This is a genomic window from Humibacillus xanthopallidus, from assembly GCF_006716675.1.
Classification (GTDB): domain Bacteria; phylum Actinomycetota; class Actinomycetes; order Actinomycetales; family Dermatophilaceae; genus Humibacillus; species Humibacillus xanthopallidus_B.
Genome location: NZ_VFPM01000005.1, coordinates 115221 through 207210, shown reverse-complemented (window position 1 = coordinate 207210; position 91990 = coordinate 115221). Strand labels below are relative to the sequence as shown.

At 71.2% G+C, this 91990-nt stretch carries 86 protein-coding genes; 27 read left to right on the top strand and 59 right to left on the bottom strand.

The window, feature by feature from the left end:
- Positions 1 to 119: 119 nt before the first annotated feature.
- A complete protein-coding gene (locus tag FBY41_RS22610; protein WP_141847452.1) occupies positions 120 to 1382 on the bottom strand; it encodes an RNA polymerase sigma factor in 1263 nt (420 codons plus the stop codon).
- Between the two features lie 30 nt (positions 1383 to 1412).
- Here FBY41_RS22610 and FBY41_RS22605 point away from each other — a divergent pair, with 30 nt between their 5' ends.
- The 3 genes from FBY41_RS22605 to FBY41_RS22595 all read left to right on the top strand — a co-directional run bounded on the left by FBY41_RS22605 (position 1413) and on the right by FBY41_RS22595 (position 4537).
- Entirely contained in the window at positions 1413 to 2573 is a 1161-nt protein-coding gene (locus tag FBY41_RS22605; RefSeq protein ID WP_260439980.1) for a glycoside hydrolase family 76 protein, read from the top strand.
- 41 nt (positions 2574 to 2614) lie between these two features.
- Positions 2615 to 3301 carry a hypothetical protein gene (locus tag FBY41_RS22600; protein ID WP_141847450.1) on the top strand — a complete coding sequence of 229 codons (687 nt, stop codon included), beginning with the start codon at positions 2615 to 2617 and terminating at the stop codon, positions 3299 to 3301.
- 93 nt (positions 3302 to 3394) lie between these two features.
- A complete protein-coding gene (locus FBY41_RS22595) occupies positions 3395 to 4537 on the top strand; it encodes an alpha/beta hydrolase family protein (protein WP_141847448.1) in 1143 nt (380 codons plus the stop codon).
- Between the two features lie 169 nt (positions 4538 to 4706).
- Here FBY41_RS22595 and FBY41_RS22590 read toward each other — a convergent pair whose 3' ends face one another.
- Together FBY41_RS22590 and FBY41_RS22585 are read right to left on the bottom strand one after the other, a co-directional pair.
- Positions 4707 to 5093: a YciI family protein gene (locus tag FBY41_RS22590; RefSeq protein ID WP_141847446.1), complete on the bottom strand. Its 387-nt coding sequence runs from the start codon at positions 5091 to 5093 to the stop codon at positions 4707 to 4709.
- Positions 5094 to 5268: 175 nt separating this feature from the next.
- Positions 5269 to 6186, bottom strand: coding sequence for an NAD(P)/FAD-dependent oxidoreductase (locus FBY41_RS22585; protein WP_141847444.1), 918 nt, complete (start codon positions 6184 to 6186; stop codon positions 5269 to 5271).
- A gap of 59 nt (positions 6187 to 6245) precedes the next feature.
- Between FBY41_RS22585 and FBY41_RS22580 the strand changes: the two genes are divergently transcribed.
- From FBY41_RS22580 to FBY41_RS22570, 3 genes are all read left to right on the top strand, one after another.
- Positions 6246 to 6686, top strand: coding sequence for a MerR family transcriptional regulator (locus FBY41_RS22580; protein WP_141847442.1), 441 nt, complete (start codon positions 6246 to 6248; stop codon positions 6684 to 6686).
- A gap of 76 nt (positions 6687 to 6762) precedes the next feature.
- Positions 6763 to 7776: an NAD-dependent epimerase/dehydratase family protein gene (locus FBY41_RS22575; protein ID WP_141847441.1), complete on the top strand. Its 1014-nt coding sequence runs from the start codon at positions 6763 to 6765 to the stop codon at positions 7774 to 7776.
- A 78-nt stretch (positions 7777 to 7854) separates the two neighbouring features.
- Positions 7855 to 8055, top strand: coding sequence for a hypothetical protein (locus tag FBY41_RS22570; RefSeq protein ID WP_141847439.1), 201 nt, complete (start codon positions 7855 to 7857; stop codon positions 8053 to 8055).
- A gap of 120 nt (positions 8056 to 8175) precedes the next feature.
- Here the strand turns inward: FBY41_RS22570 and tatA are convergent, their stop codons facing one another.
- From tatA to FBY41_RS22525, 9 genes are all read right to left on the bottom strand, one after another.
- Complete coding sequence (tatA, locus tag FBY41_RS22565; protein ID WP_141847437.1) at positions 8176 to 8505, bottom strand: Sec-independent protein translocase subunit TatA; 330 nt, start codon at positions 8503 to 8505, stop codon at positions 8176 to 8178.
- A gap of 122 nt (positions 8506 to 8627) precedes the next feature.
- Complete coding sequence (locus FBY41_RS22560) at positions 8628 to 9857, bottom strand: nitrate/nitrite transporter (RefSeq protein ID WP_141847435.1); 1230 nt, start codon at positions 9855 to 9857, stop codon at positions 8628 to 8630.
- A gap of 60 nt (positions 9858 to 9917) precedes the next feature.
- Positions 9918 to 10667 carry a respiratory nitrate reductase subunit gamma gene (gene narI, locus FBY41_RS22555; RefSeq protein ID WP_141847433.1) on the bottom strand — a complete coding sequence of 250 codons (750 nt, stop codon included), beginning with the start codon at positions 10665 to 10667 and terminating at the stop codon, positions 9918 to 9920.
- Positions 10664 to 11362: a nitrate reductase molybdenum cofactor assembly chaperone gene (narJ, locus tag FBY41_RS22550; RefSeq protein ID WP_141847431.1), complete on the bottom strand. Its 699-nt coding sequence runs from the start codon at positions 11360 to 11362 to the stop codon at positions 10664 to 10666. The genes narI and narJ overlap by 4 nt, the downstream gene beginning before the upstream one ends.
- On the bottom strand, positions 11359 to 13077 hold the full coding sequence (narH, locus tag FBY41_RS22545; RefSeq protein WP_141847429.1) for a nitrate reductase subunit beta: 1719 nt from the start codon (positions 13075 to 13077) through the stop codon (positions 11359 to 11361). The genes narJ and narH overlap by 4 nt, the downstream gene beginning before the upstream one ends.
- The gene (locus FBY41_RS22540; protein WP_141847427.1) at positions 13077 to 16859 is read right to left on the bottom strand and encodes a nitrate reductase subunit alpha; all 3783 of its coding nucleotides are present in this window, start codon (positions 16857 to 16859) and stop codon (positions 13077 to 13079) included. Before FBY41_RS22540 ends, narH begins: the two co-directional genes overlap by 1 nt.
- A gap of 153 nt (positions 16860 to 17012) precedes the next feature.
- On the bottom strand, positions 17013 to 17408 hold the full coding sequence (locus tag FBY41_RS22535; RefSeq protein ID WP_260439979.1) for a hemerythrin domain-containing protein: 396 nt from the start codon (positions 17406 to 17408) through the stop codon (positions 17013 to 17015).
- Between the two features lie 97 nt (positions 17409 to 17505).
- Positions 17506 to 20181 carry a multicopper oxidase domain-containing protein gene (locus FBY41_RS22530; RefSeq protein WP_141847423.1) on the bottom strand — a complete coding sequence of 892 codons (2676 nt, stop codon included), beginning with the start codon at positions 20179 to 20181 and terminating at the stop codon, positions 17506 to 17508.
- 48 nt (positions 20182 to 20229) lie between these two features.
- Positions 20230 to 20529 carry a DUF2249 domain-containing protein gene (locus FBY41_RS22525; RefSeq protein ID WP_221629404.1) on the bottom strand — a complete coding sequence of 100 codons (300 nt, stop codon included), beginning with the start codon at positions 20527 to 20529 and terminating at the stop codon, positions 20230 to 20232.
- 115 nt (positions 20530 to 20644) lie between these two features.
- On the opposite strand from FBY41_RS22525, the gene FBY41_RS22520 reads away from it, so the two are divergent.
- Both FBY41_RS22520 and FBY41_RS22515 read left to right on the top strand, forming a co-directional pair.
- Positions 20645 to 21385, top strand: a complete 741-nt coding sequence (locus FBY41_RS22520; RefSeq protein WP_141847419.1) for a helix-turn-helix transcriptional regulator — start codon at positions 20645 to 20647, stop codon at positions 21383 to 21385.
- 126 nt (positions 21386 to 21511) lie between these two features.
- Positions 21512 to 22195, top strand: coding sequence for a class I SAM-dependent methyltransferase (locus FBY41_RS22515; protein ID WP_141847417.1), 684 nt, complete (start codon positions 21512 to 21514; stop codon positions 22193 to 22195).
- A 188-nt stretch (positions 22196 to 22383) separates the two neighbouring features.
- Here FBY41_RS22515 and FBY41_RS22510 read toward each other — a convergent pair whose 3' ends face one another.
- A complete protein-coding gene (locus tag FBY41_RS22510) occupies positions 22384 to 22698 on the bottom strand; it encodes a hypothetical protein (protein WP_141847415.1) in 315 nt (104 codons plus the stop codon).
- A gap of 20 nt (positions 22699 to 22718) precedes the next feature.
- Complete coding sequence (locus FBY41_RS22505; RefSeq protein ID WP_185749222.1) at positions 22719 to 23150, bottom strand: Hsp20/alpha crystallin family protein; 432 nt, start codon at positions 23148 to 23150, stop codon at positions 22719 to 22721.
- A gap of 147 nt (positions 23151 to 23297) precedes the next feature.
- Between FBY41_RS22505 and FBY41_RS22500 the strand changes: the two genes are divergently transcribed.
- On the top strand, positions 23298 to 23594 hold the full coding sequence (locus tag FBY41_RS22500; protein WP_260439978.1) for a MerR family transcriptional regulator: 297 nt from the start codon (positions 23298 to 23300) through the stop codon (positions 23592 to 23594).
- Between the two features lie 148 nt (positions 23595 to 23742).
- Here the strand turns inward: FBY41_RS22500 and FBY41_RS22495 are convergent, their stop codons facing one another.
- The 12 genes from FBY41_RS22495 to FBY41_RS22440 all read right to left on the bottom strand — a co-directional run bounded on the left by FBY41_RS22495 (position 23743) and on the right by FBY41_RS22440 (position 39335).
- Positions 23743 to 25470, bottom strand: a complete 1728-nt coding sequence (locus tag FBY41_RS22495; RefSeq protein WP_141847413.1) for a glycerol-3-phosphate dehydrogenase/oxidase — start codon at positions 25468 to 25470, stop codon at positions 23743 to 23745.
- Complete coding sequence (glpK, locus tag FBY41_RS22490; RefSeq protein WP_141847411.1) at positions 25467 to 27053, bottom strand: glycerol kinase GlpK; 1587 nt, start codon at positions 27051 to 27053, stop codon at positions 25467 to 25469. The genes FBY41_RS22495 and glpK overlap by 4 nt, the downstream gene beginning before the upstream one ends.
- Positions 27047 to 27772, bottom strand: coding sequence for a sulfite exporter TauE/SafE family protein (locus tag FBY41_RS22485; RefSeq protein WP_141847408.1), 726 nt, complete (start codon positions 27770 to 27772; stop codon positions 27047 to 27049). Before FBY41_RS22485 ends, glpK begins: the two co-directional genes overlap by 7 nt.
- Positions 27773 to 27803: 31 nt before the next feature.
- Entirely contained in the window at positions 27804 to 29222 is a 1419-nt protein-coding gene (locus FBY41_RS22480) for an NAD-dependent succinate-semialdehyde dehydrogenase (RefSeq protein ID WP_141847486.1), read from the bottom strand.
- Between the two features lie 73 nt (positions 29223 to 29295).
- On the bottom strand, positions 29296 to 30456 hold the full coding sequence (locus FBY41_RS22475) for a M24 family metallopeptidase (protein ID WP_185749221.1): 1161 nt from the start codon (positions 30454 to 30456) through the stop codon (positions 29296 to 29298).
- Complete coding sequence (locus FBY41_RS22470) at positions 30446 to 32659, bottom strand: glycoside hydrolase family 31 protein (protein ID WP_185749220.1); 2214 nt, start codon at positions 32657 to 32659, stop codon at positions 30446 to 30448. Before FBY41_RS22470 ends, FBY41_RS22475 begins: the two co-directional genes overlap by 11 nt.
- A 110-nt stretch (positions 32660 to 32769) precedes the next feature.
- On the bottom strand, positions 32770 to 33585 hold the full coding sequence (locus tag FBY41_RS22465) for a carbohydrate ABC transporter permease (protein WP_141847401.1): 816 nt from the start codon (positions 33583 to 33585) through the stop codon (positions 32770 to 32772).
- A 10-nt stretch (positions 33586 to 33595) separates the two neighbouring features.
- Positions 33596 to 34549 (bottom strand): carbohydrate ABC transporter permease, encoded by a 954-nt coding sequence (locus FBY41_RS22460; protein ID WP_141847399.1) that lies wholly within the window; start codon positions 34547 to 34549, stop codon positions 33596 to 33598.
- A 4-nt stretch (positions 34550 to 34553) separates the two neighbouring features.
- Positions 34554 to 35882, bottom strand: coding sequence for an ABC transporter substrate-binding protein (locus FBY41_RS22455; RefSeq protein WP_141847398.1), 1329 nt, complete (start codon positions 35880 to 35882; stop codon positions 34554 to 34556).
- 29 nt (positions 35883 to 35911) lie between these two features.
- Positions 35912 to 37396 (bottom strand): hypothetical protein, encoded by a 1485-nt coding sequence (locus tag FBY41_RS22450; RefSeq protein ID WP_141847396.1) that lies wholly within the window; start codon positions 37394 to 37396, stop codon positions 35912 to 35914.
- Positions 37393 to 38292, bottom strand: coding sequence for an aldolase (locus tag FBY41_RS22445; RefSeq protein WP_141847394.1), 900 nt, complete (start codon positions 38290 to 38292; stop codon positions 37393 to 37395). Before FBY41_RS22445 ends, FBY41_RS22450 begins: the two co-directional genes overlap by 4 nt.
- A 53-nt stretch (positions 38293 to 38345) precedes the next feature.
- Positions 38346 to 39335 carry a PfkB family carbohydrate kinase gene (locus tag FBY41_RS22440; RefSeq protein WP_141847392.1) on the bottom strand — a complete coding sequence of 330 codons (990 nt, stop codon included), beginning with the start codon at positions 39333 to 39335 and terminating at the stop codon, positions 38346 to 38348.
- Between the two features lie 113 nt (positions 39336 to 39448).
- Between FBY41_RS22440 and FBY41_RS22435 the strand changes: the two genes are divergently transcribed.
- Complete coding sequence (locus FBY41_RS22435; RefSeq protein WP_185749219.1) at positions 39449 to 40261, top strand: DeoR/GlpR family DNA-binding transcription regulator; 813 nt, start codon at positions 39449 to 39451, stop codon at positions 40259 to 40261.
- Positions 40262 to 40358: 97 nt separating this feature from the next.
- On the top strand, positions 40359 to 40568 hold the full coding sequence (locus FBY41_RS22430; protein WP_141847388.1) for a dodecin: 210 nt from the start codon (positions 40359 to 40361) through the stop codon (positions 40566 to 40568).
- A 23-nt stretch (positions 40569 to 40591) separates the two neighbouring features.
- Here FBY41_RS22430 and FBY41_RS22425 read toward each other — a convergent pair whose 3' ends face one another.
- Positions 40592 to 41401, bottom strand: coding sequence for a hypothetical protein (locus FBY41_RS22425; protein ID WP_185749218.1), 810 nt, complete (start codon positions 41399 to 41401; stop codon positions 40592 to 40594).
- Between the two features lie 29 nt (positions 41402 to 41430).
- On the bottom strand, positions 41431 to 42108 hold the full coding sequence (locus tag FBY41_RS22420) for a DUF4386 domain-containing protein (protein WP_141847384.1): 678 nt from the start codon (positions 42106 to 42108) through the stop codon (positions 41431 to 41433).
- A gap of 92 nt (positions 42109 to 42200) precedes the next feature.
- Between FBY41_RS22420 and FBY41_RS22415 the strand changes: the two genes are divergently transcribed.
- Entirely contained in the window at positions 42201 to 42905 is a 705-nt protein-coding gene (locus FBY41_RS22415) for a TetR/AcrR family transcriptional regulator (protein WP_141847382.1), read from the top strand.
- An 80-nt stretch (positions 42906 to 42985) separates the two neighbouring features.
- Here the strand turns inward: FBY41_RS22415 and FBY41_RS22410 are convergent, their stop codons facing one another.
- The 7 genes from FBY41_RS22410 to FBY41_RS22380 form a co-directional block, all read right to left on the bottom strand.
- Positions 42986 to 43360, bottom strand: coding sequence for a hypothetical protein (locus tag FBY41_RS22410; RefSeq protein WP_141847380.1), 375 nt, complete (start codon positions 43358 to 43360; stop codon positions 42986 to 42988).
- A 114-nt stretch (positions 43361 to 43474) separates the two neighbouring features.
- A complete protein-coding gene (locus FBY41_RS22405; protein WP_141847378.1) occupies positions 43475 to 44722 on the bottom strand; it encodes a threonine/serine ThrE exporter family protein in 1248 nt (415 codons plus the stop codon).
- A 60-nt stretch (positions 44723 to 44782) separates the two neighbouring features.
- Positions 44783 to 45100 (bottom strand): hypothetical protein, encoded by a 318-nt coding sequence (locus FBY41_RS22400; protein WP_141847376.1) that lies wholly within the window; start codon positions 45098 to 45100, stop codon positions 44783 to 44785.
- Between the two features lie 27 nt (positions 45101 to 45127).
- A complete protein-coding gene (locus FBY41_RS22395; protein ID WP_141847374.1) occupies positions 45128 to 45613 on the bottom strand; it encodes a GNAT family N-acetyltransferase in 486 nt (161 codons plus the stop codon).
- A gap of 26 nt (positions 45614 to 45639) precedes the next feature.
- The gene (locus FBY41_RS22390; protein ID WP_141847372.1) at positions 45640 to 46893 is read right to left on the bottom strand and encodes a M48 family metallopeptidase; all 1254 of its coding nucleotides are present in this window, start codon (positions 46891 to 46893) and stop codon (positions 45640 to 45642) included.
- Between the two features lie 135 nt (positions 46894 to 47028).
- On the bottom strand, positions 47029 to 47643 hold the full coding sequence (locus FBY41_RS22385) for a YdeI/OmpD-associated family protein (RefSeq protein ID WP_141847370.1): 615 nt from the start codon (positions 47641 to 47643) through the stop codon (positions 47029 to 47031).
- 102 nt (positions 47644 to 47745) lie between these two features.
- On the bottom strand, positions 47746 to 48777 hold the full coding sequence (locus FBY41_RS22380) for an NAD(P)-dependent alcohol dehydrogenase (protein WP_185749217.1): 1032 nt from the start codon (positions 48775 to 48777) through the stop codon (positions 47746 to 47748).
- 90 nt (positions 48778 to 48867) lie between these two features.
- Between FBY41_RS22380 and FBY41_RS22375 the strand changes: the two genes are divergently transcribed.
- Complete coding sequence (locus tag FBY41_RS22375; protein ID WP_141847366.1) at positions 48868 to 49533, top strand: TetR/AcrR family transcriptional regulator; 666 nt, start codon at positions 48868 to 48870, stop codon at positions 49531 to 49533.
- A 50-nt stretch (positions 49534 to 49583) separates the two neighbouring features.
- Here FBY41_RS22375 and FBY41_RS22370 read toward each other — a convergent pair whose 3' ends face one another.
- From FBY41_RS22370 to FBY41_RS22320, 11 genes are all read right to left on the bottom strand, one after another.
- Entirely contained in the window at positions 49584 to 50255 is a 672-nt protein-coding gene (locus tag FBY41_RS22370) for a Type 1 glutamine amidotransferase-like domain-containing protein (protein ID WP_141847364.1), read from the bottom strand.
- A 222-nt stretch (positions 50256 to 50477) separates the two neighbouring features.
- Positions 50478 to 51269, bottom strand: a complete 792-nt coding sequence (locus FBY41_RS22365; protein WP_141847362.1) for an SRPBCC family protein — start codon at positions 51267 to 51269, stop codon at positions 50478 to 50480.
- A complete protein-coding gene (locus tag FBY41_RS22360; protein WP_141847360.1) occupies positions 51266 to 51844 on the bottom strand; it encodes an ArsR/SmtB family transcription factor in 579 nt (192 codons plus the stop codon). Before FBY41_RS22360 ends, FBY41_RS22365 begins: the two co-directional genes overlap by 4 nt.
- Before the next feature lie 168 nt (positions 51845 to 52012).
- A complete protein-coding gene (dnaB, locus tag FBY41_RS22355; protein WP_221629403.1) occupies positions 52013 to 55672 on the bottom strand; it encodes a replicative DNA helicase in 3660 nt (1219 codons plus the stop codon).
- A 419-nt stretch (positions 55673 to 56091) separates the two neighbouring features.
- Positions 56092 to 56880, bottom strand: a complete 789-nt coding sequence (locus FBY41_RS22350; protein WP_141847356.1) for a glucosamine-6-phosphate deaminase — start codon at positions 56878 to 56880, stop codon at positions 56092 to 56094.
- The gene (locus tag FBY41_RS22345) at positions 56880 to 57890 is read right to left on the bottom strand and encodes an ROK family protein (protein ID WP_141847353.1); all 1011 of its coding nucleotides are present in this window, start codon (positions 57888 to 57890) and stop codon (positions 56880 to 56882) included. Before FBY41_RS22345 ends, FBY41_RS22350 begins: the two co-directional genes overlap by 1 nt.
- Positions 57887 to 59308, bottom strand: a complete 1422-nt coding sequence (locus FBY41_RS22340) for a glycoside hydrolase family 3 N-terminal domain-containing protein (RefSeq protein WP_141847351.1) — start codon at positions 59306 to 59308, stop codon at positions 57887 to 57889. Before FBY41_RS22340 ends, FBY41_RS22345 begins: the two co-directional genes overlap by 4 nt.
- Before the next feature lies 1 nt (position 59309).
- On the bottom strand, positions 59310 to 60149 hold the full coding sequence (locus FBY41_RS22335) for a carbohydrate ABC transporter permease (protein ID WP_141847349.1): 840 nt from the start codon (positions 60147 to 60149) through the stop codon (positions 59310 to 59312).
- On the bottom strand, positions 60149 to 61042 hold the full coding sequence (locus FBY41_RS22330; RefSeq protein WP_141847347.1) for a carbohydrate ABC transporter permease: 894 nt from the start codon (positions 61040 to 61042) through the stop codon (positions 60149 to 60151). The genes FBY41_RS22335 and FBY41_RS22330 overlap by 1 nt, the downstream gene beginning before the upstream one ends.
- 108 nt (positions 61043 to 61150) lie before the next feature.
- Entirely contained in the window at positions 61151 to 62515 is a 1365-nt protein-coding gene (locus FBY41_RS22325; RefSeq protein WP_141847345.1) for an extracellular solute-binding protein, read from the bottom strand.
- Between the two features lie 115 nt (positions 62516 to 62630).
- Positions 62631 to 63758, bottom strand: a complete 1128-nt coding sequence (locus FBY41_RS22320) for an ROK family transcriptional regulator (protein ID WP_260439977.1) — start codon at positions 63756 to 63758, stop codon at positions 62631 to 62633.
- Positions 63759 to 63919: 161 nt separating this feature from the next.
- Between FBY41_RS22320 and FBY41_RS22315 the strand changes: the two genes are divergently transcribed.
- The 5 genes from FBY41_RS22315 to FBY41_RS22295 are packed head-to-tail and all read left to right on the top strand — an operon-like array spanning position 63920 to position 68148.
- Positions 63920 to 64195 (top strand): DUF2277 domain-containing protein, encoded by a 276-nt coding sequence (locus FBY41_RS22315; protein ID WP_141847343.1) that lies wholly within the window; start codon positions 63920 to 63922, stop codon positions 64193 to 64195.
- Positions 64196 to 64219: 24 nt separating this feature from the next.
- On the top strand, positions 64220 to 65347 hold the full coding sequence (locus FBY41_RS22310) for a metallophosphoesterase (protein WP_141847341.1): 1128 nt from the start codon (positions 64220 to 64222) through the stop codon (positions 65345 to 65347).
- A 20-nt stretch (positions 65348 to 65367) separates the two neighbouring features.
- On the top strand, positions 65368 to 65994 hold the full coding sequence (locus FBY41_RS22305) for a class I SAM-dependent methyltransferase (RefSeq protein ID WP_141847339.1): 627 nt from the start codon (positions 65368 to 65370) through the stop codon (positions 65992 to 65994).
- A gap of 46 nt (positions 65995 to 66040) precedes the next feature.
- Positions 66041 to 66754: a DNA alkylation repair protein gene (locus FBY41_RS22300; RefSeq protein ID WP_141847337.1), complete on the top strand. Its 714-nt coding sequence runs from the start codon at positions 66041 to 66043 to the stop codon at positions 66752 to 66754.
- Positions 66751 to 68148, top strand: a complete 1398-nt coding sequence (locus tag FBY41_RS22295; protein ID WP_141847335.1) for an MATE family efflux transporter — start codon at positions 66751 to 66753, stop codon at positions 68146 to 68148. Before FBY41_RS22300 ends, FBY41_RS22295 begins: the two co-directional genes overlap by 4 nt.
- Before the next feature lie 462 nt (positions 68149 to 68610).
- Here FBY41_RS22295 and iolC read toward each other — a convergent pair whose 3' ends face one another.
- Positions 68611 to 69600 carry a 5-dehydro-2-deoxygluconokinase gene (iolC, locus tag FBY41_RS22290; RefSeq protein ID WP_141847482.1) on the bottom strand — a complete coding sequence of 330 codons (990 nt, stop codon included), beginning with the start codon at positions 69598 to 69600 and terminating at the stop codon, positions 68611 to 68613.
- A gap of 234 nt (positions 69601 to 69834) precedes the next feature.
- Between iolC and FBY41_RS22285 the strand changes: the two genes are divergently transcribed.
- The 6 genes from FBY41_RS22285 to FBY41_RS22260 all read left to right on the top strand — a co-directional run bounded on the left by FBY41_RS22285 (position 69835) and on the right by FBY41_RS22260 (position 77531).
- Positions 69835 to 71166, top strand: coding sequence for an ABC transporter substrate-binding protein (locus FBY41_RS22285; protein WP_141847332.1), 1332 nt, complete (start codon positions 69835 to 69837; stop codon positions 71164 to 71166).
- A gap of 157 nt (positions 71167 to 71323) precedes the next feature.
- On the top strand, positions 71324 to 72313 hold the full coding sequence (locus tag FBY41_RS22280) for a carbohydrate ABC transporter permease (protein ID WP_375869899.1): 990 nt from the start codon (positions 71324 to 71326) through the stop codon (positions 72311 to 72313).
- Complete coding sequence (locus FBY41_RS22275) at positions 72310 to 73146, top strand: carbohydrate ABC transporter permease (protein ID WP_141847330.1); 837 nt, start codon at positions 72310 to 72312, stop codon at positions 73144 to 73146. Before FBY41_RS22280 ends, FBY41_RS22275 begins: the two co-directional genes overlap by 4 nt.
- Complete coding sequence (locus tag FBY41_RS22270) at positions 73143 to 74693, top strand: GH1 family beta-glucosidase (RefSeq protein ID WP_141847328.1); 1551 nt, start codon at positions 73143 to 73145, stop codon at positions 74691 to 74693. The genes FBY41_RS22275 and FBY41_RS22270 overlap by 4 nt, the downstream gene beginning before the upstream one ends.
- Positions 74690 to 75715, top strand: a complete 1026-nt coding sequence (locus tag FBY41_RS22265) for a LacI family DNA-binding transcriptional regulator (protein WP_141847326.1) — start codon at positions 74690 to 74692, stop codon at positions 75713 to 75715. Before FBY41_RS22270 ends, FBY41_RS22265 begins: the two co-directional genes overlap by 4 nt.
- A gap of 193 nt (positions 75716 to 75908) precedes the next feature.
- Positions 75909 to 77531: a S53 family peptidase gene (locus FBY41_RS22260; protein WP_221629402.1), complete on the top strand. Its 1623-nt coding sequence runs from the start codon at positions 75909 to 75911 to the stop codon at positions 77529 to 77531.
- Between the two features lie 113 nt (positions 77532 to 77644).
- Here the strand turns inward: FBY41_RS22260 and rplI are convergent, their stop codons facing one another.
- From rplI to FBY41_RS22230, 6 genes are all read right to left on the bottom strand, one after another.
- Complete coding sequence (gene rplI, locus FBY41_RS22255; protein ID WP_141847322.1) at positions 77645 to 78091, bottom strand: 50S ribosomal protein L9; 447 nt, start codon at positions 78089 to 78091, stop codon at positions 77645 to 77647.
- Positions 78092 to 78117: 26 nt separating this feature from the next.
- Positions 78118 to 78354: a 30S ribosomal protein S18 gene (gene rpsR / locus FBY41_RS22250; RefSeq protein WP_013494395.1), complete on the bottom strand. Its 237-nt coding sequence runs from the start codon at positions 78352 to 78354 to the stop codon at positions 78118 to 78120.
- A gap of 117 nt (positions 78355 to 78471) precedes the next feature.
- Complete coding sequence (locus FBY41_RS22245) at positions 78472 to 79089, bottom strand: single-stranded DNA-binding protein (RefSeq protein ID WP_141847319.1); 618 nt, start codon at positions 79087 to 79089, stop codon at positions 78472 to 78474.
- Positions 79090 to 79194: 105 nt separating this feature from the next.
- Positions 79195 to 79482, bottom strand: coding sequence for a 30S ribosomal protein S6 (gene rpsF / locus FBY41_RS22240; protein WP_141847317.1), 288 nt, complete (start codon positions 79480 to 79482; stop codon positions 79195 to 79197).
- Positions 79483 to 79704: 222 nt separating this feature from the next.
- Positions 79705 to 81099: a glycosyltransferase 87 family protein gene (locus FBY41_RS22235; protein WP_141847315.1), complete on the bottom strand. Its 1395-nt coding sequence runs from the start codon at positions 81097 to 81099 to the stop codon at positions 79705 to 79707.
- Positions 81096 to 83348, bottom strand: a complete 2253-nt coding sequence (locus tag FBY41_RS22230) for a transglycosylase domain-containing protein (protein ID WP_141847313.1) — start codon at positions 83346 to 83348, stop codon at positions 81096 to 81098. The genes FBY41_RS22235 and FBY41_RS22230 overlap by 4 nt, the downstream gene beginning before the upstream one ends.
- A 280-nt stretch (positions 83349 to 83628) precedes the next feature.
- Here FBY41_RS22230 and FBY41_RS22225 point away from each other — a divergent pair, with 280 nt between their 5' ends.
- Both FBY41_RS22225 and FBY41_RS22220 read left to right on the top strand, forming a co-directional pair.
- Positions 83629 to 84282 carry a PadR family transcriptional regulator gene (locus tag FBY41_RS22225; RefSeq protein ID WP_260439976.1) on the top strand — a complete coding sequence of 218 codons (654 nt, stop codon included), beginning with the start codon at positions 83629 to 83631 and terminating at the stop codon, positions 84280 to 84282.
- Between the two features lie 3 nt (positions 84283 to 84285).
- Positions 84286 to 85377, top strand: coding sequence for an inositol-3-phosphate synthase (locus FBY41_RS22220; RefSeq protein ID WP_141847311.1), 1092 nt, complete (start codon positions 84286 to 84288; stop codon positions 85375 to 85377).
- A gap of 74 nt (positions 85378 to 85451) precedes the next feature.
- Here the strand turns inward: FBY41_RS22220 and FBY41_RS22215 are convergent, their stop codons facing one another.
- Positions 85452 to 86336: a DUF4190 domain-containing protein gene (locus tag FBY41_RS22215; protein WP_141847309.1), complete on the bottom strand. Its 885-nt coding sequence runs from the start codon at positions 86334 to 86336 to the stop codon at positions 85452 to 85454.
- Positions 86337 to 86430: 94 nt separating this feature from the next.
- A complete protein-coding gene (locus FBY41_RS22210) occupies positions 86431 to 87102 on the bottom strand; it encodes a DedA family protein (protein ID WP_221629401.1) in 672 nt (223 codons plus the stop codon).
- Positions 87103 to 87334: 232 nt separating this feature from the next.
- Here FBY41_RS22210 and FBY41_RS22205 point away from each other — a divergent pair, with 232 nt between their 5' ends.
- Positions 87335 to 87973 (top strand): peroxiredoxin, encoded by a 639-nt coding sequence (locus FBY41_RS22205; protein WP_141847306.1) that lies wholly within the window; start codon positions 87335 to 87337, stop codon positions 87971 to 87973.
- Positions 87974 to 87982: 9 nt separating this feature from the next.
- On the opposite strand, the gene FBY41_RS22200 is transcribed toward FBY41_RS22205, so the two are convergent.
- The 4 genes from FBY41_RS22200 to FBY41_RS22185 all read right to left on the bottom strand — a co-directional run bounded on the left by FBY41_RS22200 (position 87983) and on the right by FBY41_RS22185 (position 91981).
- Entirely contained in the window at positions 87983 to 88639 is a 657-nt protein-coding gene (locus FBY41_RS22200; RefSeq protein WP_260439975.1) for a class I SAM-dependent methyltransferase, read from the bottom strand.
- Between the two features lie 35 nt (positions 88640 to 88674).
- The gene (locus FBY41_RS22195) at positions 88675 to 89742 is read right to left on the bottom strand and encodes a threonine aldolase family protein (RefSeq protein WP_141847304.1); all 1068 of its coding nucleotides are present in this window, start codon (positions 89740 to 89742) and stop codon (positions 88675 to 88677) included.
- A gap of 137 nt (positions 89743 to 89879) precedes the next feature.
- Positions 89880 to 90605, bottom strand: coding sequence for an SDR family NAD(P)-dependent oxidoreductase (locus FBY41_RS24095; RefSeq protein WP_141847296.1), 726 nt, complete (start codon positions 90603 to 90605; stop codon positions 89880 to 89882).
- 14 nt (positions 90606 to 90619) lie between these two features.
- Complete coding sequence (locus tag FBY41_RS22185) at positions 90620 to 91981, bottom strand: DUF6421 family protein (protein ID WP_375869901.1); 1362 nt, start codon at positions 91979 to 91981, stop codon at positions 90620 to 90622.
- Positions 91982 to 91990 lie beyond the last annotated feature (9 nt).

Here is a 91990-nt window from a genome sequence, read left to right as displayed (position 1 = left end):
CTGGCCCGCTCGATGCCTGACCCGCCCGAGCGCTTCAGCGACGGCATCCCTGCCGCCATCTGGGCCTGACCCGCGCCCAGACCCGCTGAGCACCTTCATGACGCTCGAGCTCTGACCCGTTAGCTGCCTGTGACGCGAGCCGCCTTGCGCCGCAAGTAGTCTCGCTCCGGCTGGCTCGTCGTGAGGTCGGCGGCGGCGAGGTAGCTCTCGCGTGCCGCCTCCCGCTCACCGGCCTGCTCGAGCAGGTGCGCGCGCACGGAGTGGAGCCGATGGTTTCGCGCGAGAGACCCCGACTGCTCGAGGTCGTCGACGAGAGCCAGCCCGGCCTCCGGCCCTCGCACCATGGCGAGCGCGACCGCCCGGCCCAGGGTGACCATCGGCCCCGGAGCCGCCTCCTCGAGCATCCCGTAGAGCGCCAGCACCTGCTCCCAGTCCGTCGCCTCCACGGTCGGAGCCTCGTCGTGCACGGCCGCGATGGCGGCCTGCAGCTGGTACGGCCCGACCGGCGTCGACGCCAGGCTCCACGTGAGGAGCCCGACGCCCTCCTCGATCTGGTCGCCCAGCCACAGCGACCGGTCCTGCTCCGCCAGCGGCACGAGCGACCCGTCGGCCGCCGTGCGGGCGGGCCGTCGCGCCTCGGTCAGCAGCATGAGCGCCAGCAGGCCGGCGATCTCGCCGTCGTCGGGCAGGAGCTCGCGCGCCGCCCGAGTCAGCCGAATCGCCTCTTGTGTCAGGTCGACTCGCTGCAGCTGCGGCCCGTGGCTCGTCGTGTAGCCCTCGTTGAAGACGAGGTAGAGCACGTGCAGGACTGCGGCCATCCGCTGACGGAGCTCGTCGCCCTCTGGCATGCGGAACGTCGCTCCCGCAGCACGAATCCCCTGCTTGGCACGGCTGATCCGCTGCGCCATGGTCGCCTCCGGCACGAGGAACGCACTGGCGATCTCGGCCGTCGTCAGGCCAGCGACCGCGCGGAGCGTCAGCGCGACCTGGCTCGGCGGCGTGAGGCCCGGGTGGCAACACAGCAGGAGCAGCGTCAAGGTGTCGTCGCCGCTGGCGTCGACGGCTCCGGCGTCCCCGACCTCCACCCACGCGTCCGCCGCCGCCTCGACGAGCGCGTCGGTGGGCATCGCTCCGGCATCGGCTCGCTCGCGCCGGGCCCGCGCATCGTCGGCACGCCAGTGGTCGATGAGCCGGCGCGACGCGACCCGCACGAGCCACGCCCGGGGGTCGTGCGGCATACCGTCGCGGGGCCACTGCGTCGACGCGGCGAGCAGTGCCTCCTGCACGGCGTCCTCGGCGCGGTCGAAGTCGCCGTAGCGTCGCACGAGCGCCCCGAGCACCTGGGGTGCCAGGCCGCGCCACAGCTGCTCGCCACTCTCCACGCGGCCATCATCGCGGGGTAGCGTCGGCGCGTGCCAGCCGCATCCACGCCAGCCCCGCCCGACCCGTCGTGGGACGCCCGCGCAGCCGAGGCCGAGCGGTCGGTGACGACACTCTTCGGCGCGCGCCTCGCAGGTATGCCGTTCACGCACCTCGCGCGCGTCGCCCACCCCGCGCGCGGCCGGGTCGACAACCCCTGGCACTACTGGTGGCAGGCCCACTACCTCGATGCCATCATCGACGCCGGCCTGCGCAGCCTGCGCGGCGGTGACATCGACGAGGCGCGGGCACGGGCCCGCAGGGGCGACCGGCTGCTGCGGACGATCCGACTGCGCAACCGGGCCCGATGGGTCAACGACTACTACGACGACATGGCGTGGCTCGCCCTGGCCGCCGGCCGGCTCGCGGTCCTGCACGCCGCCCTCGGCCGTGCTCGACCGCAGCGACGACTGCGCACCGCCGAGCGCGACCTCACCCGCCAGCTCAGCTCGGCCCTGACGACGGAGCTGGGCGGCGGCCTCTTCTGGAGCGTCGAGCGCGACTTCAAGAACGTGCCCGCGAGCGCCCCGGCCGCCCTGCACCTCGCCCGGCTCGGGCGGCTCGACGAGGCGCGCGGGATCGTCGACTGGCTCTACACGAGGCTCTGGTCGGCGGAGAGCCGCCTCTTCCTCGACGGCGTGCGGCTCACCTCGCCCCCCTCGGAGGGGTCGGCCCGCCGCGGGGGCCGTGCCGAAGTCGTCGTCCCCGACATCTGGTCCTACAACCAGGGCACCGTCCTCGGCGCGCTCGTCACGATCGGTGACGAGCAGAGCCTGCGGCGCGCGGCCGATCTCGTTGCGGCAGTGGGTGATCGGCTGACGACTGAGGCGGACGGCATACGCCTGCTGCGGACCCACGGCGACGGGGACGGAGGTCTCTTCACGGGTATCCTCGGTCGCTACCTCGCACTGGCCGCCACGACCGAGCGGCTCGCGCCCGACGCTCGTGACATGGCAAGCCAGCTCGTGAGCGCAACCGCAGAGGGACTGTGGCGGGGCCGCGACCTGCGCGGGCGTGACCGGTCCACCGCCGTGTCGGTGTGGTCACCCGACCCGCGCAGCCCGGCGCGCACGAGCCAGCCCCCGGGGTCACGCATCGAGCTGTCGACCCAGGTCCAGGCGTGGATGCTCCTCGAGGCAGCGGCTGTCGTCTGACGTCCCGCGCGCGACGTTGGAGCATGGCTAGGGTGACCGCCATGTCCCCTCGCCGGCCGGTCGACGACCCGCCCCGCTGGGTGTCGGCCCTGCTCGTGCTGCTTGCGCTCGTCCTCGGCTACGCCTACGGCTGGGTCGCCTCCGCGATCCCCTCGCCGAGCGACCCCGACGTCTTCTGGGTCGCGAACCTCGCGGCGCCCTTCGTCGTGCTGCCTTTCGTCGTGGCCGCGTGGGTGGGCTGTCGGCGCGCGTCAGGACTGCCGGGCGCGGTCTCGCTGGGGGCGCTGACCGGGGCCGGCATGGTGGCGGGCTTCTACGGTCTGCACCGCGTCGGGCGGGATCCCTCCGCCGACCCCGGTCAGGTCGAGACCCTTGCGGGCGCGTACGCGAGATGGCTCTCGACGTTCGTGCTCGGCCGGCCGGGCGGCATACCGTGGCTCACCATCGGGGTCGTGTGCGGCTGCGCGGCGGGCGTGCTCGCCTGGCTCTGGACCCGGCGCGGTGCTCGATGGGCGGGACTCCTCGCAGTCTCGCCCCTCCTCCTCGAGCCGCTGGCACGAATGGCTCTGGGGGCACGCGGGATACCACTCGCTGGTGGCTATCCTCGCCTGCCCGGCAACCTCACGATATGGGCTCTCGAAGCGGTCGTGGGCACGCTGGCGGTCTGGCTCGTCGTCCGCGTACCCACCGCCGACCGTCAAGTGGGACGGCAGCGCATACGCGGGTGACCCCGTCGGCCGCTCGCTGTCCGCAGGTCACGATCGGGTCGCGTCTTCGGGACCGCCGGCGGCATTCGCCGATCCGCGGGTGACACTCGGGTGATGAGCGACCGTCGCCGAGCCGTTCACGTGTCCACGACCCCTGAGGTATGCCGTCGGGTGGCCATCACGGGCCTCGTGGGCGCTCTCGCCTCGGCGTGCTCTGCCACGGGCAGCCGGACCGGGACGGCGACGGGTCCGTCGGGGTCCGGTGCCCCGAGGGCATCCGGTGGGGCGCCCGTCGGCACCTCGGCAGCAGTGAGCCCGACGGGGCCGCCCACCTCAGCCATCCCGTCGGCCACGTCCTCACCCCGCCCGAGCGCGACCCGGCCGGCAGACCCTGCCTCGATCCAGGCGCTCATCGACCACCGCTACGACGGCCGCAACCTCAGGCTCAGCCGCGAGCGCGGCAGCACGAGCGCCTACCGGCAGTACTTCGCGACCTACCAGGGCGACGGGCTCACCATCTCGGGACGCATCAACATCCCCCGAGGCCGGGGCCCCTTCCCGGCCGTGGTCCTCGCGCACGGCTACGTCGACCCTGCCGAGTACACCAACGGCGAGACGATGCTCCGCGAGCGCGACTACCTCGCACGGCAGGGCTACGTCACCCTGCACATCGACTACCGCAACCACGCGCAGTCGAGCACGGATCCCGACAACGACGCCAACCTGCGGGTCGGCTACACGATCGACGCGGTCAACGCGGCGCTGGCGCTCAAGGCTCACCCCGCCGTCGACCCGAAGCGTGTGGCGCTCATCGGCCGGTCGATGGGCGGCGGGGTCGTCTACAACGCGATCGTCGCTCAGCCCCGCGTCTTCCGGGCCGCCGTCGCCTACGCCCCCGTGAGCTCCGACAGCGTCGACAACTTCAACAAGTGGGTGCGGCGCGACCCGTCGAGGTCAGGCGCCGCGGCGAAGGTCATCGCTCGCCTCGGCACACCGGAGGCGCAGCCGGCGCGATGGGCGGCGACGAGCGCCCGCACCTTCTTCGGCCGCATCACCGAGCCGCTGCTCATCCACCACGGCACGGCCGACGAGGACTGTCCGCTCGCGTGGTCGCGTGAGTCGGTGGCTGCGCTCGAGGCGAAGGGCAAGCGGGTCGAGCTGCGCGTCTATCCCGGAGGGCGACACACCCTCACCTCGCCGCAGTGGGACACCTCGATCCGGCGCACCGAGGCCTTCCTCGCGCGGCACCTGTCCTGACCGAGCTGACCGAGAGCGCCCCGGCCGCGACGGCCTGCCGTCGCGCCGAGCAGACGATCCAGCTCAAGGGCAAGAGAGGCTGCCGCACCCCCGACACCCAGGATTCGAGGTGATCGCCACACCCACGGGGGTGCAGCGATCACCTCGGATCGGAGGAGGGAGGGGGTGGTCAGGCGGTGGGTCCGGTCCAGCCGGGCCGGAGCTCCACCGTCTCGCCGGGCCCGGAGAAGCTCTGCACGATCTCCTCGGCCCGCTCCTGGCTCGCGACGTCGATGAGGAAGAAGCCGGCCAGGTGCTCCTTGGTCTCGGAGTAGGGCCCGTCCGTGGCGACGCGCCGACCGGCGTCCCACCGGTAGAGCCGAGCGGTCGACGGCGCGGCGAGCGCCTCCCCGCCGACGAGCTCCCCGGACTGCGACAGCTGCGTCAGCATCGTCTCGAAGTCGGCGTTGCTGCGCTTGCGCTCCTCCGCGGGCAGCTCCTGGTGCTCGGCGAGGAAGTCGCTGGTCGGGTGGCCCCACGGCTGGGGGTTGGAGTGGATGAGGATGACGTACTTCACGACTTCTCCTTCGTCAGTGGCGGCCGCCTCGTGCGGCCTCAGGAGTGACGTCGGAGCCGATCCGACATCCTCGACATGACCGCGGTGACCTTCTCGGGCCGCGTGCCGCCACCTGCGGCGCCCGAGGGCTCCGAGCAGCGTATGCCGCGTGGCCCGGGAGCGCCTCGCGAGTCCCTCACAGTCCCTGTGCCATGAGGGTCGAGTGCGCCGTCATGCCGGCGAGCTGGCCCATGGCCTGGGCCATGACGACGGACGCCATCGGCCCCGGGAAGGTGGGCTGGTGCGCGAGGTCGCCCGCGGCATACACCCCTGGGCGGCTCGTGCGCCCGAACTCGTCGATGCGCACGCACCCCGACGGGTTGAGCTCGAGGCCGAGCTGAGCGGCGAAGGGCGCCGACTGGTGCAGCGTCGGCCTGACGAAGAGCACGGAGACCTGCTCGTGCTCGGGACCACGGGAGGCCCCTCCCCCCTCCGCGGCACCGAGCGTGACCCGCACTCCGCCCCGGCGCCGCTCGACGGTGACGATCGGCTCGGTGCGCACCGCGGATCCGCCCTGCCACGTCTCCGGAAGCGGCTCGCCGTTCGTGAGCACGACGAGCTCCGAGGCGATCGGGCCGAGCATCGCCACGTAGTGCGCAGCCGACTCGCCGCCGATGATGCCGATGCGGGTGCCGCTGAACTCGTGCGCGTGGCAGAAGGGACACTGCGCGGCGAGGTCGCCCCACAGCCCCCCGAGCCCGTCGATGGTCGGCAGCTCGTCGCGCACACCGGTGGCGAGCACGAGCTGCCGTGCGGTGAGCCCCGAACCGTCGGCGAGCTGCAGCCGGAAGGTGTCACCGGTCTGCTGGATGTCGTCCGCTCGCACCTGCAGGACCGTGATGGAGTCGTATGCCGCAAGCTCCCGGCGTGCGGCAGCGCGGTAGTCACCCGGCGGGCGCCCGTCGTTGGTCAGCACGTTGTGCATGTGGGTGACCGCGGCGTTGCGGTAGGTGCCGTCGTCGAGCACGACGGCCTTGCGGTGGATCCGGCCAAGAGTCAGGGCGGCCTGGAGGCCGGCGGGTCCACCGCCGACGATCGCGACGTCAGTCTGCACGAGGGTCTCCTTCTGTGGTGCTGTCGGTGCCTGACTGGAGCGTGTACCTTCATGTCGACATGAAGGCAAGTGAGAAGAACGAGACGTGGACGGTCGGTGAGCTGGCCGCGCGTTTCGACCTGCCCACCAACGTGTTGCGGCACTGGGAGTCGACCGGTCTGCTTCACCCTGCGCGCGACGCGTCGGGCTACCGGCGCTATGACCACGACGACCTCGTGCGCGTCGCCGTCATCGTGCGCAACAAGTCGGCCGGGATGTCGCTCGACCAGATCCGGGCGCTCATCGACGGTGAGGCGAAGGGGCGTCACGAGGTCCTCGAGGCCCACCTGCGCGACCTCGACGAGCGCTCCCGCGCCATCGAGCGCTCCCGCGAGATGACCGAGCACGCCCTGCGCTGCCAGGCCCACGACATCGTCGCCTGCCCACGCTTCGCCGGGTTCGTCGCCGACCTGACCGCGGGGCGCACACCGTCCGTGCGCCCGGAGGAGTGGCACTTCTGAGCCCCGCCCTTCGGCCCGTCTTCCACCAAGAGCGAAAACACTTGGCAGGCGGGGCGACCCGCGTGAGGATCGGTCCATGAGACTCCTCGTGCTCGGCGGAACCCACCACGTCGGCCGCGCCTTCGTCGAGGCGGGCCTCGCCCGCGGCGACGAGGTGACCACCGTCAACCGTGGTGTCAGCGGGCCCGACACCCCGGGGGCCCTGACCTGTCACGCCGACCGGCTCGAGGCAGGCTCACTCGCGGCGGCCCTCGGCGCCGACGAGTGGGACGTCGTCGTCGACACGTGGTCGCTCGCCCCCGCGGCGGTGCAGGAGTCGGCGCGGCTGCTCGACGGGCGAGCAGGCTCCTACTGCTACATCTCGTCGCGCTCCGTCTACGCCTGGCCGCTCGAGGTGGGGTCTGACGAGAGCGCGCCCGTCGTCGAGGGCGACCCCGCCTCCACCGAGTCCGACGACTACGCTGCCGCCAAGCGGGGCGGCGAGCTGGCGGTCCTCGCCGAGTTCAGTGGCGACGTGACCCTTGCACGGGCCGGGCTCATCCTCGGGCCGTACGAGATCGTCGGACGGATGCCGTTCTGGCTGAACCGAATTGCCGCCGCATCACCAGGCGGGCGCGTGCCCGCCCCCGGTCCGCGCGACCGGCCGCTGCAGTACGTGGACTGTCGCGACATCGCCGAGTGGGTACTCGACTCACGACCGATCGGCACTTTCAACACCGTGAGCCGTCCCGGTCACGCGACGATCGGCCAGGTGCTCGATGCCTGCAACGAGGTCACCGGGGCCGGCGCGGAGCTCGTCTGGCTCAGCCCCGAGACGATCGAGGCGGCCGGCGTCGCGCCGTGGACCGAGCTGCCCATCTGGCTGCCACCGACCGGGGAGTACGCGGGCCTGCACGACTGCGACGTGTCCGCCGCCATCGCTGCCGGGCTGAGCTGCCGTCCGGTCGAGGAGACCGTGGCCGACACGTGGGCCTGGCTCCAGCGCGAGGGACTGCCCGAGCGCCCGACCAACCGCGGCGCCGGCCCCATGGACGCTTCCGCCGAGGCCCGGCTGTGGGCCGCCCACCGGCTCGACTCCGCGCGTCCCTGATGTCAGAGACACGGGCTCAACGGGCATGGGGTGAGGGCGTCGTCAACCGACTCGCCGCCCCCGTCGAAAGGACCGCCCATGTGGGCTTTCTTCTCCCGCCGTGCTCGCCTCTGGCTCATCACGGTGCTCGTCGCGCCCCTCGCCAGCCTCGTCCTCGGCCGGCTCGGCACCGCGCTCGAGCGGCGCAAGGGCCCGAGCACGCTCAGCCGCGGCCTCCAGTCGGGCAGCCGGCTCCTCAACCGGCGCCGGTCCAAGGCCAAGGCCAAGCACCGCGCCTGAGGGCAGCGACGACGAGGCGACGGGGGCCCTCCACCGACCGAACACACCGAGCAGTCGTCACACCCACGCGGCACACCTCGCGGATCTGACGACTGCTCGGTGTGTTGCGCGGGAAGAAGGTCAGCCGGTCGTCCGATCGAGGGCCTCACGCTCGGCGCGAAGGCGCGCGACCTCGGCGTCGGCGCGGCGGCGGGCCAGCTCGGCCTCTGCCGCAGCCGCACGGGCCTCGGCGTCCGCGAGCGAAGCCGGCCCGGCGGCATACGGGCGCGGGGTCGTGGCCTCCGTGCGAGCGCCGGGTGAGGCGTCGGTGTGCATCTGGTCGACCTCGGACTTGAAGATCCGTGCCGAGCGGCCGAGGCTGCGGGCCATGTCGGGCATCTTCTTCCAGCCGAAGAGCAGCACGAAGGCGATGACGATGATGCTGAGCTCCGGCCAGCCGAGATCGGCCATGGCGTCCTCCTTCACGATCGGGACGCACGGCGCCCCTCGGCGGGAGGGTAGGACCGCGGGGTGGGAGATCCCGGAGAGCTGGCTGCGTCCTCGCTGGAGACCCCCAGCCCGCGCCGGCCGACTCAGGCCACGGCCTCCGTGCGACGCGCCTCCTTGACGCCGACGAGGGCGAAGATGAGCGCGGCCACGGCGACGAGGCAGAGGAGCATGAGACCGAAGCCGTAGTGGTCGAAGACCTTGCCGTAGGTCGCGCCGAGCACGAGCGGCGGGAAGTAGCCGCCGAGCCCGCCGGCCGCACCGACGAGACCGGTGACGCTGCCGACCCGCTCCGGCGGCGCGAGGCGCGCGACCCAGGCGAAGACGCCGCCGGTGCCGAGGCCGAGGAAGAAGGCGATCGAGACGAACGCCGCGCCCGCCGGCAGCTCGAGCGGAGGCTCGAAGGCGAGCACTGCCGCGAGGACTGCCGTGCCGGCCATCGAGATGGCGACGACCGCGCGCGGTCCGATCCGGTCTGACAGCGTGCCGCCGATCGGGCGCGCGAGCACCGCCGCGATGGCGAAGCCTGCCGTGCGCGTGCCGGCCGCCGTGAGGTCGAAGGAGTAGACGTCCTTGAGCAGCGTCGGCAGGTAGGTCGAGAACGCGACGAAGCCGCCGAAGGCGACGGCGTAGAGCAGCGACATCTGCCACGTCACCGGCAGCTTGAGCGCAGCCTTCAGCTTCGGCACGACGGGGTCGGTGTTGGGCTTCCACGCCGGCGAGTTGCGCATCGCGGTCCAGCACAGGGCTGCCGTCGCGACGAGCATGAGGGCGATGATGATGTGCGTCATGGTGTAGCCGAACCACGTGACCATCCGCGGGGTCAGCGCTGACGACAGCGCGGTGCCGCCCATGCCGGCGCCGAAGACACCGGTGGCGAAGCCGCGCCGGTCGGCCTGGTACCACGCGTTGACGAAGGGGACGCCGACGGCGAAGGTCGTGCCGGCGATGCCGAGGAAGAAGCCGAAGAGCAGCATCAGCGGGAACGACTCGAGGTTGCCGGCGAGCGCCACGAGCAGCACGAAGGGGACGGTCACGAGGGTGAGGATCGGGAACATCGTGCGCCCGCCGTAGCGGTCGGTGAGCGCTCCGACCGGGATGCGCCCCACGGCACCGACGAGCACCGGCGTCGCGACGAGCAGCGCCTTCTGGCTGCTGCTGAGGCCCATCTGCTCGGTGTACCTCACCGCGAGCGGGCCGATGATGTTCCACGCCCAGAAGGTGATCGCGAAGGCCCAGGTCGCGAGGGCGAGGTTCTTCCCCTGCCCACTCAGGCCCACGCTCGGCGGCGGCGCGGTGGGTGCGGTCCTGCTCATGAGTTCCTCGATCTGTGCGTTGTCGTGAGGGTGAGGGGTGGTGCTCTGCCGGCGCGCGCGTCAGCGCTGGCGGTCGCGGTCGGTCGTGCCGATGCCGCTCCAGCCGGGCCGAGCCTGCCGCGAGCCCGACACCTGACGGTCGCGCGAGCGGTAGACGATGTAGGGGCGGAAGAGGTAGTGCAGCGGCGCAGTGAAGGCGTGGACGAGCCGGGTGAAGGGCCACAGCGCGAAGAGCAGCATGCCGACGATCGCGTGGATGTGGAACTGGATCGGGGCGGCCGCCATCGCGGCGACGTCGGGCCTGAAGAGGAAGACCGACCGGAACCACGGCGACACCGTCTCGCGGTAGTTGTGCGCCTCGCTGCCCGCGCCGACGCTGACGAGCGTCGTCCAGAGCCCGAGGACGATGGCCGCGACGAGGAAGACGTACATCAGCTTGTCGTTCTTCGTCGTCGCCATGAAGACCGGGCCGGTCGTGCGGCGGCGGTAGACGAGGATGAGGATCCCGACGAGGGTGCAGACGCCCGCAAGGCCGCCGAAGAGCAGCGCGTTGAAGTGGTAGAGCCCCTCGCTGACGCCCACGGCCTCGGTCCAGGACTCGGGGATGACGAGGCCGCCGACGTGCCCGAAGAAGACGAGCAGGATGCCGAAGTGGAAGAGCGGCGACCCGATGCGCAGCAGGCGCGACTCGTAGAGCTGCGACGAGCGCGTCGTCCAGCCGAACTTGTCGTAGCGGTAGCGCCAGATCGTGCCGCCGACGAGGCTCGCGACGCAGAGGTAGGGCAGCACACCCCAGAGGAAGGTGCTCATGACGACACCTCCACGGCGGCTCGCGGGATCGATTGCAGCGGAAGGAGTCTCGGGTCGTAGGGGTCGAGCCCCACGCTCTCGGTGGGCTGCGGCCCGCTCATCCCGACCATCTCCATGACGGCCGCGCGGTCGACGGGCGACGGCCCGGGGAGGGTGGCGCACACGGCCACGGCGGCCGCGGCATACGGACTCTCCTTCTCCTGCAGTGCGATCCGGAGCAGCTCGAGGCTTGCCCGGTAGTCCTGCAGCAGCGCGGCGCCTGCGTCGGCGTCGGCGCAGGCCGCGAACTCGAGCACCATCGGCAGGTAGTCGGGCAGCTCGCCGTGCGTGTCGACGAGGAAACCGCTGCGGCGGTATGCCGCCTTGAACCGTCCCAGCACCTCGCCGCGTCGGCGGGTGTCCCCGTCGGTCCAGTAGGAGAGGTAGAGCGCGTGCTTGCGGCTGAGGTCGAACGTGTCGACGTAGGCGCGCTGCAGGTCCTCGAGAGGCCGTGAGCCGAGGTGATCGACGAGTGGTCGCAGCTCACGAGCCCCGGGCGAGTCCGCCTGCTCGGCAAGGGCTTCCGTGAGCATCGGCAACGACTCGACGAGATCGTCGAGCGGGTAGTCGAGGCAGCGAGCGGCGACGAGGTGCACGACGCGGTCGTCCCGCGCGCGGTCGCGTCGTCGCTCGGCGCGGCGCTTCAGCCCGATCATCGCTGCCCCTCCGTCGTCGTCGCGCCGGTCCCTGGCTCCGGCGGCCCGCCGGGAAAGAGCCCGTCAGGGGCGCCATTGCCGTCCCAGTTGAGCAGGTTGACGCGGCCACGCAGCTCGCCGCCGGCCGTCGTCGTCATCGCAGTGTCGGACGTCTGGCGCTGCTTGAGCGCGTTGAACGTCTCGACCGCCACGGGCGCCGGCCGACCGCTCGCCTCGCCGAACGGCCCGGACTCGTACATCCCCGGCCCCTCGTCGAAGTCGAGCGAGCAGCCGATCTCCTCGAGCTCGTGCGCGCGCTCGACGTGCGCTGTCGGGATGACGTAGCGGTCGGCATACTTCGCGATCGCCATGAGGCGGTACATCTCGTAGAGCGTCTCCTCGCTCATGCCGACGGCTGCCGGGATCGCGGGGTCGCCGTCACGCCCGAGCGAGACGTCGCGCATGTAGGCGCGCATCGCGGCGAGCTTCTGGAGCACGCCCGTGATGATGTCGGTGCGTCCGGCGGTGAAGAGCTCGGCGAGGTAGTCGACGGGGATGCGCAGCGCCTCGATGGCCCCGAAGAGCACGCCTCGGTCCTCGGCGTCGTGGCCCTGCGACGACAGCACGTCGACGATCGGCGAGAGCGGCGGCACGTACCAGACCATCGGCATCGTGCGGTACTCCGGGTGCAGCGGCAGCGCCACGCGGTAGGTCTTGGCGAGCGCGTAGACGGGCGAGCGCCGCGCCGCGTCCATCCAGTCATCCGGTATGCCGTCGCGCCGGGCCGCCGCGATGACCTCGGGATCGCTCGGGTCGAGCAGCAGGTCGAGCTGCGCCTCGTAGAGATCGCCCTCGTCGGGGGTCGCCGCAGCGGCGGTGACCCGGTCGGCGTCGTAGAGGAAGAGGCCGAGGTAGCGCAGCCGGCCGACGCACGTCTCGGAGCAGACCGTCGGCAGGCCCACCTCGATGCGGGGGTAGCAGAAGGTGCACTTCTCGGCCTTGCCGCTCTTGTGGTTGAAGTAGATCTTCTTGTACGGGCAGCCGGTGATGCACTGGCGCCAGCCGCGGCACCGGTCCTGGTCGACGAGGACGATGCCGTCCTCCTCGCGCTTGTAGATCGCGCCGGAGGGGCACGAGGCCATGCACGACGGGTTGAGGCAGTGCTCGCAGATGCGCGGGAGGTAGAACATGAAGGTCTTCTCGAGCTCGAAGCGGACCTTCTCCTCCGACTCGCGCCGCACCGAGGCGTTGAGCTTGGCGACGATGGGGTCGAGGTGGCCCATCTCGCTCGAGCCACCGAGGTTGTCGTCCCAGTTGGCCGACCACGTGATCTTCGTGTTCTCACCGGTGATGAGCGACTTGGGACGGGCCACCGGGAAGTCGTCGCCGAGCGGTGCGTCGATGAGGGTCTGGTAGTCGTAGGTCCACGGCTCGTAGTAGTCGGCGAGCTTGGGCTGCACCGGGCTCGCGAAGATGCCGAGGAGCTTCTGCACCCGGCCGCCGGCCTTGAGCTTGAGGTTGCCGCGGTTGGTCAGCGTCCAGCCGCCCTTCCACGTCTCCTGGTCCTCGTAGCGGCGCGGGTACCCCTGGCCGGGCCGCGTCTCCACGTTGTTGAACCAGACGTACTCGGTGCCGGCGCGGTTGGTCCACGCCTGCTTGCACGTGACCGAGCACGTGTGGCACCCGATGCACTTGTCGAGGTTCATCACCATGCCCATCTGGGCCATGACCTTCATCAGTACGTCACCTCCTGCGAGCGCTTGCGGACCGTCGAGACCATGTCTCGTTGGTTCCCGGTCGGGCCGAGGTAGTTGAAGGTGTAGGACAGCTGGGCGTAACCACCGATGAGGTGCGTCGGCTTGACGAGCAGCCGGGTCACAGAGTTGTGGATGCCGCCGCGACGGCCCGTCGCCTCGGACTTCGGCACGTCGATCGTGCGCTCCTGCGCGTGGTGCACGAAGACCACGCCCTCCGGCATACGGCTGCTGACGATGGCGCGCCCGACGAGCACGCCGTTGTCGTTGAGGCACTCGACCCAGTCGTTGTCGGCGACGTCGATCGAGCCCGCATCCTGCGGGCTCATCCACACCGTCGGCCCGCCGCGCGAGAGCGAGAGCATGAGCAGGTTGTCCTGGTACTCCGAGTGGATCGACCACTTCGAGTGCGGCGTGAGGTAGCGGACCGTCACCTGCTTGGAGCCGTCGGGGCCCAGCTTCGGCTCGCCGAAGAGCCGATGCATGTCGAGTGGTGGTCGATAGATCGGCAGGGCCTCGCCGAGGTCCTGCATCCAGTCGTGGTCGAGGTAGAAGTGCATCCGGCCCGTGAGGGTGTGGAAGGGCTTCAGCCGCTCGATGTTGACGGTGAAGGGGGCGTAGCGGCGGCCCCCCGTCTCGGAGCCCGACCACTCGGGCGAGGTGATGACCGCGACCGGCGCGCTCTGCGTGTCGGCGAAGGTGACGTGCTTCTCCTCCGACCCCTCGGCGAGGTCGGCGAGCTTCTTGCCGACCCGCTCCTCGAGGGTGCGGAAGCCCTGCACCGCGAGGTGGCCGTTCGTCGTGCCGGAGAAGGTGAGGATCGCCTCCGCCATCTTCTCGTCGGTGTCGATCGCTGGTCGGCCGTCACCGGCGCCACCGAGCATGACGCCGTTCTTGGCGGCGAGCCGGGCCACCTCCTCCTCGACCCGGTAGGTGACGTTCTTGACGGTGAAGCCGAGGCTGTCGGCGAGCGGGCCCACGGTGGCGAGCTTCTCGCTGATCGCGGTGTAGTCGCGCTCGACGAGCTGGAAGACCGGCATCGTCCTGCCCGGCGTGCCGGGCTGTCCCGTGGTGCGCCAGTCGATGGCACGGCCGCCTGGCTGCGCCGTCTCGCCGGGTGTGTCGTGCATGAGCGGCACGCTGACGAGGTCCTTGCGCACCCCGAGGTGCGTGCGCGCGAGGTCCGAGAGCTTCTCGGCGAGGAGGTGGAAGAGCTCGAAGTCGCTCTTCGCCTCCCACGGCGGGTCGATGGCGGGGGTGAAGGCGTGCACGAACGGGTGCATGTCGGTCGAGCTGAGGTCGTGCTTCTCGTACCACGTCGCCGCGGGCAGCACGATGTCCGACAGGAGGGTCGTCGACGTCATGCGGAAGTCGGCCGAGAGCAGCAGGTCGAGCTTGCCTTCGGGCGCCGTGTCGTGCCACTTCACCTCGGACGGCCTTGGTGCGACAGGGTTCTCACTGCCCATGACGTTGTGGTGGGTGCCGAGCAGGTTGCGCAGGAAGTACTCGTTGCCCTTGGCCGAGGAGCCCATGAGGTTGCTGCGCCAGAGCACGAGGGTGCGCGGCCAGTTCTCCGGGGCGTCGACGTCCTCGATCGCCGAGGTCAGCGAGCCGTCGTGCAGCGCCCCCGCCACGTATGCCGCCGGGCTGGCAGCGGTGCCCGCGTCGACGGCGGCCTGCGCGTCCTCGGCCACCTGGAGCGGGTTCGTGCCGAACTGCGGGTAGAACGGCATCCACCCCATCCGGGCGGACTGCGCGATGGTGTCGGCCGTGTGCTTGCCGGCGAGATGCCCTCTGGCGAGAGGCGAGTTGAGCGAGTCGGCCGAGTAGCCGTCGTTGCGCCACTGGTCGGTGTGCATGTACCAGTACGACGTGCCGGTCATCGTGCGCGGCGGGCGCCCCCAGTCGAGCGCGTTGGCGAGGGAGATCCAGCCGGTGATGGGCCGGCACTTCTCCTGCCCGACGTAGTGGGCCCAGCCGCCACCGTTGCGGCCCATGCACCCGGTGAGGACGAGGAGCGAGAGGATCGCGCGGTAGGTCGCGTCGCCGTGGAACCACTGGCAGATGCCGGCGCCCATGATGATCATCGAGCGGCCTTGCGACTGCTCGGAGTTCGTCGCGAACTCGCGGGCGATGCGGATGCACTGCTCGGCAGGCACACCGGTGATCTCAGCCTGCCACGCGGGGGTGTAGGGGGCCGTCACGTCGTCGTAGCCGGTGGGCCAGCTGCCGGGCAGGCCCGGGCGCGCGACGCCGTACTGCGCGAGCATGAGGTCGTAGACGGTGGTCACGAGGTGGCCGCCGACCCGGCGGGCGGGCACGCCGCGGCGCAGCACCGACCCGGTGCCGTCGGGCTCGATGAAGGCCGGCAGCAGCACCTCGACGTTCTCGACCGCGACGCCCTCGGCGCCGGCGTCGCCGGCGGCCATCGTCAGCGCCGGGCTGACCCCCTCGAGGTCGAGGTTCCACCGGCCCTTGCCGGAGTCGGCGTAGCGGAAGCCCATCGAGCCGTTCGGCACGACCGGCTCACCCGTTGCGCCGTCGAGCAGCACTGTCTTCCAAGCGTCCTCGTCGGGGACGACGGCGCCCGCGTCGGCGAGGTCGGCGGCGGTGAGGAACTTGCCGGGCACGAGAGGTGCGGCGCCGTCGTCACCCGGCGCGGCGGCATACCCCTCCTCGGGGGGGTCGAGGCGGATGAGGAAGGGGAGGTCGCTGTAGGTGCGGACGTAGTCGGTGAAGAAGTCGACCTCGCGGTCGACGAAGAACTCCTTGAGGAGCACGTGGCCCATCGCCATGGCGAGCGCCGCGTCGGTGCCGGCCTGCGCGGGCATCCACTCGTCGGCGAACTTCGTGTTGTCGGCGTAGTCGGGGCTCACCGTGACGACCTTCGTGCCGCGATAGCGGACCTCGGCCATCCAGTGCGCGTCGGGCGTGCGGGTGACGGGGACGTTGGAGCCCCACATCATGAGGTAGGTCGCGTCCCACCAGTCCCCCGACTCCGGCACGTCGGTCTGGTCGCCGAAGACCTGCGGGCTGGCGACGGGTAGGTCGGCGTACCAGTCGTAGAAGCTCGTCATGACGCCGCCGATGAGCTGGATGAAGCGGGTGCCGACGCAGTGCGACACCATCGACATCGCGGGGATCGGCGAGAAGCCGGCGACGCGGTCGGGGCCGTACTCCTTGATCGTGTGGACGTGGGCTGCGGCAGCGATCTCGACGGCCTCGCCCCACGAGGCGCGCACGAGCCCGCCCTTGCCGCGGGCGCTCTGGTAGCGCCGGCGCTTCTCGGGGTCGGTCGTGATCTCGTGCCAGGCGTCGACGGGGTCACCGAGGCGGGCCTTGGCCTCGCGGTACATCTCGAGGAGGACACCGCGCACGTAGGGGTAGCGCACGCGCGTCGGCGAGTAGGTGTACCAGGAGAAGGCGGCGCCGCGGGGGCAGCCGCGGGGCTCGTACTCCGGGCGATCGGGGCCGACGGAGGGGTAGTCGGTCTGCTGCGTCTCCCACGTGATGATCCCGTCCTTGACGTAGACCTTCCACGAGCAGGAGCCGGTGCAGTTGACGCCGTGGGTCGAGCGCACGACCTTGTCGTGGCTCCAGCGGTCGCGGTAGAAGACGTCGCCGGCGCGTCCTCCCTTGCGGTAGACGGCTCTGCCGTCAGCGGATTCGTCCCACCGGGTGAAGAATCGTCCGGCCTTGAGCAGCGCCGCCGACGCCGAGCCGTCGAGGCCGGCAGGCCCTGCGGTCGTTGACCGTTCAGCCATGACGCACCACCTTCCGGGCTTCGTTGCACGGCCAGGTCACCTCGAGGGTTGCCATGTCCTGCACCCTGTCACGGGTGTGACCCGTGTGACCAGATCTACGACCGCGTGTAGTCGGCGAGTTTGTATCTGGTGTCGTCGTGGTCGGGTTCGTCGTCATCGGTGCGCTCCTGCGGCTGTCGGGGTGAGGGCCGCGACCTCGTCCCACTCGGGGCCGCCGAGGTGGATGGCCGCGGCGGGGAAGAGGCCGTTGTCCTCGCGGTCGATGTGGTCGCGCAGGGCGTCCTCGAAGCGGGGGAAGAGGGCGACGTCACCACCCGCCACCGCCGCGAGCAGCTCGTCGAGCTCGTGGTGCTCGCCGCAGAGCCGCGCGATGTGGTCGGTGAAGACCTCGTCGCGAGCCATGACGGTGAAGAGCCCCGCCTCCTCGGCCACGACGTGCGGCGTCAGGTGGGCCGCGAGCTCGTGCGCCGCTGCGCGCCGCCGGGGCTCGTCGTCGAGCGAGCTCCTTAGGGCGCTGAGGTGGTTGATGATGTGCTCGTGCTCGGCCATGAACCGTCCGACCACCTCGAAGTCGGCACATCCGCAGTAGCTGCACATCATCGGTTCCCATCGGTGGTGGTGGTCAAGGGCGTGGTCGTCGCAGCGGTCATGGCTGCACCAGCACGATGCCGTGCGCTCCGCGCTCCGCGTCGGCCATGACGTGGCTGACGAAGGGGTAGTGGCCGGCCTCCGGGAAGGACGTCTCGACGAAGCCGCCCTGGGCCGCACCGAGCGAGAGGGTCTGGCTGCCGCCGCTCGACCCGTCCCTCCGCAGCAGCCACGCCCCCTCGGCCCAGACCGCGTCGAACTGCGCCCCGACGACGTGGAAGCTGCTCGGCCGGTTGGGCCCGGCGTCGAGCACCCAGAAGCGCACGCGCTCACCGACGCGCGCCCGCAGCTGCGTCGTGTCGTACTGGAAGGCGGTGCCGTTGAAGACGACGCCATCCGGGGTGTCCGCCTGCGCCTTCGTCGCGTCGACCTCGCCGGCGGAGCCGTGGGTCGTGCTCGCGCCGAGGTAGAGCTCCGACTGCACGAGCAGGAAGCTGCGGTCGACGGCGGGCAGGTCAGGCGGCTCGATGACGACGGCCCCGAAGAGTCCCGCCGCGATGTGCGCCGACATCGGCATCGTCGAGCAGTGGTACATCCAGATGCCGGCCCGGCTCGCGGTGAAGCGGTAGGTGAGGCGGGCGCCCGGCGGCACCGTCCGCATCACCGCGTCGGGCGCCCGTGAGCCGGCGTGGAAGTCGATGGAGTGGCCCATCGTGCCGTGGTTGACGAGGGTCACCTCGAAGACGTCGCCGACGCGCCCGTGCAGGGTCGGCCCGGGCGAGGTGCCGTTGTAGGTCCACCGCCGCTGCCACACCCCCGGCGCGACCTGCTGCTCGAGCTCCTCGACGGTGAGCGTCACCCGGTGGACCCGCTCGGCCCCGAGCGGCGGCAACACGGGGTCGTATGCCGTGAAGCCGGCTCCCAGCACGCCCTGGCCGGCGTGCACGGTGGCGTCGGGCACCGTCATGGCCGACCCGTCGTGGCCCGCCGAAGGCACGCTGCCCGCCACGGAGCCCGCCCGGCTGAGTGGAGCGGCGGTGCCCGCGGCGCCGCCGCCGGCGACCAGCACGTGCAGGACCATGCCCATCTGGCGGTGGCCGACGACCGAGCACCAGCCCTCGACCGGGCCGGCCACGACGCCGGCATCGAGCTCGCCGGTCGCTCCCGGCGCCAGGCGAGCGGTGCGGCCACCCGTGTCGAGGACGAGGTCGTGGGTCGTCGTCTCGTCGCGGTTCGTCAGGCGGATGACGAGACGGTCACCGAGCGGCACGGTGATCGAGGCCGGCGTGAAGCGCATGTCCCGCGCGGTGACCTCGACGGTCGTCGTGTGACCTGTCGGGGTGACCTCGGTGCGTCCTCCCCCGGCCGCTGCAGACGGCAGGGCAAGGCTCGCAGCGACGACGAGGGCGATGACCGACACGGCGGCGGCAAGCTGTCCGGAGGTCCAGAAGGCCCGCTCGTTCACCGGGACCGTCGCCCCGGCTACCGTCTGTGCGGCCCGGCGCGCCCGGACCGACTCGCGCACCGCAAGCCCGGTGAGGGGCAGGAAGCTCGCCACGGCCAGGGCCACCAGCCCACCCAGGGCCATCCGGGTGGGGCTGGGGAGCGGGAGCAGCCACAGCGCCAGGCCGAGGTTGAGCACGACGACCCGGAACGGCGCGCCGCGCTCGAACCAGTCGAGTCCGGCGCGCAGGACGGCCGGGCCCCCACCGAGGACGCTCGGCACGAGATGGCTGAGCGCTGCGAGCACGAGCTGCAGGGCGAACCCGACGGCGAGCGCGGCCGCGACGAGGTCGTAGTGGGCGCCCACCTCGGTCCAGTCCGGAGTCACGAGCACGAGCACGGCGACGGCCACGACGGCGGCCACGAACCACGTGAGTGCGCACGCGGCGGACACGGTGGCGAAGCGTCGCGGCACGCTGCGACGGGCGGGGGAGATGAGCGCGCGTGCCCACCAGAGGAGGCCGGCGGCATACGTCATCAGGCCGAGCGAGGTGAGCGGGTGCCAGCCTGCGAGCGCACCACCGACGGCGATCGTGACGCCGATGACCAGCACTGGAAGGGCTTGTCGCGCAAGGGCTTCGGCACGGTCGTCCATGCGGGCGCGCAGGAGCGTCGGCCAGAAGGTCACGAGGGTGCCGGTCACGGTGAGGCCGAGCCAGCCGAGCGCCATCGTCATCGAGTGGGCCACGACGAGGCGGGCGTGCCACGGGTCGGCCGGCTGCCGCGCGAGGAGCACCCCGAAGAACGCGCCCACCGGCATGGCCGTGGCCGCGGCGAGGTAGTAGCGGATGGTGATCCGGAAGCGCCCCGGGAGCGCTGCGCGGAGGCGGCGCCACAGCTGGACCCCGTGCCACGTGACGGCTGCGGCCGCGCACGTGGCACCGGCCACGGTCACCGGCCACCAGCCGGCCGGCACGCCGACGAAGACGAGAGTCGAGCCGACGAGCAGGAGTGCGAGGCGGCGGCCTTGCTGCCGTCGCCCATCGAGGGTCGGCGGCGTCTTGAGGAGGGCCTGCGCGAAGTGGGTGCTCCACACCATCACCGCATGGGTGACCGCGCCGAGGAGCACGAGGTGCACGACGAGCCAGTCGGCGGCCGGGATGCCGCGACCGAGCGCCGCCACGACGAGGGCCGCAGTCAACCACAGCGTCGTCGGGTGGTCACGTAGCGGCCACACCCCGCGGCCCGGCAGGGCGGCGGCAGAGGGGCGCTCGAGCTGGCGAGTGCTCATCGCAGCGGCTGTCGGGGGCGTCTGTCAGGGGGCGTCGGTGGCTGGTGGTCAGGCCTGACGGGTGAGGCGGAGGGTCCAGGCCTCGGGGCCGCGCACAAGGTAGTCGACCCCGATGGCGCCGCCCTCACGATCCTCGATCTGGGCGAGCAGCGGCTTCGGGTCGTGGGGCGCGACGAGGCGCAGCGACCCCCCGGCCGGCACGGCTCCCAGCGCGCCGAAGACGGTGGCGTGGCGGAGCGCGTGCGGGATGGCACGCACGTCGAGCTCCGGCTCACCCTCGTCGGCGCACCCGCAGGCGCAGCCGGTCGAGCTGATGTCGGAGACGGGAAGGGACTCGTGGATGCTCACGCTGGCTCCTTGGGGTGCGGTGGGGCCGAGTATTTATTACACTGCCCTTGTGAAAAATAGCCCACGCGGTGGCGCCGCGCCAACCCGACCCCCGGAGCACCCCGCGGAGCAGGCCTTGGAGCAGGCACCGGAGCAGGCCCCGGAGCACGCCGCGGAGCAGGCCACTGAGCGCGAGCGACAGCGCGGTCCCGAGGCCCTGCCCGAGGTGCCACCGGCGCGCGAGCGGGTGCTCGAGGCCCTGGCCGGCCACGGCCCGGAGCGGCCCGCGACGATCGGCGCCCTCGTCGAGGTCCTCGGCGGCCACCCCAACACGACGCGCGCCCACCTGGCCCGGCTCGTCGACGACGGCCTCGTCGCGCGGACGCCCACCGGGGCCGGTACGCGGGGTCGGCCCGCGCTCGGCCACCAGCTGACCGAGCGCGGGCGGCTCGTCGTCGAGGCCCTGCGTGTGTCACGGCCCGTCTCGACCGACGAGCTCGTCACGGCCATGGCCGAGCACCTCGCCCACACCAGCGATCCCGAGGTGCACGCCCGGGCCATCGGGCGCCGTTGGGCCAGCCAGCTCAGCGAGCCGTCAGCGGGCTCGCGCCCGGCGCCTCCTGTCGACACTGTCGTCGGTCTGCTGACCACCGCCGGCTTCTCGCCGCAGGTGGAGCCGGACGGTGACATCGCGCTGCGCACGTGTCCGGTGCTCGCATCGGCCCGCGCCCACCCCGGGGTCGTCTGCACGATGCACGAGGAGATGCTGCGCGCCACCCTGGACCGGTCCGGCGCTGCCGACACGGAGGTGCACCTCGTGCCCTTCGCCCGCGAGGGCGCGTGCCTCGTCCGGCTCTCGTCAGCCCGCAGGGGCTGAGCCCGCCCATCGGCGCGGTCACGGCGCCTCGGTCGGGGGGGTGGACGGCATACGGGCCTGGCGGGGCGGGGGTGCCGGGCACGGGCGGCTTGCCTTCGCCTCGGGGCGAACCTTCAGGATGGAGCGGTGAGCACCTCAGACAGCAGTCACGCCCCCGAGCAGCAGCGTCCCGTCGGCAACGAGCGCCCCGGCCACGGCCTCCACGACTGGGAGGAGCGGTATGCCGGTGAGCAGCTGTGGAGCGGCAAGCCCAACGTGGCGCTCGTGGCCGAGGTCTCAGACCTGACTCCCGGCCGCGCGCTCGACATCGGGTGCGGTGAGGGCGGCGACGCCGTCTGGCTCGCGCGCCGTGGGTGGCGGGTGACGGCCATCGACGTGGCGACCAACGCCCTCGCCCGGGCGCGGGCCGCCGGCGACGCGGCGGGGGTGGACGTCGACTGGGTCGCGTCCGGCCTCGTGGAGCTGGCCGACCGGGACGCCTGCTTCGACCTCGTGACGCTCTTCTACCCCGCGCTCATGCGCACCGCGGGCGGCGAGGTCGAGAAGGCCCTGCTCGACGCCGTCGCGCCGGGCGGCACGCTGCTCGTCGTCCACCACGCGAACGTCGACCGCGAGGTCGCCCTGTCGCACGGCTTCGACCCCGACGACTACGTCGGGCACGACGAGGTCGTCGCGGCCCTCGGCGGGGGCTGGGTCATCGAGCGCGACGAGCAGCGCGAGCGTGACGTCACCGAGGGCGCCGGCGCCCACCACCACGCCGACCTCGTCGTGCGGGCCCGTCGCCTCCCCCACACCTCCGGATCGAGGTGACCGCGAGCCCCACGTCAGGGCCAGGATCACCTCGCTTCACCCGGAGATGACATGGGTGGTGCCCCGCCCGGGAGGGCGGGGCACCGTCATCGTGACTCTTGTGGGTTATGTCGTGTGGGTGGATGCGTCGTCGAGGGTGATCACGCTCCTCTCGATCGGTTCGTCCGGCCAGGGATCTGTCCCGCTGCTCACTGTCGCGGGGGCGAGCGTTCCCGACCCCGCTGCCCGTCCCCGGGTCCACTCGGCTCGGGCTCCATGAGCGGGAGGTTCGCCGTCGGAGGCAGCTCCACCATCGCCGGCCGCGGCCCGGGCGGGCGCGGGCTCGGCACGGGTGTCGGCCGGTCCGGCGGACCCACCCAGCTCGCGGCCACGATCGCCTCGAACTCGGCACGGAGCAGGTCGTCATCGGCACAGACGAGCTCGAAGAAGGCCTCGTCCGTGTCGATCCCGTCGACCTCCTCCGCGAGGCCGGGCACGACGCTGTCGATGATCTCGCCGGTCATGGGTCCGACTCCCCGTCGCCTCAGGCGCCGATGGCCTGTCTCTGGTCGTCCTTGGTCGCGATGGCGATCTTGCGCGGCTTCGCCTTCTCGGCCACCGGGATCGCGAGGCTGAGGACACCCGTGTCGTAGTGCGCCTCGATGTGCTCGGTGTCGAGGTTGTCGCCGAGGACGAGCTGCCGGCTGAAGACGCCACGCGGGCGTTCGGCTGCGATGAGCTCGGCGTCGCTGGCCCGATTCGGTCGCTCGGCCCGGACCGTCACGACGTTGCGCTCGACATCGAGGTCGATCGACCCGGGGTCGACCCCCGGAAGGTCGAACTCGACGTGGAAGGTGTCTCCGTCGCGCCACGCATCCATCGGCATGACCGAGGGTCGGGCGAGGGTGCCGTTCGTGCCCAGCATCTGCTGCGCGAAGCGGTCGAGATCACGGAAGGGGTCAGTGCGCATCAGCATCGTCTTCACCTCCATCGTGTCCTGTGATGCTCCGTAGTGGCCACGACCGCACTTCACGATCTGTGGCATGCGCTATAGATTTTTTGTAGCACTGCGAGGATGCTGGTGCAAGACCCCGCAACAGATTTCTCGAGGAGGTGAGCCGGTGTGACCGAAGGATCGCGCACGCCCGACGGCGACCGTGGCGTCTACGGCATCTCGGTGGCTGCCGAGCTCGTCGGCATGCCGCCGGCCACGCTGCGCCTCTTCGAGTCGCGAGGCCTGCTCGAGCCGGCGCGCACCGCGGGTGGCACCCGTCGCTACAGCGCTAACGACCTCGAGCGGCTGCGTCGCATCTCCGAGCTCGTCGACGCCGGGGTCAACCTCGCCGGCGTCGGCATGCTGCTCGACCTCCAGGACGAGAACCAGCAGCTGCGCGACCGCATCGACGCCGGCTCGGCCTGACCACCCCGATCGACTGACGGCCCGCGCATCTGGGGGGGTCGTGCGGCGTCGGAAAGTGGGCACTCGACGGGAAGGGTCGACAGAGCACGTCATCGGCCTCGCCACGATCAGCAGGTCGCTGGACCTCGCCGTGGTGCTCTCCGGCGACCTACGACGCCGGCGTCCCGTCGGCGGCCAGCAGGGCCCCGCGGATGTCGGCGGCAGCTCGCCGGGCCGCGTCCGCGGCGGCGTCCTGCGACTCCGTCTGCGACGCCCGCTCCGCCCTGACCCGCTCCCGGAACGCCTCGAGCTCCAGGGCCGCTGCCGTCTCGTCCCAGCCGAGCAGCGGCGCGACGAGCCGGGTCACGGGTCCGGCGGCGACGACCCCGCGGTCGGCGACCTCGATGGAGATGCGGGTGCGCCGGGTGAGGATGTCGTCGAGGTGCAGCGCTCCCTCGTGCGTCACGGCATACCGGATCTCTGCCCGGAGGTACTGGTCGGCACCGCCCAGCGGCTCCAGCAGGGTGGGGTCGGTCCGCGTCGGCTCGAGCACCTCCGTCACGAGGCTGCCGTAGCGGCCGAGCAGGCGACGCATCCGCCACGAGCTCAGCGACCACTCCGCCGCGAGCGCCTCGACGGAGTTGCTCAGCGCGCTGAAGCCCTCGGCACCGAGGATCGGCGTGCGGTCGGTCACCGACGGCGCCACCGGGCGGTCGAGGTCTGCCACCGCGGCATCGACGGCGTCGCGCGCCATGACGCGGTAGGTCGTGTACTTGCCCCCCGCCACGCTGATGAGCCCGGGCAGCGGACGGGCCACGGCGTGCTCGCGGGAGAGCTGGCTCGTCTCCTCGGACTCGCCCGACAGCAGGGGTCGCAGCCCGGCGTACACCCCGAGGATGTCGTCGTGGGTGAGCGGCGTGGTGAGCACCGAGTTCACCTGCGCGAGAAGGTAGTCGATGTCCGAGCGGCTGGCCGCCGGGTGGGCCTTGTCGAGCACCCAGTCGGTGTCCGTCGTGCCGACCAGCCACTGGTTGTCCCAGGGGATGACGAAGAGCACCGACTGCTCCGTGCGCAGGATGAGCCCCGTCTCGGAGTTGATCCGGTCGCGGGGCACGACGAGGTGCACGCCTTTGGACGCCCGCACCCGGAAGCGCCCACGTGTGTCGGCGAGCTCCTGGACGTCGTCGGTCCACACCCCCGTGCAGTTGATGACGACGGAGGCCGAGACGGTCACGGTGCGACCGCTCTCGACGTCGAGCAGGTCGGCCCCGACGACCCGTCCGCCGTCGCGTCGCAGGCCGACCACCTTCGTCGACGACCGCACGACGGCGCCGTAGTGCGCGGCCGTGCGTGCCACCGTCATCGTGTGCCGGGCGTCGTCGGCCTGGGCGTCGTAGTACTGGAGCGCACCGACGAGCGCGTCGGCGCGCAGGGCCGGGCACAGCGCGCGGGCCTGGGTGCGCGTGAGGTGTCGGTGGCGCGGCACGCTGCTGCGCCCGGCGAGGGTGTCGTAGAGCAACAGCCCGGCGCCGACGTAGGGCCGCTCCCACACCCGGCCCCGGAGCGGGTAGAGGAAGGGCACGGGGCGCACGAGGTGGGGCGCCAGTCGCGTCAGCATGAGCTCGCGCTCGTGCAGCGCCTCGCGGACGAGTCGGAAGTTCAGCTGCTCGAGGTAGCGCAGGCCACCGTGGAAGAGCTTGCTCGACCGGGAGGACGTGCCGCTCGCGAAGTCGCGCATCTCGACGAGGGCGGTGCGCAGCCCTCGCGTGGCCGCGTCGAGGGCGACTCCCGCTCCCGTCACTCCCCCGCCGATGACGAGCACGTCGAAGGGACCGTCCTGCAACGTCTCCCACGACTGCTCGTGGTGCGTGGGGTCGATGGAGTCTCGGGCGTTCATGCGCTCTCCTTGGCGGTGGTGTCGGTAGGGGCCCAGCCGAGCGACCGGTCGACGGCGCGGTTCCAGTCGCGCCAGCCGGTCGTGGGCAACGTCGATCGCGTGTCGGGCAGCCAGCGCCGTCCGTGCCGGCAGCACCTCGCGACCGACTCGAGGCTCTCCCAGACGCCCGTCGCGAGGCCTGCCGCGAAGGCGGCCCCGAGCGCGGTCGTCTCGGTGGTCTCCGAGGCACAGAGCGGCACCTGCAGCGTGTCGGACTGCAGCTGCATGAGCAGCGCGTTGGCGACCATGCCGCCGTCGACCGTCAGCTGGGCGATCGGGTGACCCGTGTCGGCACGCATCGCCTCGACGACCTCGCGGGTCTGGAAGCAGGTGGCCTCGAGCGCTGCGCGCACGAGGTGCGCCCTGCTCGTGTATGCCGTGAGGCCGGCGATGACTCCCCGCGCGTCGGGTCGCCAGCGCGGAGCGAGCAGGCCGGAGAAGGCGGGCACGACGTAGGTGCCACCGCTGTCCGGCACGCTCGCCGCCAGGGGCTCGACCTCCGCCACGTCGCGGATGAGCTCGAGCCGGTCGCGCAGCCACTGGATGAGCGAGCCTGCGACGGCGACCGACCCCTCGAGGGCATAGCAGGGCGGGCCGTCGTCGAGCTGGTAGGCGACGGTCGAGAGCAGGCCGTGCTCGCTGCGGACGATCTCGTCGCCGGTGTTGCACAGGAGGAACCCGCCGGTGCCGTAGGTGCTCTTCGATGCTCCCGCCTCGAAGCAGCCCTGGCCGACGAGGGCCGCGTGCTGGTCGCCGAGGGCCGCGGCCACCGGCACACCGGGCAGCGGGCCGTTCGCATGGCCCGGGCCGTAGACCTCCGACGAGCGGTGGATGCGCGGCAGCGTGGCGAGCGGCACCCTGAGGTGGTCGGCGAGCTCGGAGCTCCACGTGAGGGAGCGCAGGTCCATGATCAGGGTGCGCGAGGCGTTGGTGACGTCGGTGACGTGCCGACCGCCGTCGGGCCCGCCCGTGAGCTTCCAGACCAGCCACGAGTCGACCGTGCCGGCGAGCAGCTCGCCCCTCTCGGCACGCTCTCGCGCCCCGTCGACGTGGTCGAGCACCCAGGCGATCTTGGGGCCGCTGAAGTAGGACGAGAGGGGGAGACCCGTCACGTCACGGAAGCGGTGGGCGCGGCCCGGCTCGGACGCCAGCAGGGCGCACGCCTCCTCGGTGCGGGTGTCCTGCCACACGATCGCCGGGTGCACCGGCTCGCCCGTGGTGGCGTCCCAGACGACGACGGTCTCGCGCTGGTTGGCGATGCCGACGGCCGCCAGGTCCTCGGCCTGCAGGCCGGCCTCCCCGAGCGCGGTCTCGACGACCGCGACCGTGTTGCGCCAGATCTCGATGGGGTCGTGCTCGACCCACCCTGGCCGGGGGTAGCTCTGAGCGTGCTCCAGCTGCGCGCTGGCGACCACCCGGGCCTCGTCGTCGACGATGAGGCACCGGGTGCTCGTCGTGCCCTGGTCGATGGCGGCAACGAGGGAGCGTGCCTGTGCCGGCGTGGTTCTCGGGGTCCCGGTCTTGGTCTTGGTCTCGATCACCATGCGAGGAGTCCTTTGACGACAGTGAAGACGGCGCCCGCGAGGGCGAGGCCGATGGCGAGCCGTCGGGCGATCTCGTGGTCGACGCGCCGCGACAGCAGCTCGCCGCCGGCGAGGCCGACCGCCAGGGCGACGAAGGAGACGATGAGGGCGGCGGGCGCGACGTGCGGCAGGCCACCCTTGGCGGCGAGCGAGGCGAGGTTGACGAAGATCGAGTAGAACTGGAAGGTCGCGACGAACTTGCGGTGCTCCCAGGCGGTGCTCACGGCATAGAGCACGATCGCGGGGCCGCCGACGCCCGCGGTCACGTTCATGAAGCCGCTCGCCCCACCCGCGGCGACAGCGCCGCCCGTGCCCCGCAGCACCCGGGCGCGGTCGCTCAGCACGACCGCCGACAGCGCGACGATGACCGTGAGCCCGATGATGACCATGAGCTGCGCGGGCGGCACGTTGTGAGCGACCCACGCACCCAGGGGAATCGTCGCGAGAGCCGGCACGACGAGCAGGAGAGCCTTGCGCCACTCGGTGTCGCGCCACAGGGTCACGAAGACGACGATGCTCACCGTGAGTCCGAGCAGGTTCGACAGGACGACTCCCTCGAACGGGCCGGCGACGAGCACGAGCAGCGGCGCGCACACGAGGGCGAAGCCGACTCCCGTGACGCGCTGGGTCAGCGCCCCGGCCACGACGCCGAGGGGCAGCAGCACGAGCTCGGTCGTCACCGTCGGCCTCCTTCCGTCTCGCCCGCCGCGGTCAGAGACCGACCGACAGGTAGCGAACGTCCTCGAACTCCTCGAGACCCAGGGAGGCGCCCTCACGGCCGAGCCCGGACTGCTTGACCCCGCCCATGGGGGCGAAGGCGACCGACGGCAGGGCGTTGTTGACGCCGACGATGCCGGCCTCGAGCCGCTCCGCCGTGCGCCAGCACCGTGACAGGTCGCGGGACCACACGTAGGCAGCGAGACCCATCTCCGTGCGGTTGGCCCGCGCGACCGCCTCGTCGAGGTCGCGGAAGCGGAAGACGGCCGCTGCGGGTCCGAAGACCTCCTGGGTGGCGATGGCGGCCGAGTCGGGCACGTCGGTGAGCAGCGTGGGCGCGACGAAGGTGCCGCTCTGAGGCAGCTCCCGCTCTCGGGTGAGCCTCCGTGCGCCCTGTGAGATCGCCTCGTCGACAAGGGAGTTCACGGCCTCGACCCGTGACGTGTCGATGACCGGGCCGAGGTCGGGGCAGTCGGCGGCCAGGCCGTCGCCGATGCTCATGGCGTCGATCCGGGTGACGAGGCGCTCGACGAACTCGTCGTGCACGTCCTCGTGCACGACGAAGCGGTTGGCGGCGATGCAGGACTGGCCGGTGTTGCGGAACTTGGCGAGCATCGCCCCCTCGACGGCTGCGTCGAGGTCGGCGTCGTCGAGGACGACGAAGGCCGCGTCCCCGCCGAGCTCGAGCAGCGGCCGCACGACGCGACGGGCCGCGCTCGCCATGATCTCGCGGCCGACGGGCGTCGACCCCGTGAAGGTGACGGCCCGGACGGCTTCGTGGTCGAGCAGCGTCTGCGTGATCTCGCGCGCCGGCCCGTGGACGAGGTTGACGACCCCTGCCGGCACTCCGGCGTCGTCGAGCGCCCGGATCATCTCGGTCGCCGCGAGCGGCGCCTTCTCGGAGACGCGGGCCACGACGGCGCACCCGGCTGCCAGTGCGGGCGCGAGCTTGCGGGCCTGGATGGAGCAGGGGAAGTTCCACGGGGTGAGGGACGCGACGACGCCGACGGGGCGTCGCACGGTGACATGCCGCCGGTCGCCCGCCTCATGGGGGATGACCTCGCCGTTGGGGCGGCGGGCCTGCTCGGCGAACCACCGGAAGTACTCGGCGCTGAACGCCAGCTCGCCGACTGCCTCCGGCAGCCGCTTGCCGGCCTCACGGGCGAGCAGCACCCCGAGCGAGTCTGCGCGCTCGCTGATGAGCCGGGCGGCGTCGAGCAGGATGTCGGACCGTCGCCGAGCCGGCAGCTCGGACCACTCGCCGAAGGCGCGGGCTGCGGCGTCGGCAGCCCGCGTAGCGGACTCCGGGCCAGACCACGCGACGTGCCCCACCGTCGAGCCGTCGGCAGGGTTGGTGATCTCGAGGGCGGAGTCCCCGTCCTCCCAGGCGCCGTCGATGAGCTGGCTGGGCATGGTGGTCACGTTCTCTCCTTGATGGGTCGGCCTGTGGGGCAAGCGAAGTAGCGGGTCTGTCGGAGTGCCGCGCTCAGCGCACCAGCACGTCGGGGCGTCGGCGTCCGCCGATGTCGATGCTGGGCCACTGCTCGTCGGTGACGAGGGTCCGGGCGCCTTCGGGCAGCACGAGGGTCGTGTCCTCGACCTTCCACCCGGCGGCGCTGGGGTTCCAGGCGACGACGGCCCCGTCACCGAGCACGTGATCGCTGCCCGCGTGAGCCGGGAACTCCCGCGGCTGGAAGCCGCTGAGGCCTCCCTGGTGGTGGCGGTGCCACTCCTCCGGGTCGAAGCCGTGCCTGCCGTATGCCGCACAGCCCTCCGACACGACGTCGCCGAGCCGGGCGCCCACGCGCGTGGCGTCGAGGAAGGCGCGCTCGACCCGCAGCAGGCGGGCGTAGCCGTCACGCTGCTGCTCGTCGAGCGGCGTGAACGAGACGATGCGGGTGACGCTCGCGACGAGCCCGTGCCGCCGGCCGCAGGCGACGAGCATCGCTCTCTCACCGACCGTCTCGGGCAGCGGCAGCGGGTGGCGGTGGGTGGCGAGGTGGTCGGCGCCGCCGACGAGCAGGACGATCGGGTCGAGCCCGCGCTCGAGCAGCTCACGCGCGAGGGCACCTGCGGCGGCATACCCCGTGGTGCTCGGAGAGAGCGTGAGGGCGGCTGCGGTCGCGGCAGCCGCCGTGTCGCTGCACACCTCTTCGAGCAGACCCTGCTGGTGCGGCGTGAGCCGGCGACGCAGCGCGGCGAGGTCGGGTCCCACCGGGACACTGCCGCGGAGCGCCCGGTCGCACCCGACCCGCGTCCCCGAGGGCAGCCGGCCGTCGCGAGACTCCCACCAGGGCACGACCTCCCAGCGGGCGTCGCAGGCGGCGTCGAGCCCGGCGAGCTCGGTGTCAAGGAGGCGAGGCGCCTCGATGGCGTTCGTGACGACGGTGAGTTCGGTGCCGGAGGCACCGACGTGGACGATGACGTCGAGGCAGGCGGCGTCGAGCGTCTGCGGCACGTTGACCCGTGCGCCGAGCAGCCAGGTGAGGGCGGCCGGCTCGCGCAGCACGAGGGTGTCGAGGTCGTGCGCGCGGGCGAGGTCGGTGAGACGGGCAAGCTTGTCTCCCAAGTCCGCCCAGCGCGCCGGGTCCGACTCGTGCGCGTGCGGCGACTCGTGGCGAGCCTCCACCCCGGCCTCAGGCGCCATGGCGCACGACCTCGCCTTCGACGACCGCCGGCTGGGAGTCGAAGCCGACGAGGGTCGGCTGCGCCCCGTCGGTGGCTCCGTAGGCGTGGAGCGTCCACGGTCGCCCGAGCAGGTCCTCGACGGAACGGACCGTCTCGTCGACCGCGACGCGGGGGATGACGGCGCCGCCCCGCACGAGGACCGGCATGCGATCGAGCGGCACGTCGACGGTGTGGAAGCCGGGGCCGGCATACCGGGTGTCGTCGTGCAGGTCGAACCACTCGCCCTCGGGCACGTAGAAGGTGCGCCGCACGGGCGCGGCGCCGTCGTCGAAGACCGGCACGACGAGCAGGTCGCTGCCGAGCAGGAAGCTGTCGTCGACGCTGCGGGCCACCCGGTCGTCGGGGTGGTGCAGCCCGAGCGGTCGCAGCACCGGCCAACCGTTCGCGGCCGACTCGAGCGCCACTTGCCAGAGGTAGGGCAGCAGCGAGTAGCGCAGGCGCACCCACTCGCGACAGATGTCGAGTGCGTCGTCGCCGAAGGCCCACGGCTCACGAGGGCGCAGGCCGTGCGCCCGCATGAGGGGCGACAGCGCACCGAGCTGGGTCCAGCGCACGTAGAGAGCGGGGGTGAGCTCCGGGCCGAAGAAGCCGCCGATGTCGTGGCTCCAGAAGCCGGGGGCGCTCATCGCGTAGGAGAGGCCGCCGCGCACCGTGGCCTGCATGCCGGCGACCGTCGACTCCGCGTCACCACCCCACTGGCCGGGGTAGCGGTGCGACCCGGCCCAGCCGCTGCGGCCCCACACGAGCGGGGGCCGGTCGGTGAACTCCCGGATGGCCTCGGAGACCGCCCCGTTGTAGCGCAGCGGGTAGAGGTTGTGGGCCTGGTTGGCCGGGGTGCCGTCGAAGAGGGCCACGTCGTCGGGCAGCGCCTCGCCGAAGTCGGTCTTGAAGACGGCGACGCCGTCGTCGAGGAAGTCTCGGTGCATCTCCTGCCACCAGCGCTTGGCCGCGGGGTTGGTGAAGTCGATGAGGGCCCGCATCCGGCCGTCGGGCGTCGGCGTCTTCTGGATGCTTGCCAGGCTGCCGTCCGTGCGGCGCACGAGGTAGCCCTGACGCTCGGCCTCCTCGAAGATCGGCGAGGCCGGGTCGAGGTAGGGCAGCTCCCACACCGACAGGCGCAGCCCCAGCTCGGCAAGGTCCTCGACGAACTGCTTGCGCTGCCCGAATCTGCTGGTGTTCCAGATGAAGTCGGTATTGAGCCGGTCGACGACGAGCCAGTCGGGGTCGAGGTGGAGCACGTCCATCGGCACGCCGTGCTCGCGGGCCGAGCGCCCGACCTCGAGCATCTCCTCACTCGAGTGGTAGCGGCAGCGCCCCATCCAGTAGCCGAACGCCCATGGCTGGGGCGCCGTGGCACGCCCCGTCAGGGCGGTGTATGCCGTGAGGCGGGCTCTCGGGTCCGCGCCGGCGAAGACGTAGAGGTCGATCGCCGAGTCGTCGAGACCGAGCGACAGCACGGACGGCATCGAGTGACCGACGTCGGCCGTCAGCACCGCGCCGGTGTTGACGAAGCCGGTGTAGCCCTGCGACGAGTGCCACACGGGGACCGGCTTGTAGGCCAGGCCCGTCCCGGTGCCACAGGCGTCCTCGCTGCGCAGGCGCAGTCGCTGACCGTTCTTGACGAGCCGACCGAACTGCTCGCCGAAGCCGAGCACGTCCTCGTCCGGCCCGAGCTCGAGGTTGAGCGTCGTCGCCTCGCCGTCGACGACGACGGAGGGGGCGGTCAGCAGACCGGCCACCTGACGGAGACGGTCGGCGGTCCGCAGGAGCGTCGCGCCGGTGGCGCGGTCGACGAGACGGAGCGTGAACGGGGCCCGGCCCACCTCGAGGCGCAGAGTCCCCGTCGTGAGGACGACGTGGGTGACGGTCTCCTCCACCTCGACCGTCTCGGGAGCCGGCGTCGGCTCGACGACGATGCCGAGACCGGTCCCGTCGTCGCCGAGCACGGCGGCACCCGCCGGTGCGAGGGTCAGTCGCAGGCACGAGGGCTGCGGCGCGCTGACCCGCAGCTCGAAGGGCGTGACATCGGTCGGGGGGAGGTCGATGTCGGGCAGGTTGGGCATCTGCGTCTCGACGCCCTGCGCCTCGAGCGGCTCCCCCGTGAGCCAGCCCGGCATGACACCGAGCTGGACCCCGGGCAGGGCATCGACCGAGAGCGTCACGGCTCTGCCGTCTGCACCAGCGTGGGCTGCGCGCACGCGACGGAGCAGGAGCGTTTCGGCGGGGCCGGACGCGGCCGGCGTGGACGTCGTGGACGGTGACGGGTGCACGGTCATCCCTTCACGGCGCCGGCGGTGATGCCGGCGACGAAGTAGCGCTGGAGGAAGACGTAGGCGATGACGATGGGCGCGGAGGCCACGACGACGCCGGTGAACAGCAGCGGGTAGTCGGTGAGGAACTCGCCCTGGAAGGACAGGAGCGCAACGGGGATGGTCCGCTTCTCCGCTTCGTTGATGAAGAGCAGCGGGTAGAGCAGGTCGTTCCAGTGGATGACGAAGAGGAAGATCGCGGTGGCCGACAGCGATGGCACCGACACCGGGAGGACGACCGAGTGGTAGGTGCGCCACGGCCCGGACCCGTCGACCGCCGCCGCCTCGAAGAGCTCCTTGGGCAGCGTCTTGAGGAAGCCCGTCATGATGAAGACGGCGATCGGCAGCGTCGTGACGATGTTGATGAGCACGAGGCCGAAGAGCGAGTTCGTCAGGCCGAACGTCTCGAACTGGACGTACTGCGGGATCATGTTGGCCTGCGCCGGTACGGCCATGCCGAGGACGATGAAGCCGAAGAGCAGGGCGCTCTTCCAGCCCGTCGTGCGGGCGATGCCATAGGACGCAAGGCTCGCGATGAAGAGGGTCAGCGGCACCGAGAGGCCGGTGACGATGACGCTGTTGCGGAAGGCGATGCCGAGGCCGGACTCCCCGATGACCTTCTGGTAGTTGCCGCTCTGCCAGTCGGTGGGCGGCGCGAAGGGCGAGGCGAAGAGCTCCTGGCTCGTCTTGAAGCTGCCGAAGATCACGACGACGAGCGGCACGATCACGAGCACGGCATACACCGCGAGGACGGCGCGGCGGGTCAGTTGGTATCGCATGGTGCTCTCCTCACACGTCCGGGTTGGTGGCCTTGACGGCCCGACGCTGGATCCAGGTGATGCTGGCGATCAAGGCCATGAAGACGAGCGACTCCGCTGCGGCATAACCGAATTGGGAGTTGGCGAAGCCCGAGTAGATGCGTGTCGACAGGATGTCGAGGGAGCTCTTGGGCGGGTTGCCGCCGAGGCCGAGGATGAGGTCGAAGGCCTTGAACGACTGCACCGTCGTGTAGGCCATGACGATGGCCGTGGCGGGCGCCACCATCGGCAGGGTGATGTGGCGGAACTGCTGCCACCGGCTCGCCCCGTCTGTCTGTGCCGACTCGTAGAGCTCCTGCGGGATCTGCTGCAGGCCGGCGATGTAGATGATCATCATCTGGCCGACGTGGAACCACACCTGGGTGATCGCGACCCAGTAGATCGCCTGCGCGTCGTTGCCGAGGAAGGCGCTCTGGAACTGGTCGAGGCCGACGGCGTCGAGCACCGTGTTGATGAGCCCGAAGTTCGGGTCGTAGATGAACTTCCAGATGAAGGCGACCGAGACGCTCGAGAGGATCGTCGGGAAGAAGAAGATCGAGCGCAGGGCGACCGACGACTTCGAGTTCCTCGTGAGGAAGACGGCGAGGACGAGCGAGAAGATCGTCTGGAACACGACGACGACGAGCATGAACTTGATGTTGTTGCTGAAGGCGTTCCGGAAGAGGTCGTCGTTGGTGAAGATCGTGATGAAGTTGTCGAGACCGACGAACTGTGCGGTCGGGCTGAAGCCGTCCCAGTCGGTGACGGAGTAGACCACGCCCTGGATCGTCGGGATGACGAAGAAGGTCACGTAGAGCACGAGCGCCGGCACCGGGAAGAGCCAGAGCGCGGGGTGCGCCGCCATGGGGCTGCGACCGGATGGCTTCTCCGACGTCGGGAGGGTCGGGGTCTCGGGTGGGCTCGCCGGGGTCAGGGTCGTCGACATGGCGTCACTTCCGCTTCTGGTCGATGACGGCCTGTGCCTTCTCGGCCGCCTGGTCCGGCGAGGTGCCGCCCACGACCGCGACGCAGGCCGCCTCCACGGCGGCGCGGATGTCGAGGTTGGTGAACTGGAAGCGGGGTGCGAGCAGTGTCTTCTTCGCGAGCCACGACGCGTTGTGCTTGAGGTCGGGGTTCGTGTAGTCGACGTTCTTGACGGTCACGTGCTGCGACGTGCCGTTGGCGTAGACCGCTGCGTTGACGGGGTCGGAGAGGAACTCCACCCACTTGAGGGCTGCATCCTGGCCGGTGCCCGCGGCGTTGACGCCGAGGATGAACGTCGCGTTGTAGATGCCTTCGTACTTGGCCTTGTCGGCGGCGACGGTGATCGGGGCGATGAGCCCGATGGGGAACTTCGCGCCGAGCTTGCGCACCGCCCCGATGTGGAAGGAGCCGGTGGCGAGCATGCCGGCCTTGCCGCTGGCGAAGAGCTGCTGGAGCGGCTCCGAGCTCGTGCCAGTCGAGTTGGCCTCGAAGTAGGGGGTGAGCTGCTGGTACTGCTTCAGCATCGCGAGGAACCAGTCGTCGGTGACCTTGCGCGTGCCGGCCTCGATGTCGGCGAAGGCCGTGTCGGTCGGCATGTTGTTCATGGCCATCGAGTTGATGAGCTGGCCGGAGTTGGCGGGCTCGCCGCCGGGCCAGGCGATCGGCGTGAGCCCCTTGGACTTGAGCGTCTCGCAGAGCGCGAGGAACCCGTCCCAGTCGGTGGGGACCGAGCCCACTCCAGCGGCCTCGAAGGCGTCCTCGTTGAAGATCGGCATGTTGAAGACGAGCTGGTACGGCAGGCCCATCTGCGCCCGGCTCGTCGCCTGACCCGCCTTGATGAGCTCGGCGAAGTACCCGTCGACGAAGGGCTGCGCCCCCAGACCGGCATACAGCCCGGCCTTGTTCATGTTGACGAACTGCGCGCCGCGGAAGGCGACGAAGGCGGTGCCGATGGTGCCGCCCTTAATCTTCTGCAGGGCCGTGCTCTGGTAGTCGTTGGACGGCGAGATGTCCTGCGTGACAGTGGCCTTGGGGTTGGCCTTGACGAACGAGGCGATGAGCGTGTCGAAGACGGCCTTGTCCTCGGCGCGCCAGTGGGCGAAGGACACGCTGCCGGTCGCGGGTGTGTCGCTGACCGGCGGGAGCACCTGCGCTGCAGCGCCGCCCGTGGCGGAGCCGCTGCCGCGCGAGGTGATCGTCGGGCCGACGCAGGCGCTGAGGGCGCCTCCGAGGCCCACGGCACCGAGTCCGTGCAGGAGTCGGCGTCGGCTGAGGGTGCTGTTCTGGTCGGACATCGTTGTCTCTCCTTCAGATCCTGCTGGAACTACCAGTCGACGACCGTGATCCCCAGGAGGTCGGCGGCGGCACGCAGCTGCGGACGCACGTCGGACCACGCGAGGACGGTGTGGTGGGGGAAGCCGCCGGTCACGAGACCGGTGACGAACTGCGTTGCATCGCCGTCGAGCCGGACGGCGGCGGTGTTGCCCTGGAAGCGATTCGGCTCGGGCACGGACTCGCCGGAGGCGAGCAGCAGGCGGAGGTTTCCCGGTCGGGCGGGGTCCTCCGTGAGGCGGGCCATGACCACCGGTCCCGTGCGCAGCGGGAAGTTGCCCGCCACGCCCAGCTTGCGGTTGCAGTGGGTGAACTGCGTTGCGTCCGAGGGGTTCTCGGCGAGGGACGTGGCGGCGGCGCCGCAGTGCCAGAGGCGCACGACGTTGCGGTCGCCGTCGAGGTCGACGGTGTCGACGAGATACGTCGTGCCGGAGCCGAGCGCCTCCATCAGGAGCATCGTGACGGCGCCGTAGACATCGCGCTCGCAGGCGGTGGGTGTGCCCTCGTCGGCGACCCGCGAGAGCGAGGAGCACGGGCAGGCGCCGAGCTGGGTCGGGAACTCCGGCCAGCAGCGGATCGCCATGCCCGACAAGGACTCCCGGTCGCGCCAGCCGCGCATCGCGGTCGTGATGCGAGCCGATGTCAGCGCCTGGCCGCCGTCTACGGCGGCCAGCGACGGCTGCGCGTCGAGCGCTGCGGCGTGCTCCGCCTCCGCCTCGTCGTCGGTCACCTCGTCGACGCAGGCAAACATCGACTCGACGGGGATCTCGTCGATCTCGATGCCGAAGAGACGCTCGAGGAGCTCGCCGTCGTACTGGCTGGGGGTGAAGCCGGGGGGCGCGTCGCCGACGAGACCCAGGCGCCGCCCGCGCAGCGAGCCGAGGGCGGCCTGCACCCCGGCGGCATCGGCGCGGGGCCCCTGCGCCGTCGGTGCCGGCACGACGGCGGGCAGCTGCCCGGCGAGCGCCGCCTCGAGGGTATGCCGCGTGGCCGCCTCGTCGGGGTTGCCGTAGAGCAGGCGCGGGGTGCGCTGGGCGTGGACGACGAGGGCGTGGCCGAAGAGGTTGGCACCGCACATCGAGTTCAGCCAGAGCCGGTCGCCGACCGGGCCGGGCTCACGGAACGACCAGAGCAGGACCGGCTGGTCGAGCTCGCCGTAGAGCTCGAGGGCGGGAGTCGCGTCGGAGAAGGACGCGCAGACGTTGACGACGAGGTCGGCCTCGCCGGTGAGGAAGGTCTTGGCGGCCTCGACGTCGTCGGGCGTCATGACGAGGTCGGTCGGCCCCGTGACCTCGGCGCCGAGCTCCACGAGCAGGGCGCGGGCCTCGTCGGCGAGGCGGCGAGCCACGTCGACGGCGAAGGTGGGCCGCGCGGTGGGAACGAGGACGACCCGGGGGGCGGTGCCGTCGACCGCGGCGGTCCGGGCCGTCGGGGCGGTCGTCGCGGCCGCGTCGGTCGCGTCGGTGGTGGCGCTCATGACTGCACGACCTCGTCGACGATCTGCCCCAGCCGCTGGAGGCGGGGGATCGAGACCTCGTGGAGGTCGCGCACGACGTCATCGCTGCCGATGACCGAGGCCCACACGGCTCGTCCGGCGAGGAAGCCGGAGGCGCCCTCACGACAGGCGAGCTCGACGGACCGCGGGAAGAGGTCGGCCGGCACGCCGGAGGACAGGACGACCCACGGCGACGAGACCGCGGCCGTGATCTCGGCACAGGCCCGGCGGATCTCGTCCTCGCTGCCCTGCCCCTTGAACGGCACCTCGGCCTTGTAGAGGTCGGCGCCGAGGGAGCCGAGCTCACGGGCCGCCTCGATGATGCAGGCCTCCGAGTCCCAGTCCCCACCGGCGCGGGGCGCCTTGGCGACCGGCTCGATGATGCTGACGAGCCCAGCGGCCCGACAGCGGTCGACGAACTCCTCGACCATCTCGATGCGCCCGGAGGCCGCCTCGTCGGGGCGGTGGATGACGAGCAGCTTCATGGCGACGGCACCCTGCTCGCGCACCGCAGCCGGGTCGACGTCGTGGTCGATCTCGACAGCGGTCACGAACTCGCCGTTGCCGGCGATGAAGTGGTCGGCCGCGGCGATGAGGCCGCAGGTCGATGCCACGGCTCCCGCGTCGACGACGGCGTCGAAGGCGAACTGCTTGTCGACGAGCACCGCCGACGCATACGGCGTGAGCACCCGTGTGGCCGCGACCTTGAAGTCTCGGAGCTGGGCGTCGGTGACGGGCTCGCTCTGGTGCTCGGCGAACATCGCGCGCATCGCCTCGCGCTGGTCGACGGCGAGCATGGCGAACCCGCCACTCGGTCGCGCCACGTCCGCCAGGCCGTAGCGCCTGCTCGTCGGGGTCTCATCGGTGATGTCGGTCATGCCTGCTCCCTGGGTGGGTGGTCGACCTCGCGAGGTCGAGGGTGATCGGAGGGTCAGTGGGCGGCGGGCGAGGCCGCTGCCCTGTCGCCGCTGTCGCCGCTGTCGCCGCTGTCGCCGCTGTCGCTGCCGGTGGCGGCGGGGCCCGCAGGGTCGTGACCGATGGCCGCGAGCACCTCGGGAAGGTGGGGAATGCGCGAGCGCCCGTCGAGTCCGCGGCACGACAGCGCCGCCGTCACGTTGGCGAACGCGAGCTGATCGGCGAGCGGCAGGCCGCGCACGACGGCTGCGACGAGGGCGCCGTGGAAGACGTCGCCGGCGCCGAGGGTGCTGAGCACCTCGACCGCATGCCCCGGGGCGTGCGCACTCCGGCCGTCGGCCGACAGGGCGTAGGACCCGTGCGCACCGTCCGTCGCCACGACGATCCGGCAGCCCTGGGCGATGCTCGCCACGAGCAGCTCGTCGACCGAGAGCGACTCCCCGTGGATCCGGCGCAGGGCCTCGACGGTCGGCACGTAGAGGCCGACGCCCCGGGGGTCGAAGCCGACGACGGGGTTGCCGGCGTCGACACTGAGGCGCCCCGCGTCAGTGACGAGCCCGGCGCGGTGCACCGGCTCCCACCCCGCGTGGTCGACGTGGACGATCGGCGCGGCGGCGATGAGGTCGGCGCCGGCCGAGATGTCGATGCGCGGGGCAGGGCGGTTGCAGATCGCCCGGGTGCCCCGGCTGCGGTCGACGATGACGACGCTCGCCGCGGTGGACTCCCCTGCAGACACGGACACGCCGCTGACGTCGACCCCCTCTGCCTCCAGCCCCGCGAGGACGGCGCGGCCGTTGGCGTCGTCACCGACGGTGCCGACGAAGGCACTGCGCACGCCGAGGCGGGAGGCCGCGACGGCAGACGTCGCGGCGGGGCCCCCACCGGCATACGCGATCTCGTCGGCCACGATGCGCTCGTCGGCGCCGGGGAAGCCGGGGACGAGAGCGATGGCGTCCAGCGTGGCCACTCCGACGAAGACCGCCTCGATGCCGTGTCGTGAGGTCATGCGCTCCAGCACTCCTTCGGGCTGCGTGATGGGTATGTTGATACGCTAACAGTGAATGTTGGAAAGTCAACACTCTCGTGATGAGAACTTCGCGCCCCCCGTATGCTGGTTCCGTGAAGCAGCCGGTCGGGGACGCCATGGGCGAGGTCTCTGCGCTGCGCTACGACACCGCTCCCGAACGCCGCCAGAGCATCCTCGACACGGTCGAGGGCGCCGGCTTCGTGTCGGTCACCGAGCTGACCCGGCGGCTCGGGGTCTCCGACATGACCGTGCGTCGCGACCTGCGCAAGCTCGCCCGTGACGGCCGGGTTCGCATCGTCCACGGCGGGGTGAGCGCGCTACGGCCCGCCCTGCACTCTCCGGAGTTCACCGGGCGCGCCGAGGAGCACGCCGAGGGCAAGCAGGCGATCGGCGAGGCCGCGGCCCGAGCCCTCGACAGCCGGGCCACGGTGGCCATCGACGCGGGCACCACGACGTATGCCGCGATGCAGGCGCTTCCCCCGGACTTCGTCGGCACCGTCGTCACCCACTCCGTGCCGGTGATGCAGCTGGCCCTGACGCGAGGCCTCGCGCGCGTCGTCGGTCTCGGGGGCGAGCTGCTGCCGAGCAGCCAGGCCTTCGTCGGGCCGCGCACGGTCGAGGCCACGAACGGCCTGCGCGTCGACACGCTCCTGCTCGGCGCCGCGGCCGTCGACAAGCACGGCATCTACGTCTCGACCGACAACGAGCGCCCGACGAAGCTCGCCCTCATGGGCATCGCCGAGCGCATCGTCCTGCTCGTCGACGCGAGCAAGTTCACGACCTCGGCGCCCGTGCTGCTCTGCGGGTGGGACGCCATCACCGGCGTCGTCAGCGACGCTCCCCCGCCCCCGGCCATGGCCCGGCGCCTCGCCGAGCTGCCCGAGGGCGTCCGCGTCGTCGGCTGACTCCGACCCGACAGATCCTGTCCTCGACGGCAGCCACCCGACTAGCGTGAAAGCCGCGACTCGGAGAGTCCGGGTGCGTCGATCGGATCGAGGAACCATGGCCAACCACGTCTACGCAATCTCCGAGGTCGTCGGAACGTCGCCCGACGGCGTCGAGGCCGCCGTCGGCAACGCCGTCACCAAAGCCAGCTCGACGCTGCGCAACCTCGACTGGTTCGAGGTCAAGGACATTCGCGGTCAGCTCGTCGACGGGGCGGTCGCGCACTGGCAGGTGACCGTCAAGCTCGGCTTCCGCATGGAGGACTGAGCCCGGCACGCCCGCCGGTCAGCTCACGCGCCACCGTGGAAGAAGCCGAGCAGCGCCGGAGCCGGGCGGGCGGCCGTGCTGATGTTGGCGGCGGTGATGACACCGAAGAACCCCGCGAGCACGAGCACCCCGCCGGCCAGGGCGAGAACCAGCCGTCGCAGGCGTCGATCGGTGCGCGCCACGCGAGCACGTCGCCGCCACAGCAGGACTGCGGTCACGACCAGCCCGACCGTCACGAGGCCCCCGAGCCACGCCATGACCACGTGGTAGGTCGTGAAGTCGGCGAGCAGCCTGCCCAGAGCGGGCGGGTGCTCCCCCGCGGCAAGGGCGTGGCGCACCTCCGCGGTGCTCGCGGCGAGCTCGGGGTCGGGTCCGGTGACCGTCATGAGCCCCACCACGGAGGAGAGCGGCGCAACGGCTCCCTGGATGTTCGCCACCACGACGAGCAGGGCGAGCACGGCGACCGACACGTGCAGAAGGACGACGAGAGCCGCGAGCAGACGCTGCGGCACGCTCCGTGCGCGGACTGACGAGGCCAGCACCCGCGGCCCGAGCGAGACGAGGGTCACGAGCAGTGCCGCCGCAAGGATCGCCTTGACGACGTGGAAGCGGGCCCAGAAGTCGACGGCTTTCGCGAGGTCGGTAGGAAGGTCGGTAGCGCCCGCGGACCAGAAGTCGACGAAGCCGGAGGTCACGGCGTCGCCCAGTGCGGTCACATCCGCGAAGCCGCCTCCGGGCCCGACCGCTGCGAGCCGGAAGGGCAGGACGACAACGGCCACGGCGAGCACGGCGGCAGTAGTGGGCAGCCAGAACCGCCGACCAGGCTGCCGCATCCACGGAATCGCCTGTGGCGCAGTCGCACTCACGATGCCAGCACCTCAGCTCGCTGGGCGGCGACGGGCGCGGCTGGCCGAATGCCCCGCCGAACGAGAACGACTGCGAGCGAGATCTCCCACGCGAAGAGCGGAAGCGCGACCAGGGGTTGAGTGCCCGTCAGGCCGAAGAGCACGCCGACATTCATGAACGCGACGAGGAGCGCGCCTCCGAGACCGAGGATGGGGATGAAGCGGGGCACGAGCCGGCGGCGCAGCAGCAGGGCGGCGAGGACTGCGGCATTGACGGGGTTGATGAGCCCCGGCCCCACGAGGAAGGTCCAGTCGTGGAGGAGGTGGAACCCTGCCGTCACGGCCGGATCGACGCCGGGGCCCGCGGTGGTCGCCGGACGGGCGACAGCCGCGATGATCGCGACGACGCCGAGGAGGATCACCCCTGCCTCGAGGCCCCGCAGGGCGACGTAGCCGATGGCGGAGCCGTGCCCGTGGGACCGCAGCAGCGGGTAGAGCGCGACCGACGTGCCGACCACCGCCACCGCGAGGCCGACTTCGAGGAGTGCGCCGACGAGCACCGAGGTGCGCCCGGCGAGGGGCGCGGCTGCGTCGAAGGCCGAGCCGCCATAGAGCGGGACAGCCGCGAGCGACGTGACCCAGGTGATGAGGAAGAGCAGCGCGGCCACTCGGGCCTGGACGCGTGGGTGGGACATCGGAACTCCTGTGGGATCGAGGTGTACGGCGTACACCCTTGCAATCCGACGGTAGGCGTACGATGTACACCACGTCAAGCTCAGGAGGTCGTATGCCGCGTGGCCCGGGTGTCACTCGAGAGCCGCTCAGCCGTGAGCGGGTGCTCAGGGCTGCCGTCGCCCTCGCCGACACGGAGGGGCTCGACGCCGTGAGCATGCGCCGGCTGGCGGATTCGCTGGGGGTCGTCCCGATGGCGCTCTACAAGCACGTCTCCGACAAGGACGACCTGCTCGACGGCATGGTCGCCATCGTGATCGGCGACATCCCCGTCGCCGGGGCAGGCGCGTCGCGCCGCTGGCGCGCGGCGGTACGGGAGACGATCCTGGGGGCGCGGACCGTGGTCCTCGCCCATCCGTGGGCCCGGCGCGCGATCGAGACGCGGACGCTGCGGACCCCGGCGGTGCTGGGCCACATGGAGCGCCTCACCCAGCTCTTCCTCGGCGCGGGCTTCTCGGCCGACCTGACCCACCACGTCATGCACCTGCTCGGCAACCGAATCTGGGGTTTCAGTCCCGAGCTCTTCAACGAGACTCCGGGGAAGCCGGAGCCGGTCAAGCGCCGCACGTCGGGCGAGCCCGACCCGCAGGACTATCCCGGCATCATGCTCATCGCGGCCGACGCGCGGGCCCGGCGACCCGATGCCACCGGCTGCGACGAGGACTTCGAGTTCGACTTCGCCCTCGACGTCATCCTCGACGGCATCGCACGCCTCCATCGCTCGAAGTGGGACTCCACGACGCGCACAGTTCGCGACTGAGGGCGGTCGAGAAGCGACGCGTGGTTGCCTGCGCTCTGGTACCAGCACCTCGAGTGAGTGGGGTGACCAGTGCGCCACTCCTACCGAGCAGCCCAGAACTCGATCTCGGACAGCGACGTGTCGGCCAGGCGCTCGACCGTTGTGCCCGAGTAGACACTGTCGATGCGGAGCACGACTCGGTGGGCGGCGGGGAGATCGACCACCACGGGCTGGAACACCGCGACATGGTCTGGTGTGGCGGCATCCGAGAGAGTCGCGTACTTCGTGGCCTCGGCGCTCGCCGTCACCGAGGCTGCGGTCGGGTGCGCCGACGGGGTTGGGGAGGTGCCGGTCGTCGCCTGCGGCTCGTGCTCTGCCACGGCCAGGATCGCAACGGCATGGACTCGTGGGTTCTTCGTGTAGAGAGGCCACGACTGCGCGTAACCGTTGACGATGCACAGCATGGTGATCGACACCGGCCACTCAAAATCGAAGGTCAGCTCCTCACCCTATCCCAGATCGGCCGCCCCCTCCGGCCACGCGGCATACCGCTGCTGTGCGAACGGTGGTGTGCGGTGGCCCCTCGCCGGTCAGCGGGCGGTGGGCGCGGCCAGCCACCCGCGGAGGGAGCGGCCGAGGGAGGAGCCGACGAGCAGGCCGAGGGAGATGGCGATGGCGACACCGATGAGCTCCAGGGCGACGTCGGTGGCCGTGCCCCGACCGGCGGCGAGCTCGGTGACGCCGACGAGGCCGAGGCTGCCGGGAACGAGCAGCCAGAACGCCGGGAGGAAGAGGACGAGGCGGGCCAGCTGCGGCCGGCGCATCTCGACGACGCTCGCTCCGAGGCTCGCGGCGATCGCGCCGAGGAAGCCGCCGAGGGCGATGGAGCCGAGCTCCTGCCCGCCGACCTGGGCGGCGAACGCAAGGCTCAGCACGAGCAGCACCCACCCCTGCATGCGCAGCGCCACACCTTCCATGAGGCAGATGCTCATACCGATGAGGACGAGGCCCACTGCGGCACCGGCCCAGCCGATCTCGTCGACGCGGAGGTTGGTCAGCGTCGAGGTCGGCACCCGGAGGAGGGCGGTGGCCATCAGCAGGCCCAGCGCGAAGAGGCCGAGCTGCGCCAGGCCGTAGGTGAGGCGGGCCGACCCGGCCTGCATGTGCCCGGCGGCGAGCTCCGACATGCCGTTGACGACGAGCGCTCCGGGGAGCAGGACGGCCAGAGGCGGCAGGACCGTGCGCAGCGGGCCTTCGAGCAGCCCGGCGTTGGCGGCGCCGAAGACGACGAGGGAGACGAGGAAGGCGGCGAGCGTCGGCAGCAGCGCCGCGACCACCTGGTAGCGCTCGGCCAGCTGGACGAGACCGAAGACGATGACCGCCCCGACGGCGGCCGCGGCGACGTTGGCCCAGCCCGGCTGCAGGATGAGCGCGATGCCGACGGCGAGCACGGGCCAGGCGAGCGCGACCAACCAGAGCGGGTGGCGCACCGGGCGGCGCGCGACCTCCGCGAGCTGCTCGCGCGCGGCCGCGAGCGTCAGCTCGCCCTGCAGCAGCTGGTAGCGGATGCGCCGCACGCTCGCCGACTGGTGCAGGCGCAGCCCGGGTGGCGCCGAGCGCTGCGTCGCGGGGCCACCCTCGGTGAGGGTGACGACGAGGCCCGTGGGACCGACGGCGGTCTGGACGTCGGGGTAGCCGAGCTCGACGGCGATCTCGGCGAGCTCCTCCTCGATCTCCTGCACCGGCTGCCCGGTCGCGATCATCGCGGTGCCGAGGTGTGCGAGGAGGGCGCGGGCCTCGGTGGCGCGGTCGTCGTCGGCGGTGGGGGTCGTGGGCATCACGACTCTGCGCTCGTCATGGTCGGCATCATCCCAAGGACGCCGCACCCTGTCCGCGACCTAGGGACTTCCGGACGTCCGGCACTGCATCTCCCACGCGAGGTCGATGGCCGTGCGAACAGCCTGGGGCTCGGCCTGCTCGAGGTAGGCCTCGACCTTGTGGTGCGCCTCCATGCGCGGCGGCACCCCGAAGGTGTCCGGGTACTCCTCGAGCAACGACTCTCGCCTGCTCAGCGGGACCCGGATCACGAGCGTCTGGGAGTCCTGCTGGCGTACGACGAGCCGGTCATGGACGTACCAGGCCGGCTGGGCCTCGGTCCCTTTGCGCTTGACGTGCGGGAGCGACTCCACGTAGCGGACGACCTCTTCCAGGGTCATCTGCGCAGCGTAGACCCGGCGCAGACGTCAGCGGACCATGCGGTCCTCGGTGCCGTACTCGTCAGATCGGACGGCGCCGTCCTCGACGAACCCGTGCCTGCGATAGAAGTCGATGGCTCGCTCGTTACCGCGCAGAACCCAGAGGTAGGCAGGCCTGTCCCCGAGCGCCTCCGTGAGCAGGGCGTGACCGACGCCTGTCCCCCACCCGGAGGCACGCACGTACAAAGCCCAGAGCTCGTCGTCGACCCCCACGTCGTCCCGGGGAGGGCCCACACTGGCGAATCCGACCAGCCCGTGGGGATCTTCGGCGACGATGGTCCGCGCCGCAGGGGTCGTGAGGTTCTGCCGCCAGGCCTCGATCCGACGGGGAACGGTCGCCCGTCGCGACTCGAAGATGCTGGCCGGCATGAGCGAGCTGTAGGCCTCCTCCCACACGAGGACATGCAGGTGCGCCAGCGCCTCGGCGTCATCGGGAACCGCCTGACGGATCGTCACACCCTGCGGACCCTTCATGGCCGTGGAGGATAACCGGCTGATTCTCAGGCCGTGCCCGCGGCCTCGCGCGCCGCGGCCAGGCGTTCGACGGTGTCGGGGTGGCTGGCGAAGAGCAGGTACTCGATGCGGGGCGGGTGGACGTCGGCGATGTTGACGGTGGCGAGGCGCAGCTGCATCGCGGCGAAGTCGACGGGGTCACCTGTCAGCCGGAGCGCATGCTGGTCGGCGCGGGCCTCGACCCGGCGCGAGACGAGGCTCTGCAGCGGTCCGGTGACGAGGCCCGCCAGCGCCCCCAGGGCGAGGACGAGCCCGATCGCCCTCGGCGAGGCGATGGAGTCGACCCCGGCTCGCTGGAGCAGGGCATCCCAGCCGCCCAGCAGGTAGAGCGCCACGACCGCCGCCGCGGTGCCGACAGCCCCCAGGAGTGTGCCTGTCTCGGGGTCGCGGTCCTTGGCGTGGCCGAGCTCGTGCGCGACGACGCTGCGGACCTCGCCGGCGGGCGCCTCGCGCAGCAGCGTGTCGTAGACGACGATGCGCCGCGTGGCCCCGAAGCCGGACACGTAGGCGTTGAGCCCGGTCGTGCGACGCGACGCGTCCGCGACGAGGACGTCGCGTACCGGCATACCGTCGTGGGCCGCCAAGGCGGCCAGCTCATCGCGCAGCGGGCCGTCCGGCATCGGGGTGAACCGGTTGAACACCGGCTCGACGATGACCGGCACGACGAAGGACAGCAGGACGACGAGAGCAGCGGCACCCGCTGCCGCCCATGCCCACCACCAGAGCGGCGTGGCCTGAGTCAGCGTGTAGAACCCCGCGAGCACGACCGCGCCCGCCACCGCCCCGATGACGACGCTCTTCAGCCGGTCCCCCGCCCAGCCGCGCCAGCTCTGGGTGGACAGTCCGTAGTCGCGCAGCACGGTGTGGCGCCACGCGGCGAACGGCAGCGACGCGACCCACGTGAGCATGAGGATGGCCAGGCCGCCCAGCACCGCCTCCGCGAGCCAGCTCCCGCCGAACGGCTGCCCCGCCCAGGCGACGATGCGGGCACCTGCCGGCGTGAGCCCGAGCAGCAGTGCCGTCAGGAGTCCCACCAGCAGCGAGCCGTAGGAGCTCGGGCGGAGCGCGGCGTGCAGGGCTCGACCCCTGGAGACCACGTCATCGGGGACGTCGCGCAGCGCCGCAGCTCTGGCGGCGTTGCTCGGGCGTGGTACCCGCCAGGGCACCAGGGCGGACGTCGCGACAGCCAGCCCGACGGCAAGCGCGACCAGCGCCACCCAGGCCCACCCGGTCGGCGTCACGCCCGACCCCCTTTCCGTGCTCTGCACCTCCCATGCTGACGTATGCCGTGCAGCAGGGTGCCGCTCGGCAGTGTCGGCAGTGTCGGCAGTGTCGGCAGGGTCGGCAGTGCCCGGCTGGGAGAGGCCGCGCACCTGTCATGCACCGTCGTGGTCAGCCTGCCCGCTCGCAGTGTTGGGGTGGAGGGTCTCTCCGCGGGCGAGCATGGCGACGAGCTGCTCGATGCGTCGGCGCCGGGTCTCCGGACGCTTCGCTGTCTCGACCCGGTAGAGGACGGAGTAGCGATTGCGACCGTTGAGCTTCTCGAACATCGTCAGTGCTGCAGGGTTCGCGTCGAGAGCGCCCGCGAGATCAGTCGGCACCTCGATGCTCGCCGGTCCGGCATACGCGGCGTCCCAGCGGCCGTCAGCCTGGGCCCGCTCCACCGCGGCGAGTCCCGCCGCGTGCATGCGCCCTTCCGCCGTCAGCCTCCCGACGATGCCGACGTTGCGCTTCGACCACCCGCTGCGCGGAGTACGGGGAGTGAAGCGCTGCCGGTAGCTGCGCTCGTCACCGCCGCGGACCTGCCCGTCGATCCAGCCGTGGCAGAGCGCCTCCTCGAGCGCGGCGTCATAGGTGAGGTTCGTCGGCGCGTCGGCGCCCTTCTTGGCCAGGGTCAGCCACACGCCCCGCGAGTCACCGTGGTGCTCGTGAAGCCAGGCGCGCCACGCGGCACCATCCGCGACCGTCAGGGCGGGCAGCTCGTCACTCACGCTCCAACCATGACACGCAGCCGGCAGCAGGTTGTCGGCCCGACCGGGTCGAGGGTCGCCCTTCGGCGGGCTGCGCTGCGACTGCGGCCGGTGAGGTCCGGGTCACGGACAGACGATCACGTGACCGCGCAGCTCGCCGCGTTGCATCGCCTCGATGCCGCCCCTGACCCCCTCCAGGCCCACCCGACGGTCCACCGGTGGCTGGATCGAGCCGGCCGTCAGCAGCTCGGCCAGCCGGGTGCACCGCTCCGTGGTCGGCATCGAGACGAACCACTGAAGGCGTTGGCGGGTGAAGGGATTCGTCACTGCTGCAAAGAGATTGCGTTGGATACCGCCCAGGAACGGGCCGCCACCTTCTCCGCCGACGATGACGAGCGCACCGTCCGGAGTGAGCGCCGAACGCAGCTCGCCCAGCCGCCGGTTCCCCGCGATGTCGATGATCACGTCGAAGGCCGATCCCAGGTCGGCGAGCGAGCTGGCCCGGTAGTCGAACGCGCGCTCGGCGCCGAGGCCTCGGACGAGCTCGAGCTTCGTCGCACTGCACACCCCGGTGACGTGGGCGCCGAGATGGGTGGCGAGCTGCACCGCATACGTCCCCACGGCGCCCGACGCGCCGAGCACGAGAACGTGCTGCCCGAGCCGCACCTTGCCCTGGCCCACGACTGCCTCGTGGGCCGTGATTCCGGAGACCCCGAGGGTCGATGCGTCCTCGTCGGTGAGCTCCTCGGGAGTCCGCGCGAGGGTGGACGGCTTGGCGACCGCATACTCCGCGTAGGACCCGGCTGCCGTGCCGAAGACGCGGTCGCCCACCGACACACCGGTGACGTCGGCGCCCAGGGCGACGACCTCGCCGGCCACCTGCTGGCCGAGGATGGTCCGCCGCGGGCGCCGCAGTCCGAGCGCGGCGCGGGCGACGTAGGGCTTCCCGTCGAGCAGGTGCAGGGTGGCACGGTCCAGGCCGGCTGCCGTGACCTTTACGAGGACCTCGTCGGCTCCGGGCTCGGGGCGCGGCACCGTGTCGACCACGACGTCGGCCGCCGATCCGTAGGCACGCCGTGAGGCGGCACGCATGGTCGCCGGCAGACCGTGCTCGATCGCACCGAGCTCCGGGGTGGTGTGGGTCGGGTCGTCCATGGCCGGTTCCTCCATTCCATACACTGTAAGTTTTGCGACAACGTAGCATTACGCCGTAAGGAAAGCAACGCCTCGAGGACAAGGAGCCGTATGCCGCCTCGCAAGCTCAGCCCGGAGTCCGTGGTCACCGCGGCTCTCGAGGTCGCCGACACCCACGGCATCGAGAAGCTGACGATGCGCAGCCTCGCCCGGGAGCTCGGGGTGGAGGCGATGTCCCTCTACCACCACTTCGCCGGCAAGGAAGTCCTGCTCGACGCCATGGTCGACCGCGTCTACGGCGAGGTCGCCCTGCCCGCTGCCGACGGTGACTGGCGCGCGGAGCTGCGAAGGCGATCCCTGTCGGTCCGTGCCGTGCTGCGCCGACACCCCTGGGCCCTGACCCTCATGGAGTCCCGCCGAGCGCCCGGCCCCGCAACACTCGGCTACCACGACGCCAACATCGCCTGCCTGCGGGCCGCCGGGTTCTCGGCCGCACAGGTTGCCCACGCGTATGCCGTGCTCGACGCCTACGTCTACGGTTTCGTCCTCCAGGAGTCCACGCTGCCGTTCGACAGCGGCCCCGAGGCCGCCGCGATGATCAGCGAGGAGCCGTTCGGTGCGGCCCTCGAGACCTACGCCAACATGGCGTGGTTCGCCGAGAACGTCGTGCTCGCACCGGGCTACACCTTCGACCGAGAGTTCGAACCGGGTCTCGACCTGGTCCTGTCCGGGATCGACGCCCTGCGTCGGGCAGCGGGAACGACCTGTCCACGCTGACCACGCTGCCCGCGGTGCCGCGAAGTTGGGTGCGAGGCGGTGCGGTCGAGTCAGGAGGGGAAGAGCCTCCAGTGTCCTTCTGACACGACCTCGACAGTCCCATCGACCACCGTGATCGCCGTCTGGTCGTCCATCGCATAGGCCGGACCCGTGATGCCGGCCGCCCAATGCTCCGCCTCGGCCATGGAGTTGCCCGGCAGGCCGTCGGGTGCCAGGTGGGGGCAGATCGAGAAGTCGACGAGGCCCAGCGTGCTCTCATCGCCGGTCGGCGGTCTCCACTGGATGAAGTCCTGTCCGACGTCGGGGGTCATGACCATGCTCCCGGCGCTCAACCCGACCCAGACCGTCTCGCTCAGCGACGGAAGCAGGTCCGCCAGCCCGGACTGCCGCATCCAGTGGCACAGGTAGAGAACGTCGCCGCCCGCCACGAGAAGGACGTCCGCCTCGCGGACCAGGGGCATCCAGCGCTCCTCGTCGATGCTCGGCAGCGCGGTGAGCTCGAGCACGCCGACGGACTTCCAGCCCAGGTCGACCATCGGGTTCTCGGAGGTCCCACTGATGAACTGCCACGCCCTCACGCCGGGGCCGACCGAGGGGTGTCCGTACATCGCGGTCGGGATGCACAGCGCGCTCGACTCCCCGATCGGCTTGCCCAGGAGCTCGACCAATGCATCGCGGATGCTCGGGTTCGTGACGCCGCCCGAGGTGAGCAGAAGCCTCATCGCTTGCCTCCGTAGGTCGTGGGCGGTCCGAGACTGGCGGCCGGTCCACCGGCAGCGAGAACACCCGACGTGTGTTGACACCGTACACACTCGGACGCCCCGGCAGGACCGAGCAGTCCGGAGGTTCGTCGTGGCCAGCGGCGGTCTGCGGGGAGGCGTCCTCGCGTTCGGTGCGGCGTGGCGCACGGAGGTCGACAGGCCACCTTCAGCAGCGCGAGAAGATCAGGCCTCGACGGCGATTCCCTGCAGCCAGGCCTGCCAGGCCGGCTCTTCGCGCCGCACGTAGTCTGCGGCGTTGGCGGAGAACAGGTAGGCACGGACGCCTGCTGTCGCCCTGCTCTCGCCCTCGTCCCAGGCATAGACGCTGAGCATGCCGGGCACGGGTGCGGTGAGCCGGACCAGCGTCTGGCGCTCACCGACGCGCTCGACGGTGCCGGTGGAGCCGCGCACCTCGACCGCGGTGCCCTCGTCGCCCAGCCCGAGCCCCTGGCGCAGGCTCGACCAGAGCGCGTCGGCGTCGCCGGGGTGCGAGGTGGAGGCCTCGAAGTGCGTGGCCTCCTGCCCGGGGAAGTGCGACAGGTAGAGGCGCAGGTTGTCGAAGAAGGGCATCCAGCCGGGGGCCATGGTGTCCCAGAACTCCGACTCCCAGTCGGCGCCTCTGCCGAAGCCGCTGCTCGTGACGCGGACGATGCACGTGCCGCCGGACTGCGCCTCGACGATGAACTCCGAGGTCAGGGGGCTGAGCGCGTCGGGGTCCTTGCCCATGAGGGCCGCCCAGTCCTCCTCGTAGACGATGCGACGCGGCGGCTCCCAGGCGGTGACGTGGCCGTCCGAGCCCATCTCGGGGCCCATGGTGAAGTGCAAGGAGCCGCCTTCGCGCTCCTCCATCTCGGTCGGCGTGAACCAGGCGCTCATGCCCTTGGCGGTCGCGATGGCCTGCCACACCTGCTCCGGGGTGCCGGGCACCTCGACACTGAACTCGAGCCGGTAGGGGACGTTGGGGGTGGTGCTCATGGCTGCTCCTCTGGGACTGGGTGAGCGGCGACAAGGAGCCGGTGCGGGCGCCCGTCGTCGTGGTGGTAGCGCGCGGCCAGGTCGAGCACCGCAGCGGTGAGGTCGTCCGCGAAGGCCGCCCGGTCGGCGGCCGACCGGAAGCCGATCTGCGTGTCGATGGTGAGTGTGGGCAGGCGCTTGCCGGACGCGCCGGCCCGGCGCGCCAAGGCGCCGACCTCGCGGACCAGCCGGCCGGCCAGTGCGACGAGATAGCTCGCTGACAGGTGGTCGGCGTTGGCTTCGGGGTCTGCGGCGGACGCGCTGAGGGCCGCAGGCGACACGACGTAGGACGCCGCAGACGCCTGCAGCACCCGCTCGACGATGCCCCCGTGCCGACGCTCTTCGGACAGCTCGACCAAGCCGTGCGCCTCGAGCGCCTTGAGGTGGTAGTTGACCTTCTGCCGTGCGATGCCCACTCGGGCGGCGAGCCCGGCGGCGGAGGCCGGGACGGTCAGCTCGCCGAGCAACCGGGCCCGGACCGGATCCAGCGCGGCCGCGGCTGCCTGCGCGCTCTCGATGACCTCGACGTCCTGCATGCCGCCAGACTGCCCCTGACAATAAATGTTGTCAAGGGCTCTGGCGACGAATGGTGGGGTCGGGCCGCGGCCGGTCGGCAGGCCTCGAGGGTCACCACGCCGTGTGCCGACGAGCGCACTCGGGCGCGCGGTCGAGGAGGATCCCCAACCGCTTCCCCTGGTGCTCGATCAGAAGTTGGTCGCCATGTTGGTGAAGCGGCTGAAGTGGCCCTGGAAGGCGACGACGATCGTGTCGGTGGGGCCGTTTCGGTGCTTGGCCACGATGAGGTCCGCCTCGCCTTCGCGGGGCGAGTCCTTCTCGTACGCCGCCTCGCGGTGGAGCAGGATGACGATGTCGGCGTCCTGCTCGATCGAGTTGTGCACCGCGATGCCGTTGGCGATGAAGTTGTGGGTGCCGAGAACGGTCGCGTCGAAGACCTCCTCGACGCCGTCGGGCTCGATGTCGACAACGGTGTCCCACAGGACGTCGTTGGCGGCCTCGAGGTCGAGGTCGAGGCTGTCGAAGAGCTCATCCAGACGCTCGAGGCTCAGCCCGTCAACGCCGACGACCCCCTCTGGGAAGTCCTCGGGGCGGATGGTGACGCGACGCGACGAACGGCTCAGCACCGGCTCTGCCTCGGGCACCACGGTGTCCGACCGCTCGCGCACGATCTGCAACAACGCCTGCGCTGCCGTTGACCGCTCGGTGTGGACGGCGACCTCCTGGAGGAACCGTCGCTGGTCGTCGACGCCCCTGACGTCCAGCTCCCACCGGTCCCCCCGCGCTGCGACGGCGGTCGAGATGCCAAACCGGAGCAGCAGGTGCGCGACGTCGTCGAGCAGCCGCCGCGACGGGTGACGCAGCACGATGCGACCCTCGCGGGCCACCTCGTCCACCGTCACCTCTCCGTCCAGTGCAAAGAGGCTGTCGATGAGCAGCCCGATCTGGCGCTTGGGGAAGGAAGCGATGTCCGGCATCAGCTGACGCCGGCTCATCTCGACCAGGTCGAAACCGATCGAGCAGCCCCGCGCCGCAAGGCGGCCCGACGGACCGTCGGGCGTGCGGGTCGACATGATGAGCGCACCGAGCCGGAGGTCGGCGTCGTCGAGCTCCTCCACGAAGGACTCGGGTGCCGGCACGTGCCGTGGCACCGCGATCCGGCTGCCGGTGCGCAGATCGCCCAGCTGGGTCCACCCCGCTGTCGTCAGGAACGGGTGGTTCTCGGTGGCTCGGACCGTCTTGCCCGACGCGAGGGTCAGGCGGAACACCGGGCGCGTTCCCGTCGAGTACACAGCAGTCATGGGCCGCTTCACGTAGCGCAGCGACTCGTCGAGGCTCCACACCGGCAGCTCGACGCCAGGGTTGCGGCGGTACTCCTCCACGAGCTCGGCGATCGACATCTGCGCGCCGGTGTCGGCGAGCGTGACCCGCGTGTCGGCCGTGAGGCAACCGGACTCTCGCAGGTCGCTCATCGCGGGCTTCTTGTCGGTGCGCTGCTCCGCGCCTCGGTTGAGCTGCGAGATGGCGATGACCGGCACCTCGAGCTCCTTGGCGAGCAGCTTGAGGGCACGGGAGAACTCGGAGACCTCCTGCTGGCGCGACTCGACGCGCTTGCCCGAGCTCATGAGCTGGAGGTAGTCGATGACGACGAGCTTGAGGTTCTCGCGCTGCTTGAGCCGCCGGCACTTGGCCCGGATCTCCATGAGCGACATGTTCGGAGAGTCGTCGATGAAGAGCGGCGCCTCGGAGACACGACCCATGGTGGAGGCGAGACGGGTCCAGTCTTCCTCGCGCATCGTGCCCTTGCGCATGTGCTGCAGCTGGATGCCGGCCTCGGCCGACAGCAGTCGCATCGTGATCTCGGTGCGGCTCATCTCGAGCGAGAAGACGACGGCCGCCATCTTGTGCTTGATCGCAGCCGACCGCACGATGTCCAGGCCGATTGTCGAGTTGTGCGTCGGGATCATCGACTCACCCGCGAGGTACAGGTGATCCTCAGCAGCGACCTCGATGCAGCGAACAGGCACGGAGGCAACTCGGCGCACGGCGGAGATGAAGCGCGATCCCCTGCGGGTCACACCCTTGTCTCGGAGCTGCTTGTGCAGCAGCGCCTTTCGCGGCAACCAGAAGACGTCCTCGTCGCACGTGAAGTTGACGTTGTAGGCGACGGAGGACTCCTCGGACCGACCGACGACCACGCGGGTCGCAATGCTGCACCTGTAGCCCAGGCTGACAGCGAGTTCCCGAACCCCTTCGGCAAGGGCACGGTTGGTCACGGTGAACTGGACACTCCCGGCATTCGTGACCGTTCCGTCAGTGTCCAGTAGCCCCGCAAGCAGGTCTCGCCGTTGCGCCTCGCTGGCCCGGAGATACAGCTGCGGTATGTGCTTGTCTCCGAGTACGCCGAGCCCGCGCAGGAGCGCCGTGACGGTGCCATGATCCTCGCGGCAGGCTTGGCATCGACGCAGCCCAGCGGACACACGACCACAGTCGGGACAGACGGGGCGCTCGTTGTATCCGCCCAGACCCTTGGCGCGCCCACCGCAGGAGCGACCGCAGGTCTTGACCTGGGACGTCGTCGGTGTAAACCCTGCACCGCACACGACACAGTTGCGGAGCGCCGCTGCCTCGTCGGCGAGGTGCAGAGAAAAGCGCATCTTCGCGGTCAGGGGCCTCACAACGAGACCTTCAGACTCGAGACGCATCACCAACTCGGGGTCAGCGGTCGTGATCGACGCGCCAGCGCTCGTCCCATCCCCCAACCAAGCCCCCAACGCATAAGGAGCTAGTGGAAGGGGCACGGCGTCCAGCTGAAGGGCGGCTGTGTTCGTCACCGAGTGATTGAGCCGAGATTCAGCCGTGGCGGTGCGAACGGTGCCTGCGATCTCGCCGGTCGTACGCACGGATCCATCGTCACCCCGTCGCCGCTCAGCCCTCGACCGGGTCAACCACTGGTGCTGCTCGTCGGCGACGAGGATCGACCCGTCGCTGAACTCGACCTCGTAGCAGGGGCGGTCACGCATGACGTCCGTGGCGGCCACCACGAGCGTCGGCCGGCCATCGGCTCCGATGACGAAGTCGCCGACGTTGACCTCACCCATCGTCGTCCAGCCGTCAGGCGTGGGCAGCGGGGTGTCGAGCGCGAGCGCCTTCCCCATTGCCGGCCTCGCAGCGATGACGATCATCTGGCCAGCGTGCAGGCCGTTGGTGAGGGCGTCGAGATCGGTGAATGACGTTGGCACACCGGTCATTTCGCCCGAGCGACCCGACGCGAACTCGATCTCGTCGACGGTGGCCTCGATGACCTCGCCGAGCCGGTGGTAGTCCTCACCGCCGCGCTTGTCGGCCACGGAGTAGACCTCGGCCTGAGCCGCGTTGACGATGTCCTCGACGTCACCGCCGCCCTGCGCATAGCCGAGCTGGACGATGCGGGTGCCGGCCTCGACGAGGCGCCGCAGGACGGCCCGCTCGGCGACGATCTGGGCGTAGTAGCCGGCGTTGGCGGCGGTCGGGACCGAGGCGATGAGCTGGTGGAGGTAGGCCTGGCCACCGATGCGGGAGAGGTCGCCGCGCTTGGTCAGCTCGTCGCTGACGGTGATCGCGTCGGCCGGCTCGCCGCGGCCGTAGAGGTCGAGGATCGCGTCGTAGATGAGCTCGTGCGCCGGGCGGTAGAAATCGGTGCCCTTGAGCTGCTCGACGCAGTCGGCGATCGCGTCCTTGGACAGGAGCATGCCGCCGAGGACGGACTGCTCCGCCCCGACGTCTTGGGGCGGCAGGCGGTCGTCGGGCGGACCGCCCTCGCGGTTGGACGCCGCGAACGCGCTGGTGCTCAGCTCATCGAGCGACACGCGCTCCCCTTCCCCTGTGGTGACGAATGACATCGGTGCAACTCAAGTAGACCTCGAGCCACTGACAGTCCCGCGTCCCGGCTCCCGAACCCACCAGCACGGGAGCACCACGCCAACCTAGGCCCCTGCGTCCGGGGGACAAAGCCGATCCCGACAAGTCGCACCGACCCCTGTGGACAACCGGTGGACAAAGGGGGTGGACACGCCGTCAACAGGTGTGGACAACCTGTGTGAACAACTGTGGGGCCGACATCGGGCCGGCACGGCTTCGAGCGCGGCGACCTGCGCGAATGCTCGTCCACGGGGTGTGGAGAAGAAGTTCTCGACCCCTGTGCGCCGATCCACAGGCGGTCCAGTCCCACCCGTCACACCCGTCTCCCTCACACGCCGGACGCGGGCGCCTGGCGCCGAGGCGACGCTCAGAGACCGGCCGCCGAGGCGTCGTAGTAGTCGCGGTTCGCGAGCCCCACGGCGGCCGCCTCGTCGAGGACGACGACCGCATCGGCGTGCCACTGCAGCACCGACGCCGGACACGACGCCGACAGCGGCCCCTCGACGGCCGCCGCGACCGCAGCAGCCTTGCCCGCCCCCGACGCGACGAGCACGAGCCGCCGCGCGTCGAGCACCGTCCCCAGCCCCTGCGTCACGCAGTGCGTCGGCACCGCGTCGAGCGAGTCGAAGAACCGGGCGTTGTCGCCCCGCGTGCGCTCCGAGAGCCGCTTGACGCGGGTGCGCGATGTCAGGGCCGAGCCCGGCTCGTTGAAGCCGAGGTGGCCGTTGGCCCCGATCCCGAGGATCTGCACGTCGACCCCACCGGCCTCCGCGATCCGCCGCTCGTAGTCCGCCGCCCCAGCCGCCAGGGCCTCCTCGGAGTCGCCCGACCCGTCGGGCACGTGCAGCCGCTCCGGGGGCAGGCCCAAGGGACCGCACACCTCGCGCAGCAGCACCTCCCGATACGACTCCGGGTGCCGCGGTGGCAGCCCGACGTACTCGTCGAGCGCGAACCCGCGAGCCCTGCCGAAGTCGACCTCGCCGGCCTCGACGGCACCCGCGAGGACGGTATACAGCCCCACGGGCGAGGAGCCCGTCGCGAGGCCGATGACGGGCTCCGTCCGACCGGACGCGAGCGCCGCGCGCACACCCTCGATGACGACGCGGGCGGCCCGCTCGGCCACCTCCTGCGCCGTCGGCAGCACGAAGACCTCCATCAGCCGGCCAGCTCGTCGGTGAGCAGGAAGGGCCCCGGCGCGCGCCCGGGCAGCAGCGCCGCCCCGATGGCGGCCACCGGCACCGATGCCGGCACGAGCTCGAAGCGCGACTCGAGGTCGAGGGCCGCGATCATCCGTGACGAGCGCCCGCGGCGTCGCAGGTCGGCGCGCACGCCCTCGACGAAGGGCTCGCCGAGACCGGTGAGCCCACCGCCGATGACGACGTGCTCCGCCCCCGCCGCGAGCACGAGCAGCTGGATCGCGAGGCCCACTCCGTCGCAGAGCACGTCGACCGCCGCTGCCGCCGCGGCGTCGCCGGCAGCCGCTGCGGCAAAGGGATCCCGGCCGCCGCCGCGCGACGGCGGCCACAGCCGGGCCAGCGCCGAGCCCGACGCGATCGTCTCGAGGCACCCGACCTGACCACACGAGCACACGACGTCGCCGCCGACCGGCAGGTGCCCGATCTCCCCTGCGGCGCCGTCGATCCCGCGAACGAGCACTCCGCCGCGGACGACCGCGGACGCGAGTCCCGTGCCGAGGTTGAGGTAGGCGAGCGTTCCGACGTCCCCGCTGCCGTATGCCGTCTCGCCCGTCCCGCTCGCCGCCGAGGTGACGTCGGGGTGCAGGCCCCAGCCGCGCGGTCCCAGGTGGTGCGCACCGAGGGCGGCCGCCTTGACGTCGTTCTCGACCTCGACCCGAAGGCCCAGGGCCCGGGAGAGCTCCGACGACAGCTCGAGCGACTCGACGTCGAGGTTGACGGCGTGTCGCACCAATCCCGTTCTCGGGTCGACGAGTCCGGGCATGCACGCGCCGGCCGCACTGATCCGCCCGAGACCACTGACCGCGTCGGCGACCTCACGTGCGAGGCGGACGGCGACGTCGACGACCTGCGCTCCACCGCGGCCCGAGGGCGCGCTGCGCAGCGCGACGACCGTGCCGTCGTGCCTGACGGCGGCGACGGCGGTCTTCGTGCCACCGATGTCGATGCCGAGGAGCAGCTGCTCGCTCATCGCGCCCTCACCCCGAGCAGCCGACCGAGGGCCCTCGCGGCGACGACGGAGCCGCCATAGGTCACCACGTCCCCCTCGCCTCGCGGCCAGCCGCACTCGACGACGATGACCGAGTGTCCTTCTGCACGAAGCCGATCCGCCACGACCCACGCCGGATGGCCCGGCTCGAGGGAGCGCCCCGCGACAGCGACCTTCGCACCCGCACGCACGTCGTCGGCGTCGGTCGTGAGACCCGCAGCCTCGGGCCCCCACGCGACGCGGCCGACAGCGAGATTCGGCTCGCTCGCGACCTGCACGATGACAGGCGGTGCATCGACAGCCTGCCAGGCGCGAGCAGCATCACTGACCGAGAAGGCCTGCGCGACAGTGTCTTCCGACCAGAGGACCTCCTTCGAAGCAGCGGCGGCCACGACCGCACCCGGTGCGAACGTCCGCCGGAGCCGCTCCACCCGCGCCGCAGCGTCGGCCAGCCGCGTGCGGTCCAGTCGGCCGGACTCCACGGCAGCGACGACGGCGTCGACGATGGCGAGGTAGTCGTCCTCGGTCGTCTCCGACCCGGTGCACAGCAGGTCACACCCCGCCTGGAGAGCGCGCACCGCAGCCTCCGGGATGCCGGTCTCGGCACTCGCACCCGCCATGTCGAGCGCGTCGGACACGATGACGCCGTCGAAGCCGAGCCGGCCCCGCAGCACGTCGCCGAGCATCGTCGGCGAGAACGTCGACGGCCGCTCAGGGTCGATGGCGGTGACGACGACGTGCGACGTCATGACGCACGCGACACCCGCGGCGACCGCGGCCCGGAAGGGCTCGAGCTCGCGCACCTCGAGCACCTCGGCAGGCGCGTCGACCCGCGGGAGCGCGAGGTGCGAGTCGGTCACGGTGTCGCCGTGCCCCGGGAAGTGCTTCGCGCAGGCGGCCACGCCCTGCGCCTGCAGGCCCTCGACCGCCGCGACGCCGTGCCGAGACACGAGCGCCGCATCCTCGCCGAAGCTGCGCACCCCGATGACGGGGTTGTCGGGCGCCGAGTTGACGTCGACGACCGGCGCGAGGTCGAGGTTGATGCCGTATGCCGTGAGCTCGCGTCCGATGGCCGCAGCCGACTCCCGCGTCAGGGCGGTGTCGTCGAGCCGCCCGAGGACGGCGTTGCCCGGCTGGTTCGACCCGGTCGGGTAGTGCAGCCGGGTGACGTCGCCACCCTCCTCGTCGACGGAGACGAGCAGGTCGGGAGCGACCGACCGCAGCTCGGCGCAGAGGCTCGACAGCTGCTCGGGGCCGGCCACGTTGGCGCCGTAGAGGCAGACGGCGGCGAGCCCGGCGGCATACTCGCGGGTGACCCACGGGGCGACGGTCGTGCCGACGAAGCCGGGCATGAGCGTGCCGACGACGAGGCGCCGCAGCGCCTCTCTCGTGCTGTCCATCTCAGCCCTTCACCGCCCCGCCGACGAGGCCACTGCTCATCCGGCTCTGCACGAGGAGGAAGAAGACGATGACGGGGATCGCGACGAGGGTCGAGGCGGCCATGACCTGGCCCCAGTCGGTCTCGCGCGTCGCACTCGCCTGGATGAAGCCACGCAGCCACAGCGGCAGCGTGCGGGCCTGCTCCTCGGTCATGACGACGAGGGCGACGGTGAACTCGTTCCACGCCTGGAGGAAGGCGTAGACGCCCGATGCGACGAGCCCGGGAGCCAGCAGCGGGAAGGTGATCCGCAGGAAGGCCTGGGTGCGCGAGAGCCCGTCGACCATGGCGGCCTCCTCGAGGTCGATCGGCACGCCGGCGACGAAGCCGCGCAGCATCCAGATCGTGAAGGGCACGACGGCGGCGGTGTAGAGCACCGCGAGGCCGAGGACGTTGTTGAGCAGACCCACGGAGCTCATCATCTTGTACTGCGCGATGAAGAGTCCCTCGGCCGGCAGCATCTGGATGAGCAGCAGCGCCAGCACGAACGACGCGCGGCCGCGGAAGCGGAAGCGGCTGATCGCGAGAGCGCCGAGGAAGGCGATCGCGAGCGCTGCAGCGACGGTGACGAGGGTGACCGACAGCGAGATCGCGAGCGCCCGCCCGAAGGCCGGGTCACCGAGCACGGTGGTGAAGTTGTCGAACGACCCGCCGAAGGGCAGGAAGGTCGGCCTCGTCGACGAGAGCGTCGCCTTGTCGAGGAAGGCCGAGTTGACCATCCAGTAGACGGGGAACGCCCACGCGAGGGCGAGGACGACGGCGAGGAGCGTGAGCAGCCCGCGGCGGAGCTTCGTGGCGCGCATCAGGACTCCTCCTTCATGAGGGAGCGGACGTAGTACCAGCTCATCGCCACGGTGAGGGCGAGCATGATGACCGAGACCGCGGCGGCGGCGCCGAAGTCACCGGCGCCCGTGCCGAGCTGGTAGATGTAGGTGCCGAGCAGGTTGGTCTCGTTGGCGAAGCCGCCGGCGTCCTGGAGCAGCTTGATCTGCGTGAAGACCCGCAGGTCCCAGATGAGCTGGAGCAGCAGGACGATCGAGACGACCGGCGCGATGAGCGGCAGGATGATGTGGCGCAGCCGCTGCCACCCGCTCGCGCCGTCGATCTGGGCCGCCTCGAGCACCTCGGGCGAGACCTGGGTCAGCCCGGCATAGATCGACAGGGCGACGAAGGGGACGCTCATCCAGACGACGATGACGGCCGCGACGGCGAAGAAGGAGAGCGGCTCGACGAGCCAGTTGTGGCCCTGGAAGTCGCCGCCGAGGCGGGTGAGCAGCCAGTTGAGCACCCCGCGGCGCCAGTCGACGATCCAGATCCACACCGTCATCGACGTGACGACGGGCATGGCCCACGCGACGAGGAGGGCGATCTGGAGGATCAGGCGAGCGGGGGTGCTGACGGCCCGCATGAGCAGGGCCATGCCGCCGCCGATGAGGACCGTGCTCGCGGCGCAGACGAGGCAGAAGACGATCGACCGGGCGATGACGACCCACAGGTAGCCGTCGGTGAACAGGGCCGTGTAGTTGTCGAGACCCACCCACTCGGGCGGCTGGCCGAACTGCTGGAGCATCCCGTAGTGCTGGAAGCTCGTGATGACCTGCCAGCCGATCGGGTAGCCGAGGGCGACGAGGAGGATGAGCAGCGTCGGGATGATGAGGGCGAGCGGGACCCGCCTGCTGGAGGACGCCGAGGACATGGTGAACCTTTCGAAGGGGTGCCCGGTGGTCGGTGGAGGTGCCCGACCACCGGGCCCTGCCTGCGATTCCGTCTAGCCGTCAGTGTGTGCCGCCCCGAGGGGCGCCCCTCACTTGAGATTGAGGATCGGCGTGATCTTGGCGTCGTACTCCGCGGCGAGCGCCTTGAGGTCGGCGGCGTCGCGGATCTTGCCGAAGAACTCCTCGAGGATCATCTTGGACTCGACGGCCGCCCAGCCGGGAGCGGCCGGGGTCAGCTTGGAGTTGGACGCCGACTCGATGAGTGCCTTGGCGAACTGGTCGGTGCCGAGCGAGCTGACGTAGTCGGAGTTGGCCGGCCCGAGGCCGGCCTTGCCGAGCATCTGCTGGTACTCCGGCGAGAAGATGATCCTCAGCAGGTCGCGCGAGAGCGCCTGGTTCTGACTCGCCTTGGAGATGCCGATGTTGGAGCCGCCGGCGAAGACCGGGGCCGGCTTGCCGTCGTTGCCGGGCAGCACGAACGTCGCGAACTTCGCGTCGTTCCACTCGCGGACCTTCTTGCCGTCCTTCTCGACGAGGTCACCGATCGACCAGTGCGCCCAGCCCGGCGCCATGATCGTGGCGGCCGCGAGCGAGGTCTTGCCCGTGACCTTCTGGTTCTCGTCGAGGATCTCGTCCGAGTCGTTGATGTAGAGCCACGGCGTGGCGTCCTTGGCGTCGGCCGGCGCCTTGGAGGCGTTCTTGTAGAGGTCCTGCAGCTGCTCGAGGCCCTTGATCGTGTTGGGGTCGCTCAGCGTCGAGACCCACTGGCCGTTCTCCTTCTTGGCGAGGTCGCCGCCGTTGGCGAAGATCCAGGAGATGCCGTTGCGCCAGTCCTGGCCGCCGAGGAAGAAACCCGAGAAGTCCTTGATGTCGCGCGGGTTCTTGGCGGTGATCGTCTTGACCGCCGTGTTGAACTCGTCGAGGGTGGTCGGCGTCTTGACGCCGGCCTCCTTCCACAGGTCGGAGCGGGCGAACATGTAGCGCGAGCCGAAGTAGTAGGGCAGCGCGTACTTCTTGCCGTCGACCGAGCCGACGTCGACGAAGGACTGGAGCAGCTTGGCGCCGCCGAGCTCCTCGTACATGTCGGAGACGTCGCTGAAGGCGCCGACGTTGGTGAAGGTCGGGGCCTGCGTGTTGCCGAGCTCGGTGACGTCAGGGGTGTTCTTCGGGTCGGGCAGCGAGGTCGTCAGCTTGGTGACGATGTCGCCCCAGCCCTGCTCCTCGATCTTGAGGGTCGCGCCCGTCTTGGCCTTGAAGGTGTCCTGCAGGTAGGTCCGCAGCTCCTTCGGGGTGTCACCGCCGACCACCCAGAAGGTGATCGTCTTGCCGGTGTTGTCGGCCTTGCTCGCAGTGGTCGCCGACGACGAGGAGCCGGTCGATCCCCCGCCACAGGCGGAGAGCAGCAGAGCCGCCGCCGCGGTCGTGGCCACGGCCAGACCCAGGGTCTTCTTCATTGCGTGTGCTTCCTTTCAGGGTGGCCGCGGTGCGGACCGGTGTGAGGTGGTGCAGCTGGAGGGGATGCTTTGGTTGGGGTCCCGCGGGCGTATGCCGCATGGCGGGGGTGGGTGGTCACACGACGCCGAGCTGGTCCCAGAGGACGAGCACGGCGGCGCCGCGCAGCACGATGTCGTCGGAGTCGTGCGCGATCCGCACGGTGAGCTCGGCCTCGGGCCGGGCAAGGAGCCGGTCGCGCAGCGTCTGCTCGACCGAGTCACGCAGAGGGCCGGCGAGCAGGTGCCCGGGGCCGGAGAGCACGACCTCGGCGAGGTCGAGCACGGCGACGACGGGAGCGAGCGCGATGCCGAGCCGCTCCCCCGCCTCACGCAGCGGAGAGTCGTCGCCCGCGGTGGCGAGCGCCTGCTCGAGACGGGGCGCCGAGACCCACGTCTCGAGGCAGCCGGTCTTGCCGCACCGGCATACGGCACCCCCGTCGGTGCCGACGGTGACGTGCCCGATCTCGCCGGCGGCGAAGTGCGCGCCGCGCACCCGCTGGCCGCCGACGATGAGCCCGCAGCCGACACCGCGGCCGATCTTGACGAGGACGAGGTCGTCGCCGCCGTTGCCGAGGGTGTAGTCGGCGTGCACCGCGGCATCGGCGTCGTTGACGACGAAGACGGGCAGCCCGGTCGCGTCGGCGATGAGGTCGCGCAGCGGCACGTCGCGCCACCCGAGGTTGGGGGCCGTGTCGACGACGCCTCCGGCGACGACGATGCCGGGAGTGCCGACGCCGATGCCGAGGATGGGCGCCGTTGCGGCAGAGACGATCTCATCGACGAGCTCGAGAACCCGCGCGGTGATCGCGTCGCCCGTGTCGTCGCCGATGGGGCGCTCGGCGCGGGCGAGGATGTTGCCGTCGAGGTCGAGCACGGCGGCGCGCAGCACCTCGTGGGCGGCGAGGTCGACGCCGATGGCCTGCAGGCCGGTGCGGTTGACGTCGACGAGGGTGGCCGGCTTGCCGGGGCGCACCTGGTCGGACGGACCGAGCTCGACGGCGTGGCCGCTCTCGATGAGCTCGGCGACGAGGTCGGAGACGGTCACCTTGCTCATGCCGAGCCGGCGGGCGAGGTCGGCTCGGCTCATCGCGCCGACGGAGTAGAGCATCTGGAGCACGAGCGAGAGATTGTGGCGCCGGCCGTGCGCAGGCAGCATCGCGGTGCGCGGCGAGACGCGGCGAGCGCGGGGAAGGGCGGTGGTCACGAGAGTTAGTAAAGTTTACTAACTCCTAAATGGCAACCCCTCAGGGCGGAGAATCTTCCCGCGCCTCCCGACCAACCCCGGTTCGAGGTGATCCCGGCGCCGACGTGGGTGCCGCCATCACCTCGACCCCATCGGGCGCTCCCGCCGCCTAGAGTCGGTCCATGTGCCGCAACATCCGCCAGCTCCACAACTTCGACCCACCTGCCACCTCTGACGAGGTGCGTGCCGCCGCGCTGCAGTACGTTCGCAAGGTCAGCGGCAGCACGAAGCCCAGCCAGGCCAACCAGGCCGCCTTCGACGAGGCCGTCGAGGCCGTCGCGCACGCGACCGCCCACCTGCTCGAGCACCTGACGACGACGGCGCCGCCCAAGGACCGTGAGGTCGAGCGGCAGAAGGCCCGCGAGCGCAACGCCGTCCGCTTCGGCACCCCCGCCTGACCGGCATCGGGCCGGCCACCCCCTGTGTCGATCTTCGTCATCGTCGTCGCGGCAGTCCTCGCGCTGCTGACCTTCCTGCTCTACCGCCGGCTCGCCGTCGCCCCCGACCTGCCGACCCGTGGCCGCTGGGCCGTGGCGCTCGTCCTCGGGCTGCTCTGGGCGGCCGCGCTCCTCGCCTTCGCGATGCAGGCCGGCGTCATCGACCCGCACCGGGCGCGGTGGCTCGCCTGGCTCGGCATGACGTGGCTCGTCGCCGCCTGGTACCTCCTGCTCGGCACCCTCGTGCTCGGCTTCGCCGCGCTGCTCGCGAGCCTCTCGAGCAGCCCCCGGCCCCGGCGGCGGTTGCTCCGCGTGGGCACCCCCGTCGTCGTGGTCGCGGCACTCGGCGCGACGGCATACGGCCTGCACGAGGCGGCGATGCCGACGGTCACACCGGTCACCGTGACGAGCCAGCAGTTGCCCGAAGGTTTCGACGGGCTCCGGGTCGCCCTCGTCACCGACCTGCACGTGGGCCCGGTACGTGACGCGTCGTTCACGCAGCGGGTCGTCGACGAGGTCAACGCGCAGCGCCCCGACGTCGTCGTGCTCGGCGGCGACCTCGTCGACGGCAAGGTCAGCCAGGTCTCCGACGCACTGGCGCCGCTCGCGGGCCTCGAGGCGCCCCTGGGCGTCTTCGCCGTGAGCGGCAACCACGAGTTCATCTCGCAGGAGGCGGACGCGTGGCTCACCTACTGGGAGACGCTCGGAATCACCGTGCTGCGCAACGAGAACGTCGCCCTGCGGCGGCAGTCCGACACCATCCGCATCGCCGGCGTGCACGACGAGACCGGCACGGGCGCCGACGCGGCCGACGTCGACGGCGCCCTCGGCAGCGCGCCCGCCGGCGGCTTCACGATCCTCGTCGCGCACCAGCCCCGACAGGCCCTCGATGCGCAGGGGCGCGGGATCGACCTCCAGCTCTCCGGCCACACCCATGGCGGGCAGGTGTGGCCCTTCCGGTATGCCGTCCGCCTCCAGCAGCCCGTCATCGACGGTGTACGGATGGTCGGGGACGTGCCGGTGCTCACCTCGCGCGGCGCCGGCGCCTGGGGCCCGCCGGCGCGGGTGATGGCGCCGCCCGAGATCCCGCTCATCACCCTGCGTCGTGGCTGACGGACGATAGGTTCGAGACCGTGGGCTGGTGGACGACGCACGTGACGCCCCGGCTCGTCGAGGTCGGGTCGACGAGCGAGGGGATGCTCGCCTTCCGCCGGCGGGTCTGTGCGGGGCTGACCGGCCGCGTCGTCGAGCTGGGCTTCGGCGGGGGCGCGAACCTCGAGGTGATGCCCCCCGAGGTCACGTGCATCGTGGCCATCGAGCCCTCCGACGTGGCGTGGCAGCTGTCGGGCAAGCGGCGGGCCGCCTCCACGGTGCCGGTCGAGCGCGGGGGTCTCGACGGCCAGCGGCTCGACCTGCCCGACGAGAGCGCCGACGCCGTGCTCTCGACGCTGACGTTGTGCACGATCCCCGACGTCGAGGCGGCGCTGCGCGAGGTCGTCCGGGTGCTGCGCCCGGGCGGCGCCCTGCACTTCTTCGAGCACGGGCTCGCACCCGACGCCGACGTCGAGCGCTGGCAGCACCGGCTCGAGCCGATGCAGATGCGACTCTTCGACGGGTGCCACCTGACGCGGCGCATCGACCGGCTCGTCGAAGAGTCCGGCCTCGTCATCGAGACCATCGAGCGCGCCTACGCCCCGGCGCCCGGAGTCATGCGGCCGTGGCTCTACGGCTACCTCGGCCGGGCGGTGCGGCCGGCCTGACGAGACGGGCGGCTCGGGTGTCGGGAGTCCCGGCTACCTTGGCTGCATGGTCGGTCAGGGGGTCCACGACGAGCTCGTCGCCGCCGTGCGCGCCGCCCTCGCCGAGGGGGGTGATCCCGCACGGGCCCCGGGCCAGCAGCGCTACATGAAGTCGGCCCTGCCCTACCGCGGCTTCACCTCGCCACAGCTCAAGGCCGCGCTGGCTCCGCTGCTGCGCGACCCGGGGCTCGCGATGGAGTCGCGCGAGCAGTGGGCGGCGACGATCGAGTCGCTGTGGCACGGCGCCACGCACCGCGAGGAGTGGTATGCCGCGATCGCCCTCGCGCGTCACCGCCCCTACCGCAGGTGGGTCGACAGCGACGTGATGCCCTTGTGGCAGAGCCTCATCCGCCTCGGGGCCTGGTGGGACGTCGTCGACGACATCGCCACCCACCTCGTGCGCGATACCGTGGTGTCGGCGCCGTCGGTCGAGGCCCTGCGCATGCGCGAGTGGGCGTCCGACGAGTCGCTGTGGGTGCGCCGCGCGGCGATCCTCAGCCAGATCGGCAGGCGCGACGGCTTCGACGCCCAGCTGCTCGTCGACGTCATCGAGCCCAACATCGACGACGGTGACTTCTTCAGTCGCAAGGCGATCGGCTGGGCCCTGCGCGACCGGGCCCGGCTCGACCCGGCCTGGGTGCGGGGTTTCGTGGCCTCGCATCCGGACCTCTCCGGCCTGTCGCGCCGCGAGGCGCTCAAGCACCTCGGGCCGCTCCCATGAGCGCCGACCCCGGGTCGCGGGAGCAGCGGGAGCATCAGGAGCAGGAGGAGACCGAGCTCGACGAGTGGGGACGCGCGGTCGCGCGACGGCGGGAGATCCTCCGGCTGGCGGTTCCGGCCTTCCTCGCGCTCATCGCCGAGCCCCTCTTCCTCCTCGCGGACTCGGCGATCATCGGCCATCTCGGCACGGCCGAGCTCGCCGGGCTCGGGGTGGCGAGCGCTGCCCTCGTGACCGGCGCCGGCATCTTCGTCTTCCTCGCCTACGGCACGACGAGTGTCGTCGCCCGACATCTCGGCGCCGGCGACGAACGGTCGGCGATCAGCGCCGGCATCGACGGCTTCTGGCTCGCCCTCGGTCTCGGCGCGGTGGTGGCTGCCGTCGTCGCGATCTGGGCCGAGCCCATCTGCGCGGCGTTCGGAGCCTCGCCGTCGGTGCTCGAGCAGGCGACGACCTACCTGCGCGTGTCGGCCTTCGGCCTGCCCGGCATGCTCGTCATCCTCGCCGTCACCGGAGTGCTACGAGGCCTCCAGGACACCATCACGCCCCTCGTCGCGTCCGTCGCCGGCTTCGGCGTCAACATCGCGCTCAACCTCTACTTCGTCTACGGACTGCACTGGGGCATCGCCGGATCCGCGTGGGGGACCGTCATCGCCCAGACCGGCATGGCGGTCGCCCTCGTCACGGTGCTCGTTGTCAAGGCCCGTGCCCGCCAGGCGTCCCTGCACCCGCACCCGGGGCGCGTGCTCACGGCCGCGCGCACCGGCATACCCCTGCTCGTGCGTACGCTCGCGCTGCGCGCGGTGCTGCTGCTGACGACGTGGGTCGCGGCCTCGCTCGGCGACGTCACCCTGGCGGCGCACCAGGTGGCGATGACGATCTGGTCGTTCCTCGCCTTCGCGCTCGACGCGCTCGCCATCGCGGCTCAGGCCATCGTCGGGCGCGCCCTCGGCGCCGGCGACAGGCCAGGGGTGCGCGAGGCGATGGGCACGATGACGCGCTGGGGCACGTGGGGCGGGCTCGGGATCGGGCTCGTCGTCGTCGCGCTGCACGGGGTGATCCCGCCCCTCTTCTCGCCCGACCCGGCGGTGCAGGAGGCGCTGTCGGCCGCGCTTGTCGTCGTCGGTCTCGGCCAGGCGGTCTCGGGCTACGTCTTCGTCCTCGACGGCGTGCTGATCGGAGCCGGCGACGGCACGTGGCTCGCGTGGGGCATGCTCGTCACCTTGGTCGCCTACCTGCCGATCCTGCTCGCCGTGCGTGCGGCCGGCCCCTCGGGCTCACCGGCGCACGACGTGGCGATCCTCTGGGTGGCCTTCACCGGGTTCATGGCGATCCGGGCCGTCGTGCTCGGGTGGCGGGCGCGGCACGACGACTGGATGGTCGTCGGCGCCCGCTGAGTCCGGCCCGCCGAGTCCAGCAGGCGGGGGGCCGCGTCGGGAACTGGGCACTCGACCAGACCCCACCATCGAGTGCCCAGTTTCCGACGGGGGAACTGGGCACTCGACCAGACCCCACCATCGAGTGCCCAGTTCACGACGGGGGAACTGAGCACTCGACCAGACCCCACCATCGAGTACCCAGTTCACGACGGAGGAACCGGTCTCGCCGGCCCCGCCGACCGTGTCCGGGATGCAGGCCTGAGGTAACTGGTAGGGGCCTCCCAGCGTTCTTTAAGGTTGCGGGGTCATAGTCGTACTCGTGAGTTGCTCCTGTGCGACTCGGTGATCTCCTCCCCTGTCGGATCACCGGGTCAAGGGCACCCGCCCCTGCTGGTCGAGTTCGGCGACGTGACCAGCGGGGGCGGGTTTTCTCTTTGCCCCCAGTCACTTTCGCGCGACCGTCAGCGCCGCCCGAGCGACTCACCAGGCCCCGTCGGCCACCTCGACGTCGGACAGCAGCTGCTGCACCTCGGCCGTCGTCGGCATCGCCGTCGAGCACTCGACCCGCGACGCGACGATCGCCCCGGCGACGTTGGCGAAGTGCAGGGCGCGCTCGAGGTCCCAGCCCTCGAGCAGGCCGTGCACGAGGGCGCCCCCGAGGGCGTCGCCCGCGCCCAGTGCGTTGACGACCGTGACGGGATAGGCGTTGACCTGCACCCGCTCGCTCGCGGTGACCCCGAGCACCCCCCGCGGGCCCTGCTTGACCACGGCGAGGTCGACGCCGGAGGCCAGCAGCGAGCGTGCCGCAGCATCGGGGTCGCTCTCGCCGGTCGCCAGCTCGCACTCCTCGACCGTGCCGATGGCGATCGTCACCTCGCGCAGCCCGCGCGCCACCTGCTCGCGCGCCTCGACCGGGTCGTCCCAGAAGCCCGGCCGGTAGTCGAGGTCGAGCACCGTCGGCACCCGGCGTCCACGCTCCTCCCAAGCCGCGAGGTGGGCGGACCGGCTCGGCTCCTGCGACAGGCCCGTGAGCGTCGACCAGAAGACACGTGCGTCTCGAATCGCTTGCAGCGGAAGAGAGTCGGCGCTGATCATGAGATCCGGCGCGGTCGGGTAGCGATAGAACCAGATCGGGAAGTGGTCGGGCGGCATGATCTCGCAGAAGGTCACCGGTGTCGGCGCGCCGCCGACGAGGGTCGCGACGAACGCGTCGTCGACGCCGAGCTGCAGCAGCTGGCGGTGGACGAAGCGCCCGAAGGCGTCGTCGGACGTCGCGCTGATGAGCGCGGACCGGCGGCCGTGTCGCGCCGCGGCCACCGTGACGTTGGCCGCGCTGCCCCCGAGGAACTTCTCGAAGGTGCGCACCTCGTCGAGCGTCACGCCGTGCTGGAGCGGGTAGAGGTCGACCCCCACCCTTCCCATCGCAAGCAGGTCATAGGGGCGTTCGGTCCGGAGGTCGTGCGCCGGCATGGCCGTCCTCTCGCTCGGGTGGAGCGTCGCTGCTCCCATCCCACCCCACCCTCCGATGCACGGTCAACCAGCTCGGCACGTCGATCACGCCACAGGTCACGGGTTGGTAACGGCACTTGACCCGGATGACGGGCTGCCTCCATCCTCATCCGTGAGAGCGCTCTCACGCATCCGTTTCACGCACGGAGAGCGCTCCCACGACCCATCCTGGGAAGAGACCGAAGGAGCTCTCCAATGTCCCGTACCACCCGCTCCGGCGACCGTTCCGGCCGCCGCGCATCGGCGCGATCCGTCGCGCTCGCCACCATCGCCGTCGGGGCCCTCGCCCTGACGGCCTGCAGCTCCAGCTCGGGCGACACGGCCGGCTCCACCCAGGCCGGGGCCACGTCCGCCAGCGGACCGGTCACCCTGACGCTCGCCACCTTCAACCAGTTCGGCTACGAGGATCTCATCCCGGAGTTCGAGAAGGCCTACCCGAACATCAAGGTCACGCACAAGAAGGCCGCGACCTCCAACGAGGCCCGCGACAACTTCTTCACCCGCCTCTCGGCCGGCAGCGGCATGGCCGACGTCGAGGCCGTCGAGGTCGACTGGCTGCCGGAGATGCTCCAGTACTCCGACAAGTTCAACGACCTCAAGTCCCCCGACGTCGAGGGCCGCTGGCTCGACTGGAAGGCCAAGGCCGCGACCGACGCCAACGGCGCCCTCATCGGCTACGGCACCGACTCCGGCCCCGAGGCCATCTGCTACCGCAGCGACCTCTTCAAGGCCGCCGGCCTGCCGAGCGACCGTGAGTCCGTCGCCAAGCTCTTCGGCACGACGTGGGACAGCTACTTCGCCGCCGGCAAGCAGTTCGCCGCCAAGTCGAAGGTCCCCTTCTTCGACAGCATCGGCGCCACGTACCAGGGCATGGTCAACCAGCTCGAGGCCGCCTACGAGAACCCGACCGACGACTCGATCACCGCGACCGAGAACCCCGAGGTCAAGAAGGTCTACGACGCCGTCGTCAAGGCCGGCATCACCGACGGCCTCTCCGCCAAGCTCCAGCAGTGGGGTGACGACTGGACCGCGAGCTTCCAGAAGGACGGCTTCGCAACGATGCTCTGCCCCGGCTGGATGGTCGGTGTCATCGAGGGCAACGCCAAGGGTGTCAAGGGCTGGGACGTCGCGAACACCTTCCCCGGTGGCGGCGGCAACTGGGGCGGGTCCTACCTGACCGTCCCGAAGCAGAGCGCCCACCCGAAGGAGGCCCAGCAGCTCGCCGCGTGGCTGACCGCGCCCGAGCAGCAGATCAAGGCCTTCAAGAAGGTTGGGGCCTTCCCGAGCCAGGTCCAGGCGCTCAGCAGCCCTGACCTGCTCTCGTTCAAGGTCGCCTCGTTCAACGACGCACCGACCGGCCAGATCTTCGCCGACCGGGCCAAGGCCGTCACCATCGCCCCCTACAAGGGCACCCACTACTTCGCGATCAACGACGCGATGCAGCAGGCGCTCACCCGCGTCGAGCAGGGCAGCTCGCCGCAGGAGTCGTGGGACAAGTGGGTCAATGACGTCAAGGCCCTCGGCTGAGCCGAGCATCCACGGTCTGACGGGGCCCGACACGTCCCGGGCCCCGTCAGACCGGCCCCAGCACAAGCCAGCGGTATGCCGCTGAGCGCCGACCAGCGGCTGGCGCGGTGATCCCCCTCCAGGCACCGCGCCACCCGCCCGACGAGCGGATCCGACCGTGACCGTCCAGTCCCCCTCGCGCCTGAGGCCGCAGGACCCTCCTCCCACCGCCGTGGAGCGCACGCCGATGGCGCCGCGGCCCGCCTGGCGCCGCCGCCTCACCCGCGCCGACGAGAAGGCCTCGCCCTACGCGTACATCTCGCCCTTCTTCATCCTCTTCGGCGTCGTCGGGCTCTTTCCGCTGCTCTACACAGCCTGGGTCTCCCTGCACAAGTGGAGCCTCATCGGCGGTCAGGGCGCCTTCGTCGGGCTCAAGAACTACACCGACGTGCTCGGCCAGCCCTACTTCTGGAACGCCCTGAAGAACACCGTGAGCATCTTCCTGCTCTCGAGCGTGCCGCAGATCATCATCGCGCTGCTCATCGCGGCGGCCCTCGACAGCAACCTGCGCGGCCGCACCTTCTGGCGGATGGGCGTGCTATTGCCCTACGTGCTCGCGCCCGTCGCCGTCGCCCTCATCTTCAGCGACCTCTTCGGTGACAAGTTCGGCCTCGTCAACCACCTGCTGGGCCTCGTCGGCATCGACCCGATCCAGTGGCACAAGGAGGTCCTGCCGAGCCACGTCGCCATCGCCACGATGGTCAACTTCCGTTGGATCGGCTACAACGCCCTCATCTTCCTCGCGGCGATGCAGGCCGTGCCCCGCGACTACTACGAGGCGGCCCTCATCGACGGCGCCGGCCGGGTGCGCACCTTCTTCTCCATCACCATCCCGCAGCTGCGCGCGACGATCATCTTCGTCATCGTCACCTCGACGATCGGTGGCCTGCAGATCTTCGACGAGCCGCGGATGTATGACCAGTACGGCCTCGGCGGCGCCGACCGCCAGTGGCAGACGCTGACGCTCTACCTCTACCAGCTCGGCTGGACGCAGAAGAACTTCGGCCGGGCCGCCGCGGTCGCCTGGATGCTCTTCCTCATCATCGTCGTCTTCGCCATCATCAACTTCCTGCTCACCCGCAGGATCGCCTCGAAGGGATCCCGATGAGAGCCAAGGTCATCCGCCGCACCCAGGCCAGCCCGGCGGCATACGTCTTCCTCATCGTCGTGCTGCTGGCGTCGGCCTTCCCGCTCTGGTGGTCGTTCGTCATCGGCAGCAAGGACGCGGCCGCCATCGTGCAGGACCCGTACTCCTTCGTCCCCGGCGGGCACTTCATCCAGAACGCCGCGACCGTCGTGACGACCGTGCCGTTCTGGAAGGCGCTCGGCAACAGCATCATCGTCAGCACGACGGTCTCGCTCCTCGTCGTGCTCTTCTCCGCCATGGCCGGCTTCGCCTTCGCCAAGCTCCGCTTCCGGGGCCGGGGCGGCCTGCTCGTCTTCGTCATCGCGACGATGGCCGTGCCGACGCAGCTCGGGATCGTGCCGCTCTTCATCGTCATGAGCAAGCTCGGCTGGATCGGCAGCCTCTGGGCCGTCATCGTCCCGAGCGCCGTGAGCGCCTTCGGCGTCTTCTGGATGACGCAGTACCTCCAGGAGGCCCTGCCCGACGAGCTCATCGAGGCCTCACGGGTCGACGGCGCGTCGACGCTGCGTACCTTCTGGTCGATCGCGCTGCCGGCCGTGCGGCCGGGCGCCGCGATGCTCGGCCTCTTCACCTTCATCGCGACGTGGACGAACTTCTTCTGGCCGTTCATCATCCTCGACCCGGGCAACCCGACGCTGCCCGTCGCGCTCCAGCAGCTGCAGGCGGCCTACTTCGTCGACTACTCGCTCGTGCTCAACGGCGTCGTCCTCATGGCGCTGCCGCTCATCGTCCTCTTCGTCTTCGCCGGCAAGCAGCTCGTCTCCGGCATCATGCAAGGAGCAGTCAAGGGATGACCGCCCACCTGACCCACCCCGCCGACGTGAGAGGAGCGACCCCGGTGACACCCGAGCTCATCCTCCCGGGGACGCGCCCGGTGCCGACGAGCTTCGTGCTGGGAGCCGCCACCGCGGCCTACCAGATCGAGGGCGCCCGGCACGAGGACGGGCGCCGGGACTCCATCTGGGACACCTTCTCGCACACCCCGGGTGCCGTCGTCGACGGCGACACCGGCGACGTCGCCTGCGACCACTACCACCGGTATGCCGCCGACGTCGCCCTCATGCGCTCGCTCGGCCTGCAGTCCTACCGCTTCTCGACGTCGTGGACGCGGGTGTGCCCCGACGGCGGGCCGGTCAACGCCGCGGGTCTCGACTTCTACGAGCGGCTCGTCGACGCGCTCCTCGAGGCCGGCATCGCGCCCTGGCTGACGCTCTACCACTGGGACCTGCCGCAGGCGCTCGAGCACCGGGGCGGGTGGACCGAGCGGTCGACGACCGACCGCTTCGTCGACTACGCCCTGGCCGTGCACGACCGCCTCGGTGACCGGGTGCGCACGTGGACGACGCTCAACGAGCCGTTCTGCTCGGCCTTCCTCGGCTACACCGGCGGCATGCACGCGCCGGGTCGCACCTCCCCCGCCGACGGGCTCGCTGCCGCGCACCACCTCATGCTCGCCCACGGCAAGGCGGTGCAGGCACTGCGCGACCGCGACCCGTCGCTCGAGCTCGGGCTGACGCTCAACTTCACCGTGGCCGACCCCCTCGATCCCTCCGACCCGCGCGACGTCGACGGTGCGCGACGGGTCGACGCCCAGATGAACCGGATCTTCCTCGACCCGATCTTCCGCGGCGAGTACCCCGCCGACCTCCTCGAGGACGTCCGCCACCTGGGACTCGAGGACCACATCATGGACGGCGACCTCGCGGTGATCTCCACCCCGATCGACGTCCTCGGCGTCAACTACTACAACGGTGAGGCGATCGGGCACGAGGCGCCGGCCGCCCCGCTCGACGACAGCGTCAACGGCGGCCGTGAGACGCGCTCGCCCCTCCCGGCGGCGGAGCACGCCCACCGGCACCCCCGCGGTCTGCCCGTGACCGACATGGACTGGGAGATCCAGCCCGAGGGCCTGACCCGCCTGCTCGTCCGGCTCCACCGGGAGTACGCCGGGCCCGCCGGGGTCGCCCTCCACGTCACCGAGAACGGCGCCGCCTTCGACGACGTGGCCGACGACCGCGGGTTCGTGCAGGACCGCGACCGGACGGCATACGTGCGGGCGCACCTCGGGGCGGTCCTCGACGCGGTCGAGCAGGGCGTGCCGGTGCGTGGCTACTTCTACTGGTCGCTGCTCGACAACTTCGAGTGGGCGTGGGGCTACGCGAAGCGGTTCGGTATCGTCCGTGTGGACTACGACACCCAGGTGCGCACCCCCAAGGCGAGCGCCCTCGACTACGCCCGCATCATCGCGACCCGACAGCTGCCGCCGCCCGACGCGCCGCCGACCGGCATCGAGACGCACGACGACACCCACGACCACCCGTCAGGAGACACGCGGACATGAGCGACGGGACGCCGGCCCCCGTCCGACCGACTCTCGAGGAGGTCGCCCGGGTGGCCGGCGTGTCGCGCGCCACGGTGTCACGCGTCATCAACGGCTCGCCCCGAGTGAGCCCCGACGTGCTCGTCGTCGTCGAGAAGGCGATCGCCGAGCTCAACTACGTGCCCAACCGCGCCGCGCGGTCGCTCGCGGCCCGGGCCACGATGTCGATCGCGCTCGTCGTGCCGGAGAACGCGCACCGCTTCTTCGGTGACCCCTACTTCGCCGACGTCGTGCAGGGCATCAGCGAGCGGCTCGACGACAGCGACTACGTGCTCAACCTCCAGCTCACGCACCCGAGCTCCCCGTCGGAGAAGACCCGGCGCTACCTGCTCGGGGGCAACGTCGACGGTGCGATCGTCGTCTCGCACCACTCCGGCGACCACTTCCTCGCCTCGCTCGGCCGGTCGCTGCCCGTCGTCTTCGGTGGTCGGCCGCTCGGCCAGATCGCCAACCCCGGCGACTACTACATCGACGTCGACAACCGGCTCGGTGCCCGGCGCGGCGTCGAGCACCTCATCGCCCGAGGGCGCACGCGGATCGCGACGATCACCGGGCCGGCCGACATGCCGGCCGCCGTCGACCGCGAGATGGGCTGGCGCGACGCCTTGGCGGGCGCCGGGCTGAGCGACCACCGCATCGCTCATGGCGACTTCACCGAGGCCGGCGGCATCCGCGCGGCGCTGGTCCTCGTCGACGAGCACCCCGACCTCGATGCGATCTTCGTCGCGAGCGACCTCATGGCGAGCGGCGTGCTGCTCGCCCTCGAGGAGCGCGGGCTGCGGGTGCCCACCGACGTCGCCATCGTCGGCTTCGACAACAGCCCCTACGCCACGCGCGGTCGGATCGGCCTGACGACCGTCGCCCAGCCGTCGCTGGAGATGGGCGTCGTCATGGCCGACACGCTGCTGCGGCTGCTCGCGGGTGAGCAGGTCGAGCACGTGACGATGATGGAGACGAGCCTCGTCGTCCGCGACTCCAGCTGACCCGGCCCGAGCTCGCCACCCCTGTCGAGGCCTCACGATTCGGACCGTTTCGCGGGCCGGCACTCCCGATCGGTGCGACAGTGAAGAGGTCGCCGGATCGAAGCAGGTCCAACCAACAGGTCGCATTCCATAGATCGAGGCCCGGCGGCATCTCTTCGGCCGCCGGGGCCCGCCATGGCCAGAATCCAAGGCGGTGAGGGCATTGGCTGCCCGCAAGATCTTCAACGACAGTGTCGTTCCCCTACCCGAGTCGGACGGGCCCGCGCCCAACGGGGCGGTCGTCCAGTCGGCTACCCAGCGCGAGCTCGACGACACGCTCGACGTGCTGTTCACGCTCTCGCTCGACCCCGAGGCGACGGCGAGGCTCGAGGCCAGGGTGGCCGCCGGCGAGGTGGCCACTCCGGAGGAGATCGCGGCGGCGACCGCACCGGACGCCGCGCGCACGAAGCTCACGGAATGGCTTGAGTCGCATGGCTTCTCGGTGGCCAAGTCCTCCGCGGACGGCAGCTCCGTCTATGCCTCCTCGACGGTCTCCAACATCGCCGAGCAGCTGCAGGTCGACATGGCCAAGGTGACCAAGGACGGGGTGACCTACTCGGCGGCCCGCACCGCACCCAGCCTTCCGGCCGATGTCGGTGAGGGGGTCCGGGCGATCCTCGGCCTGCAGCCCTACCGCCAGCTCAACAAGCACTTCCGCAGGTACGTCGGGCCCACGGACGTCACCGGGTCACGGGCTCTGGCACCGGCAGCCGCAGCGACCGGGACGCCGCCCTATCTCGTCGACGACCTGCGGGCGGCATACGGCGCGCAGGGGCTGTCGGTCACGGGGAGCGGCCAGGTCATCGCGATCCTCATCGACACCGTGCCGGCGGCGAAGGACCTCAAGGCGTTCTGGGCGCGCAACGGCTTCACCGGCGCTTCCGCCAGCACGAAGCGGGTGACGAAGATCAACGTCGGCGGCACCACCCTGCCGCCCGCCGAGGGAGAGGAGACGCTCGACGTCGAGTGGTCGAGCGGCATCGCGCCCGGGGCGAAGATCCGGGTGTATGCCGCGGGGTCGCTACGCTTCGTCGACCTCGACCAGGCGCTCGACCGGATCATCTCCGACCTGCCGCGCCATCCCGGGATGCGCCAGCTCTCGATCAGCCTCGGGCTCGGCGAGACCTTCCTCGGGGGGCCCGGCGGCGAGGTCGCGGCCCAGCACCAGAAGTTCCTCAAGCTGGCCGCGGCCGGGGTCAACGTCTTCGTCTCGAGCGGCGACGCCGGGTCGAACCCCGACGGCTCCGGGCACGGGTCGAGTGGCCCCCTCCAGGTCGAGTACGAGGCGTCCGACCCCGTCGTCATCGGCGTCGGCGGCACGACGCTCGACCTCAGCCCCGGGGACGCCGTGACGAGCGAGACGGCCTGGACCGGCAGCGGGGGCGGGGTGAGCGTGCTCTTCGCGCGACCGGCGTGGCAGACCGGGCCGGGCGTGCCCGCGGGCGATAAGCGGCTCGTCCCCGACGTCAGCGCGGCAGCGGACCCGAACACCGGCGCCCTCGTCATCCTGCACGGCCGCGACGCCCAGATCGGCGGGACGAGCTGGAGCGCCCCGGTGTGGGCCGGCATCTGCGCCCTGCTCAACGAGGCGCGGGTGAGCGCCGGCAAGCCGGCGCACGGCTACCTCGCTCCGCTGCTCTACCCGCTCGCCGGGACCACCTGCTTCCGCGACATCACGTCGGGCAGCAACGGCGCCTACCAGTCGTCGGCCGGCTACGACCGGGTCACCGGTCTCGGGTCGCCGCACGTGGGCAACCTCATGGCGCGGCTCACCTGAGGGGGCACGACGACGGGCCGGGATCCGCTGGTGCGGATCCCGGCCCGTGTCGCTGTGCTCAGGCATGCCCGGAGCGGTGCCCAGGCAGACCTCCGGCAGAACTCAGGCAGAACTCAGGCGGAGACGACCTCGAACGTGAGGACGGCCGAGACCTCGGGGTGCAGGCGGACGGTCGCCTCGTAGGAGCCGAGCGTCTTGATGGCCTGCTTCACCTCGATCTTGCGCTTGTCGAGCTCCGGGCCACCGGCGGCCTTGACGGCAGCGGCGATGTCGCCGTTGCTCACGGCGCCGAAGAGGCGACCGGACTGGCCGGCCTTGGCCGGGACCTTGACCGACGTGGCCTCGAGCTGGCCCTTGACACCCTTGGCGGTGTCGAGGTCCTTGATCTCGCGGACCTCACGGCCCTTGGTCAGGGCGTCGACCTGCTTCTGGCCGCCCTTGGTCCACGGGGTCGCGAGACCGCGCGGCATGAGGAAGTTGCGGCCGTAGCCGTCCTTGACCTCGACGATGTCACCAGCAGCACCGAGGCCGGAGACCTCGTGCGTGAGAATGAGCTTCATGGTTCGTTTCCTCTCTCGAAAACGGCTCAGCGAGCCGAGCTCGAGTAGGGCAGCAGGGCCATCTCACGGGCGTTCTTGACGGCCGTGGCGATGAGACGCTGCTCCTGGACGGACACACCGGTCACCCGACGAGCGCGGATCTTGCCGCGGTCGGAGATGAACTTGCGCAGGAGCGCGGTGTCCTTGTAGTCGATGTTCTCGACCTTCGCCGCCTTCAGCGGGTTGGCCTTCTTCTTGGGCTTGCGCACAACGGGCTTTGCCATCGTGGTGCTCTCCTTCGTGATGAGAGCCCGGGGTCAGACGCCCCGGGATGGGTCATTGATGTCTTGTCGTATGCCGTCCGGCGGACCGGGCAGCGGAGGCCGACCCTCGCGGGTCGGTCAGAAGGGAGGCTCGTCGTAGCTAGGAGCCGCGCCCCAGCCACCACCCTGGCCACCCTGCGGAGCGTTGGGTGCAGCGGCGGGCTGTCCCCAGCCGCCGCCCTGACCGCCGGCGCCCTGGCCGGCAGGCGCGGAGCCGCCGGTTGCCCAGGGGTCCTCGGCCTGACCACCCTGGCCGCCACCGGCCGGGGCACCCCAGCCGCCCGCGTTGCCCTGGCCACCCTGGCCGCCGAAGCCACCACCACCGCCACCGCGCTGGGTCTTGTTGACCTTGGCGGTCGCGCTGCGCAGGGACGGGCCGATCTCGTCGACGTCCATCTCCACGACGGTGCGCTTCTCACCCTCCTTGGTCTCGTAGGACCGGGACTTGAGGCGACCGGAGACGATGACACGCGTGCCCCGCTGGAGCGACTCGGCGACGTTCTCTGCCGCGTCACGCCACACCGAGCAGCGCATGAACAGCGTCTCGCCGTCCTTCCACTCGTTGCTCTGACGGTCGAACTGCCGCGGCGTGGAGGCCACGGTGAAGTTCGCGACCGCAGCACCCGACGGCGTGAAACGCAGCTCGGGGTCGGCGGTCAGGTTGCCGATGATCGTGATGACGGTGTCGCCTGCCATGGACCAGTCCTTCGTTGGGTGATCGGAGCGGATCGTTGGGCGGATCCTCAGCGGATCGTGGGGGTGACCTGGCGCCCGTCAGGACGCCGGGCGGAGAGGCTCAGCTCAGGCGCCGGGACGGAGCAGCTTGGTCCGCATGATCGACTCGCTGAGGTTCAGCTGTCGGTCGAGCTCCTGGGCCGTGGCCGGCTCAGCGGTGAAGTTGACGACGGTGTAGATGCCCTCGGACTTCTTCTTGATGTCGTAGGCGAGGCGGCGACGGCCCCAGATGTCGACGTTGTCGACGGTGCCGCCGTCCTTCGTGATGACGGTGAGGAAACGATCCATCGTCGTGCCGACGGTGCGCTCTTCGGTCTCCGGGTCGAGGATGACCATGAGTTCGTACTGACGCATGCTTCTAACCCACCTCCTTCGGTCTTGGCGGTCACGGGTCTCTCCCGTGACAGGAGGGTTGCATTCGTCCCACCGAGCCCCAGCATCACAGACCGGACCGACACGGGGTCGGCATGATCCACAGCCAGGCACACGGTGAACCCGGCAAGACTACCGGGCCACCCGGCATACCCCGAAATCCGTGCCATGGCGCCCGTCGCCGGGCGGGCGACGCCCGCCACCTCAGCTGAAGCGGACGAGGACGCGGTCCTCGGCGCCGGCGAGCGGCCCCGCGAGGTCGTCGGCCTCACGCACGCTCGGGGTGGCCGCAGCGTCGTCAGCCTCGTCGCCCTCGTCCGTCCGCTCGGGTGCCGGCGGGCTCCAGCGCTCCCGCGCCCGCAGCCAGACGACGGCGGCGAGCCACAGCACGGCGACGACGCGGAGCATGGAGAAGAAGGAGTACCAGGCGGGTGGCAGACCGCGGTCGGGCACCGTCGTGGCCGCGATCGTCAGCCACACCGCGACGAAGTTGAGCGCCTCGGCCCCGGCCCAGATGAGGTGGTCGCGCCACTGCACCGCGCACCACGCGATGAGCGGCACGAGCCAGAGCGAGCTCTGCACGGTGAAGGACTTGCCGGTGACGAGCACGATGGCGACCATGACGAGCGAGACCTCCGCGACCGTCGGGCGCCGCGCCGACGACAGCGCGAGCACCGCCCCGGCGAGGAGGGCGACGAGCCAGCCGACCACGGCGAGCGCCGTGACGACCCCGTTGGGTAGGGCGTGCCCGGCGAGCTGTGGCAGCAGCCACGGCGAGCCGTAGCCCGCGCCGGCCGAGGCCCACCCGGTGTAGGCGCTGGCCGCGGCTTCGGGGTTGAGCAGCCAGATCGCCGCCAGGACGACGCCGAGGGTGAGGACGGCATACGCGGCGGTGCGGGCGAACTCACGCAGCCGGCCGGTGCGCAGGCACAGCAGGCCGATCGCGAGCAGGAGCAGGACGGGGTAGGAGCGCGCGGAGATCGCGAGCCCCAGCAGCACGCCGGCGAGCGTGGGTCTGCGCCTCGACCACGCCCAGAGGCCGGCGGTCGCGAGCGCCACGCCGAGCAGGTCGGCCGAGATGAAGGCCGTCAGCGCCACGACGGGCGAGAGGGCGACGTGCGCCGCGAGCACCGGCGGGCGGGCGCTCGAGGCGACGAGCCACACGATGACGAGCAGCAGGAGCGTCAGCAGCACCGACCACAGCGCGAAGAACCACGCCGCACGCGAGTTGAGGGAGCCGTCGGGCACGAGGCTCGCGACGGCGGTGAGCGCGAGTCCCGTGAGCGGGGGCTGCCCCGTCGCCGGGGCGTCCGGCCCACCCTGCAGGTATGCCGCGAGGCCGGCCTTAACGTTCGCGTCACGGTAGGCGGTGGGCAGGTCGGCGTAGCAGGCGTTCCAGAACTGGTCGACGCCGGAGAAGCCGGTGCGCAGGCACGGGATGCGCAGGAGGATGCCGAAGCCGGCGGTGACGGCAGTGAGGGCCGACAGCAGAGCGGCGGTGAGCACCCAGGGGAGCTCGCGCGACACGGCATACCGGCCGCGGGGGCCTCCGATGACCTCGGAGGCCGCCCGCGCGACCGGGTCAGCCGCCGGCGTCACGGTCCCTTGCCGGGCTTCGTCGTCGTGGGCAGCGGGAGGGCGACGGTCGCCGTCGCAGTGGACGTGTCGGTGGGGGTCGGCTTGCCCGTACCGTTCGTCTTCGTCGGCGCCTGCGTCGTCGTGGAAGGCGGCGCCTGGGTCGTCGTGGACGGCGGCACGGTGACCGTGGCGGTCGGCGTCTGCGTCTGCGTCGGGGTCTGCGTGACCGTGGCGGTCGGCGTCGGGATCTTGTCGTCACCCACACCGGCACGCTTCGGGAAGTCCTGGACCTCGACGTCGGCGAGCGCGACCTTCATGAAGTCGTAGAAGACGTCGGCGGGGATGGTGCCACCCGTGAGGTTGGTGTCCTCGTTGTCGGTGAGCGTCTGCGGGTTGCCCTTGTCGTCCGGCTTGTACATGCCGATCGAGACGGCGAGCTGGGGCACGAAGCCGGAGAACCAGATCGACTTGGCCTCCGAGGAGGTGCCGGTCTTGCCGGCGATCGGGCGACCGAGCTGCTGGAGCTTCGTGGCCGTGCCACCGGTCTTGACCGTGTAGGTCATCGCGTCGGTGACGTCGGCGGTCACGTCCTTGTCGAAGGCCCGCTGGGTCTGCGGCTTGGCCTCGTAGGTGAAGTCGCCCTCGGTCGAGGTCACCTTCGAGACGAAGTAGGGCTTGCTGCGCACCCCCTGCGACGCGATCGTCGAGTAGGCCGAGGCCATGTCGATGACGTGCGGCGAGGCGGTGCCGAGGACGTTGGTGAGGGTGTCGTCCATGCCCGGCGTCTTGGCGGGGATGCCGGCGTCGACGGCGGCCTGACGCGTCTTGGCCGGCGTCACCTCCTTGTTGAGGTTGACGAAGGCCGTGTTGATGGAGCGCCCGATCATCCGGCGCATGTCGACCATGCCGTAGGAGCGGCCACCGAAGTTCGTGATCTTCGTGCCGTCGATCTCCTGGGGCTGGTCGCCGTCGAACTTCGTCTTCGTCGAGATGCCCTCGCGGACCGCGGCGAGCACGGCGAAGGGCTTGAAGTTCGAGGCGCCCTGCATGATCGCCGTCGTCGCCGAGTTGAACTGGTTCTTGGAGTAGTCGGCTCCGCCGTACATCGCGACGACGGCGCCGTCACCCGGGCGGATGGCGACGAGGCCGCCCTGCACCTTCTTGGGGAGGTTGTTCTTCATCGCGGCGATCGCAGCGTTCTGCGCCTTCTTGTCGATCGTCGTGACGATGCGCAGGCCGCCCTTGTCGATGTCCTGCTCGGTGAGGCCCGTCGAGAGCAGCTCCTTCTTCACCTGGGCGGTGATGAAGCCGTTGGGCCCGGCGGAGAACCTGTTGCCCTTGTAGTCGAGGATCTTGGGCAGCTCGGTGTACTTCGCGCGGTCGGCGGCCGAGAGCCAGCCCTCCTCGACCATGCCGTCGAGGACGTAGGCGTAGCGCTTCTCGAGGTTGGCCCGGGCCTTGTCGCCGTTGGCGGGGTCGTAGAGCGACGGGGCGTTGATGACCGACGCGAGCACGGCGCCCTCGGCGACGGTCAGCTTGCTGACGTCCTTGCCGAAGTAGGCCTTCGAAGCGCTCTGGATGCCGTAGGCGCCGCGGCCGTAGTAGATCGTGTTGAGGTACTTCTCGAGGATCTCGGACTTGCTCAGCTGTCCGTCGATCTTGACGGCGATGAGGATCTCGCGGGCCTTGCGCGTCAGGGTGCGGTCCTGCGTGAGGAAGTAGTTCTTGACGTACTGCTGGGTGATCGTCGAGCCGCCGACCTGGGTCTCGCCGGTGACGCTCGTCTTCACGGCGCGCAGGATGCCGCCGACCGAGATGCCGTTGTTCTGGTAGAACGTGCGATCCTCGGCGGCGATGTGGGCGTCCTGGACGAACTTCGGAACCTTGGAGAGCGCCACCGACTCGCGGTTGCCGTCCTGGACGGCGATGCGGTCGAGCTCGGTCTTGCCGTCGGCGTAGTAGACGATCGAGACCTGCTTGTCGGCGAGCTCGTTCGGCTGCGGGATCGACGTCTTGGTGTAGGCGACGACGACGGCCACGATCCCGATGACGAAGAGGGCGAGGCCGGCGATCGCGCCCCACTTGAGGGTGCCGAGCACCCACTTCTTCCATCCGGTGCGCCCGCCGCTGCCGTTGCCTCCGCCGCGCCCGCTGCCGTCGGCGAAGCCGGTGCCGCCACGTCCGTCAGGTCCCCCGGTCCCGCCGCCCGACGTGCGGCCCTTGGACCCCGCCAGCTGGGCGGCACGGATCTCGTGCCTGCTCTGACTCACTGCACCCACTCCAATACGACGACACTCACCGACACTCACCGACGTTCAACGACGTTCAACGACGCGGCCCGGGAGTCCCCGAGCCGCCACTCAGTATGACCTGACGCGCGTGCCACCGGCCAAATGAGACGCGCCTGCTCACAGGCGCTGCACAGAGTCGTGACGACATCGGCACACTCCCGGTGATCCAGCGTGCGGACCGGCCCGAACGTTCCCGATGGAGCGACAAACTTGATCTGGCGATGTATCGCAGCGATATATCTGCGTGTATGGTGAAGAGGTGCCGAAGCCCGACCGTCCCCAGAGCCGCCGTGCAGCGCTGCTCGAGTTCGCGGTGCTCGGCCTGCTCCACGACGGCCCCCTCCACGGCTACGAGCTGCGCAAGCGGCTCACGACCGCGCTCGGCATCTTCCGGGCCCTGTCCTACGGCTCGCTCTACCCGGCGCTCAAGCGGCTCGTCGACGCCGGCTGGATCCACGAGACCCAGGAGCCGACCCTCTCGGGCAAGCGGCCGCGCATCACCTACGAGCTGACGGCCGACGGCAAGGAGCACTTCCAGGACCTCGTCGCCGCCAGCGGGCCCGACGCCTGGGACGACGACGACTTCGACGTGCGCTTCGCCTTCTTCTCCCGCACCGAGGCGCAGGTCCGCCTGCGCATCCTCGAGGGGCGTCGCTCGCGGCTCGAGGAGCGCCTCGCCAACATCCGCGACGCCTCGGCGCGCAACCGCGAGCGCATGGACGGCTACACCCTCGCCCTCCAGCAGCACGGCGAGGACGCGGCCGAGCGCGAGGTGCGCTGGCTCGAGGAGCTCATCGTCGCCGAACGGCGCGCGGCCCTCGACCCCGGCCCCTCGGCATACGACGACACCACCAGCGCACCCAACGGCACGACCACCAACACCAACGGCACCACCACCACCAACAAGGAGTGATCCATGGGATCCGTACGCGTCGCCATCGTCGGCGTCGGCAACTGCGCGAGCTCGCTCGTGCAGGGCGTCGAGTACTATAAGGACGCCGACCCGACCACCGGTGTCCCCGGCCTCATGCACGTCAAGTTCGGCGAGTACCACGTCTCTGACGTCGAGTTCGTCGCCGCGTTCGACGTCGACGACAAGAAGGTCGGCAAGGACCTCTCCGAGGCCATCAACGCCTCCGAGAACAACACCATCAAGATCGCCGACGTGCCGACGACGGGTGTCGAGGTCCAGCGTGGCCACACGCTCGACGGCCTCGGCAAGTACTACCGCCTGACGATCGACGAGTCGTCTGCCGAGCCGGTCGACGTCGTGCAGGTCCTCAAGGACCGCAAGGTCGACGTCCTCGTCTCCTACCTCCCGGTGGGCTCGGAGCAGGCCGACAAGTTCTACGCGCAGTGCGCCATCGACGCGGGCGTCGCCTTCGTCAACGCCCTGCCGGTCTTCATCGCCTCCGACCCCGAGTGGGCCGCGAAGTTCGAGGCCGCCGGCGTGCCGATCATCGGCGACGACATCAAGAGCCAGGTCGGCGCGACCATCACGCACCGCGTCATGGCCAAGCTCTTCGAGGACCGCGGCGTCGTGCTCGACCGGACGTACCAGCTCAACGTCGGCGGCAACATGGACTTCAAGAACATGCTCGAGCGCGAGCGTCTCGAGTCCAAGAAGGTCTCCAAGACCCAGGCCGTCACGAGCAACCTCACCGGCCCGCTCTCGGGTCTCGTCGACAGCAAGAACGTCCACATCGGCCCGTCCGACTACGTCGCGTGGCTCGACGACCGCAAGTGGGCCTACGTGCGCCTCGAGGGTCGCGCCTTCGGTGACGTGCCGCTGAACCTCGAGTACAAGCTCGAGGTCTGGGACTCCCCCAACTCGGCCGGCATCATCATCGACGCCATCCGTGCGGCGAAGATCGCCAAGGACCGCGGCATCGGCGGCGCCCTGCTGTCCGCCTCGTCCTACCTCATGAAGTCCCCGCCGGAGCAGCGCCCCGACGACCTCGGCCGCGCCAAGCTCGAGGCCTTCATCGCCGGCACCGAGGAGCGCTGACCTTTCGGTCACCGCACCACGTATGCCGTGAGGCCCCCTTCCAGACGGAAGGGGGCCTCACGCGTGCGTGGCCCCTACTTGAGGGCGGAGCCGGTCGTCGTGCCGCTCGGCGCCTCGACGAGACAGAGCACGGACCGGTCCCCGCGCCACGTGTCGGCGTCGGGGTAGACGTAGGACGGGTCGAGCTCGTCGTAGGCGCGGTCGGTGATGAGTGGGTCGGCCTTGTCCGTGCAGCCCTGCTCGGCCTCCGACGTCACCGCGTCCTCGCCGGGGTAGGGACCGTCCGGCAGCTGGATGATGGCCACGACCTGGCTCTCGTGCGGTGACGTGCACGGGATCGCCGTGACGAGGTCGATCTGGTCCTTCTTGCCGCCGGAGAAGCAGTCACCGGCCTTGAGCTTGTCGATGAAGACCTGCGACTGTCCGCTGACCTGCCCCGACGAGCTGCGCTCGGGCTCGGCCGTGACTCCCGTGGCGATGGCGATGACGATGAGGGCCGTCCAGGCGAGCGTGGTGAGGGCCCCGAGCACGATCCCCGTGATGGCCATGCCGCGACCGCGCTGGAAGCCGGCGCGCAGCTGGTGCAGGGCGATGACGCCGAGGACGATCGCGATCACACCGACGACGGGGATGAAGCCTGCGATGCCGCAGCACAGGGCCGCGATCGCGACTCCGTTGCGGCGTGGGGGTCCGGCCGGCGCGAACGGCAGGCCGCTCGGGCCGGGCTGACCGTACTGGCCGGGCTGACCGAACTGGTCGAGCTGACCCGGCTGACTGGGCTGTCCCGACTGCCCCGGCTGACCCGGCTGACCCGGGAAGTCGGGGTGGGCCGGGTGAGGGGGCGCGGCGGCATAAGGCGGCGGCATGAGCGGCGCCGGCACCGTGTCGGCTTCGGCAGCAGCGGTCGGCTGGGGCGGGGGTTGCGGGGCCCCGCTCGGCGGGGGGAGGTCGACGGTCACGCCGGGGAGCATGGCACGAGCGCGGGCGCGCCGGGTCCAAAGCGGACGTCGTGCCTGCAATCGTGACGTAACCGCGAGGATCGAGGGGCGTGGCTCAGGCGATTGGCGACCTCTCGGAGGCGGGCTCCCGGCGGGCGTCATGCACATCCTCCGCGTCGGCGCGGTGGCGCCGGACCTGCCAGACGACGAGGGCGACCACGGCGATGACGGCGACCGCGATCCCGGCGCCGCGACCCAGCCACGTCTCGACGCGTGCGCAGGACCGGCCGGCGAGGTAGCCCGCCGTCACGACGACACTGCCCCACGCGATGCCGCCCGCGGCGTTCCACGCGAGGAAGGTCGGGTAGTGCATCCTCGACATGCCCGCGAGGGCCGGCATGACCGCGCGCAGGAACGCGGTCCAGCGACCGAGGAAGACGGCCGACCCGCCGCGACGGCCGAGGAAGTCCTGGGCCTGGGCGATGCGGGCGCGGTGCCGGGCGAACGCGCGCAGCTGCACGACCCGTCCACCGAGGTGGCGCCCCACCTCGAAGCCGACGCTGTCGCCGACGATCGCCGCGACGACCACGACGACGAGCACGACGGGGAAGGGCACGTGACCGAGCGAGGCGGTCACCCCGCCGAGCAGGGCGACCGTCTCGCCGGGCACGACGAAGCCCACGAAGACGGCGTCCTCGAGGAAGACGATGCCCCCGACGACGAGGAGCACGAGCCACATCGGCGCGTTCAGCACCTCACGGGTCACGGTGTCGATCAGGCCACTCACCAAGGACTCCTCTGGTCGGCGCTGGTCGCGCACGGGTCCTTCGAGTCTCTGTCGGCTGTCTGGGCGTCCGCTGGGAGCGCGCGCCGACACGGCCGCTGCGTGGGCGTGACGTCATCGAGACGACCCCGGGTCCATCACAACATTTGGACACCCATAACGCCGTGCATGGTTGTGCGGCCACACTGAGCACCAGCCGGGGCGTGACGTGCGCCCGACCGCGAGAGGACGAGCCATGGCAACACCGCGACTGGGCGAGATCGCCCCCGACTTCGAGGCCGCCACGACCGAGGGCCCGATCAGCTTCCACGACTGGAAGGACGGCAGCTGGGCCGTGCTCTTCAGCCACCCCGCCGACTTCACCCCGGTCTGCACGACCGAGCTCGGACGCGTGGCCGCGCTCGAGGACGAGTGGGCCGCGCGCGGCGTCAAGGTGCTCGCCGTCTCGGTCGACCCGCTCGAGGACCACGAGAAGTGGAAGGGCGACATCGAGCAGGTCGGCGGCTCGACCGTCGGCTACCCGATCATCGCCGACGACTCGCGCCAGGTGTCCGAGGCCTACGACATGATCCACCCCGGCGAGGGAGACACCTCGGGTGTGCGGTCGGTCTTCATCATCGACCCGGCCAACAAGGTGCGCCTGTCGCTGACCTACCCCAAGAGCGTGGGTCGCAACTTCGACGAGATCCTGCGCGCCGTCGACGCCCTCCAGCTGACCGACAGCGGCCCCTTCTCGACGCCCGCCGACTGGCGCACCGGCCAGAAGGTCATCGTCGCCCCGACCGTGTCGACGGCCGACGCCCGCGAGCGCTTCGGCGACGACGCCGTCGACGAGGTCACGCCCTACCTCCGCTTCACCGACGCCCCCGCCTGAGGCAGGGGCTCAGGCGCGGCGGGCGAGCAGGACCGCCTGGTCGTCGCGCTCGCCGGCCTCGGCGCGTCGCACGAGCCGCGCCACCTCGTGGACGTCGAGCGCAGCCAGGCGCCCCGTGACGTCGTCGGGCGTGTGGAGGTGGCGCTCGAGGCGCACGTCGTGACCGAGCCGGCGGTATGCGGGGGCGACGTCTCGCACGCCCGTGCCCGACTGGAAGCCGACGAGCAGGTGTCCTCCGGGGCGGAGCACCCGGACGGCCTCGGCGAGCACGCGGTCGAGGCCCGAGGGCGGCGTGTGGATGATCGAGTACCACAGCAGGACGCCCGCGAACTCCCCTTCGCCCCAAGGCAGCTCGTCGAGCGAGCCGACCCTGACATCGATCTCGGGATGGTCGCGGCGCGCCATGGCCACCATTCCCGGGGACAGGTCCATGCCGCATACCGCCACGCCGCGGGCGGCGAGGTAGCCACTCATCCGACCTGCCCCGCACCCGGCGTCGAGCACCGGGGCGGCGGTCGGGTCGGTGCGGTCGCGGAGCACCGCGGCGACGAAGCCGTCGACCATCGCGAGGTCGAGCGCCGTCTCGGCACGCGTGTCGGGCAGGCGCTCGGCGTAGTCCGCGGCGACCGTGTCGTAGGCGCGGCGCACGGCGGCGTAGTCGGTCACCCCGGTGGCCGTGAGGTCACGCGAGCGCCGCTCGCTCAGGACGCGGCCTCGAGGAGGCGACGCAGCTCGGCGACGAAGGCGTCGACGTCGGCCTCGGTCGTGTCCCACGAGCACATCCAGCGCACCTCGCCCGTCGCCGGGTTCCAGTCGTAGAAGCGGAAGCTCTCGCGCAGGGCGTCAGCCACCCCACGGTCGAGCACGGCGAAGACGGCGTTGGCCTGAACGGCCTGGGTGATGCGCACCCCGTCGAGGCCGCCGACCCCCGCCGCGAGACGGGCGGCCATCGCGTTCGCGTGGCCGGCCGACCGCAGCCAGAGGTCCGTGCCGTAGAGCGCGAGCAGCTGTGCGGAGGTGAAGCGCATCTTGGAGGCCAGCTGCATCGACAGCTTGCGCAGGTGCACGAGGCCGAGCGACGGGTCGGCGGCGAGCTCGGGGTCGACGACCACGACGGCCTCGGCGGCGAGCGCGCCGTTCTTCGTGCCGCCGAGGCTCAGCACGTCGACGCCGGCCGCACCGGTGAAGGCGGACAGGTCGGTGCCGAGGGTCGCCGCGGCGTTGGAGATGCGGGCTCCGTCGAGGTGGACGCGCATGCCGAGCGAGTGGGCGTGGTCGCTGATCGCGCGCACCTCCTCGGGGGTGTAGCAGGTGCCGAGCTCGGTCGTCTGGGTGATCGACACGACGAGCGGCTGGGCGCGGTGCTCGTCACCGAAGCCCCAGGCCTGCCGGTCGACGAGCTCGGGGGTGAGCTTGCCGTCAGGAGTCGGCACGGTCAGCAGCTTGATGCTGCCCATGCGCTCGGGGGCGCCCCCCTCGTCGGTGTTGATGTGGGCGGTCTCGGCGCAGACGACGGCGCCCCAGCGCGGCAGCAGGGCCTGGAGCGCGACGACGTTGGCGCCGGTGCCGTTGAAGACCGGCCACGTCACCGCGCCCTGCCCGACGTGACCGGCGATGACCTCCTGGAGGCGCGCCGTGTAGGCGTCGGCACCGTAGGCGACCTCGTGGCCGCCGTTGGCCTCCGCGAGGGCGGCGATCACCTCGGGGTGCAGCCCGGCGTAGTTGTCGGACGCGAAGCCGCGCCACTGCGGGTCGTGGAGCGTGCTCACGATGTCCTCACTCAGTCGGTGGATCGGTCGGTGGATCTGGCGGTGGATCGGTCGGTCGTGCCGGCCGACGGACTGCTCTTTCGATCGGCCTTTGAGGGGGTCGTCAGGGCGACGAACTGCTCTGTCGATCGGGTGGGTCAGAGGTCGACGCGCGAGCCGTTGAGACCCGCTGCATCGGTGTCGAGCAACCCGACGAGCCAGTCTGCCACCTCGGCCGGCGAGGTCGCCGTGCGGCCCGAGCCGATCCACTTCACGACGCCGATGACGGCAGCCGACCCGGGGGTCGCCCCGTCGGCGCCGAACGAGTCCGCCATCGCGCGGAGCCATGTCTCAGCGGCCGCCTTGGCGCTCGCGTAGGCGGCGTTGCCCGCCGTCGGCGTCGCCGCGGCGGCGGCACTGATGATGGCGACCCGGCCGTGTCCGCTGGCGAGCAGCGCGTCGTGCAGGGCGATCGTCGTGTGGCGCAGGGTGTCGACGAGGTTGCCCGACAGCCAGCGCCAGTCGTCGTCGGTCGATGCCGTGAAGCTCGAGCCGCCCCGCCAGCCGCCGACGAGGTGGAAGAGCCCGTCGACGCCGCCGTATGCCGTCACGACCTCCTCGGCGAGTGCGTGCACCGCGTCGCCGTCGAGCAGGTCGCAGACCCGCGTCTCGAGCCGGGCGGCGAGGTCGGCTCGGTCCGCTTGGTCCGCTCCGTCCGCGGTGAGCGACTCGGCGAGCGCGCGCAGCGACTCCGGGTCGCGGCCCACCGCGACGACCCGCTCGCCGTGGGCGAGCAGGGCCGCGCAGGTCGCACGCCCGGTCGCACCGGTCGCACCGGTGACGACGACGAGGCGACCGGAGCGCCCGGTGCGGTCGGTCGGCATCAGAGGAGCGGACGTCACGCAGAGGCTCCCGTGATGCCGGCCGTCGACTCGATGACGCCCTTCATCTTCTTCGACAGCGCTTCGTAGAACATCGAGAGCGGGAACTCGTCGGGCAGGACGGCGTCGGTCAGACCCTTGGGCGGGCCGTCGAGCGGCAGGGCGGAGAGGTCACCGGCCTGGTAGCGGGCCCACGCCGAGAGCGGGTGCGGCGTCAGCACCGACGAGATGAGCGCGTAGGCCGCGAGCCAGTGCGCCACCTTGGGCCGGTCGATCGAGCGCCAGTAGAGCTCCTCGACGGCGCGACTGAGCTCGAGCACCGGCTCGGCCACGTCGGCCCAGTCGATCGTGAGGCGGTTGTCGGTCCAGTGCAGCACGCCGCGCTGGTGCAGCCACGCGAAGAGCAGCTGGCCACCGAGCCCGTCGTAGTTGCGGGTGCGGCCACCCGTGATCGCGAAGCGGAAGATGCGGTCGAAGAGGACGGCATACTGCACCGACCGGGCGTAAGGGTGCCCGTCGGCCTCGAGCGCGACCGCCTCACGGAAGGCCGTGAGGTCGCAGCGCAGCTCCTCGAGCGAGTAGAGGAAGTAGGGCATGCGCTGCTTGATCATGAACGGGTCGAAGGGCAGGTCGCCGTGCATGTGGGTGCGGTCGTGGATGAGGTCCCACATGACGAAGGTGCGCTCGGCGAGCTCCTGGTCGGCGATGAGGCGCGCGGCGTCCGGCGGCAGCGACAGGCGCGTGACGGCGGCGGCCTCGGTGACGACGCGGCGGAAGCGGGCTGCCTCGCGGTCGGCGAAGATGCCGCCCCACGTGAAGGCCGGCACCTCGCGCATGGCGACCGTCTCGGGGAAGAGCACCGCGGAGTTCGTGTCGTAGCCCGCGGTGAAGTCGAGGAAGCGGATCGGCAGGAAGAGCTTGTTGGAGTAGTCGCCCGCCTCGAGGTCGGCGATGAAGTCGGGCCAGATCACCTCGAGGAGGACGGCCTCGACCTGGCGGTTCGGGTTGCCGTTCTGGGTGTACATCGGGAAGACGACGAGGTGCGGCAGACCGTCGACGCGGTGCTGCGCCGGGGCGAAGGCGACGATCGAGTCGTAGAAGTCCGGCACCTCGAAGCCGCCGTCGGCCCAGCGGCCGAAGTCCTTGACGAGCGCCTCGAGGTAGTCGGCGTCGTGCGAGAGCGACGGCGCGAGCGCCTCGATGCCCGTGATGACGCGGCCGACAAGGGCTGCGGCGCGGGCGTGGTCGCCCGGCTCGGGCACGGAGCCGTCGGCGATCTGGAGGTCGCGCAGGTCGGTGACCGCAGCCTTGAGGTCGGCCCACGCCGCGGTCTGCACGAGCGGGTGCACCGTGACGGCCTCGCGGCGGGTGGGGCGCACGGCGACGTG

Excerpts from the sequence above, each read along its gene's own strand:
- FBY41_RS22600 (WP_141847450.1), top strand. The coding sequence starts at position 2,615 with ATGTCCCCTCGCCGGCCGGTCGACGACCCGCCCCGCTGGGTGTCGGCC.
- FBY41_RS22595 (WP_141847448.1), top strand. The coding sequence starts at position 3,395 with ATGAGCGACCGTCGCCGAGCCGTTCACGTGTCCACGACCCCTGAGGTA.
- FBY41_RS22580 (WP_141847442.1), top strand. The coding sequence starts at position 6,246 with ATGAAGGCAAGTGAGAAGAACGAGACGTGGACGGTCGGTGAGCTGGCC.
- FBY41_RS22575 (WP_141847441.1), top strand. The coding sequence starts at position 6,763 with ATGAGACTCCTCGTGCTCGGCGGAACCCACCACGTCGGCCGCGCCTTC.
- FBY41_RS22570 (WP_141847439.1), top strand. The coding sequence starts at position 7,855 with ATGTGGGCTTTCTTCTCCCGCCGTGCTCGCCTCTGGCTCATCACGGTG.
- tatA (WP_141847437.1), bottom strand. The coding sequence starts at position 8,505 with ATGGCCGATCTCGGCTGGCCGGAGCTCAGCATCATCGTCATCGCCTTC.
- FBY41_RS22560 (WP_141847435.1), bottom strand. The coding sequence starts at position 9,857 with ATGAGCAGGACCGCACCCACCGCGCCGCCGCCGAGCGTGGGCCTGAGT.
- narI (WP_141847433.1), bottom strand. The coding sequence starts at position 10,667 with ATGAGCACCTTCCTCTGGGGTGTGCTGCCCTACCTCTGCGTCGCGAGC.
- narJ (WP_141847431.1), bottom strand. The coding sequence starts at position 11,362 with ATGATCGGGCTGAAGCGCCGCGCCGAGCGACGACGCGACCGCGCGCGG.
- narH (WP_141847429.1), bottom strand. The coding sequence starts at position 13,077 with ATGAAGGTCATGGCCCAGATGGGCATGGTGATGAACCTCGACAAGTGC.
- FBY41_RS22540 (WP_141847427.1), bottom strand. The coding sequence starts at position 16,859 with ATGGCTGAACGGTCAACGACCGCAGGGCCTGCCGGCCTCGACGGCTCG.
- FBY41_RS22535 (WP_260439979.1), bottom strand. The coding sequence starts at position 17,408 with ATGGCCGAGCACGAGCACATCATCAACCACCTCAGCGCCCTAAGGAGC.
- FBY41_RS22530 (WP_141847423.1), bottom strand. The coding sequence starts at position 20,181 with ATGAGCACTCGCCAGCTCGAGCGCCCCTCTGCCGCCGCCCTGCCGGGC.
- FBY41_RS22510 (WP_141847415.1), bottom strand. The coding sequence starts at position 22,698 with ATGACCGGCGAGATCATCGACAGCGTCGTGCCCGGCCTCGCGGAGGAG.
- FBY41_RS22505 (WP_185749222.1), bottom strand. The coding sequence starts at position 23,150 with ATGCTGATGCGCACTGACCCCTTCCGTGATCTCGACCGCTTCGCGCAG.
- FBY41_RS22495 (WP_141847413.1), bottom strand. The coding sequence starts at position 25,470 with ATGAACGCCCGAGACTCCATCGACCCCACGCACCACGAGCAGTCGTGG.
- glpK (WP_141847411.1), bottom strand. The coding sequence starts at position 27,053 with ATGGTGATCGAGACCAAGACCAAGACCGGGACCCCGAGAACCACGCCG.
- FBY41_RS22480 (WP_141847486.1), bottom strand. The coding sequence starts at position 29,222 with ATGCCCAGCCAGCTCATCGACGGCGCCTGGGAGGACGGGGACTCCGCC.
- FBY41_RS22475 (WP_185749221.1), bottom strand. The coding sequence starts at position 30,456 with ATGGCGCCTGAGGCCGGGGTGGAGGCTCGCCACGAGTCGCCGCACGCG.
- FBY41_RS22465 (WP_141847401.1), bottom strand. The coding sequence starts at position 33,585 with ATGCGATACCAACTGACCCGCCGCGCCGTCCTCGCGGTGTATGCCGTG.
- FBY41_RS22460 (WP_141847399.1), bottom strand. The coding sequence starts at position 34,549 with ATGTCGACGACCCTGACCCCGGCGAGCCCACCCGAGACCCCGACCCTC.
- FBY41_RS22455 (WP_141847398.1), bottom strand. The coding sequence starts at position 35,882 with ATGTCCGACCAGAACAGCACCCTCAGCCGACGCCGACTCCTGCACGGA.
- FBY41_RS22450 (WP_141847396.1), bottom strand. The coding sequence starts at position 37,396 with ATGAGCGCCACCACCGACGCGACCGACGCGGCCGCGACGACCGCCCCG.
- FBY41_RS22445 (WP_141847394.1), bottom strand. The coding sequence starts at position 38,292 with ATGACCGACATCACCGATGAGACCCCGACGAGCAGGCGCTACGGCCTG.
- FBY41_RS22440 (WP_141847392.1), bottom strand. The coding sequence starts at position 39,335 with ATGACCTCACGACACGGCATCGAGGCGGTCTTCGTCGGAGTGGCCACG.
- FBY41_RS22430 (WP_141847388.1), top strand. The coding sequence starts at position 40,359 with ATGGCCAACCACGTCTACGCAATCTCCGAGGTCGTCGGAACGTCGCCC.
- FBY41_RS22425 (WP_185749218.1), bottom strand. The coding sequence starts at position 41,401 with ATGCGGCAGCCTGGTCGGCGGTTCTGGCTGCCCACTACTGCCGCCGTG.
- FBY41_RS22420 (WP_141847384.1), bottom strand. The coding sequence starts at position 42,108 with ATGTCCCACCCACGCGTCCAGGCCCGAGTGGCCGCGCTGCTCTTCCTC.
- FBY41_RS22415 (WP_141847382.1), top strand. The coding sequence starts at position 42,201 with ATGCCGCGTGGCCCGGGTGTCACTCGAGAGCCGCTCAGCCGTGAGCGG.
- FBY41_RS22405 (WP_141847378.1), bottom strand. The coding sequence starts at position 44,722 with ATGCCCACGACCCCCACCGCCGACGACGACCGCGCCACCGAGGCCCGC.
- FBY41_RS22400 (WP_141847376.1), bottom strand. The coding sequence starts at position 45,100 with ATGACCCTGGAAGAGGTCGTCCGCTACGTGGAGTCGCTCCCGCACGTC.
- FBY41_RS22395 (WP_141847374.1), bottom strand. The coding sequence starts at position 45,613 with ATGAAGGGTCCGCAGGGTGTGACGATCCGTCAGGCGGTTCCCGATGAC.
- FBY41_RS22380 (WP_185749217.1), bottom strand. The coding sequence starts at position 48,777 with ATGGACGACCCGACCCACACCACCCCGGAGCTCGGTGCGATCGAGCAC.
- FBY41_RS22375 (WP_141847366.1), top strand. The coding sequence starts at position 48,868 with ATGCCGCCTCGCAAGCTCAGCCCGGAGTCCGTGGTCACCGCGGCTCTC.
- FBY41_RS22370 (WP_141847364.1), bottom strand. The coding sequence starts at position 50,255 with ATGAGGCTTCTGCTCACCTCGGGCGGCGTCACGAACCCGAGCATCCGC.
- FBY41_RS22365 (WP_141847362.1), bottom strand. The coding sequence starts at position 51,269 with ATGAGCACCACCCCCAACGTCCCCTACCGGCTCGAGTTCAGTGTCGAG.
- FBY41_RS22360 (WP_141847360.1), bottom strand. The coding sequence starts at position 51,844 with ATGCAGGACGTCGAGGTCATCGAGAGCGCGCAGGCAGCCGCGGCCGCG.
- FBY41_RS22350 (WP_141847356.1), bottom strand. The coding sequence starts at position 56,880 with ATGGAGGTCTTCGTGCTGCCGACGGCGCAGGAGGTGGCCGAGCGGGCC.
- FBY41_RS22345 (WP_141847353.1), bottom strand. The coding sequence starts at position 57,890 with ATGAGCGAGCAGCTGCTCCTCGGCATCGACATCGGTGGCACGAAGACC.
- FBY41_RS22340 (WP_141847351.1), bottom strand. The coding sequence starts at position 59,308 with ATGGACAGCACGAGAGAGGCGCTGCGGCGCCTCGTCGTCGGCACGCTC.
- FBY41_RS22335 (WP_141847349.1), bottom strand. The coding sequence starts at position 60,149 with ATGCGCGCCACGAAGCTCCGCCGCGGGCTGCTCACGCTCCTCGCCGTC.
- FBY41_RS22330 (WP_141847347.1), bottom strand. The coding sequence starts at position 61,042 with ATGTCCTCGGCGTCCTCCAGCAGGCGGGTCCCGCTCGCCCTCATCATC.
- FBY41_RS22325 (WP_141847345.1), bottom strand. The coding sequence starts at position 62,515 with ATGAAGAAGACCCTGGGTCTGGCCGTGGCCACGACCGCGGCGGCGGCT.
- FBY41_RS22315 (WP_141847343.1), top strand. The coding sequence starts at position 63,920 with ATGTGCCGCAACATCCGCCAGCTCCACAACTTCGACCCACCTGCCACC.
- FBY41_RS22300 (WP_141847337.1), top strand. The coding sequence starts at position 66,041 with ATGGTCGGTCAGGGGGTCCACGACGAGCTCGTCGCCGCCGTGCGCGCC.
- FBY41_RS22295 (WP_141847335.1), top strand. The coding sequence starts at position 66,751 with ATGAGCGCCGACCCCGGGTCGCGGGAGCAGCGGGAGCATCAGGAGCAG.
- iolC (WP_141847482.1), bottom strand. The coding sequence starts at position 69,600 with ATGCCGGCGCACGACCTCCGGACCGAACGCCCCTATGACCTGCTTGCG.
- FBY41_RS22285 (WP_141847332.1), top strand. The coding sequence starts at position 69,835 with ATGTCCCGTACCACCCGCTCCGGCGACCGTTCCGGCCGCCGCGCATCG.
- FBY41_RS22275 (WP_141847330.1), top strand. The coding sequence starts at position 72,310 with ATGAGAGCCAAGGTCATCCGCCGCACCCAGGCCAGCCCGGCGGCATAC.
- FBY41_RS22270 (WP_141847328.1), top strand. The coding sequence starts at position 73,143 with ATGACCGCCCACCTGACCCACCCCGCCGACGTGAGAGGAGCGACCCCG.
- FBY41_RS22265 (WP_141847326.1), top strand. The coding sequence starts at position 74,690 with ATGAGCGACGGGACGCCGGCCCCCGTCCGACCGACTCTCGAGGAGGTC.
- rplI (WP_141847322.1), bottom strand. The coding sequence starts at position 78,091 with ATGAAGCTCATTCTCACGCACGAGGTCTCCGGCCTCGGTGCTGCTGGT.
- rpsR (WP_013494395.1), bottom strand. The coding sequence starts at position 78,354 with ATGGCAAAGCCCGTTGTGCGCAAGCCCAAGAAGAAGGCCAACCCGCTG.
- FBY41_RS22245 (WP_141847319.1), bottom strand. The coding sequence starts at position 79,089 with ATGGCAGGCGACACCGTCATCACGATCATCGGCAACCTGACCGCCGAC.
- rpsF (WP_141847317.1), bottom strand. The coding sequence starts at position 79,482 with ATGCGTCAGTACGAACTCATGGTCATCCTCGACCCGGAGACCGAAGAG.
- FBY41_RS22220 (WP_141847311.1), top strand. The coding sequence starts at position 84,286 with ATGGGATCCGTACGCGTCGCCATCGTCGGCGTCGGCAACTGCGCGAGC.
- FBY41_RS22205 (WP_141847306.1), top strand. The coding sequence starts at position 87,335 with ATGGCAACACCGCGACTGGGCGAGATCGCCCCCGACTTCGAGGCCGCC.
- FBY41_RS24095 (WP_141847296.1), bottom strand. The coding sequence starts at position 90,605 with ATGCCGACCGACCGCACCGGGCGCTCCGGTCGCCTCGTCGTCGTCACC.